At 66.3% G+C, this 110,693-nt stretch carries 111 protein-coding genes (2 of these 111 running past the window's edge); 65 read left to right on the top strand and 46 right to left on the bottom strand.

The features are described from left to right. A protein-coding gene (locus ACIGJD_RS00845; RefSeq protein WP_483687876.1) for a TolB family protein crosses the window boundary here: on the top strand, window positions 1-503 show its 3' portion. 346 nt of this gene lie to the left of the window's left edge; 503 of the gene's 849 nt are visible here — the last part of the coding sequence; the start codon falls outside the window, past its left edge; it ends in the stop codon at window positions 501-503. A 96-nt stretch (window positions 504-599) separates the two neighbouring features. Next, window positions 600-746: a hypothetical protein gene (locus ACIGJD_RS00840; protein WP_483687875.1), complete on the top strand. Its 147-nt coding sequence runs from the start codon at window positions 600-602 to the stop codon at window positions 744-746. Window positions 747-764: 18 nt separating this feature from the next. On the opposite strand, the gene ACIGJD_RS00835 is transcribed toward ACIGJD_RS00840, so the two are convergent. The 3 genes from ACIGJD_RS00835 to ACIGJD_RS00825 form a co-directional block, all read right to left on the bottom strand. Next, window positions 765-1,637, bottom strand: coding sequence for a glycosyltransferase family 2 protein (locus tag ACIGJD_RS00835; RefSeq protein ID WP_483687874.1), 873 nt, complete (start codon window positions 1,635-1,637; stop codon window positions 765-767). A 240-nt stretch (window positions 1,638-1,877) separates the two neighbouring features. Beyond that, on the bottom strand, window positions 1,878-2,258 hold the full coding sequence (locus tag ACIGJD_RS00830; protein WP_483687873.1) for a hypothetical protein: 381 nt from the start codon (window positions 2,256-2,258) through the stop codon (window positions 1,878-1,880). A 54-nt stretch (window positions 2,259-2,312) separates the two neighbouring features. Next, a complete protein-coding gene (locus tag ACIGJD_RS00825; protein WP_483687872.1) occupies window positions 2,313-3,212 on the bottom strand; it encodes an SDR family oxidoreductase in 900 nt (299 codons plus the stop codon). A gap of 217 nt (window positions 3,213-3,429) precedes the next feature. Here ACIGJD_RS00825 and ACIGJD_RS00820 point away from each other — a divergent pair, with 217 nt between their 5' ends. From ACIGJD_RS00820 to ACIGJD_RS00810, 3 genes are read left to right on the top strand one after another with little or no spacing between them, the layout of a single operon-like run. Further along, on the top strand, window positions 3,430-3,951 hold the full coding sequence (locus ACIGJD_RS00820) for a DUF6328 family protein (RefSeq protein ID WP_483687871.1): 522 nt from the start codon (window positions 3,430-3,432) through the stop codon (window positions 3,949-3,951). A 2-nt stretch (window positions 3,952-3,953) separates the two neighbouring features. Further along, window positions 3,954-4,616, top strand: coding sequence for a DUF6766 family protein (locus tag ACIGJD_RS00815; RefSeq protein WP_483687870.1), 663 nt, complete (start codon window positions 3,954-3,956; stop codon window positions 4,614-4,616). A 55-nt stretch (window positions 4,617-4,671) separates the two neighbouring features. Further along, window positions 4,672-5,022: a LuxR family transcriptional regulator gene (locus tag ACIGJD_RS00810; protein WP_483687869.1), complete on the top strand. Its 351-nt coding sequence runs from the start codon at window positions 4,672-4,674 to the stop codon at window positions 5,020-5,022. On the opposite strand, the gene ACIGJD_RS00805 is transcribed toward ACIGJD_RS00810, so the two are convergent. From ACIGJD_RS00805 to ACIGJD_RS00785, 5 genes are all read right to left on the bottom strand, one after another. Continuing rightward, window positions 5,019-6,140: a glycerate kinase gene (locus ACIGJD_RS00805; protein WP_483687868.1), complete on the bottom strand. Its 1,122-nt coding sequence runs from the start codon at window positions 6,138-6,140 to the stop codon at window positions 5,019-5,021. The genes ACIGJD_RS00810 and ACIGJD_RS00805 overlap by 4 nt on opposite strands. Before the next feature lie 105 nt (window positions 6,141-6,245). Continuing rightward, entirely contained in the window at window positions 6,246-7,055 is an 810-nt protein-coding gene (locus tag ACIGJD_RS00800; protein WP_483687867.1) for an SDR family oxidoreductase, read from the bottom strand. Between the two features lie 65 nt (window positions 7,056-7,120). Continuing rightward, complete coding sequence (locus ACIGJD_RS00795) at window positions 7,121-7,567, bottom strand: hypothetical protein (protein ID WP_483687866.1); 447 nt, start codon at window positions 7,565-7,567, stop codon at window positions 7,121-7,123. A gap of 87 nt (window positions 7,568-7,654) precedes the next feature. Beyond that, entirely contained in the window at window positions 7,655-8,104 is a 450-nt protein-coding gene (locus ACIGJD_RS00790) for a Rho termination factor N-terminal domain-containing protein (protein ID WP_483687865.1), read from the bottom strand. A 156-nt stretch (window positions 8,105-8,260) separates the two neighbouring features. After that, complete coding sequence (locus ACIGJD_RS00785; protein WP_483689559.1) at window positions 8,261-9,037, bottom strand: class I SAM-dependent methyltransferase; 777 nt, start codon at window positions 9,035-9,037, stop codon at window positions 8,261-8,263. Between the two features lie 226 nt (window positions 9,038-9,263). Here ACIGJD_RS00785 and ACIGJD_RS00780 point away from each other — a divergent pair, with 226 nt between their 5' ends. From ACIGJD_RS00780 to ACIGJD_RS00770, 3 genes are all read left to right on the top strand, one after another. Then, window positions 9,264-10,919 carry an ATP-binding protein gene (locus tag ACIGJD_RS00780; RefSeq protein WP_483687864.1) on the top strand — a complete coding sequence of 552 codons (1,656 nt, stop codon included), beginning with the start codon at window positions 9,264-9,266 and terminating at the stop codon, window positions 10,917-10,919. A 20-nt stretch (window positions 10,920-10,939) separates the two neighbouring features. Further along, a complete protein-coding gene (locus ACIGJD_RS00775; RefSeq protein ID WP_483687863.1) occupies window positions 10,940-12,490 on the top strand; it encodes a putative bifunctional diguanylate cyclase/phosphodiesterase in 1,551 nt (516 codons plus the stop codon). Between the two features lie 171 nt (window positions 12,491-12,661). Next, window positions 12,662-13,723 (top strand): EAL domain-containing protein, encoded by a 1,062-nt coding sequence (locus tag ACIGJD_RS00770; RefSeq protein ID WP_483687862.1) that lies wholly within the window; start codon window positions 12,662-12,664, stop codon window positions 13,721-13,723. A gap of 61 nt (window positions 13,724-13,784) precedes the next feature. On the opposite strand, the gene ACIGJD_RS00765 is transcribed toward ACIGJD_RS00770, so the two are convergent. After that, window positions 13,785-14,021, bottom strand: coding sequence for a DUF6480 family protein (locus ACIGJD_RS00765; RefSeq protein ID WP_236800509.1), 237 nt, complete (start codon window positions 14,019-14,021; stop codon window positions 13,785-13,787). A gap of 135 nt (window positions 14,022-14,156) precedes the next feature. Between ACIGJD_RS00765 and ACIGJD_RS00760 the strand changes: the two genes are divergently transcribed. Then, the gene (locus ACIGJD_RS00760; RefSeq protein ID WP_483687861.1) at window positions 14,157-14,519 is read left to right on the top strand and encodes a hypothetical protein; all 363 of its coding nucleotides are present in this window, start codon (window positions 14,157-14,159) and stop codon (window positions 14,517-14,519) included. Between the two features lie 32 nt (window positions 14,520-14,551). Here the strand turns inward: ACIGJD_RS00760 and ACIGJD_RS00755 are convergent, their stop codons facing one another. The 3 genes from ACIGJD_RS00755 to ACIGJD_RS00745 form a co-directional block, all read right to left on the bottom strand. Beyond that, window positions 14,552-15,379, bottom strand: coding sequence for a glycerophosphodiester phosphodiesterase family protein (locus tag ACIGJD_RS00755; protein ID WP_483687860.1), 828 nt, complete (start codon window positions 15,377-15,379; stop codon window positions 14,552-14,554). Window positions 15,380-15,442: 63 nt separating this feature from the next. After that, the gene (locus tag ACIGJD_RS00750) at window positions 15,443-15,691 is read right to left on the bottom strand and encodes a hypothetical protein (RefSeq protein ID WP_483687859.1); all 249 of its coding nucleotides are present in this window, start codon (window positions 15,689-15,691) and stop codon (window positions 15,443-15,445) included. A 120-nt stretch (window positions 15,692-15,811) separates the two neighbouring features. After that, a complete protein-coding gene (locus ACIGJD_RS00745; RefSeq protein WP_483687858.1) occupies window positions 15,812-16,630 on the bottom strand; it encodes an HAD family hydrolase in 819 nt (272 codons plus the stop codon). Between the two features lie 170 nt (window positions 16,631-16,800). Here ACIGJD_RS00745 and ACIGJD_RS00740 point away from each other — a divergent pair, with 170 nt between their 5' ends. Beyond that, the gene (locus ACIGJD_RS00740; RefSeq protein ID WP_483687857.1) at window positions 16,801-17,232 is read left to right on the top strand and encodes a LexA family protein; all 432 of its coding nucleotides are present in this window, start codon (window positions 16,801-16,803) and stop codon (window positions 17,230-17,232) included. A gap of 39 nt (window positions 17,233-17,271) precedes the next feature. After that, entirely contained in the window at window positions 17,272-18,552 is a 1,281-nt protein-coding gene (locus ACIGJD_RS00735; protein WP_483689558.1) for a Y-family DNA polymerase, read from the top strand. A gap of 82 nt (window positions 18,553-18,634) precedes the next feature. On the opposite strand, the gene ACIGJD_RS00730 is transcribed toward ACIGJD_RS00735, so the two are convergent. Next, on the bottom strand, window positions 18,635-18,781 hold the full coding sequence (locus ACIGJD_RS00730; RefSeq protein WP_142131759.1) for a lmo0937 family membrane protein: 147 nt from the start codon (window positions 18,779-18,781) through the stop codon (window positions 18,635-18,637). Between the two features lie 217 nt (window positions 18,782-18,998). Here ACIGJD_RS00730 and ACIGJD_RS00725 point away from each other — a divergent pair, with 217 nt between their 5' ends. Next, a complete protein-coding gene (locus ACIGJD_RS00725; RefSeq protein ID WP_483687856.1) occupies window positions 18,999-20,174 on the top strand; it encodes an ABC transporter substrate-binding protein in 1,176 nt (391 codons plus the stop codon). 422 nt (window positions 20,175-20,596) lie between these two features. Further along, on the top strand, window positions 20,597-21,379 hold the full coding sequence (locus ACIGJD_RS00720) for a matrixin family metalloprotease (RefSeq protein ID WP_483687855.1): 783 nt from the start codon (window positions 20,597-20,599) through the stop codon (window positions 21,377-21,379). A gap of 100 nt (window positions 21,380-21,479) precedes the next feature. Here the strand turns inward: ACIGJD_RS00720 and ACIGJD_RS00715 are convergent, their stop codons facing one another. Both ACIGJD_RS00715 and ACIGJD_RS00710 read right to left on the bottom strand, forming a co-directional pair. Next, window positions 21,480-22,421: a carbohydrate kinase family protein gene (locus tag ACIGJD_RS00715; RefSeq protein ID WP_483687854.1), complete on the bottom strand. Its 942-nt coding sequence runs from the start codon at window positions 22,419-22,421 to the stop codon at window positions 21,480-21,482. Window positions 22,422-22,463: 42 nt separating this feature from the next. Further along, the gene (locus tag ACIGJD_RS00710) at window positions 22,464-23,255 is read right to left on the bottom strand and encodes an alpha/beta hydrolase (protein ID WP_483687853.1); all 792 of its coding nucleotides are present in this window, start codon (window positions 23,253-23,255) and stop codon (window positions 22,464-22,466) included. A gap of 134 nt (window positions 23,256-23,389) precedes the next feature. On the opposite strand from ACIGJD_RS00710, the gene ACIGJD_RS00705 reads away from it, so the two are divergent. The 3 genes from ACIGJD_RS00705 (at window position 23,390) to ACIGJD_RS00695 (ending at window position 25,391) form a co-directional block, all read left to right on the top strand. Continuing rightward, entirely contained in the window at window positions 23,390-24,037 is a 648-nt protein-coding gene (locus ACIGJD_RS00705; protein ID WP_483687852.1) for a cyclodeaminase/cyclohydrolase family protein, read from the top strand. A 93-nt stretch (window positions 24,038-24,130) separates the two neighbouring features. Further along, the gene (locus tag ACIGJD_RS00700; protein WP_483687851.1) at window positions 24,131-25,066 is read left to right on the top strand and encodes a hypothetical protein; all 936 of its coding nucleotides are present in this window, start codon (window positions 24,131-24,133) and stop codon (window positions 25,064-25,066) included. A 91-nt stretch (window positions 25,067-25,157) separates the two neighbouring features. Then, entirely contained in the window at window positions 25,158-25,391 is a 234-nt protein-coding gene (locus ACIGJD_RS00695; RefSeq protein ID WP_483687850.1) for a hypothetical protein, read from the top strand. Between the two features lie 38 nt (window positions 25,392-25,429). Here ACIGJD_RS00695 and ACIGJD_RS00690 read toward each other — a convergent pair whose 3' ends face one another. Beyond that, the gene (locus ACIGJD_RS00690) at window positions 25,430-25,969 is read right to left on the bottom strand and encodes a GntR family transcriptional regulator (protein WP_483687849.1); all 540 of its coding nucleotides are present in this window, start codon (window positions 25,967-25,969) and stop codon (window positions 25,430-25,432) included. Between the two features lie 215 nt (window positions 25,970-26,184). On the opposite strand from ACIGJD_RS00690, the gene ACIGJD_RS00685 reads away from it, so the two are divergent. The 12 genes from ACIGJD_RS00685 (at window position 26,185) to ACIGJD_RS00630 (ending at window position 39,279) form a co-directional block, all read left to right on the top strand. Beyond that, window positions 26,185-27,396, top strand: a complete 1,212-nt coding sequence (locus ACIGJD_RS00685; protein WP_483687848.1) for a 4-oxalomesaconate tautomerase — start codon at window positions 26,185-26,187, stop codon at window positions 27,394-27,396. After that, on the top strand, window positions 27,396-28,421 hold the full coding sequence (locus tag ACIGJD_RS00680) for an amidohydrolase family protein (protein ID WP_483687847.1): 1,026 nt from the start codon (window positions 27,396-27,398) through the stop codon (window positions 28,419-28,421). Before ACIGJD_RS00685 ends, ACIGJD_RS00680 begins: the two co-directional genes overlap by 1 nt. An 18-nt stretch (window positions 28,422-28,439) precedes the next feature. Further along, the gene (gene ligK / locus ACIGJD_RS00675) at window positions 28,440-29,123 is read left to right on the top strand and encodes a 4-carboxy-4-hydroxy-2-oxoadipate aldolase/oxaloacetate decarboxylase (protein ID WP_483687846.1); all 684 of its coding nucleotides are present in this window, start codon (window positions 28,440-28,442) and stop codon (window positions 29,121-29,123) included. 52 nt (window positions 29,124-29,175) lie between these two features. Then, window positions 29,176-30,096: an amidohydrolase family protein gene (locus tag ACIGJD_RS00670; protein ID WP_483687845.1), complete on the top strand. Its 921-nt coding sequence runs from the start codon at window positions 29,176-29,178 to the stop codon at window positions 30,094-30,096. Window positions 30,097-30,140: 44 nt separating this feature from the next. After that, a complete protein-coding gene (locus tag ACIGJD_RS00665; RefSeq protein WP_483687844.1) occupies window positions 30,141-31,547 on the top strand; it encodes an MFS transporter in 1,407 nt (468 codons plus the stop codon). A 251-nt stretch (window positions 31,548-31,798) separates the two neighbouring features. After that, the gene (locus ACIGJD_RS00660) at window positions 31,799-33,064 is read left to right on the top strand and encodes an ABC transporter substrate-binding protein (RefSeq protein WP_483687843.1); all 1,266 of its coding nucleotides are present in this window, start codon (window positions 31,799-31,801) and stop codon (window positions 33,062-33,064) included. After that, window positions 33,064-33,957 (top strand): carbohydrate ABC transporter permease, encoded by an 894-nt coding sequence (locus ACIGJD_RS00655; protein WP_483687842.1) that lies wholly within the window; start codon window positions 33,064-33,066, stop codon window positions 33,955-33,957. The genes ACIGJD_RS00660 and ACIGJD_RS00655 overlap by 1 nt, the downstream gene beginning before the upstream one ends. Further along, on the top strand, window positions 33,954-34,793 hold the full coding sequence (locus ACIGJD_RS00650) for a carbohydrate ABC transporter permease (protein ID WP_483687841.1): 840 nt from the start codon (window positions 33,954-33,956) through the stop codon (window positions 34,791-34,793). Before ACIGJD_RS00655 ends, ACIGJD_RS00650 begins: the two co-directional genes overlap by 4 nt. A 39-nt stretch (window positions 34,794-34,832) precedes the next feature. Then, the gene (locus tag ACIGJD_RS00645; RefSeq protein WP_483687840.1) at window positions 34,833-35,915 is read left to right on the top strand and encodes an ABC transporter ATP-binding protein; all 1,083 of its coding nucleotides are present in this window, start codon (window positions 34,833-34,835) and stop codon (window positions 35,913-35,915) included. Further along, the gene (ggh, locus tag ACIGJD_RS00640) at window positions 35,912-37,270 is read left to right on the top strand and encodes a glucosylglycerate hydrolase (protein ID WP_483687839.1); all 1,359 of its coding nucleotides are present in this window, start codon (window positions 35,912-35,914) and stop codon (window positions 37,268-37,270) included. The genes ACIGJD_RS00645 and ggh overlap by 4 nt, the downstream gene beginning before the upstream one ends. A gap of 28 nt (window positions 37,271-37,298) precedes the next feature. Continuing rightward, window positions 37,299-38,498: an ROK family protein gene (locus tag ACIGJD_RS00635; protein ID WP_483687838.1), complete on the top strand. Its 1,200-nt coding sequence runs from the start codon at window positions 37,299-37,301 to the stop codon at window positions 38,496-38,498. A gap of 40 nt (window positions 38,499-38,538) precedes the next feature. Beyond that, window positions 38,539-39,279, top strand: coding sequence for an SDR family NAD(P)-dependent oxidoreductase (locus ACIGJD_RS00630; RefSeq protein WP_483687837.1), 741 nt, complete (start codon window positions 38,539-38,541; stop codon window positions 39,277-39,279). 69 nt (window positions 39,280-39,348) lie between these two features. Here the strand turns inward: ACIGJD_RS00630 and ACIGJD_RS00625 are convergent, their stop codons facing one another. The 3 genes from ACIGJD_RS00625 to uriH are packed head-to-tail and all read right to left on the bottom strand — an operon-like array spanning window position 39,349 to window position 42,845. Continuing rightward, complete coding sequence (locus tag ACIGJD_RS00625; RefSeq protein ID WP_483687836.1) at window positions 39,349-40,311, bottom strand: ribokinase; 963 nt, start codon at window positions 40,309-40,311, stop codon at window positions 39,349-39,351. Beyond that, window positions 40,308-41,738, bottom strand: coding sequence for a uridine transporter UriT (uriT, locus tag ACIGJD_RS00620; protein WP_483687835.1), 1,431 nt, complete (start codon window positions 41,736-41,738; stop codon window positions 40,308-40,310). The genes ACIGJD_RS00625 and uriT overlap by 4 nt, the downstream gene beginning before the upstream one ends. After that, window positions 41,739-42,845: a uridine-preferring nucleoside hydrolase UriH gene (gene uriH / locus ACIGJD_RS00615; protein ID WP_483687834.1), complete on the bottom strand. Its 1,107-nt coding sequence runs from the start codon at window positions 42,843-42,845 to the stop codon at window positions 41,739-41,741. Between the two features lie 220 nt (window positions 42,846-43,065). Here uriH and ACIGJD_RS00610 point away from each other — a divergent pair, with 220 nt between their 5' ends. The 12 genes from ACIGJD_RS00610 to ACIGJD_RS00555 all read left to right on the top strand — a co-directional run bounded on the left by ACIGJD_RS00610 (window position 43,066) and on the right by ACIGJD_RS00555 (window position 54,552). Next, window positions 43,066-44,055 carry a LacI family DNA-binding transcriptional regulator gene (locus ACIGJD_RS00610; protein WP_483689557.1) on the top strand — a complete coding sequence of 330 codons (990 nt, stop codon included), beginning with the start codon at window positions 43,066-43,068 and terminating at the stop codon, window positions 44,053-44,055. A 46-nt stretch (window positions 44,056-44,101) separates the two neighbouring features. Then, window positions 44,102-45,208 (top strand): GTP pyrophosphokinase, encoded by a 1,107-nt coding sequence (locus ACIGJD_RS00605; protein ID WP_483687833.1) that lies wholly within the window; start codon window positions 44,102-44,104, stop codon window positions 45,206-45,208. Between the two features lie 5 nt (window positions 45,209-45,213). Then, complete coding sequence (locus ACIGJD_RS00600; RefSeq protein WP_483687832.1) at window positions 45,214-46,194, top strand: hypothetical protein; 981 nt, start codon at window positions 45,214-45,216, stop codon at window positions 46,192-46,194. Window positions 46,195-46,204: 10 nt separating this feature from the next. Beyond that, window positions 46,205-46,606 (top strand): rhodanese-like domain-containing protein, encoded by a 402-nt coding sequence (locus ACIGJD_RS00595; RefSeq protein ID WP_483687831.1) that lies wholly within the window; start codon window positions 46,205-46,207, stop codon window positions 46,604-46,606. Window positions 46,607-46,769: 163 nt separating this feature from the next. Continuing rightward, entirely contained in the window at window positions 46,770-47,468 is a 699-nt protein-coding gene (locus ACIGJD_RS00590) for an ABC transporter ATP-binding protein (RefSeq protein ID WP_483687830.1), read from the top strand. After that, window positions 47,465-48,751: an ABC transporter permease gene (locus ACIGJD_RS00585; protein ID WP_483687829.1), complete on the top strand. Its 1,287-nt coding sequence runs from the start codon at window positions 47,465-47,467 to the stop codon at window positions 48,749-48,751. The genes ACIGJD_RS00590 and ACIGJD_RS00585 overlap by 4 nt, the downstream gene beginning before the upstream one ends. Before the next feature lie 62 nt (window positions 48,752-48,813). Beyond that, window positions 48,814-49,374, top strand: a complete 561-nt coding sequence (locus tag ACIGJD_RS00580; RefSeq protein ID WP_483687828.1) for a hypothetical protein — start codon at window positions 48,814-48,816, stop codon at window positions 49,372-49,374. Window positions 49,375-49,465: 91 nt separating this feature from the next. Then, window positions 49,466-50,518, top strand: coding sequence for a D-2-hydroxyacid dehydrogenase (locus ACIGJD_RS00575; RefSeq protein ID WP_483687827.1), 1,053 nt, complete (start codon window positions 49,466-49,468; stop codon window positions 50,516-50,518). An 18-nt stretch (window positions 50,519-50,536) separates the two neighbouring features. Continuing rightward, complete coding sequence (locus ACIGJD_RS00570; protein ID WP_483687826.1) at window positions 50,537-51,274, top strand: fumarylacetoacetate hydrolase family protein; 738 nt, start codon at window positions 50,537-50,539, stop codon at window positions 51,272-51,274. Between the two features lie 96 nt (window positions 51,275-51,370). Beyond that, window positions 51,371-52,168 carry an IclR family transcriptional regulator gene (locus tag ACIGJD_RS00565; RefSeq protein WP_483687825.1) on the top strand — a complete coding sequence of 266 codons (798 nt, stop codon included), beginning with the start codon at window positions 51,371-51,373 and terminating at the stop codon, window positions 52,166-52,168. A 157-nt stretch (window positions 52,169-52,325) separates the two neighbouring features. Further along, window positions 52,326-53,675, top strand: a complete 1,350-nt coding sequence (locus tag ACIGJD_RS00560; protein WP_483687824.1) for an MFS transporter — start codon at window positions 52,326-52,328, stop codon at window positions 53,673-53,675. A gap of 223 nt (window positions 53,676-53,898) precedes the next feature. Further along, window positions 53,899-54,552: an ANTAR domain-containing protein gene (locus ACIGJD_RS00555; RefSeq protein ID WP_483687823.1), complete on the top strand. Its 654-nt coding sequence runs from the start codon at window positions 53,899-53,901 to the stop codon at window positions 54,550-54,552. 21 nt (window positions 54,553-54,573) lie between these two features. Here the strand turns inward: ACIGJD_RS00555 and ACIGJD_RS00550 are convergent, their stop codons facing one another. From ACIGJD_RS00550 to ACIGJD_RS00535, 4 genes are read right to left on the bottom strand one after another with little or no spacing between them, the layout of a single operon-like run. After that, complete coding sequence (locus ACIGJD_RS00550; protein WP_483687822.1) at window positions 54,574-55,461, bottom strand: AraC family transcriptional regulator; 888 nt, start codon at window positions 55,459-55,461, stop codon at window positions 54,574-54,576. Between the two features lie 31 nt (window positions 55,462-55,492). Beyond that, entirely contained in the window at window positions 55,493-57,832 is a 2,340-nt protein-coding gene (locus ACIGJD_RS00545) for a beta-galactosidase (protein ID WP_483687821.1), read from the bottom strand. Window positions 57,833-57,845: 13 nt separating this feature from the next. Next, on the bottom strand, window positions 57,846-59,165 hold the full coding sequence (locus ACIGJD_RS00540; protein ID WP_483687820.1) for a cellulase-like family protein: 1,320 nt from the start codon (window positions 59,163-59,165) through the stop codon (window positions 57,846-57,848). After that, window positions 59,162-62,476: a DUF5107 domain-containing protein gene (locus ACIGJD_RS00535; protein ID WP_483687819.1), complete on the bottom strand. Its 3,315-nt coding sequence runs from the start codon at window positions 62,474-62,476 to the stop codon at window positions 59,162-59,164. The genes ACIGJD_RS00540 and ACIGJD_RS00535 overlap by 4 nt, the downstream gene beginning before the upstream one ends. A 140-nt stretch (window positions 62,477-62,616) precedes the next feature. On the opposite strand from ACIGJD_RS00535, the gene ACIGJD_RS00530 reads away from it, so the two are divergent. Together ACIGJD_RS00530 and ACIGJD_RS00525 are read left to right on the top strand one after the other, a co-directional pair. Next, window positions 62,617-63,393: an IclR family transcriptional regulator gene (locus ACIGJD_RS00530; RefSeq protein ID WP_483687818.1), complete on the top strand. Its 777-nt coding sequence runs from the start codon at window positions 62,617-62,619 to the stop codon at window positions 63,391-63,393. A 115-nt stretch (window positions 63,394-63,508) separates the two neighbouring features. Then, the gene (locus ACIGJD_RS00525) at window positions 63,509-64,618 is read left to right on the top strand and encodes a zinc-binding dehydrogenase (protein WP_483687817.1); all 1,110 of its coding nucleotides are present in this window, start codon (window positions 63,509-63,511) and stop codon (window positions 64,616-64,618) included. On the opposite strand, the gene ACIGJD_RS00520 is transcribed toward ACIGJD_RS00525, so the two are convergent. Then, window positions 64,615-65,004, bottom strand: a complete 390-nt coding sequence (locus tag ACIGJD_RS00520) for a CBU_0592 family membrane protein (RefSeq protein ID WP_483687816.1) — start codon at window positions 65,002-65,004, stop codon at window positions 64,615-64,617. The genes ACIGJD_RS00525 and ACIGJD_RS00520 overlap by 4 nt on opposite strands. A 223-nt stretch (window positions 65,005-65,227) precedes the next feature. Here ACIGJD_RS00520 and ACIGJD_RS00515 point away from each other — a divergent pair, with 223 nt between their 5' ends. From ACIGJD_RS00515 to ACIGJD_RS00505, 3 genes are all read left to right on the top strand, one after another. Further along, window positions 65,228-65,677, top strand: a complete 450-nt coding sequence (locus ACIGJD_RS00515; RefSeq protein ID WP_483687815.1) for a helix-turn-helix transcriptional regulator — start codon at window positions 65,228-65,230, stop codon at window positions 65,675-65,677. Further along, the gene (locus ACIGJD_RS00510; RefSeq protein WP_483687814.1) at window positions 65,674-66,093 is read left to right on the top strand and encodes a VOC family protein; all 420 of its coding nucleotides are present in this window, start codon (window positions 65,674-65,676) and stop codon (window positions 66,091-66,093) included. Before ACIGJD_RS00515 ends, ACIGJD_RS00510 begins: the two co-directional genes overlap by 4 nt. Before the next feature lie 111 nt (window positions 66,094-66,204). After that, the gene (locus ACIGJD_RS00505; RefSeq protein ID WP_483689556.1) at window positions 66,205-68,574 is read left to right on the top strand and encodes an ATP-binding cassette domain-containing protein; all 2,370 of its coding nucleotides are present in this window, start codon (window positions 66,205-66,207) and stop codon (window positions 68,572-68,574) included. On the opposite strand, the gene ACIGJD_RS00500 is transcribed toward ACIGJD_RS00505, so the two are convergent. Next, window positions 68,571-69,539 carry an alpha/beta hydrolase gene (locus ACIGJD_RS00500; RefSeq protein ID WP_483687813.1) on the bottom strand — a complete coding sequence of 323 codons (969 nt, stop codon included), beginning with the start codon at window positions 69,537-69,539 and terminating at the stop codon, window positions 68,571-68,573. The genes ACIGJD_RS00505 and ACIGJD_RS00500 overlap by 4 nt on opposite strands. A gap of 62 nt (window positions 69,540-69,601) precedes the next feature. Between ACIGJD_RS00500 and ACIGJD_RS00495 the strand changes: the two genes are divergently transcribed. Then, the gene (locus ACIGJD_RS00495) at window positions 69,602-70,174 is read left to right on the top strand and encodes an MOSC domain-containing protein (RefSeq protein WP_483687812.1); all 573 of its coding nucleotides are present in this window, start codon (window positions 69,602-69,604) and stop codon (window positions 70,172-70,174) included. Between the two features lie 155 nt (window positions 70,175-70,329). On the opposite strand, the gene ACIGJD_RS00490 is transcribed toward ACIGJD_RS00495, so the two are convergent. From ACIGJD_RS00490 to ACIGJD_RS00455, 8 genes are all read right to left on the bottom strand, one after another. Beyond that, on the bottom strand, window positions 70,330-71,310 hold the full coding sequence (locus tag ACIGJD_RS00490; RefSeq protein ID WP_483687811.1) for a cyclase family protein: 981 nt from the start codon (window positions 71,308-71,310) through the stop codon (window positions 70,330-70,332). Beyond that, window positions 71,307-71,564 (bottom strand): hypothetical protein, encoded by a 258-nt coding sequence (locus ACIGJD_RS00485; protein WP_387561842.1) that lies wholly within the window; start codon window positions 71,562-71,564, stop codon window positions 71,307-71,309. Before ACIGJD_RS00485 ends, ACIGJD_RS00490 begins: the two co-directional genes overlap by 4 nt. 9 nt (window positions 71,565-71,573) lie before the next feature. Continuing rightward, a complete protein-coding gene (locus ACIGJD_RS00480; protein ID WP_483687810.1) occupies window positions 71,574-72,911 on the bottom strand; it encodes a TRAP transporter large permease subunit in 1,338 nt (445 codons plus the stop codon). A 79-nt stretch (window positions 72,912-72,990) separates the two neighbouring features. Further along, window positions 72,991-73,770, bottom strand: coding sequence for a DUF1932 domain-containing protein (locus ACIGJD_RS00475; RefSeq protein WP_483687809.1), 780 nt, complete (start codon window positions 73,768-73,770; stop codon window positions 72,991-72,993). Window positions 73,771-73,807: 37 nt separating this feature from the next. Further along, window positions 73,808-74,437 carry an RraA family protein gene (locus ACIGJD_RS00470; protein ID WP_483687808.1) on the bottom strand — a complete coding sequence of 210 codons (630 nt, stop codon included), beginning with the start codon at window positions 74,435-74,437 and terminating at the stop codon, window positions 73,808-73,810. Between the two features lie 31 nt (window positions 74,438-74,468). Further along, on the bottom strand, window positions 74,469-75,476 hold the full coding sequence (locus ACIGJD_RS00465; RefSeq protein WP_286400746.1) for a tripartite tricarboxylate transporter substrate binding protein: 1,008 nt from the start codon (window positions 75,474-75,476) through the stop codon (window positions 74,469-74,471). A 61-nt stretch (window positions 75,477-75,537) separates the two neighbouring features. After that, a complete protein-coding gene (locus ACIGJD_RS00460) occupies window positions 75,538-77,040 on the bottom strand; it encodes a tripartite tricarboxylate transporter permease (RefSeq protein ID WP_286400744.1) in 1,503 nt (500 codons plus the stop codon). A gap of 2 nt (window positions 77,041-77,042) precedes the next feature. Continuing rightward, a complete protein-coding gene (locus ACIGJD_RS00455; protein WP_483687807.1) occupies window positions 77,043-77,546 on the bottom strand; it encodes a tripartite tricarboxylate transporter TctB family protein in 504 nt (167 codons plus the stop codon). 120 nt (window positions 77,547-77,666) lie between these two features. Here ACIGJD_RS00455 and ACIGJD_RS00450 point away from each other — a divergent pair, with 120 nt between their 5' ends. After that, window positions 77,667-78,467, top strand: coding sequence for an IclR family transcriptional regulator (locus ACIGJD_RS00450; RefSeq protein WP_483687806.1), 801 nt, complete (start codon window positions 77,667-77,669; stop codon window positions 78,465-78,467). A 130-nt stretch (window positions 78,468-78,597) separates the two neighbouring features. Here ACIGJD_RS00450 and ACIGJD_RS00445 read toward each other — a convergent pair whose 3' ends face one another. After that, window positions 78,598-79,470: an NAD(P)-dependent oxidoreductase gene (locus ACIGJD_RS00445; RefSeq protein WP_483687805.1), complete on the bottom strand. Its 873-nt coding sequence runs from the start codon at window positions 79,468-79,470 to the stop codon at window positions 78,598-78,600. Between the two features lie 119 nt (window positions 79,471-79,589). Between ACIGJD_RS00445 and ACIGJD_RS00440 the strand changes: the two genes are divergently transcribed. Next, a complete protein-coding gene (locus ACIGJD_RS00440; protein ID WP_483687804.1) occupies window positions 79,590-79,850 on the top strand; it encodes a DUF3072 domain-containing protein in 261 nt (86 codons plus the stop codon). A gap of 124 nt (window positions 79,851-79,974) precedes the next feature. Here the strand turns inward: ACIGJD_RS00440 and ACIGJD_RS00435 are convergent, their stop codons facing one another. Beyond that, entirely contained in the window at window positions 79,975-80,178 is a 204-nt protein-coding gene (locus ACIGJD_RS00435) for a hypothetical protein (protein WP_142131859.1), read from the bottom strand. A gap of 304 nt (window positions 80,179-80,482) precedes the next feature. Here ACIGJD_RS00435 and ACIGJD_RS00430 point away from each other — a divergent pair, with 304 nt between their 5' ends. Together ACIGJD_RS00430 and ACIGJD_RS00425 are read left to right on the top strand one after the other, a co-directional pair. After that, entirely contained in the window at window positions 80,483-81,826 is a 1,344-nt protein-coding gene (locus tag ACIGJD_RS00430; protein WP_483687803.1) for a glycosyltransferase 87 family protein, read from the top strand. Between the two features lie 28 nt (window positions 81,827-81,854). Next, entirely contained in the window at window positions 81,855-83,111 is a 1,257-nt protein-coding gene (locus ACIGJD_RS00425; RefSeq protein ID WP_483687802.1) for a glycosyltransferase 87 family protein, read from the top strand. Here ACIGJD_RS00425 and mptB read toward each other — a convergent pair. Both mptB and ACIGJD_RS00415 read right to left on the bottom strand, forming a co-directional pair. Beyond that, window positions 83,108-84,757, bottom strand: a complete 1,650-nt coding sequence (mptB, locus tag ACIGJD_RS00420; protein ID WP_483687801.1) for a polyprenol phosphomannose-dependent alpha 1,6 mannosyltransferase MptB — start codon at window positions 84,755-84,757, stop codon at window positions 83,108-83,110. The two genes, ACIGJD_RS00425 and mptB, sit on opposite strands and share 4 nt — an antisense overlap. Window positions 84,758-84,908: 151 nt before the next feature. Beyond that, window positions 84,909-85,310: a MerR family transcriptional regulator gene (locus tag ACIGJD_RS00415; RefSeq protein WP_142134951.1), complete on the bottom strand. Its 402-nt coding sequence runs from the start codon at window positions 85,308-85,310 to the stop codon at window positions 84,909-84,911. Between the two features lie 185 nt (window positions 85,311-85,495). Between ACIGJD_RS00415 and ACIGJD_RS00410 the strand changes: the two genes are divergently transcribed. After that, window positions 85,496-86,995 carry a SulP family inorganic anion transporter gene (locus ACIGJD_RS00410; RefSeq protein ID WP_483687800.1) on the top strand — a complete coding sequence of 500 codons (1,500 nt, stop codon included), beginning with the start codon at window positions 85,496-85,498 and terminating at the stop codon, window positions 86,993-86,995. 61 nt (window positions 86,996-87,056) lie between these two features. On the opposite strand, the gene ACIGJD_RS00405 is transcribed toward ACIGJD_RS00410, so the two are convergent. From ACIGJD_RS00405 to ACIGJD_RS00385, 5 genes are all read right to left on the bottom strand, one after another. Further along, the gene (locus tag ACIGJD_RS00405; protein ID WP_483687799.1) at window positions 87,057-88,178 is read right to left on the bottom strand and encodes an NAD(P)/FAD-dependent oxidoreductase; all 1,122 of its coding nucleotides are present in this window, start codon (window positions 88,176-88,178) and stop codon (window positions 87,057-87,059) included. Window positions 88,179-88,254: 76 nt separating this feature from the next. Further along, window positions 88,255-89,298 carry a Gfo/Idh/MocA family protein gene (locus tag ACIGJD_RS00400; protein ID WP_483687798.1) on the bottom strand — a complete coding sequence of 348 codons (1,044 nt, stop codon included), beginning with the start codon at window positions 89,296-89,298 and terminating at the stop codon, window positions 88,255-88,257. Continuing rightward, window positions 89,298-90,077, bottom strand: coding sequence for an amino acid ABC transporter ATP-binding protein (locus tag ACIGJD_RS00395; RefSeq protein ID WP_483687797.1), 780 nt, complete (start codon window positions 90,075-90,077; stop codon window positions 89,298-89,300). Before ACIGJD_RS00395 ends, ACIGJD_RS00400 begins: the two co-directional genes overlap by 1 nt. After that, window positions 90,074-90,862 (bottom strand): amino acid ABC transporter permease, encoded by a 789-nt coding sequence (locus ACIGJD_RS00390; protein WP_483687796.1) that lies wholly within the window; start codon window positions 90,860-90,862, stop codon window positions 90,074-90,076. Before ACIGJD_RS00390 ends, ACIGJD_RS00395 begins: the two co-directional genes overlap by 4 nt. Before the next feature lie 95 nt (window positions 90,863-90,957). Next, the gene (locus ACIGJD_RS00385; protein WP_483687795.1) at window positions 90,958-91,827 is read right to left on the bottom strand and encodes an ABC transporter substrate-binding protein; all 870 of its coding nucleotides are present in this window, start codon (window positions 91,825-91,827) and stop codon (window positions 90,958-90,960) included. A gap of 173 nt (window positions 91,828-92,000) precedes the next feature. Between ACIGJD_RS00385 and ACIGJD_RS00380 the strand changes: the two genes are divergently transcribed. After that, window positions 92,001-93,110, top strand: a complete 1,110-nt coding sequence (locus ACIGJD_RS00380) for a LacI family DNA-binding transcriptional regulator (RefSeq protein WP_483687794.1) — start codon at window positions 92,001-92,003, stop codon at window positions 93,108-93,110. A 14-nt stretch (window positions 93,111-93,124) separates the two neighbouring features. Here ACIGJD_RS00380 and ACIGJD_RS00375 read toward each other — a convergent pair whose 3' ends face one another. Next, window positions 93,125-93,868, bottom strand: coding sequence for a FadR/GntR family transcriptional regulator (locus ACIGJD_RS00375; protein ID WP_483687793.1), 744 nt, complete (start codon window positions 93,866-93,868; stop codon window positions 93,125-93,127). Between the two features lie 224 nt (window positions 93,869-94,092). Between ACIGJD_RS00375 and ACIGJD_RS00370 the strand changes: the two genes are divergently transcribed. The 6 genes from ACIGJD_RS00370 to ACIGJD_RS00345 all read left to right on the top strand — a co-directional run bounded on the left by ACIGJD_RS00370 (window position 94,093) and on the right by ACIGJD_RS00345 (window position 100,232). Then, window positions 94,093-95,457: an MFS transporter gene (locus tag ACIGJD_RS00370; RefSeq protein WP_483687792.1), complete on the top strand. Its 1,365-nt coding sequence runs from the start codon at window positions 94,093-94,095 to the stop codon at window positions 95,455-95,457. A gap of 104 nt (window positions 95,458-95,561) precedes the next feature. Next, window positions 95,562-97,304 carry a dihydroxyacetone kinase family protein gene (locus ACIGJD_RS00365; protein ID WP_483687791.1) on the top strand — a complete coding sequence of 581 codons (1,743 nt, stop codon included), beginning with the start codon at window positions 95,562-95,564 and terminating at the stop codon, window positions 97,302-97,304. Next, complete coding sequence (locus tag ACIGJD_RS00360; protein WP_483687790.1) at window positions 97,301-97,771, top strand: ribose-5-phosphate isomerase; 471 nt, start codon at window positions 97,301-97,303, stop codon at window positions 97,769-97,771. The genes ACIGJD_RS00365 and ACIGJD_RS00360 overlap by 4 nt, the downstream gene beginning before the upstream one ends. Next, window positions 97,755-98,573 carry a triose-phosphate isomerase family protein gene (locus tag ACIGJD_RS00355; protein WP_483687789.1) on the top strand — a complete coding sequence of 273 codons (819 nt, stop codon included), beginning with the start codon at window positions 97,755-97,757 and terminating at the stop codon, window positions 98,571-98,573. The genes ACIGJD_RS00360 and ACIGJD_RS00355 overlap by 17 nt, the downstream gene beginning before the upstream one ends. Next, window positions 98,570-99,370: a sugar phosphate isomerase/epimerase family protein gene (locus ACIGJD_RS00350; protein ID WP_483687788.1), complete on the top strand. Its 801-nt coding sequence runs from the start codon at window positions 98,570-98,572 to the stop codon at window positions 99,368-99,370. The genes ACIGJD_RS00355 and ACIGJD_RS00350 overlap by 4 nt, the downstream gene beginning before the upstream one ends. Window position 99,371: 1 nt before the next feature. Continuing rightward, a complete protein-coding gene (locus tag ACIGJD_RS00345; protein WP_483687787.1) occupies window positions 99,372-100,232 on the top strand; it encodes a phosphogluconate dehydrogenase C-terminal domain-containing protein in 861 nt (286 codons plus the stop codon). Window positions 100,233-100,317: 85 nt separating this feature from the next. Here the strand turns inward: ACIGJD_RS00345 and ACIGJD_RS00340 are convergent, their stop codons facing one another. Both ACIGJD_RS00340 and ACIGJD_RS00335 read right to left on the bottom strand, forming a co-directional pair. Next, complete coding sequence (locus tag ACIGJD_RS00340; protein WP_483687786.1) at window positions 100,318-101,517, bottom strand: mandelate racemase/muconate lactonizing enzyme family protein; 1,200 nt, start codon at window positions 101,515-101,517, stop codon at window positions 100,318-100,320. A gap of 47 nt (window positions 101,518-101,564) precedes the next feature. Continuing rightward, window positions 101,565-102,608 carry a LacI family DNA-binding transcriptional regulator gene (locus ACIGJD_RS00335; RefSeq protein WP_483687785.1) on the bottom strand — a complete coding sequence of 348 codons (1,044 nt, stop codon included), beginning with the start codon at window positions 102,606-102,608 and terminating at the stop codon, window positions 101,565-101,567. A 236-nt stretch (window positions 102,609-102,844) separates the two neighbouring features. Here ACIGJD_RS00335 and ACIGJD_RS00330 point away from each other — a divergent pair, with 236 nt between their 5' ends. The 7 genes from ACIGJD_RS00330 to ACIGJD_RS00300 are packed head-to-tail and all read left to right on the top strand — an operon-like array spanning window position 102,845 to window position 110,117. Continuing rightward, window positions 102,845-104,173 carry an extracellular solute-binding protein gene (locus ACIGJD_RS00330; RefSeq protein ID WP_483687784.1) on the top strand — a complete coding sequence of 443 codons (1,329 nt, stop codon included), beginning with the start codon at window positions 102,845-102,847 and terminating at the stop codon, window positions 104,171-104,173. Further along, window positions 104,170-105,105, top strand: a complete 936-nt coding sequence (locus tag ACIGJD_RS00325) for a carbohydrate ABC transporter permease (RefSeq protein WP_483687783.1) — start codon at window positions 104,170-104,172, stop codon at window positions 105,103-105,105. The genes ACIGJD_RS00330 and ACIGJD_RS00325 overlap by 4 nt, the downstream gene beginning before the upstream one ends. A 1-nt stretch (window position 105,106) precedes the next feature. Further along, the gene (locus ACIGJD_RS00320) at window positions 105,107-106,012 is read left to right on the top strand and encodes a carbohydrate ABC transporter permease (RefSeq protein ID WP_483687782.1); all 906 of its coding nucleotides are present in this window, start codon (window positions 105,107-105,109) and stop codon (window positions 106,010-106,012) included. A 28-nt stretch (window positions 106,013-106,040) separates the two neighbouring features. Then, a complete protein-coding gene (locus tag ACIGJD_RS00315) occupies window positions 106,041-107,231 on the top strand; it encodes a Gfo/Idh/MocA family protein (protein ID WP_483687781.1) in 1,191 nt (396 codons plus the stop codon). A 34-nt stretch (window positions 107,232-107,265) separates the two neighbouring features. Then, window positions 107,266-108,270, top strand: a complete 1,005-nt coding sequence (locus ACIGJD_RS00310; RefSeq protein WP_483687780.1) for a sugar phosphate isomerase/epimerase family protein — start codon at window positions 107,266-107,268, stop codon at window positions 108,268-108,270. Window positions 108,271-108,318: 48 nt separating this feature from the next. Continuing rightward, entirely contained in the window at window positions 108,319-109,017 is a 699-nt protein-coding gene (locus tag ACIGJD_RS00305) for a ThuA domain-containing protein (protein WP_483687779.1), read from the top strand. Beyond that, window positions 109,002-110,117, top strand: a complete 1,116-nt coding sequence (locus tag ACIGJD_RS00300) for a Gfo/Idh/MocA family protein (protein WP_483687778.1) — start codon at window positions 109,002-109,004, stop codon at window positions 110,115-110,117. Before ACIGJD_RS00305 ends, ACIGJD_RS00300 begins: the two co-directional genes overlap by 16 nt. 33 nt (window positions 110,118-110,150) lie before the next feature. Here ACIGJD_RS00300 and ACIGJD_RS00295 read toward each other — a convergent pair whose 3' ends face one another. Then, window positions 110,151-110,693, bottom strand: partial view of a GGDEF domain-containing protein gene (locus ACIGJD_RS00295; RefSeq protein WP_483687777.1) — the end only. 609 nt of this gene lie beyond the right edge of the window; only the last 543 of its 1,152 coding nucleotides appear in the window; its start codon lies off the right edge, out of view; it ends in the stop codon at window positions 110,151-110,153.

Genomic DNA, 110,693 nt, shown 5'->3' with positions numbered 1-110,693 from the left:
CGTACGTGGACATAGAGGGCGGGGACTTCACGCGGCCGGGACGCCTGAGGACCATCCCCGCGACGGGTGGTCCGGCATACCGCGTGGAGGTGGGCGAGGGGCACTGTGACGGGCCGGAGTACTCACCCGACGGGGACTGGCTGTACCTCAACACCGAATCCTTCAGCACCGCGCCCGGCCATGCGCAGCTGGCGCGGGTCCGTCCCGACGGCAGCGGGTTCGAGCGGTTGCTGCACAGCAGCACGGTCGACTGGTTCCCGCACTTGTCACCTGACGGCAGACTCGCCGCCTACATCCGTTTCCCGGCTGGAACGCAGGGCCACCCCGCGGACCTGCCCGTCGACGTCGTCCTGGTGTCCACCAGCGACTGGACGGCTCCCCTGCACACCTGGCCGGTGTTCGGCGGCCAGGGCACCCTCAACGTCAACAGTTGGTCGCCGGACTCCCAACGCTTCGCCTACGTCGCCTACCCGGTGGAGGCGGGGGCAACGGGCGCGGGTTAAGTCCTGTCAGTGCGCCCCCTTATCCTTGGACCGCGACTCTAACCCAGGCTGTGCTTTCTTTTGCTGGGCGTCTCCCTGCTGTGGAAGAGCCTGACCATGGCCTGGTTCACGCTGCTCATCTTCGGATCCCGGTTCGCTTCCAAGTGGCTCAAGGGTCCGCGGAGCATCAAGGTGGTGGACCGCATCACCGGAACGGTCCTGGTGGGCTTCGGCCTGAAACCCGCGGCAACCCCGGGCCACTAAGGCGCTGCTGACGCTCCCCTAGGAGGTGCGGACGGACTCCTGGCCAAGGACCACGTCGTACGCCTCCACACTTCGGTCCGTCACCGTGGTGGGTGCTTCCAGGTGGACCGCGCCGGAGGGCAGGATGCCTGCCCCGCCGTACCGTTCCATGACCTGCCACTGGGCCACCACGTCCTCCCCCGCGTGGCCGGCCGGCAGGCTGGTCCAGAAACGGAACCCGCCGGCGTCGTTCAGTGCTTCCCTTCGGTACAGCACGCACCCGCCCAGCCAGGCGACGTGGTACGGCAACCACTGGCCGGGCTGCAGCGACAGTTCGGAGCTGAGATGGCTGAGGTTGGCGGCGCTGTGCAGCGGCCACTGCTCGAATTCCTGGGTGCCCGGCCGGACGTGCTCCGGGGTCACGGGGCCGTCCCAGACCTTGAAAGTGGCGGTCTGCTCCGGCCTGCGGTCGTCCAGGAAAGACAGGCCCTGGGGTGCCATTCCCACAAAGCCGCACTGGAGTTCGTCGAGTGCCCGGCTCAGCCGCGCCAAGGCGCCCGGTTCCAGCCAGACGTCGTCGTCCAGGAAAAGGCATTGGTCAGCGGTGGACTGGTCCAGCAGGAACTGCCGGTGTTCGGCCAGGCCCTGGCGCGGGAGGTGGCGCAGCAGCGTGACGGGCCGGCCCTGCGCCTCAAGCACCCGCACCATCGCGGCGGCGGCCGGGTGTTCCCAAGCGGGTTGCCCCGCTGACTGGTCGCTGACCACGACGGCGAACGCGGGTTCCTGCTGCGCGGCCAGTCCCGCGAGGGTGACGGCGAGTTCGGCCGGCCGGTTGCACGTGGGCACCAGGACATCCACCGCTGCCGTGTCCGGCCGGTCCTGTTGCTGCGCCCACTGCCCCGAAAACCTCATGCCCACGGTCCACCTTCCTGCCGTCGAAGTTGGCGCCGACGGGGCAGCAGAAGGTGCCTGCCGCTGCCCGTTGCCGGCGAATTGGTATCGCGTGTTCCGTACCCAGCCGTGCGGGATGTATTCGCACCGCCACCCCCATGACAGCTCCGCAGATCCCGGACCTGACCCCTCTGGAACGGCAAAGGCCCCCGCTTCCGCTGCCGGTGGCAGCAGGAACGGGGGCCTATGGTTCAGGGCGACTTATCCGGCGTCGAAGCTTTCGTCGTCGTCATTGGGGGATTCCTCCTGCGGAAGGTCGTTGCCGCTCCCGTCCGGAATGCCCGTGGCTTCCTGGCCGGACTCGGATGAGACCCCTGCCGACCCCTGGGAATCGTCATTCGACTCATCGATGTCCGCGGCGCTGGAGGGAAGGTCCATATCGTGTGACAGGGGATCCCCGCCTGTGCCCGACTGCGGCTCGTTGGTCTCGGCGCCGCCCGAAGACGTGCCTCCGCCGGACTGCTGGCCGCCGCCACTGGACTGCTGGCCGCCCTGGGTGCCGGCCGCCTCCTGCTCGGCGGTGGGGGTGCCGTAGCCGCCCGGGGCGGTCTCGGGTTCAGCCTGCTGGTTTTCCTGCGTCATGCTTCCTCCTGTTGTGCTTTGCCGATGGTGCTGGTCTGGGAAAACTTTTGTGGACTACAGCCCCTTGCCGCCGGTGACCGGCAGGACTGCACCCGAAATGTAGGAGCCGTCCTCGGAGGCAAGCAGCACGTACGCGGCTGCGAGCTCCGCCGGCTGTCCCGCGCGTTCCAGGGGCGTGTCCTGGCCGAAGGACGGGAGCTTGTCCGGCCACTCGGTGGCGGGGATCAGGGGTGTCCAGATAGGGCCGGGTGCCACCGCGTTGACGCGGATCCCCTTGGGTCCCAGTTCCTGGGCCAGGGCTTTGGTGAATGCCACCTGTGCCGCCTTGGTCATGGCGTAGTCGATAAGCCCGGGTGAGGGATTGAAGGCCTGGATGGAGGCCGTGGTGATGATCGAGGCCCCCGCCTTTAAGTGCGGTACCGCAGCCCGCGCCGACCACAGCAGCGAGTAGAGGTTGGTCCGGAAGACCCGGTCAAACTCCTCGGTGGGAAGCGTCTCCAGGCTCTCGCGGTTCTTCTGGTACGCCGCGTTCAGCACCAGAACATCGAGCCGGCCGAACCCCGATACGGTCTCCTCCACGATGCGGGTGCTGAATTCCTCTTCGCGTCCGTCGCCGGGAAAGAGGAGCGCGCGGCGTCCGGCTTTCCGGATCCATTCCGCGGTGTCCTGCGCGTCGGCTTCCTCCTCGGGAAGGTAGGAAATGGCGACGTCGGCCCCTTCCCGCGCGAAGGCGATGGCCGCGGCCTTGCCGATGCCGGAGTCCCCGCCGGTGATGAGCGCCGCTTTCCCTTCGAGCTTGCCGTTCCCCTTGTAGCTGTGCTCTCCGTGGTCCGGTTTGGGGTCCATGGGCGCGGTAAGTCCGGGCTGTTTCTGTTCCTGCTCCGGGAACGGTCCGGAGTGATAGCCGCCGCGCGGATCTTTTGGCTGGTCTGTTTGCTTGTCCATGTCGCTCATAGTCCGCCTGCCTGTGTCGGTTGACCTGTTCGGTTGGAAGAGCACCGCCGCGCTCCGGCCCTTCGAAGCTATCGGGAGTAGCGGACCAAGTCCACCACTCCAAGGTAATAATCAGTAAACTTATCAAATGTGGTCGCAGGCGCAACGCCGGCCTTGTTTCTGGGTATGGGAGGAGTAGAAAGAAGGCCTGCACGTGGCCGTAGTGGAAGGAGGGCCAATGTCCGAAGTCGAGGACTATACGGGCCGGACGGGGCGGAATGAAACCCGGGAGGAGCAGCTGGACCGCAACTGGGCGGAGCTCCTGCAGGAGCTGCGCGTGCTCCAGACCGGGGTGCAGATCCTGGCCGGCTTCCTGCTGACGCTGCCGTTCCAGCAGCGCTTCGAGAAGCTGGACGACTGGGAGGTTGGCCTCTACCTTATCAACGTGGTGGTCGCCGCCCTGACCACGGCCTTTATCCTTCTCCCGGTCAGCGTGCACCGGCGGCTCTTCCGGAAGCGGCTCAAGGAGATGCTGGTTTCCAGCGCGGACACCATCACCAAGATTGCCCTTGGCGGCATCGCCCTGCTGAGCGCCGGTACTGCCGCCTTGGTGTTCGACGTCGCGGCAGGAAGGTCCGCAGGGGTTACCGCCGGCGGGGCGCTGCTGGGCGTCATGGTGGTCATGCTGGTGTTCGTCCCGCTTCGGCTGAACAAACTGGCCAGCGGGAAAATCCTCCCGCCCGCCCAGGAGAAGGAGTGAAAATGCGTAAATGGGCCAAAGAGCATGGCCTGCTGGTGGCCAACCTGGCTTGCTTCCTGGTCTTCTTTGCCGGCATGGTCCTCTCCGGGGCAGCGTCCTACAGCGAGGACCAGCAGGCGCACGGCGAACCGCCGGTCTCGGTCCTGCAGTTCCTGGGCACCGGCGCTTTCGTGGAAGCCACCTTTGAGAATTGGGAATCCGAGTTCCTGCAGATGGCCATGTACGTGGTCCTCACGGTGTTCCTGTTCCAAAAAGGATCAAGCGAGTCCAAACCGCTCGGAAAGAAAGCGCCGCAGGATGAGGACCCACAGCAGGCAGCCGTCAGCAGGGCCACGCCGTGGCCTGTGCGGCGCGGCGGTGCAGTGCTCAAGCTGTACGAGAACTCCCTGTCAATCCTGCTCTTCGCCCTTTTCCTTGGATCATTTGCCCTGCACGCCGCCGGAGGCGTGGACGAGTACAACCAGGACCAGCAAAGCCACGGCCAGCCTGCCATCACCTTCCTGCAGTACCTGGGCAGCAGCCGCTTCTGGTTCGAGTCCTTCCAGAACTGGCAAAGCGAATTCCTGGCCGTAGGCGTCCTGGTGGGCGCCTCGGTCTACCTGCGCCAAAAGGGATCCCCGGAGTCAAAGCCCGTGGCGGAACCCCACTACGAAACCGGGGCCTGAACACCCGGGCCAACCAGCACCAATCCAACCAGCCCCACCCAAAAGGAGAGACTGTATGCGAACCTTCGTGCGAACCACCCTTCTAGCCCTGCTGCTCCTGGCCGCCCCGGCCCTGCCGGCCGGCGCAGCCACTGCGGCGGCACCGGCATCCGCCGCCAGCCAGGCAGTCCCGCAACAAGTGGCCTCGGGATCAACAGGCGCTGCATGGGCGGCGGCCACGTCTCCCACGCCTTCTCCCGGGGATACCGCGTCCACCGGCCCGGCCAACCCCGGTACGGGCGAGTCGGCACAGAATGAGAACACGCGCCTTAACTACGCCCCGTGGGTGATTGCCGGTGTAGCCGTCCTGGTGGTGATCGCCATCCTGGTCTTCCGGCGCCGCCGCAACACCACGATCGTCGGCTAGGCGCCCTCGAGTACCTGGCTTGTGACCCAGGCCAGGTACTTGCCGGCGTTCGCCACCGCATCTTCCGGACTGGATGCCACGTCCAACAGCTGGGCAGCCGCCTCCACACCGTGCCCGGCGAGCTCCTCAAGGGTCACCAGGATCCTGCCTGCCACCACGATGACAGGAATTCCGCGGTCCCGGGCGGCGTCGGCGAGCGCGATCGGCGCCTTGCCGGTGAGCGATTGCGAGTCCATGGATCCCTCGCCCGTAATCACCAGGTCTGCCTGGCCCAATTGGTCCGCCAGTCCAGTGAGGCCAGCCACCAGTGCGAAGCCGCCTTCCAGCGTGGCGCTGGTGAAGGCAAGGAACGACGCCGGGAAGCCGCCGGCGGCGCCGGCGCCGGGTACGTTCACGTCCCGGCCCGTCGCCTCCCGCAGCACTGATGCCCAGTTGCGGAGCCCGGCGTCGAGCATTTCCACGGCGTCCTGGTCCGCGCCCTTCTGGGGTCCAAAGACGAGCGCGGCGCCGGTGGGACCGTACAGCGGGTTGCGGACGTCGACGGCGATGCGGAAGGTGGTGGCGGACAGCCGCGGGTCCATCCCGCTCGTGTCCAGGGCAACAACATCGGCCAGCCCGCCGCCGCCCAGGGGCACCACGTTTCCGGCGGAGTCCAGTGGCTTCAGGCCCAAGGCACGCAGGGCGCCGCTGCCGCCGTCGGTCATGGCCGAACCGCCCAGGCCCAGGACGATCTCGGTGGCTCCGGCATCCAGTGCCGCGGCGATCAGCTGGCCGCAGCCGTAGCTGTGGGCGCGCAATGAGTTGGCGGGGGTTGGTTCCATGTCGGCCAGGCCGGACGCCTGCGCCGTCTCGATCACCGCGGTCACCTTGCCGTCGCCCTTATGGATGGCCCAGGCGGCGCCGAGCGGGGCCAGGATGGGGCCAACTACAGCGTTCAGCCGCTCTTCATAGCCCGCCGCAACGGCCGCTTCCAGCGTGCCTTCCCCGCCGTCGGCAATGGGGAACTGGGTGGCGACGGCGTCCGGGTACACCCGCAGGGCCCCTTCGGCGATGGCGGCAGCGGCCTCGGCTGCCGTCAGGGACCCCTTGAACTTGTCCGGAGCGATAAGAATGCGCATGCGGTCCATCATGCCAGCACCTCGCGGGAAAGCGCTTGCCGCCTCCGGAATGTGGACTTCGTTGCTACTGGGAGTGGGAGGGCGTCCCTCCCGGCAAGGACCCCCTTAGGCCTCGCGCCAGTCGTGGCTGGTGATATGCGAGCCCGCCTGCGGCCCCATCTGCAGCATGCCGCCGTCAACAACCCAGCCCGCGCCGGTGACGTAGCTGGAAGCGGGCGAGGCGAGGAAGGCGATGACGTTGGCGATCTCCCAGGCGTTCCCCGGCCGGCCCAGCGGCACCCCGGGCCGCTCCGCCGTCGTCGGGTCCTGGTCTTCCTGCCCTGTCATGGGGGTGGAAATCTCGCCGGGGGCCACCGTATTGGCCGTGATGCCGTACTGGCCCAACTCAAGGGCAAGCGTCTTCATGAGGCCGCCCAGGCCGTGCTTGGACGCGTCGTAGGCGGATGAGCCCACGCGCGGCTGGAACTCGTGAACGCTGGACACCGCCACAAGCCTTCCGCCCTTGCCTGCCTTGACCATGCGCCGCGCCGCGGCCTGCAGGCAGACGAAGGCGCCGTTAAGGTTCGTGTCCAGGATCTGCATCCAGTCGTCGATTTCCATGTCCAGGAACCTGGTGCTTGCCCCCGTCCCCGCATTGTTCACGAAGACATCCAGGCCGCCCAGCTCTTCGGCAAGTTCGTCGATGACACCCGCCGCACTGCGCAGTTCACTGGTATCCAGTTGCCGGACCACAGCCTTGCGCCCCAGGCCGCGGATTTCCCCGGCAGTTTCCTCCGCCCCCTCCTTGTCCGAGTGCCAGGTGACGCCGACGTCCATCCCGGCACGGGCCAGCGCCACCGCAGTGGCCTTGCCGATCCCGGAATCGGAGCCGGTGACGATGGCGGTGGTGGGGGCGAAGTTGCTGGTGTCCGGCATGGCGGGCCTTTCGTTTGGGTTGGGCTCGGTCAGTTGCGGGTCGTTGTTTCAGGCGGGGTGGCAGGTCAGGCGGGGCGGCGCAAGTCTGGCTGGTAGGAGTCGTTATCGGTTTCGGCGACATCTTCCCGGAGCGCCGCTCCGGATTCGTCAGGTGCCTCCGGGACGGCCATCAACGGGACGGCGAAGGTCACCACGAGCCGGCCGTCGGAGTCGTCCGCGGACCGGATGGTCAGGCTCCTGGTGCCCGGCGGCACCGACGGGGCGAACACCTGCAGGTTGCGGGAACCCACGGTGGCCGATTCCTTCAGGGTGTATTCGGTCCCGAAGTGGTCCTGGAGGGTGAGCCGCGGTTCGTGTGCGCCGTCGGAGGGCAGGTGGATGTTGACCACCAAGCCGGAGGCCCACACTTCCACGGAAAGGATGGTGAATTCGGTGGCGGAGGTGACGTGCCGTCCATAGGTGGGGGGCAGCAGCATCCGGCGCAGTGCGCCGGATGGGATGAGGTTGCTCATGATATGTCCTGTAGGTCTTGCGCCGGCGGTTGGCGGTGGCGCCGGAGGATGATCCGGCGCCGCCAAGCGCTGGGGCGCGGGTGCGGCTCAGGCGTCTTCCCGGTTGGGATTTTCCAGCCGGAAGAAGTTCGATTGGGTGCCGTCGCTGCGCTGTTCCTGGTAGATGAAATTGAGTTTCCGGGAGTCGAAAGTGTCGAACCATTCCTCCCAGCTGACGTGGCGGAGCTTGTCGTCCTTGCCACCGAAGTCGATCCGCAATACTCCGAGGTGGTCGCCGTGTTCGGTGCCCTCCACCGTGCCGGGCACCCCGTCGCGCTCCTCCGCCCACTGCCTGATGACTTCGTGGTGGGTGGTGGCCAGGCTGCGGCCTTCACGCTCCGGCTCATCCTCGGTGGAGGTGACTTCCTGCGAGTACTTCAGGGACTTTGCGGACTCCGGTCCGCGGCGGATCTTCCCGCCCTCGGGGCCGGCTCCCAGGCCTTCCTCGTCCCCGCTCCCACCCGCTTCGCGGTTCCTGCTGCCTTTGCCTTCTGCCACGCCCGCCTTCCTTTCGCTTCGGGCCAACTAGTAAGTCTACTTACTATGGAGCCTCTGGAGCGGACCGCCTGTCAAGGGGAGGGGAGGGTACTTTGCGGACGGTTTGCGGAGAGGGGGGCAAAGTCTGCGCACAGGCAGGGGAGGTACGGGGAGCAGCTATCGGAGCGGGCGGACCACAGCGTAGTAGCCGGGCACCCGGTCCTGTCCCGGGACACCGGTGGCCGGGTTGGTTTCGATGGCCACATGGCCATCCTCAAGGAGTTCCCAGGCCGACGCCGGGAAAGCACGTTCGCGCTCTTCGGGCCCGAAGTGCCCCGGCATGGGCAGTCCGCGGATGGCGAGTTCCAGCGGCGCCGGAATGCCGCGTGTGGTGGCTCCGAGGTGGGACACGTACTCCACCGGGTTCCCCTGGAAATTTGTCTCGGCCATGAAGACGGTGCCGCGGCGGCCGGCAAGGTGCCACAGGTTTTCAACGAGTGCCGTCTGGTGCGCGGGGTTGAGGACGTGCAGTACGCCGCGGATGAAAACGTTCGCCCCGTCGTCGCCTGCGCCAATGGATTGGGCCAGCGCTGCGCCTGCACCCTCCGCCGTCATGTCCCGTGCCTCAAATGCCGCGTTGCTGCTGCCCGCCGACTCCGCGCGCGCCCTGGCGATGGCGTGCCGCGAGACATCAACGCCAATGACCCTGGGAAAAATCCCGGCGAGCTCACGGGTAAAACCCCCATGGCCGCAACCGGTGTCCACTACGGGAAGTGCGGGGTCCAGGTAGCGCTGAAGCCTGTCCTTGTAGCCAAGGAACTCATGGTCACTGCCGGAGTCCCAGAGGACCTCTCCGCCCGGGCCCGTGGCGGTGATGCCGGCCCAGTAGGTGTCCCATGCCTTATGCCGGTCCTTCGGGGCGTTCCGGGAGAGCCTGACGAGTTTGGGGATCATCAGGTACTTCTGCCAGGCCGAGGATGATGAATTTGTTGGGGACACGGCTCAAATATATGTTCCCTTGCTGGGAGCCACGGCCAGCCCGGCTACATTACGGCGCGCCACGATCCGCGTCGCGTGAACCGGGGAGGGTAACAACGAGGTAGGGCGGGCTTCCTCCCTGGTAGACCCGCCCGGCGGCCATCCCCCTAGAATGTACTCAACTGGGAGGGAAGGGAGCACCGTGACGGCTGTGCCGAATGACGCCCGCCTGCCCCGAACCGCTGCCGTCGCTGATCCGGACGCCGGCCGGCTGGCCACCAACACCCAGGCACTGCGTGACGCCGGGTACAGCGTCTTCGAAGCAACTGACGCCGCTGGCCTCGCCGGCCTGCTGCGCACCACCGAACCCTCCGTGATCGTCGCCGATGCGGCCCTGTCCACGGCTCTGTCAAACGTACCCGCCACCACCCCCGTCCTGGTGATGGTGGACCTGGACAATCCGCAGGAGATCCGCGCGGCCAACGCGCCAGGCGTCCACGACTGCATCACCAAGCCCCCTGTGCCCAGGGAGCTGGTCCACCGGGCCTCCGTCCTGATCGAGCAGGTGGCCCGGCGCCGCGCCTCCCGGCAGGAGGCCGAAGAGCTGCGCGGGCAGCTGCGCGAGGTCTCCGCAGCCGTGCGCGCCACCAACGATCCCCAGGAGATCGCCAACCACGTCGTCACCGGATTCGGCCGGACCTTCAAGGCGGACCACGTTGTCCTGGCCACCTTCGAGGACCACCGGGTCCCCGTGATCACGGCCGCCTGGCACCGGCCAGGCCTGCCGGAGTTGCCCCCGGACGCCCTTCCCGGAGAGGACGAGGCCCGCGCCACATCGGATGCGCTTTGGGCGGGGACCGAGACCCTTTCCGCTGAAGGGAACGAGGCCGAGCCCAGCACAGACGACAAGCCCGTGGCCGCCGTCGCCGGAGCCGCCTCCACCCTGGCAGTGCCCATCGGCGAAGGAAATTCCTCCCTGGGCATCATCTGGATCGCCATGATGGACCGGCCCCGCACCTGGTCAAGCGCTGAGCTGGGGCTGATCCAGCACGTGGCCGGCAACGCCGCCTATGGCCTGATCCAAAGCCACCTGATCAGCAGCCAGCAGCAGGTGGTGAAGCAGCTGCGCGAGCTCGACAAGGCCAAGACAGACTTCCTGGCCACCGTGAACCACGAGCTGCGCACGCCGCTGACCTCGATCATGGCGTACCTGGACATGATCCAGGAGAGCACAGAGCATCCGGTGTCCAGGGAAGTCCACCAGATGCTGGACATCGTGGTCCGCAACACCGAGCGGCTCCGAACGCTCATCGAGGACATGCTCAGCGTCTCGCGCGGCGGCCTGGACAACACGGAGATGCACCTGGCACCGGTGCGCCTGGGCCACACCCTGGACCTCGTGGCCGCGGCGCTCCGGCCGTTGGCCACGCTGCAAAACGTGACCATCGAGGTGGACCCGGTGCCGGAGGATCCGGAAATCCTTGCCGACGAGGTGCAGCTGCAGCAGGTGTTCACCAACCTGGTGTCCAACGCGATCAAGTTCACGCCCAAGGGCGGGCGGATCGAGGTGGGCAGCGAATCCCACGCGGCGGCAGATGGCTCCAAGTGGGCCACCGTCCGGATTGCCGACACCGGCATCGGCATCTCGGGTGACGAAATCAACCACGTCTTCACCAGGTTCTACCGCGCCTCCAACGCCATGAACGGTGCCATCCCGGGGACAGGGCTGGGCCTTGCCATCTCCAAGGACATCGTGGACCGCCACGGGGGACGGATCGACGTCGACTCCACCCTGGGCGCCGGGACCACGGTCACCGTCTGCCTTCCCCTCGGGACCGACCGCGTGCAGGCCAACTAGGCGCCGAAGGAGGACTGCCCATGTTTACCGACGACGACCCCCGGCTTTCCCAGCTGCTGGAAGGCATTGTCCGGCTGGCCTCCGGCGACCTCACCTCCCGCATCGAGGTTTCACCGGCCCGGGATGAGCTGGATGCCATCATCATGGGCACCAACCTGCTGGCCGAGGACCTGCAGGTCATTTACGAAGAACTTGAGCAGCGCGTCCAGGTCCGCACCCAGCTCCTGCACGAGGCACACCTCGAGATGCAGAAAATGGCCATGCAGGACCCCCTGACGGGCCTGGCCAACCGTTCGGCGCTGATCGAAGCCCTTCGCGCTGCCCTTGAGGCACGATCCGGGTCCGGCCGGGAATCGGCAGAAGACGGTCCAGCCATCCTGCTGATGGACCTCGACGCCTTTAAATCGATCAACGACAGCATGGGGCACACGGCTGGCGACCAGGTACTGGTCACCGTGGGTGAAAGGCTGCGGAACGCTGTCCGGGTGTCCGACGTCGTTGCCCGCCTGGGCGGGGATGAGTTCGCCATCGTCATGCCGTCGGCGTCGGCGGACCAGGCCGCCGTGGTGGCGCACCGCATCCTGGCCTCGCTCAATGAACCCATTGAGCTGCCCGGCCGCAGCGTGCGCTGTGGTGCCAGCATCGGGCTCAGCGTGGGCAGCGAAGGCCAGACCCCGGAGGACATGCTGATGGAGGCCGATGTCGCCATGTATGCCTCCAAGGCCGAGGGGCAAAACAAGCTGCACAGGTTCGAGCCGGCGTTGCTGCTGGTGCGGCGGCTCCGCAGCCAGTTGGTGGACGACCTGCGGGCCGCCATCAAAGACGATGCGCTGACGCTGCACTACCAGCCGGTGGTGGAGCTTGCCACCGGCCGGATTGAAGGCGTCGAGGCGCTGGTCCGGTGGAACCACCCCACCCGCGGCTTCATCATGCCTGACGAGTTCATTCCCCTTGCCGAGGAAGCCGGGCTGATCTCGGAACTGGGCCTGTGGGTGCTCCAGACCGCCGTGAAGCAGCTCCGGTGCTGGGCCGACGCCGGGCTGGTGGACAGTTCCTTTTCCGTGCGCATCAACATTTCCGCCACGGACCTGCAGAGCCTGCAGTTCATTGAGGACGTGCGGAACACCCTCCAGGAAACAGGAGTCAAACCCGAACAGGTGGTCCTGGAACTGACGGAAGTGGCCATCGTCAAAGGCAACGAGTTGGACCGGTATTCACTGGGGGGTCTGCGCGGCCTGGGCGTGGGCATCGAAATCGACGACTTCGGCACCGGCTACTCCTCCATCAGCTACCTCCGCCGCCTCCCGGTGGACCGGGTCAAGGTGGACAGATCGCTGATCACCGGCCTTGAGAGCGACCCCAGCCAGCCGGCCCTGGTGGCAGCGGTGCTGCAGTTGGTCCGGGCGTGCGGGCTGGACGCGGTCTGGGAAGGCGTTGAGACGGCGGAGCAGGCGCAGATCCTGCGTGATCTGGGCTGCCGCAGCGCCCAGGGCTACTACTTCAGCCGCCCCGTGCCGCCGGAGCAGATACCGGAACTGCTTGCTGACCAGCAGGAAAGCGCTAACCGATAGCGGCAAACTACTGCGCTTTCGGAGCCGCCGTTATACGATCAGCGTGCGGTGTCCGGTTCTTCGCCTCCGCAGGTTTCAGGGTCTTTCAGCACCGTACTTTTATAAGGCGTTTGGAAATTTGAACATAATTGGGCCATCGGGTCATTACTTCGTCAACTGGGGGCGTTGCTAATGTCGGTTCGGGTACAGGCATGGGGAATTATCGCCGCTGTCCTGGCGGATACGGATCCTGCGGGAGCCGCCGTCCGGCAGCGCTTGAGCAAAAGCCTCGACGAGAATCCCGGCGTGCCCGAGCGGGCGCTGCTGGAGTACCTGCTCGAGACCCGGCGGAGCGACGCCAATACGGTCGAGACGCTGGAAACGGCCAGGGAGATGCGCCTCACGCCGCCCGCCCTGCCACCGCAGTTCGCTGAGCAGTTGGACGCCATCCGCAGCATGTCCCGGATCAGCGCCCTGCTGGAAAACAAGATGCTGATGACCGCGTTCCAGCCCATCTACGGGCTCGAAGGAAAAACCGTGGTGGGCGCGGAGGCACTCTCCCGCTTCGTCAGCGACGATGGGGCCGCCGCCGAACTGTGGTTTGCTGAGGCAGCCGCCGTGGGCTTGGGGGCAAACCTTGAATTTTCCGCGCTCGGGTCCGCTGCTGCGGCGGCGCGCAACCTGCCGGAAAACCTTTATGTTTCGTTGAACATTTCGCCCACGTCCTGCCTGGACCCGCGGCTGCCCGAACTGTTCGACCACATCGAGCTTCCCATCGACCGGGTGGTGCTCGAATTGACCGCGGATATCCCGGAAGAGGAATACCTGCAGTTTATTTCCGCGATTAATCCGCTGCGCGAAAAGGGGCTGCGCGTCGCCGTCGACGACACCCACAGCGGTGCGGGGGCGCTCAGCCGCATGATCCATCTGCGGCCCGATTTCCTCAAGGTGGGCCGCAATGTCATCGCCGATGTGGACAAGGACGGGCTGCAGCACGCCCTCGCGTCCTGCCTGGTGGACTTCACCGACCAGATCGGCGTAACCCTGGTGGCCGAAGGCATCGAGACGGTGGGCGAGCTGAAGGCCCTCAGTGAACTTGGCATCAGCGCCGGCCAGGGCTACCTGCTGGGCCGGCCGTCCGTCCGGCCCGAGGACTGGGCCAACTGGAACACGCGCCTGGACATGGATGGCCTGGAGCGCCACCTGGCCGGCCCGGGCGAGCCGCGGAAGAGCCAGGGCAAAACAACGTCCTGAGAAGTGCCGTGGGCCAGCTGCCGGAAGACCGCAGGTCCGCCGGCAGCTGGACGCCCAGGCACTATTCGGAGTGGCCCTGGTCCCTGCTCATCTGGTCCTCCGCGGGCGGCGTCTCTCCGGGAGGCACTCCCCCGCCTGGTTCCAGGCCGGTGACATTGCCCTCTGCGGGGTCGGGGTTCGGCGATCCGCCCGACTCTTTGCTGCGCTGCTCAGCGAGGTGGGGCTGGGCGGCGCCAACATCATCCTTCCCGGGACGGTCGGGATTCGCGGGGTCATTTTCCGGATGGTAAGTGCTCATGCTGCCTTTCCTTCCTCTCCGGCTGTGGTTCGATTCCCCAGCACTGGACTAATTGTAAGCATGCTGATAATTCTGGAGGAGTAGGGCCGGTACGCCGCTGGGGTGCCGGCACGCGATGTCGGAAGGAGCAGTCACATGGGAATCGGCGACAGCATCGGCAAGGCAGCGGAAAACGCCATGGAGGACCTGGCCGGAACCTCCAAGCCGACGGAAAAGACGGATGTTCCGGACCCGGCAAACCCCAATGACGACGTTGAAGTGCACTCTTCCCTGAGCGAAGGGTCAAACGCGATGGAGGCGGAGAAGCAAAAAGCCCCCGGCCTCAAGACTGGGGCCGCCCCGGCTCCGGTGTCCAACAGCCCGCTGGGCGGGGACGTCGACGGGAACGACAGGGTCCACAGTGACATGGCGCGGAACGACCAAAAGCAGGACGGGGCGTCGGACGACGGCGGCCTGGCCGGTGATGCGACGGCGCCCACCGAAGCGGGCCGCGGCTAGTCCCTCGACAGGGTCGGTGGGCCGGGCGCGGTTCAGCCGGTGGCGCCGCCGTTCCCCGGCGCATGCCGCCACTGGCCGCGCGCCCGCAGCACGTCGCGGAGCAGGTCCGCCCGGTCCGTGACGATCCCGTCCACGCCAAGGTGCAGGAGCCGGTGCATTTCGGCCTCCTCATTAATGGTCCATACGTGCACCACCAGGCCCAGTTCATGGGCGCGCCGGATGAAGCCGGCCGTGACTACAGGTATCCGTCCATAGCGGACGGGTACCTGTAGTGCGTGCACGTCCCGGAGGACCCGGCGCATCAGTCGCCGGAACACCGGGCGTGGCAGCGCCGGGCCCAGCAGCGTGAAGAGGGCATTCGAGGCCACTCCGGCGGACGAAGCCACCGGTTGGCTGAGCAGCTTCAGCACCGCCCGCCGTCGGCGGTCCGAAAAACTGGTGACCAGCACCCGGTGGTGCACCTGGTGCCGCTCGATGGCGGCCGCAGTGCTGCGAACCGAGCTCCAGTCCTTGACGTCCAGGTTGAGGCGGGCACCGGGAAGCTCAGCGACCAATTGGTCGAAGGTGGGGATGGGCTCGCGGCCGTTAATCCGGGCCTTTGCCACCTCCGCCGCGGGCAGCTCCGCCACCCGGCCGTTGCCGTCCGTCACCCGGTCCAGGGTTTCGTCGTGGAACAGCAGCAGCACGCCGTCGGACGTTGTGTGGACGTCCGTTTCAAGGTAGCGGAAGCCGAGTTCAACGCCGGCCCGGAACGCGGCCATCGAATTTTCCAGCCCCTCGGCCGAGAAACCGCGGTGGGCCATGGCGATGGGCAGCTGCCGCCCGGCATCATCCGGGTGCTCGAAGAAGGGCAGGGTCACACTGCGAGCGTACCCGAGGCGCAAGGGCTTCAGTCAGCGCAGCCTTGCAGTCAGCCCAGCAGCTCAGTCGGTGCAGGGAAGGATGTCCACGCCGTCGCCGCAATGCAGCAGGGTGCGCCCCCGGCCGCCGTCAAGGTGGACCCAAACCGCCGTGTGGTCCGGCGTGATGGTGTCCACCACGCCGCTTGACTCAAAGCCGGGTGAAAAGAGGACCCGGACGCGGTCGCCCTGGCGCAGCTGCTTCCAGTGCGGGGCGGGTGTTGCTGCGCGGAGCGGCCCATCGGCTGCGTGCTGCTTGGTGCTTCTTGCCATTGTTACCCCCTTTGAGCCGGCGGAGGTGCCTGCTCTCCACGCTTGACGCTACGGCGGGAAGGTAAACGCCAGGTGAGCGCAAGCTGGAAAAACGGTGGCTCCAGCCGGGCGGGGTGGGTTTCAGGAAAACTGGACGCCCAGGGAAGCGAGCCGGGCCTCCAAAACCTGGGCCACGCCGTCGTCGTCAAAATGCGGCGCCTGCTGCCCTGCCGCGCGGATGGCCTCCGGGTGTCCGCTGGCCATCGCATAGCCGTGGCCGGCCCAGCGGAGCATCTCGATATCGTTGGGCATGTCTCCGAAAGCCACCACGTCGGCGGCGCCGATGCCCAGGGCGGACGCGTATTCGGCCAGGGTGACAGCCTTGTTGACGCCTGGCAGGGACAGCTCCAGCATCGCGACTCCGGGTGAGGAGTGGGTGGCAGCAGCCAGGTGCCCGACGGCGGGAGCCACCTCGGCGAGGAAGTCGTCAGGCGTGCCGTCGCGGACGATGGCGAGGAATTTCACCACGGAGTCGTCGCGGGTGAGCGTGTCCTTCAGCGGCGCGGGGGTGAATTCGGCGAGCAGCTCGCTGGATTCGTTTTCGATGAAGCCCGGTTCCAGGTGGAAGCCGGTGAGCGTCTCCGCGGCGAACAGCGCCGCCGGGCGGAGTTCCTTGATGATGCTCCGGACTTCCATGACGGTGTTGATGGCCAGGGTGCGGGCAGAGACCAGGCGGTCCGCCTCGAGATCCCACACCACCGCGCCGTTGGAGCAGATCACGCGTCCGGCGTGGCCCAGCTGTTCTTCGAGGGGGTGCAGCCACCGGGGTGGCCGGCCGGTGACGAAGACGAGTTCGACGCCGGCGTCCCGGCAGGCGTGAAAGGCGCGGACGGTGCGGGGGCTGATTTTTCCGTCGTGCCCGAGGATCGTTCCGTCGATATCGCTTGCTACCAGCCGCATCCTGCAAGTCTACGTGGGCGTTGGGCAGCAAGCGTGCGCTGGAAGGCGGCAGGGCGTCGTTTCGCTTCCGGGGATGGCTCGTCTGCGCCCAGCACCTTGCGGGACTGCCCGTTGTCAGCCTCCGGCGCTACACTGAACTTATCGAACATATTTTCGAATAAAGGTGTGTTGTGGGCGTTATTGTCGGTCCCCGCGTGATAGATGCGGGTGCCTCGTTGTTCTCGGTGCTGATCTCGCCGGTGGCGGTGGCAGCGGGCTTTCCGTCGCCCGCGCAGGACTACTTCGACGGCCGGATTGATCTAAATGCGCACCTGATTAAGGACATCACCAGTACCTTCGTGGTCCGGGTGACCGGCGACTCCATGGAGGGCGCGGGCATCAGCGACGGCGACGAACTGATCGTGAACCGTGCCCTGGAACCCAGGGACGGATCCGTGGTGATCGCAGTGCTGGACGGGGAGCTGACGGTCAAGCGCCTCCGCATCACCCGCACCGGAGTGGTGCTCCAGGCGGAGAACCCCAAGTACCAGGACATCCGCGTCCCTGCCCTGTCCGAGCTGACCATCTGGGGTGTTGCCACCCGGTGCCTGCACCATGTGTGACGCCTTTGGCCGGGAAGCCCCATGACTAGGCCTGTGATGATGCGGCAGATGCCGCAGATCGCCCACGTGGACGTCAACTGCTTCTATGCCTCCGCCGAGCGGGCGTTCGACCCCTCCTTGGAAGGGCGTCCGCTGGTAGTGCTGTCCAATAACGACGGCTGCGCTGTGACCCGTTCCCCCGAGGCGAAAGCCCTGGGCATCACCACCGGTGAACCCTGGTTCAAGCTCGCGCCGAGGGCCAAGGAGTGGGGCCTGGTGGCAAAGTCCAGCAACTACGAGCTGTATGGGGACATCAGCGCCCGTGTGATGGAGCTGCTGGGCAGGTACTCGGCCTGGCTGGAGGTTTACAGCATTGATGAGGCGTTCCTGGGCGTCAAGGGTGGACAGGAGGAACTGCTGGCCCTGGGCCGGAGGATGAAGGAGGCAGTCCGCCGGCACGTGGGCGTCCCGGTGTGCGTGGGCATCGCGCCCACCAAGACCCTGGCGAAGCTCTGCAACAAGTGGGCCAAAAACAATCCCGCTTTTGGCGGGGTCTGCCTGTGGGAGTCGGTCCCGGCTGATGTGCGCCAGGCGCTGATGGGCCGTTTGCCGGTGGATGAGGTCTGGGGCATCGCCGGGCGGCTCAGTAAGCGGTTGAACGTCTTGGGGATCTTCACGGTCATGGACCTGGTCCGGGCGGATCCCGTGATGATCCGCGACAAATTCTCCGTGGTGCTGATGCGCACCGTCCTGGAACTGCGCGGCACACCGTGCATCCCCATGGAGGAGGAACGGATTGGACGCGACCAGTTGATCTTCTCCCGGTCCTTCGCCACGCCTGTAACCACCGCCGCCGGCCTCCGCGAGGTCCTCAGCATCTACGGCCAGCAGGCGAGCGCCAGGCTCTCAAAGCACGGGTTGCAGGCGAAGGTCCTGACGGCATTCGCTGCCACTTCCCCCTTCAGGGACAACGAACAGGCCTATCCCTCTGTTTGCGTCTCACTGCCCATGCCCACGGCGGATCCGCTGCTGCTCACCAAGGCCGCGCACGCCCTGTTGCCGCAGATCCACGAAGGGCTGAAGTATGCCAAGGCGGGCCTGCTGCTCACCGACCTGCGGCCCACGGGAAACCAGCCGCCGCTGGAACCGTTCGAAAACCGGCATGAGGAGCGCGGCATCGGGCCACTGCTGGAGGACGTGAGCCGTCGCTTCGGGCGGGGTGCCATCGGGTTGGGGCATGCGGGCATCAGGTCCGGATTGGACTGGACCATGAAACGGGACATGCGCTCGCCCCGGTATACCACGCACTGGGACGAGCTCCCCTTGGTCAAAGCGGCCTGAAACGCAGTAGGTCCCGCCGCCGGCGTACTGCCAACGGCGGGACCCCGTTACTGCTGGACCTTCTGGTCCGGGCGGTTCTTGCCTAGACGCGCCGTCGGGCCGTCACGAAGTGGAAGATCAGGACGACTACTGCGACGACCAAAAGAATGTGGATAAGGCCCCCGCCGATGTTCGCGAGCAGTCCGAGAAGCCAGAGAACAGCGATGATAATGGCGATCCAAAGCAACATGAGAGTCTCCTTGACTAGTTTTTCAAAATCCCCATGCCGGGCACGTACCCACCAAAGCGGCTGATGAATCATGACCTCCCACGACGAATTTTGACCCCCCGCTACGCCGCGTTGAGATTTCGCGTCGCCCCGTGAACGCCTGCTACAGCGTTGATTGTGGGGCCGCCGGCCGCTCCGTAATCTCGTCTCAGCATCCGCCCCAGCAAAGGATTTCCCCATGGCAAGCGAGCAGGACAACAGTCCGCAGAACCAGCGCTCCACCCGCATCGTCGCGGGCCAATCCGTCAAACCCAAGCGGCCGGCAGGCCTGAAAATCGGAATCGCGGCAGCCGTCCTGGCGCTCATTGGCGGCGGTGCCGCCGTCGCCTCCTCCGTCAACAATGCGGCCCCGGCCGCAACTCAGGAGACTGCTCCGTCCGGCAATCCCGCCGCGGAGCTGAAGCTCGGCTACTTTGGCAACGTCACGCATGCGGCCGCCCTGGTGGGCGTCAGTAAAGGCTTCATCGCCGACGAACTCGGCAGCACGAGGCTCAGCACGCAGGTGTTCAATGCAGGCCCAGCAGCCATCGAGGCACTGAATGCCGGCGCGATCGACGCCACCTACATCGGGCCTAACCCGGCCATCAACTCGTTCGTCAAAAGCCAGGGCGAATCCATCAACATCATCGCCGGCGCTGCCGCGGGTGGCGCGCAGCTGGTGGTCAAGCCGGACATCAACTCCGCCGCTGACCTGAAGGGCAAGACCCTGGCGTCGCCGCAGCTTGGCGGCACGCAGGACGTGGCACTTCGCGCCTGGCTTGCGTCCCAGGAGTACAAGACGCACGTTGACGGCAGCGGCGACGTCGCGATCAACCCCACGGAGAACGCGCAGACCCTCAAGCTGTTCCAGGACGGAAAGCTCGACGGCGCGTGGTTGCCTGAGCCGTGGGCCTCACGTTTGGTGCTGACCGCCGGAGCCAAGGTGCTGGTGGACGAAAAGGACCTCTGGGACGGTTCGCTGTCCGGCAAGCCGGGTGAATTTCCCACCACCATCCTGATCGTGAACCGGAAGTTCGCCGCCGACCACCCGGACACCGTAAAGGCTCTCCTGAAGGGCCACGTGAAGTCGGTCGAGTGGCTTAACTCGGCATCCGCCGGCGAGAAGGCCACCGTCATCAACACCGCACTGAAGGAAGCCGCAGGGGCCGAGCTGAAGCCCGACGTCATCGACCGCTCGCTGAAGAACATTGTGTTCACGGTGGACCCGCTTGCCGGTACGTACCAGAAACTCCTGGCCAACGGCGTCACCGCGGGCACCACCAAGCAGGCCGACATCAACGGCATCTTTGACCTGCGGGCGCTCAACGGCGTCTCGAACGAGAAGACCTCCGCGGCGGGGCTGGGCAAGGACTAGTTGGCGCCCCCACCCCCATCGGTTGCTCCGTAGATGTCCTTTAGGGCGTCCACAACGGCATCTACGGAGCAATCGATTTCTCATGGGAGCCTTTTTGCGGAAATCCTTCGTATTTCCTGCGGTCCGGGTGGGAGGCCCGCCACTAGGCTGAGGGGGTTGCCCTGCGGCGGGCGGCCAAGGATTGGGGGACGCCGGTGCACGGTTTCGGGACAAACAGGGATTCGCTGTCGGATAAGTCAGGCGGCTTTCTCCCGCCGAACGTCCGGCGCTCCCCCAGCGGACGGATCCCCCAGTGGGCCATCGACGAGGCTCTTGGAAAGGCTGAGCCACCGGCACCTTGGCGCACTCCTGAACCTTCCCCGACTGGCCTGCGGAAGTTCGGGCACCGGCCCCGGAAGCAACAGCTCCGGCACAAGCGGTCGGTGCACTTCCGGACCGTGCTGGGGATCGCCGTCGTGGTCTGCCTGTACTTCACGCCGACGCTCTTTGACCGGGTGGTCCTTCCGGTCGCTGCACCCTACCTGCCGGGCGCGAAGGTTCCGCCGCCCGGCGTCGAGGCCGCCCCGTCGCCCCTGGGGACGCCGCCTCCGAGCACCGGCTCCACCGCGTTCGTGCTGCAGGAATCGCCCAAGGCGGGACAGACGTTGGTGGCTTACGATCCGTGCCGCCCCGTGCACTATGTTGTCCGGCCGGACAATGCCTTGCCGGGTGGGGATACCCTGATCAGCGAAGCGGTGGCAGCCGTTTCCCGCGCCTCCGGCCTGAAGTTTGTCTACGACGGAACCACTACGGAAGCGCCGGCAGACCAACGGCAGGCTTTCCAGCCTGACCGCTACGGAAAGCGCTGGGCACCGGTGCTGATCGCCTGGTCAACGCCCGCGGAAACCCCTGATCTCGCGGGGAACGTCGCAGGCCTCGGCGGCAGCGGCTACGCAGAAACACCCGGACAACCGCTGGTCCTCGCCGCCGGCCAGATCAGCCTGGACGCCCCCGACCTCGCCGGCATTTTGGCCAGCCGGCCGGATGGCGCCGCGGAAGTGCGGGCGATCATCATGCACGAGCTCGGACACGTGCTGGGCCTGGCCCACGTCAACGATCCAACCCAGCTCATGTATTCAGAGAACGAGGGCTTGCAGGACTTCGCAGCTGGGGACCGCGCGGGGCTTGCGCTGCTGGGAAGCGGCCCCTGCGTGCCGCAGCTCTAGGAGGGCTGCCCGCGGAGGAACCCCATCGGCTGCTCCCCACCGGCTCCCTCATCGTCCTTTTGAGCCTTTTAAAGGGCATCTACGGAGCAATCGATCTTGGTCAGGCCTCCTTCTCGGCCCCGTGCAGCTCAGCCCGGGTGGGCGGGTTGGCGCCCGGGCGGGAGACGGTGACGGCAGCGGCGCTGGCGGCATGCTCCAGGAGCTCGGCCAGGCCCTCAACCGGCAGGTCACGCAGGTCCTGCCGGTTCTGGGCTCCATCCAGCTCACGGTCCACCAGGCCGGACAGCAGCGCGGCCATAAATGAATCCCCGGCCCCCACGGTGTCGGCGACATCCACCTTCGGCGCGGGAACCGAGACTTCGCCGGCGCGGCACACGCCCCACGGCCCCTCCGCGCCGCGGGTCACCACCACCATTGCCGGGCCCTCTTCCCCGCCGAGGGCCAGCCACTTTCGCGCCGAATCCAGCACGTCCTCCCCCGGGTACAGCCAGGCCAGGTCCTCGTCGGACGCCTTCACCACATCGGAAAGCGTGACGAACTTTTCCGCCTGCCCCCGCGCATAGTCCACGTCGGTGATGATGCTGGGCCGGCAGTTGGGATCGAAGCTGATGGTGGCGGACGGGTGGGCGTATTCGACGGCGGCCAGCACCTCGCTGGCGCCCGGCTTGAGCATCGTGGCGATGGACCCGGTGTGCAGCAGTGTGGTGCCCTGCAGCATAAAGCCGAGCCGGTCCCCCACGCCGGGGAGCTCCCAGGCGAGGTCGAACGTGTAAGTGGCGGCGCCGTCGTCGTCAATCAATGCGGTGGCCACGCTGGTGGGCAGGTCATCCGGGGGCACCGGCAGCATCACCGAACTGGCGCGCAGGTGTGCCGCCACCGCGTCGCCGTAGGCATCCCGGCCGTAGCGGCCGATGAACTGCACCGGATGGTCCAGCCGGGCCAGGCCCACCGCGACGTTAAGCGGGCTGCCGCCCACATGGGCCTGGATTCCGGAGGCGCGCTGGACAACGTCTACAAGGCCTTCGCCGATCACTGTGAGCATGGTCATACTCTGCCAGAAAGAGGCCTCTGCCAGCAGTTCGTGTCAGCCCAGCAGCCTGCCCACCAGTTCCCGGGACGTCACATAGGCTTTCGCGGTGACGTCGATCAGGGCGAAATGGTCGCCCGGCACCATGACCAGTTCAGCCGGCATAGAGCCGCTGCGGCTGGCGTCCACGTACGTGGTTGACATGCTCAGCGGCACGTCCACATCGTCCGAGGTGTGGACAGCATAGACGGGCACGTCCAGGGGCAGCGCGGCCATGGGGTCTGCCACACGGTGCCGTCCGGGGAAGTCCGACGACGGCCCACCCAGCAGGTTGGCCACGGCTCCGTTGCTGAGGTTCAGGCGTTCGGCCTCGGCCAGGTTAAGGACGCCGGACTGGCTCACCACCCCGGTGAGGCGGACGCCGTCGTTCCCCACGTGAAGGTCAACCTCCGGCCCAAGCCCGCGCAGCCGGTCCCTCCCCGCGGCCCACACCGCCAGGTGGCCGCCCGCCGAGTGGCCCAGCGCCACTACGTTGCTGAGGTCGAGTGAGTGCGGTTCCGCGAGCGCGCGGAGCTTGTCGATGCCCGCCAGGATGTCCTGGAAAGTGCCCGGCCATCCCCCGCCGTTGCCGGCCCGCCGGTATTCAAGGTTCCAGGCGGCCAGGCCGTGGTCAGCCAGGTCCTGCGCCAGTGGCTCACCCAGTTCGGCCCCATACTGCGAGCGCCAGTAGCCGCCATGGATCACCACCACGACGCCCCGGTGTGTCCCGCCGGGTGGAAGGTCGGGGAGGAACAGTTCGCCCCACTGGCTGGAGTCCTGGCCGTAGTCATAGCGGTGGCGGTGCGTCACACTGGCCCACTTTAGCTGCTGCCATCGGCACGACTGCCGCGGCTTTCCGGGGGCAGGACCGCCGAAACCGGGCCAGAACGCACGGTGCGCGTTCTTCCGTTTAGCCGCGCAGCTTTGTGGGCACGATTCCTGACATGGAAAAACCTGAAGTGACCACCCAGGGGTCGACTGTGGAGGATTGGACGCGGGCGCTGGCAGAGTCCACAGGATCACCCGGCGGAGGGGCGGGCACGGGGCTGATGCTGGCGGTGGCGGCGTCGCTCACGTCGATGGTCGCAGGCTACAGCGGGAACGACGGCGGCGAACCGGACAGGATCCGTGAGCGCGCCCAGGCGCTGCGCCAGGAAGCCCTTCGCCTGGCAGACGACGATGCCTCCGCTTCCAAAGCGTTCGGCGCCGCCTTCCGGCTGGAACCCGGCGAGGAACGGGATGAAGCCATCCGGCGGGCTTCCGTGGAAGCTGCGGCCGCATCCGCTGTCCTTGGCGAGCGGGCCATCGAAGCCATCGACGATCTCGCCTGGCTGGCAACCAACGGGAACCGTGCGCTGGTGGCGGACGTCGTCGTCGCGTTCGGCGCCCTCCGCGCCGCGATGGCCGGGGCGCGCACCAACGTCAGCTTCGACCTCGGCTCGCTGCGGTCGGCCGGCACGGGCCTGGCACAGGTTCGGGAGCAACACCCTGACCTGTGGGCAGCCGTCGAGAAACTTAACGCCGCCATGGACCGGATTGACCAACTGACCACCGCCATTGATCACCGCGCCGCCCCTACCGATGCCATCTGACCCTGGCCGGACGGCATTTGGATTTGCCGTCTGACCTGTGCTTATGGTGGACAGCATTGCTTACCGAAGCGCACCTGTGGGGAGGGGTACCAAGTGAAGTCCAAGAGCAGTGCCTGGGCATTCCTCCGGCCCCTCCTGCTCGTCGTGGCGGCAACAGCAGCCTGGATTGCCCTGTCAGCTGTGGGCGCGTCCGCCGACTCCTCGCCATCCCACGATCTACTGCCGGGGGCTGTGCATTCTGCCGCCAACCTCACCCAGCAGGCAAAAGATGAGCTGGAACCGGCGCCGGCTGGGCTGGCCGGCGGACCAGCCACGGCCCCCGCTTCCACTGTTGCTTCACTTGTCCCGGCGTCCCTCCGCACGGCCGCGGAGGAGGTCACCGGCCTGACCGAGAATGTTGTGCAGTCCGTTCCGGCGGTCAGCGAGGTTGTGCCCGCGGGAGCGGTAGCGGCCGTGGCGGATCCTGCCGTGGGTGCTGTGGACGGGGCGGTGGGGGCTGTTGTTCCCTTGGCCGGTGCGGTCCTGGAACCCCTGGACCCGGTCCTTGAACCGGTGGTCAACGCTGTTGTCCTGCCCGTGGTTCCACCGGAAGCAGAGCCTCAGGCAGTCCTTCCCGTGACCACGGATGTCGGCGCGGCGCCTGTCCCGGAGCCCGCGCCTGGCCCTCCCCCAGTTGCCGAACTGCCCAAGACCACTCAGGGCGTGACGAATCCCGCGCAGTCCGGTGCTGTGTCGCAAAACCTCGGCGCGAAAAGCCGCCTGCAGATGAAGCTCGCAGCCGCAACGCCGGTGCTTTCCGAGGCCGGTCCGGACGACGCCCCGTTCCGCGCGCCGTCGGAAGTGCCGCCTGCCGTGCCCGGCGCGGCGATAGGCGGAAGCGGCCCATCCGGCGGTTACGGGCCGGCGGCTTCTGCCTGGATCACCGCACACCACTTCCCGGTTCCAGCGGTTGGGATGGCCGCCATTTTGGGCCAATCGCTTACCGCCACAGCCCCGGTGTCCTTCGACCCCGGCTCTTCTCCTGACTAGTTGAGGCCCCACCCGCGTCGCTTTAACGCGGGGAACGCGCCAATTCCCGGGCTAAGCAGTAGGCCCAATCCAACTTTCAGGAGAACTTCCCATGACGCATCGCAATATCCGCAGATACTTGCTCGCTACCGCTTTCGCAGGCTGCCTCGCGACCTTTGGCGGTGTCGCCGCCAACGCAGCCGCTGCGCCAATGTCAGCTGGCTACTCTTCCACTTCGGCGACGCTGGCCAACACGGGCATGAACACCGGCCTGTTGATAGTGGGCCTGCTGTTTCTTGCCTTCGGAGGACTGCTGGCGCTGGTCCTGGGGCGCAAGCGCCGCTGAGGCATCCGGGCCTGCCGCGGACCACCTTCGTGAGATTGCTAGGCGTGCGTTGAGCGGATGACCTTGGCGACGCTCTCCAGGTGTACCCGCATGGCGTCCGCGGCAGCATCGGGGTCATGGGCGCAGACTGCGTCGATGATCGCCAGATGCTGCGGCAGCGAAACGGCGGGGCAGCCTGACTGCCGGGCCAGCCGGAACTGGAAGCGCACGGCCTGCCCGCGGAGGCGGTGGATGGTTGCAGCGGCAGTTTGCTGCCCACTTAACTCAATCAGCCTGGCGTGCAGGGTCCGGTTGCCTTCAGAGTAGGAGTCACGGTCGCCGCGTTCCACGGCTTCCTGGACCGATACTGCGCGTACCCGGGCTCCGCGGTTTTGGACCCGCTCAACAAGTCCTTCCACAGTCAGCTCCGCCAGCGCGGCGCGGACCTTTCCCCTGCTGGCCACATACCAGGCGGCAAGATCCGCCTCCACGAGACGCTGGTCCGGCACCAGTTCCCCGCCCATGATGGCTGAGCGCAGAACGCTGACCAACTCCGCCGCGGTGAGAGAGCGGCCTTCCGCGACTTCAAGGGTGTCCATTCCCGGCGACCTCCCCTTCGTTTCCCATAACGCGATCAATGCTGGCTTCAGCTCTTCCAGAGAAGTCGGCCCTGGCCAGCAGAAGTCGATTGCCGACAAAAAGAGTAAACAGAAGTGTATAAGAAATTGTTGACAATCCTGAATGTAACTTGGTTCACTTGAGCGACGGCGCGGTTTGGAGTGCGCCCTCCCAGCCATTCACCAAAGGACTCGCCATGGATCACGCCATTCCTGCTGCAGGAGGCAACGCTATTCCGGCCCCGGACACCGAGCGGGGGCCTGCAGGCCCACGCCCTGGCACCGGGCAACTGGCCATTCCGTGTTGGTTCATGCGGGGCGGGACCTCCAAGGGCCCGTTCTTCCGCGCCACCGACCTGCCCGACGACGTCCGCGCCCGGGATGCTGTCCTGCTGGCAGCGATGGGCTCCCCGGATCCGCGGCAGATCGACGGATTGGGCGGGGCCCACCCCCTGACCAGCAAGGCCGGAATCGTCTCGGTCAGCGGGCGCGAGGGGGTGGACCTGGAGTTCCTGTTCGCGCAGCTCCAGCCCGATACCGACGTGGTGGACACCACACCCAATTGCGGGAACATGCTTGCCGCGGCTCTCCCCTTCGCGATCGAGTCAGGCCTTTTCACGCCCGACGGCGACACCACCACGGCGCGCGTCCTCACCCTCAACACCAACATGGTTGCCGAGATCACCGTCCAAACACCCGCCGGACCGGACGGCCGATATGTCGCCTATGCCGGCGACGCCAGGATCGACGGCGTCCCCGGCACCGCAGCCCCGGTGACCATCAACTTCCTGGACACCGCCGGCTCGGTCTGTGACTCGCTGCTGCCCACAGGGAACCTCCGCGACACCGTCGAGGTGCCAGGTGTGGGCCCAGTGGACGTGACCTGCATCGACAACGGGCAGCCCTTGGTGATCATCAACGCCGGCGACCTGGGCCGCACGGGCCAGGAATCCGCCGTCGACCTTAACAAGGACGCCGAACTCAAGGCCCGCCTCGAGGACCTCCGCCTGACCTGCGGAAAGCTGATGGGCCTGGGCGACGTGACCGACAAGAACTACCCGAAAATGACCCTCGTATCCCCACCCGCAGCAGGCGGTGCCATCAACACCCGCAGCTTCATTCCGCACGTCTGCCACGAATCCATCGGCGTCCTCGCCGCCGTCACCGCCGCCACGGCCGCCACCCTTGAAGGGACCGTGGCCCACGACGTCGCCGTCCTGCCGGAGGGGACAGAGGTGACCGTCTCGGTGGAGCACCCCAGCGGCGAATTCACCGTACAGCTCGGCCTGGACCCCTCCGACCCCACCCGCGTGGTGAAGTCCGCACTGATCCGTACCGCGCGGCTGATCATGGCAGGCAATGTCATGATCCCCGCACACCGCACCCCCGACCTGAAGCAGGGCATCTGATGATTATTGACATCCACGGCCACTACACCACCGCCCCGCCCGCGCTCGGGCAATGGCGGGACCGGCAGGTCGCCGCCCTGGACGATCCGTCCGTGGCGCCGTCCCGCGCAGACCTGAAGATTTCCGACGACGAGCTGCGGGAAAGCATCGAAGCGAACCAGCTGCGGCTGATGGATGAACGCGGCATTGACCTGACCGTCTTCTCCCCGCGGGCATCCTTCATGGCCCACCACGTGGGCTCCTTCGAAACCTCGGCGGAGTGGGCGGCCATCTGCAACGAACTCTGCCACCGCGTCAGCCGGCTCTACCCGGAGCGCTTCGTCCCCGCTGCCATGCTTCCCCAGTCCCCCGGCGTGGACCCCGCCACCTGCCTCCCCGAGCTGACCCGCTGCGTGGAGGAATACGGCGCCGTGGCCCTGAACCTTAACCCCGACCCGTCCGGCGGTCACTGGACCGCTCCCCCGTTGACGGACCGTTACTGGTACCCGATCTACGAGAAGATGACCGAATACGATATCCCGGCCATGGTCCACGTCAGCACCAGCATCAACCCGGCCTTCCACACCACCGGGGCGCACTACCTCAACGCCGACACCACCGCATTCATGCAGCTCATCCAGGGCGACCTCTTCACGGACTTCCCCACCCTGAAACTCGTCATCCCGCACGGCGGCGGGGCGGTGCCCTACCACTGGGGACGCTTCCGCGGCCTGGCCATGGCCCTGGGCAAACCCACCCTGGAAGAACACCTGCTGGACAACGTCTTCTTCGACACCTGCGTCTACCACCAGCCCGGCATCGACCTGCTCCTGGACGTCATCCCCACCCAGAACATCCTCTTCGCCTCCGAAATGATCGGCGCAGTCCGCGACATCGACCCCTGCACCGGCCACAACTTCGACGACACCCGCCGCTACATCGACGCGGCAGGCCTTGATGAAGCCGAACTCGGCGCCATCCAGGAACACAACGCCCGCACCGTTTACCCCCGCCTCAACACCCTGCTCAAGCAGCAGGGCCGCTAGCCCTCCCAGGAGCAAAAAATGCAGGAACTCGGCGTCGTCCACACCACCATCACGCGCGCGGACGAGAAAGACGTCAAAGCCCTCTCCGCGTTCGGTGTCAGCACCATCCACGAGGCCATGGGCCGGCTCGGTCTCATGCGCCCCTACATCCGCCCCGTCTACCCGGGTGCCACCATGTGCGGCACCGCCCTGACCGTCCTGCTCCAGCCCGGAGACAACTGGATGCTTCACGTTGCCGCCGAGCAGGTCAAGCCCGGAGACGTCGTCGTCGCAGCCTGCACCACCGAAAGCGAAGACGGCTACTTTGGTGACCTCCTGGCAACCTCCCTCAAGGCCCGGGGCGCGAAAGGACTAATCATCGACGGCGGCTGCCGCGACGTGGCCACCCTCCAGGACATGGACTTCCCCGTCTTCAGCCGCGCCATCAACTCCAAAGGCACTGTCAAAGCCACCCTCGGCTCCGTCAACATCCCCGTCGTCTGCGCCAACGCCCTGGTCAACCCCGGCGACGTAGTGATCGCCGACGTCGACGGCGTCGTGGTAGTCCCTGCCTCCCGCGCCGCCGAAGTGGCGGAAGCCGCACGCAAACGCGAGGACAACGAAGACGCCAAACGCCGGCGCTTCGCCAACGGAGAACTCGGCCTGGACATCTACAACATGCGCGGCCCCCTCGAAGCCGCGGGTCTTCGCTATGTCGACTGACTCCGCCGCGCCCGCAACGACGGACCAAACCTCCACCGGCCGAAGGAACCCCATGGACACCGTATTCACCAAGACCCCGGGCTGGCTGGACTGGTACAGCAACCCCTCCACGCCCCGCTTCAAACTTCCAGCGGGCGCGGTGGACGCCCACTGCCACGTCTTCGGCCCGGGCGCCGAGTTCCCGTTCGCACCCGAACGGAAGTACACCCCGTGCGACGCCGGCAAGGAACAGCTTTTCGCCCTGCGTGACCACCTGGGGGTAAGCAGGAATGTCATCGTGCAGGCCACCTGCCACGGCGCCGACAACAGCGCCATGGCGGACGCGGTCCAGGCCTCCGGGGGCAGGGCGCGCGGCGTGGCCACCGTACGCCCTGACATCAGTGACGCCGAACTGCAGCGGCTTGACGCCGCAGGCGTACGCGGCGTCCGGTTCAACTTCCTGAAACGCCTGGTCAACGCCGCACCGCAGGAAGAACTGGCAGAAATCGCGCGCAGGATTGCCCCTCTGGGCTGGCACGTCGTCATCTACTTCGAGGGCCAGGAACTCGAAGGCCTCGAAGGCTTCTTCGCCTCACTGCCCACGCCCCTGGTGGTGGATCACATGGGCCGCCCGGATGTCACTAAACCCGCAACCGGCCCGGAGTTCGGCCGCTTCCTGCGCTTCGTGGAGAACAATGACGTTTGGGTCAAGGTCAGCTGCCCCGAGCGCCTCACCGTTTCCGGCCCGCCGGCCCTGGACGGGGAGACGCAGCCCTACCGGGACGTCGTGGCATTCGGACGCACCGTGGTCGAGGAATTCCCCGACCGGGTGCTGTGGGGCACCGACTGGCCCCACCCGAACCTCACGGACCACATGCCCGACGACGGGCTGCTGGTGGACTACATTCCCCACGTTGCCACCACCGCCGGGCTGCAGCACAAGCTGCTGGTGGGCAACCCCATGAACCTTTACTGGCCCGGCGAAAAAGCCTAGCCGCCCGTCCTGAGCTTCCCCGATTATTGCCCCCAAGGATTCCAATGACGCATTCCAACGCCGCCAACCGCCTTGACCGGTTGCCCATCTCCAAATTCCACAAGATCGCCCTTGTGGCCGTCTCGTTCGCGTACTTCTTCGAATTCGCCGACATCAACAGCTTCGCCACCACGGTTCCGAAGCTGATCAAACTGTGGGGCGTCACCGTCAACCAGGTGGCCTACGTGACCTCCGCGTCGTTCGTGGGCATGTTCTTCGGTTCCCTCATCGCCAGCTGGATGGCAGACCGCTGGGGACGCAAGAACGCCCTGGTGATCACCACGCTCTGGTATGCGGCGTTCTCCCTCGTCGCGGCCTTCTCCTGGGACATCGTGTCCCTCGGCGTCTTCCGGGTTCTGACGTCGGCCGGGCTTTCCGCAATGACCGTGGTGGCAGTCATCTACGTCAACGAACTGTTCCCCGCAGCCAAGCGCGGCAAGTACCAGGCGTACGCGATCGTCATCGGCATCTGCGGCACGCCGGCCACCAACCTCATCGCCAGCCTCGTCGTTCCCCTGTCTGATTGGAGCTGGCGCCTGGTGTATGTGTGGGGCGCACTGGGCATCCTGTTCATCCTGTTTACCCGGCGCCTCAAGGAGTCCCCGCGCTGGTACGAAAACAAAGGCGACTACGCCAGAGCCGATGCCATCCTGAACGATATTGAGGCGATGGTGAGTGCGGAGAAGGGTGCACTCCCCGAGCCCGCGGCGCCTGTTGAAACCCCCAAGGCCACCAAGGCACCCCTGACGCTCCTGCTGCAGAAGAAGTACCTCGCGCCCACCATCCTGCTGACCATCCTCTGGGTCACCCAGACCATCGGCTTCTTCGGGTACTCCAGCTGGGCTCCCACCCTCCTGGCCAAGGAAGGCTTCAGCGTGGAGAACTCCATCTTCTACGTGGCGCTGACCACCGTTGGTGCTCCCCTGGGCTCCTACCTCGCCTCCCTGGTCACCGACCGTTTCGAGCGGAAGTGGTGCCTGGTAGTCTTCGGCAGCACCATCGCGGTCTGCGGCCTGCTCTACGGGCTCACGTTCAACCCCGTCCTGATCGTCCTGTTCGGCTTCCTGGTCAACCTGTTCGAACGCGGCTACACCGCCCTGGCCTACGCCTACTCCCCGGAACTGTTTGACACCACGGGACGCTCGATGGGAACGGGTGTCTCCTACGGCCTGGGACGGCTCTCCAACGCCGCCGGTCCGCTGATCATCGCAGCTCTCTACAACGGCAGCGGCTACCAGAGCGTCTTCTTCTTCATCGCAGGCACCTGGATGTTCGGTGCAGTGGCGCTGGCTCTCTTCGGTCCCGCCACCCGGAAGGCCAGGCTGTTCGCCCCCGCAGGGGCGAACCCCGCAGCGGGTCCTTTGGACGGCACAACCGCCGTCAGCGTACGCAACGGCGATCGACAGGAGTAGGACACGTGACGGGATCCTCGCGGCGTTGATCCCGCATAGAAAGAGCCCGGCGCCGGGTAACGGCGCCGGGCTCTTTCCCGTCAAGAACCCCGTCAGGGGTTGACACTCATCCACTTATGTCTAATGCTTAAACGAAAGTTTGTGCAGTGGCGCACACTCGATCGGAGCATTCAATGAACGACCCGAAATTCCGGACCCCGCAAGGGGCCGTTTCCCGTAGAAACCTCTTGCTGGCCGGACTAGGAACGGCCATGTCAGCCCCCTTCCTCGCATCCTGCGCGGGCTTTGACACCAGCGGTGCATCAGCCGGCCAAGGAACCGTGGGCTTCCTCTCCACCCAGTTCACTCCGGTGGAAGAAAAACAAAAGTACGAGGCAGTACTCAAGAAATTTGCGAAGGTCCCCACCGCGTACAACTCGGTGGACCCTGGTGTTTTCGCATCCACAGTGACCTCCCAGGCGAGCGCCGGGAATGTGAAAACCTCACTCCTTGGTGGGCTCCACGGTGAGCTCGCCCCGCTGGCCGACTCGCTTGAGGACGTCGACGGCCTCCTCAGGGATCTGTCCGGGCGCGGATTCACCAAGGAAATGCTTGAGCTGACCAAGGTGGGCGGTTCCACCTCGCGCTATGTCCCTTGGATGCAGGCAACCTACGTAGTTGCCGTAAACAAAAAGGCCCTGGAGTGGCTGCCCGCGGGCGTGGACGTCAACGACCTGACCTACGAGGGTTACCTCGCATGGGCCAAAGCCGCCAAACAGGGAGCGGGCCGTCCCGTCTTCGGGATGCCGGCGGGACCAAAGGGCCTGCACCACCGCTTCTACCAGGGTTTCCTGCTGCCCAGCTTCACCGGCGGGCAGATCACCACGTTTAGAAACCAGGATGCCGTAGCCGCCTGGGATTACATGCAGGAACTGTGGTCCGCGATGGCGCCGGCTTCCACTAACTATGACTACATGCAGGAGCCCCTGGCGCGGGGCGAGGTGCTGGTGGCCTGGGACCATGTGGCCCGCCTGGTCAATGCCCCCGCCGACAAGCCTGACGACTGGCTCATGGTCCCCGCACCCCGTGGCCCCAAGGGCCGCGGCTACATGCTGATCATCGCCGGGATGGCCCTGCCGAAAAACGGCAAGGACCGTGACCTTGCGGAAAAGGCCATCCGCGCCCTGACCGAACCTGCATCCCAGATCGAAACCCTCCGCAGCAACGCCTTCTTCCCGGTGGTCCAGACGGAACTTCCCTCCGACCTGACGGGCGCCATTGCGCTCGAAGCTGCCGCTGTCCGCCGGCAGCAACGGTCTGCCGGTGCACTCCTGGCGCTTCCCCCGGTGGGCCTCGGAGCCAAGGAAGGCGAAGTGTCGCAGATCTTCAAAAACTGCTTCCAGCAGATCTGCCTGGAAACCCGCCCCGTCCAGCAGGTCCTCGATACCCAGGCGACACAGCTGAACACCATCCTGAAGGGCCTGAACGTTCCCTGCTGGGCCCCCGATCCGATTTCCACCAAGTGCGAGGTAGCGTAATGGCAGTAGAGGCACCCCCCACACCCGCTGCAACCGCGGCGCCGCCACGTCGGCGCCGGATACCGCCGGCCGTCCTGCTGATAGCCCCTTCCGTTGTCTTCATGGCGCTGCTGCTGGGATGGCCTGTGGTCCAGGGCGTCCTGCAGGCCTTCAAGAATGACCAGGGCTTCACCCTTGAGTTCATCAACCGCATGGTTCAGGATCCATACTTCTGGCCGGCGGTACGCAACACGCTGCTGCTGATCGTGGTGATGATTCCGCTGCAGTTCGCCCTGGCCATCGCCATGGCCCTGATGCTCCGCAGCAACCCGCGGCTGCACAAAGTGCACTTCTTTGTCTGGGCCATTCCGCTGGCACTCAGCGACCTTGCCGCCGGCCTGGTGTGGCTCGCCATCTTCAACGACCGCGGATACCTGAACTCGGTTCTTTCGTGGTTCGGGCTGCAGGGCACCTCCTGGCTGGCCTACGACAACCAAACCAGCATGTTCATCTGCGTCCTGGTTGCGGAACTGTGGCGCGCCACGTCCCTGGTGCTGATCATCGTGGTGGCTGGACTACAGGGCATCCCCAAGGATTACGACGAGGCTGCGCAGGTGTTTGGCGCCTCTTTCTGGCAGCGCCTGCGGCACGTGACATTGCCGCTGCTCAAGCCCAGCCTCCAAGTGGCACTGATCCTGCGGACCATCCTTGCCTTCCAGACCTTCGCAGTGGCCCAGGCCCTCACCGGCCAGAACTTCCCGCTGGTGGTCGGCGAGACGTACCGCTGGTACACCGGGCTGCAGAACCCCAATGTCGCTGCGGCACTGGCACTGGTCATCCTGGTCGTGTCCATGCTGACGTCGATCTTCTACCTGCGGGCTCTCCGCGACAAGAACCAGGGAGGGCTCCGATGAGCACCACTGTGGACACCACGCCCATCGCGCGTCGAAAGCGGAACCGGATCCTGCTGCAGGCGGCCTGCATCGCCGTCTCGCTCTTCATGCTGATCCCCATCTACCTGATCTCGCTTGCCGCGCTTTCCAGCCGTGAATCGCTCAATGAGTTTCCGCTGTCGCTGCTTCCCACCAATTTCTCGGTGGAAACACTCAACGCGTTCCTCGGCTCGACGGGCATCTTCGGGGCGCTGGGCAACTCGCTGATCGTCGGTGCGGGCACCCTCCTGCTGTCCGCCCTCATCGGCGTTCCCGCGGGATATGCGCTGGCCAGGTTCACTTTTCCCGGCAAGGACCCGTACCAGCTGTTCCTGCTCTTCACCCGCGCCCTGCCCATCGTGGTGCTGTCCGTACCCCTGGCAAGGCTTTTCCTCACGGTGGACATCTATGACACCACCTATGCGGTGATTCTGCTCCACACGGCCCTGGCACTGCCCACCACCATCCTCATCTCGGCCAGCGTCTTCCTGAGCGTCCCCGTTGATGTGGAGGAAGCGGCCCGGCTCTTCGGCTGCTCGCCCCTGGGGGCCTTCACCAGGGTGGTGCTGCCCATGGCACTGCCGGGCCTCGCCGCGGCGTCGATCTTCACCTTCGTCATGTCCTGGAACGAAGTGCTGGGCGCCTCCATCCTCACGCTTGACCACCGAACCCTCCCGGCCCAGGTCCTGAGCTCACTGTCCGACTCCCCACTGGCGTACAGGTTCGCCGGCGGTTTCGCCCTGGTCATTCCGTCGATCATCTTCATCGCCCTGATGCGCCGCTACCTCACCAACATGTGGGGCTCAACCATCCGCTAGGTCCGCAGGCCTGCCAACTCTCTTTCGAAGGAGCCCATCGTGGCTGACATCCAGATCTCCAACCTCGTCAAGACTTATCCGGGCGGATCCGAACGCGCAACGGATGATGTATCCCTCTCCATCCGTGACGGCGAATTCACCGTCCTCCTCGGACCTTCCGGCTGCGGAAAGACCACCCTGCTGCGGATGATCGCGGGACTTGAACTGCCGGACTCCGGTTCCATTTCCATCGGCGGCCGCGACGTCACGTACCTGCCGCCGAACAAGCGGAACCTCTCGATGGTGTTCCAGTCCTACGCCGTCTTCCCCCACCGGAAGGTCCGCTACAACATCGGATTCGGGCTGAAGATGGCCAAAGTGCCGGCCGATGAAATTGAACGCAAAGTGCAATGGGCGGCCGATCTCCTCCAGCTGGGCCCCTACCTCGACCGCCTTCCCGCGAACCTCTCCGGCGGCCAGCGGCAGAGGGTCGCCGTGGCCAGGGCCATCGTCATGGACGCCGACGTCCTGCTGATGGATGAACCGCTCTCCAACCTTGATGCCCTGCTGCGCCTGACCTTCCGGTCCGAGCTGAAAAAGATCGTCCAGGACCTTGGCACCACCACTGTCTACGTCACGCACGACCAAAGCGAGGCGCTTTCCTTGGGAGACCAGGTGGCCGTAATGCGGAAGGGCCGGATCGCGCAGCTGGGCGACCCGCTGGACGTCTACGATGCCCCCGCCGACCGGTTCGTGGGCGGCTTCATCGGCTCCCCGCCGATGAACTTCCTGGACGCAGCAGTCAGTCACGACGGCGGCACGCTGGTTCTGGGTGAACAGCAGCTTATGGCCCCCTCCATCCTGCGTTCCTTCGCAGGCAAGGATGTCCTCCTCGGGGTCCGCGCCGAGAACGTGACGGTCAACAGCACCCGCTCTTCGGGCGATGTAGCGGCCACGGTCCTGGTGGTGGAACCCATGGGCTCCACCACGCTGCTCACCGTTGAAGTGGACGGGCACACCCTCAAGGTGCAGGCGCCGCCCACCTTCAAGACGGCACCCCACCGGACTGTCTGGCTGGGCTTTGCCCCCAACACCATGCGCGTCTACGACCGCGAAACGTCAATGGCACTGGAGGCCTCATGAACCCGACACAATCCCCGTCCATGGAAGAACTGCACTCCGCAGCCGTTGAGGTCCTCAAGATCAACGACCTCGGCTCCATGACCAGCGCCGCCCCGAACCTGTACCCCCATATGTGGAGCTGGGACGCGGCTTTCGTGGCCATCGGGCTTGCACGCACCAGTGTTCCCCGGGCTGTCACTGAACTGCGGAGCCTCCTCAAGGCACAGTGGTCCACAGGCATGATTCCGCACATCGTGTTCAGCGACAACGACACCGGGTACTTCCCGGGCTTCGACCGGTGGGGCACCGAAGGCGCGGCGGCCCGGCCGGAAGGAATCAAAAGCAGCGGCATCTGCCAGCCGCCCGTCCACGCTATCGCGCTGCGCCACATCGTTGACCGGGGACGGGAGAACGGCGGTACGGACCAGGAGGTGGCCGAGGCGTTCCTGGCGGAGTCCTTTGATGGGTGGCTGGCCTGGCACCGGTGGCTGGCGACAGTCCGCGACCCCGACGGCGTGGGGCTCGTTGAAATCCATCATGGCTGGGAATCTGGTTTCGACAACTCACCGCGCTGGGATGGCCCCTACTCCAGGATCGTCCCCGGAACCGTGCCCCCGTTCACCCGCCGCGACGTCCTGCACGTGGCCGATGCCAGCGAACGGCCGGATGATACCGAATACACGAAGTATCTGTGGCTGGTGCAGCAGATGGCCGAGGTCGGGTTCGATGACGCAGCCGTGCAGGAAGCGGTGGACTTCCGTGTCAGGGACGTCTTTTTCTCCGCAATCCTGGCTGCGTCCAGCGACGTCCTTGCCGGCCTTGCCGATGAGCTCGGCCGGGAAAACGAGGCGGGCGAACTGCGCGGCATCGCTGCCCGGTTCCGTGATGGTGTCGCCTCGACGGTGGACCGGGAAACCGGGCTGGCGCGGGACTACGACGTCCTGGCCCGGGAGTGGATCGGCACCGAGACCGTTTCCGGCTTCGCCCCGCTCGTGGCAGGTGGTGACCCTGCGCTTTTGGCAGCCCAGCGGAAACTCCTCCGTGGAGCGCGGTGGATGGGGTTCCCGGGCCTGCGCTTCCCGCTGCCACCCTCCACTTCCCCAGCCAGTGATGCCTTCCGGCCGCGCACGTACTGGCGCGGCCCGGTGTGGCCCTTCCTCAACCTGCTCCTTGGCTGGGCCTGCGCCCGCGATGGTGAAGCCGGACTCTTCGGGACGCTGAGGTCAGCGTCCCTCGAACAGCTTTCCGACCTGCAATTCGGCGAGTACTACGAGCCGTTTACCGGAGAGCCCCTTGGAAGCCTCGCCCAGGCATGGACCGCGGCTGCGGCGCTGGAATGGCTGGGATCGCATCAGGGGACCGCTAAGGGCAAGTAGGCTGGGGAACCGGGAAAGGGGGCCGGAAGTGACGGTTGAAAGAGTGCCGGCGGGACTGGTGGGGGCGACGTCGCACGGGAACCTGCTGGAACTCATCCGTGCCGCGGACGGCCTGTCCCGTCAGCAACTGCTGTCCACAACCGGCATGTCGCGTGCCACCCTGTATGAACGGCTGGACACGCTCACCCGGCGCGGCTACATCTACGAGGCCGAGCCCCTGGGTTCCACCGGCGGGCGTCCGTCGCGGAAAATCCGCTTCGAGGACAGGGGCAGGGTGGTCCTGGCAATCACACTCGGCCAGACACACGGAACGGTGAGCATTGCCGATACCGCGGGAAGGCAGGTCCGTTCCTCCACAATGGCCCTCGATGTCAGCGATCCGGCGGAATCAGTGCTGGGTCCGTTGATTCGGGAGGGGCAAGCGCTGCTGGCCGAGGGGAAGAACGAGACCTTGCTCGGCATCGGTGTCAGCCTTCCGGCTCCCGTGGAGGCCGGCAGCGGGCACGTCCGGCACCCCACCACCCTCCCTGGCTGGGCGGAGGACTCCGTGGTGCGGGCGGTCAACGCAGCCTGGGACCTGCCCCTCGTCGTCGAAAACGATGCCAGGGCGGCCGGCTTGGGCGAGCGCAGGAGCGATACCGAAACTGTGGTCTACGTGAAAGTGGGCACCGGCATTGGCTGCGGCATCGTGGTGGAAGGCTCTATCCTGCGGGGCGCCCACGGTGCGGCAGGCGACATCGGGCATATCCGCATGACCCCGGACGGGCCGCTGTGCCGGTGCGGCCGCCGCGGCTGCCTCGCAGCCTACAGTTCCGGCAGGGCACTGGGTGAGAAGCTCAGCGGCCAAGGCTACACAAACATGGCGAACATCCGTGCCGCCGCCGCTGCCGGCGACCCGGACGTGCTCCGCGCCGTTGGGTCGGCAGCCGAAGTGCTGGGCAGCGCCCTGGCCGCCACGGTCACAACGCTTAACCCCGACCGGCTGGTCCTGGGAGGTGACCTGGGCTCCCTGGGCTTTTTCGCAGAGCAGGTGGGAGAGCGGGTCCTCGCCGATGTGGTGGAACGGATCGGCGAAGGGCTGGTGGTGGAAACCGGGCATCCGGAAGACCAGGCTGCCTGTTCCGGGCTGGCTACCCTGGTGATGCGGAAGATTTTCGCCCCGGCCGCTGTGGATCAGGTGTTTACGCAGGAAGCTGTTCGCATCGCATCCAGCGGCACCGGGCGATAAGGCGTTAAGAGGGAAATACACCAACCAGGGAGGTTCCCGCATGGCACGCGTCTTCATCACCGGATCCACGGACGGCCTGGGCCGGGCAGCGGCAGCGTCCCTGCTGCAGGACGGCCACGAGGTGATCGTCCATGCGCGGTCATCCCAGCGGCTCGCCGCGGTTCAGCACCTGCTGGACCGCGGGGCCCAGTGCGTCGTCGGGGACCTGGCGGTGGAGGAGGACGTCCGGAAGATCGCCGACCAAGTCAACGGGATCGGCGGCATCGACGCCGTCATCCATAACGCCGGGGTGCTGAACGGTGCGTCGCTGTTACCCGTGAATGTGGTGGCACCGTACCTGCTGACCGCCCTCGTTCCCGGCCCGCGCCGGCTCGTCTACCTGAGCAGCGGCATGCACCGCGGCGGCGACACCGCCTTGGACGGCCTGGACTGGGCAGGGCGCACGACGACGGCCTCCTACTCCACCACCAAGCTGCAGGTCACTGCGCTGTCGGCAGCCGTGGCCCGGCTTTTCCCGAACGTCGCCAGTAACGCGGTGGACCCCGGCTGGGTGCCCACCCGGATGGGCGGGCGGTCGGCCCCGGACAGCCTGGAACTGGGCCACCGCACGCAGGAATGGCTTGCCACCAGCGACGACCCGGCGGCCCTGGCCAGCGGCGGCTACTGGTACCACCAGCGCCGGCAGACCCCGCACCCCGCAGCGAACGACCCCAAGTTCCAGGACGCCCTGCTCGCGCAGCTCGCGGAGCACACCGGGGTCACCCTGGAAGCGCGGGGCTAACCCTCATCGATTGCTGAGTACTTGTCGTTCTCGAGCGTGAAAACGACAAATAGTCAGCAATCGATGGGGTTAGGGCGTGCGGAGGCGGCGTTCGACGTCGGCCGCTTCCGGATACGCCGCCTGGGTGCCTTTGCGGGTGGTCGCCAAAGCTGCGGCAACAGAGGCGAACGCGGCGGCATCGGCAAGCCCGTCCCCAGCCGCGAGCCGGACGGCAACAGCCCCGGTGAAGGCATCGCCGGCTCCGGTAGTGTCCACGGCGTGCACAGTTGTGGGTTGGACAAAAGTCACCCGGGAGCCAGCCGAAGCCAGCGAGTCCAGCACCACCGAACCCTTCGCACCCAGCGTCACCAGGACCTGGTGGATCCCCCGCTCAGAGAACCGGGACCGCACCGCATCCCACTCAGAGGCAGCAGCACCGGCACCGGGAACCGAAGAACCCAGGAACAGCGCGGCCTCGTGCGCGTTGACCAGCAGGACGTCGGTCAACCCGGCCAGGCCTGACGGAATCTCCGCATATGGCGAGAGGTTCAGCAAAACCGTCGCGCCGGCGTCGTGCCCTGCCTGTGCCGCGGCCAGTACCGTGTCCATGCCGACCTCCAGGCAGAGGCTCACCACGGCCGCCCCCTCCAGGGCATCGGCCGCGCCGGCCACGTCGGCCGGAGACAGCGTTCCGTTGGCGCCGGCCGAGATGATGATGTTGTTCTCGCCGCGGGCGTCCACGGCAATGACGGCGACACCGGTGGGCTCGCTGGACGTGCGCACGTGGCTGACGTCCACCCCTGCCCCGGCCACCGAAGCCTCGAGCATGTTGCCGTTGGCGTCCTCTCCCACGGCGCCCACCAGGCTGACATGGCCGCCCAGCCGGGCCGCTGCCACGGCCTGGTTGGCGCTCTTGCCGCCCGGATTCACGGCGAACCCGTTGCCCTGGACGGTTTCGCCAGGCTGCGGAAGCCGTTCGCAGTAGATGGTGAGGTCGGCGTTCAGGGACCCGACGACGACGATCCGGCCAGCGCTGGAAGTCGCGGCACTCATGCGGCTACCTCGGCTTCAACCGGCTTGGGAATCAGCAGCGACGCAGCGAATGCGGCCACGGTCAGGGCCAGGCCGACCACCACGACGGTCAGGTACGACGCCGTCGCATCGCCCAGTGCCGACGTCGCTACCAGCACGGCCGGCAGGATCAGGAAGCTCAGGCCCGCGCCCAGGTTGAAGGCGCCGGCGTTCATGCCGGGGAGGAAGCCGGGGTTGCCGGCGGGCGAGAGGACAACGCCGAGTCCGTTGAGCATGATGTTGACCGTACCGGCGTACATGATGCCCAGCAAGACCGTACCGGCGATCATCATCGGCAGGCTGTGCAGGCCCAGGAACGCGATGACGGCGAGCGCTGCGATGCTGCCAAGCAGGCCGATGCGCAGCACCTTGGTGTAGCCGAGGACCGGCGCCAGCTTCCCGCTCAGCGGTCCCACCACCCAGCCCAGCAGGGCGTACGGGGTAAGGATGATCAGCGACATCTCGGTTGGTCCGACTCCGAAGCCCGGCGAGGCAGCCTGCACGAAGGCGGGCACGATGCCATTGATGACGGCGAAGATTCCGGTCATGGTCAGGGTGGTGGTCAGCAGCGGCGCCCAGGTGGCGCGCTGGCGGAGGTGCACCGTTTCCACCATGGGCTGCGCAGCCCGCTGTTCGGTGCGCCAGAAGGCGAAGAACGCGACGGCGGATACCAGCACCAGCGCCAGGCTCAGGACCAGCACACTTGGGTTAAATCCGGCCACCAGCTTGGCCGCCTCGTTAAGGGCGGTCAGCAGGGCGCCGACGGCAACCACGATGAAGAAGACACCCAGCCAGTCCATGCGGGTTCCGGCGGCAGGCTTGCTCTCGCTGGCGAGGAACATGATGAGGGCTGTCGCGGCGGCGGCCAGCACCACCATGAGCCAGAAGATGCTGCGGAAGCCGTAGTGCTCTGCGAAGTAGCCGCCCACGAAGGAGTCCACACCGGCCACGCCACCGTTAACAGCCGTGATGAGTCCCATCAGCGTGCCGTACTTGCGCGGGTTGCTGACGGCGGAGCGCAGCATGATCAGGCAGAGCGGGACGGTGGGGCCGCTGACGCCCTGGATGATGCGGCCCACGAAGAGCCAGGTGATGTCCGGGGCGAGCGCCGCGATGACGGAGCCCACGGCCATGAGCACCATCATGCCCACCAGGACCCTCTTGCGGCCCACGATGTCGCTCAGCCGCGGCAGGAACAGGGAGAACAGGGCGGCGGCGGTGAAGAACCAGGTCTGCGAGAGGCCGATCAGGGCCTGGTCCGCCTTGAGTTCCTCGCCCATGGTCACCAGGGCGGGGCTGAGCATGGAGGCGTTGAGCTGGAACGCCACGCAGGCGGCCAGCAGGGCGGTCATGAGGGCGGCGACGTTGCCGCGGCCGGTCTTGGTTTCAGTCAGGGTTGCGGTCGTCATTTACTTGACCCCTCCGGCGGTGAGCTGGGCACTGCCCGGGCGTACGACGCCGGACGCGCCGCCCTGGGTGCGGTCTGCACCTTGGTGCCTGCCGGCGTCGTCCGTGTTGGCGTTGGCGCCCGGCTCGCCGATGCGGACCAGCGCGTCGGTGACCAAGTCCCAGAACCGTGCGTGGTCCAGGTCCACGGCCACGCTGGTGTGGCAGTCGGCCGGCGCGGGGGCACGGAAGTCCGCCACGGTCATGCCCAGGGTGAGGGTGCCCTGGAGTTCGATGTTCACGGGCACCTTGCGGGTGCTGACGATGCTGGGGTCGATCACGTACGCGACGGCGCAGGGATCGTGGACCGGCGGGTAGTCGAAGCCCTGGGCGTCCTTGTAGGTGTGGGCGAAGAAGTCCATGAGCTCGGTGACGAACTTGGCCGGCTTGGTGCCGATGGCGGCGATTTTCTCCACCACGTCCGGGGTGGCCAGCGCCTGGTGGGTGAGGTCCAGGCCGACCATCACCACGGGCCACTTCTCGTTGAAGACGATGTGCGCGGCCTCGGGGTCGATGATGATGTTGAACTCGGCCACGGCGCTCCAGTTGCCCACGTGGTAGCCACCGCCCATGAGGACCACTTCCTTGACGCGCTCCACGATGCGCGGTTCCTTGCGCGCGGCCATGGCGATGTTGGTCAGGCCGGCAGTGGGGACAAGCGTGACGGTGCCGGGCTCGTGCGCCATGACGGTGTCGATGATGAGGTCGACGGCGTGCCGCGGGTCAAGCTCGATGGTGGACTCGGGCAGGGCCGGGCCGTCCATGCCGGAGTCGCCGTGGATGTCCGGCGCGGTTTCGATGCTGCGGACCAGCGGGCGGGGGCAGCCGGCGGCGAAGGGGACGCCGGTGATGCCGGCAATGGTGCCGACAGCCAGGGCGTTGCGGGTGACTTTTTCGAGGGTCTGGTTGCCCACCACCGTGGTGACGGCCAGCAGTTCGATGGTGGGGTTGCCGTGCGCGAGCAGGAGGGCGACGGCGTCATCGTGGCCGGGGTCGCAGTCCAGGATGATCTTCCTGGGCTCTTGCTGGTTCGCTTGCGGATTTGGTTCCACGATGGTTCTCCACGTCATTGGGGCCTGCCTTGCGGCAGGGGGTTTCTGTCTTCCGGGAGCGATCATGGCAGGATTCTGTGGTCTACGTCAAACGCTTGACGTGCGGCTGGCATCATCGCACGTCAAACGCTTGATGTACTGCGGCCCATGGGGACACGTGGAGGCGGGCTAGGATCGGAGTATGAGTTCCGGGGAACAGGTGCAGCAGCGGGCGCGGCCGCGGCGGGTGACAGCGGCAATGGTCGCAGCACGGGCCGGGGTTTCGGTGGCAACGGTTTCCCTCGTAGCCAACGGCAAGACGGCGGGCCGCGTCTCCGAGGACAACATTTCCCGTGTGCGGGATGCGATCGCCGAGCTGGGCTACGTGGTGGACGGGATCGGCAGCTCGCTGGCCAAAGGCGTCAGCTCCATCGTGATCCTGGTGGCACCGGACATCTCCAACCCGTTCTTCGCCAAGGTGATCGGCGGGGTACGCGAATCCCTGGGACCCCGTTACCAGCTCCTGCTCTCGGTCACGGACTCCGGCGAATTTCCCAAGGCCGACGACGTCCGGAAGCTGATGTCCCTGCGTCCCGCCGGGCTCTTGGTGGACGCGCCGAACGCGGGCTTCCTGGCCGACCTCTCGGTGGCGGGGCCGCTGGTCCTGCTGGACGCGCCCGGCCTGGAATCGGTCGCGCCGGCCGTCAATCTCGACATCGCCCAGGGTGCACGGGAGCTGGCCGCACACCTGGCCGACGCGGGCCACCGGCGCCTTGCCTACCTGGATAGCGTCACCGGCACCGAAACCTTCACCATCCGCCGGGAGGCGTTCCTGGCCGAGGCCGCCGCGCGGGGCATGTCGGTGGACGCGGACCACATGCCCGCCACCACCATCGACGTCGGTGAGGCCGCGGCCGCCTTCGCCGCAGCATGGCCGGACTGGCAGCGCGAGGGGGTGACCGCCGTCGTCTGCGCCACCGATACGCACGCCTATGGGGTGCTGCAGGAAGCACGCGTGGCCGGAGTGGGGATCCCGCAGGAGCTGGCGGTCGCCGGGTTCGACGACCTGCCGTACTCCGCCACCAGCAGCCCGGGCCTGACAAGCGTCCACCTGCCGGCGGCGCTGCTGGGCCTTAAAGCCGGGGAGCAGCTGCGCCGGCTGATGGAGGGCCAGGCTCTGGAGCAGGAGGAACTGACGCTGGAGAGCTCCTTGGTGGTGCGCGGGTCCACGTCTCCTGCCGAAACGTAAGGATTCCCAAAGGCTCCGTGTCGGACCCCGGCCGTAAGCTGGGGTTATGCCGAGTAACTGGGAAAGCCTGGACGCGCCGCTGCGCGAGTCCGTGCAGCACAACGTGGAGATCTACGAGCGCGTCCGGCCTGCCCTGAAGCTTGTCACCCGCGATGTCCTGCTGACCCTGCGGGGCATGCTGAAGGACAGCGAAGTCACGCCGCTGTTCGTCACCGGACGCACCAAGACGGTGGAGTCCTTCAAGGAGAAGATTTCCCGCACCGAGGAACCGCTGGAACCGGGCGGGCGGCGGCTGCTGAAGTTCCCGGACCCGTTCCGCACCCTGAATGACATGGTGGGCATCCGCGTCATCACCAAGCTGCCGGCGGAGAACGCGGCGGTGGCCAACATCATCAAGCGGCAGCGCCAGGTGTTCGATTGCCGCGGCGACCGTGAGAAGGACATCGGCTCCATCGAGTCGGGCACCTACGGCTACTCCAGCCGGCACCTGATCCTGCGGAGCATCCAGAATGAGGCCGTCAAGGAGTACCAGCAGGTTTTCAACCCGGACGTACAGCCCAACGGCAGCTACTTTTTCGAGTGCCAGATCCGCACCATCTTTGCCCATGCGTGGAGCGAGATCGAGCACGACATCCGGTTCAAGGCCGAGGATCCGCGGGCCTGGACACCGCATTTCGACCGCCAGTTCACGGCCACGGCCGCCATGCTGGAGACGGTGGAGACGGCCTTCGCCGACCTGCACGAAAGCTATGAGCAGGTCCGCAGCTACTGGGATATGGAGGGCGAGGGGGCGGCGCCGCTTACGCCCAACCGGATCCGGGACGTCTGGCGCACCCTGCTCCCCCACGTGGACCGCAAGGTGGACGACGACTGGGGCTGGGCCGCGGAACTACTTGCCGCGCACGGGCTCAACCAGACAATGCAGCTGGCCGGGCTGCTGAACGCCAACCGCATCACCGAGGTCCGCAAGGCCCTGGACCACCGGTACTCCCCCGGCCCCGACCGCCTCCTGGATGACCTCCTGCTGTGGCAGTACGGCACCAGTCACGTGGACCTCACTGCAGAAGCGCCCGACGTCGTCCCGCACCCCCGGCGTGACAGCCTCCTGCGGCGGCTGCGGCAAATCGAGCGGTACCGGATGACGAAGAAGTAGGGCCGTTGTTGGAACCCGCGCGGCTGGTCCTGTCCGGCTTCGGTCCGGTGGGGCAAGCGTTTGTAAATGCTGTTCTTGGGCAGGATTCCTCGCTGGAGATTGCCGCCATCCGGGGTCACGGGACGGAGGTTTTCCTTACTCCCGGCTCCGTGGTGCCGGGGCGCTCCTTCTGGGCGCCGGTCCGGCCCATCGAAGAGACGCTGGCGCTTACCCGGGCTGACGTCCTGGTCCAGGCACTGCCTTCCTCTCCTGAAGCCCACTCCCGCGCGTTGCAGGAGGCGATTACTGCCTTGAGGGGCGGCGTGGACGTGGTGACAGCAACGAAGAGCCACATCCTCAGTCATTGGCGGGACCTCGAACGTGCGGCCGGGGAACGCGGGAGCCGCATCCGCATTTCCGGGGCAACGGGCGCGGCACTTCCCACGGCTGACATGGCTCGCGTTGCACTAAGGGGAATGGGCTGCAATGCGGTGCGTGCCTGTCCCAACGGAACCTCCAACTTTGTTCTGGATGAGCTTGCCCGCGGCGTTGGGCTGGAGTCCGCGGTTTTGGCGGCGCAGCGGCGGGGCATTGCCGAAGCAGACCCTTCCGCGGATTTATCCGGGAAGGATGCGGCCACCAAGGTGCGCTTGATCGCTGGGCTCCTGTGGGGCTGGGACGTCTCCCGGATAGCAGTGGAGGCGGAGCCGATCGAGGGCTCCACGTCCGCCAGGGCATTGGCTGCCGCCCAACAGGGACGGCGCCTCCGCGCCGTTGCGGGCGCCTCCCGCGACCGGCCATTGGTGGTTACTGTGCAGTTGGAAGCCGTGGCGCCTGGTGACCCGCTGTTCCCCATCGCCGGCCCGGAAAAGGCGATGGTCTTCAGCTGCCCCGAGGCCGGGGACATAACGGTGCAGGGCGGCCGCTCCAGCCCGAAGGGTGCAGCGATGGCAATGCTGAAGGACGTACTTAACCTCGCCGGGCTGAGCCGGCCCGGATTCCACTAGGAGGAAACCGTTGCAACATTTCGATACGTCCCGGGCCCCTGCCATCGACCAGTTGCTGGCGGAGAGCCGCGCCGGGCTTGAGCGTGTGCACGCCCCGGATCTTGAGTGGGAGATGGCAGCAGGTGCCCTTGTTGTGGACACGCGGCCCGTCGACCAGCGGGAGCGCGACGGTGAGTTGCCGGGAGCGGTGGTCATTGACCGCAACGTTCTCGAGTGGCGGCTCGATCCTTCCAGCCCCCACCGGCTTGAGATTGCGGATGACCCGGATCGGCGGATCGTGGTGGTCTGCAACGAGGGCTACAGTTCCAGCCTCGCTGCACACACCCTGCAACGGCTGGGGCTGGCCCGCGCCACCGACCTCATCGGAGGCTTCCAGGCGTGGGCGGCACTGGGCGCGTATCCCGCTGAGTAGGCAGTTCCGCTGGTTGAATTGCCGGCCGGATGGCATCAGATCCCGGTCAGCTTCCGTCAAGGTTCGCCCCCTACCCTCTTGTTTTGCGGTTCACTTACCGCACGGTTAGCGTGCTACTTCCCGGCCGGATGGCAGGTATGGAGCCGGCTGAAGAAGGAAACCCATGTCTGTGCCGATTTTGTCCACCCGCAATTTGACCAAGACCTATGGACGCGGCCCCGACCGTTTCGACGCCCTGAAAGGCGTGTCCCTGGATATCAACCGTGGGGACTCCGTCGCAATCGTCGGCAAGAGCGGATCCGGTAAGTCCACGCTGATGCACCTGCTGGCACTCCTGGACAGCCCGGGCGGAGGAGAAGTCCACGTTGACGGAACGAACGCCAGGACCTTGAGCGGCCGGAAACTGAACACCTTGCGTAACCAGATGTTCGGCTTCGTCTTCCAGCAGTTTTTCCTCAACCATGCCACGAGCGTGCTGGACAACGTCGTCCTGCCACTGAAGATCGCCGGGACGGGGGCGCGGGAGCGCCGGGTGCGGGGCATGGAAGTCCTCGAACAGCTCGAACTGGCCGATAAGGCCCGCAACAAGGCCGGGAACCTGTCCGGCGGCCAGAAGCAGCGCGTGGTCATCGCGCGCGCCCTGGCGAACAACCCGCAGGTTCTCTTCGCTGACGAACCTACCGGAAATCTCGACACCGCCACGGGCGCCATCGTCGAAGACATCCTGTTCGACCTCAACCAAAACCACGGCATCACCCTCATCACGGTGACGCACGACCACGACCTGGCCGCACGGTTCAACCGCCGCCTCTACATCAAGGACGGGCAGCTCATCACCACTGACGAGGAGCACGCGGCATGAAACCGCTTGAAACCCTGAAGACCGCCATCGCCAACAGCTTCCGCAGCAAGCTCCGCACCACCTTGACCATCCTGGCGATCTTCGTCGGCGCGTTCACCCTCACCATCACCAACGGTCTGGGCACCGGTATTTCCAACTACATCGACAGCCAGATCGCCGCCGTCGGGCCCAGCAACGCTTTCACCGTCACCAAGACTGACGCCGGGGCCAGCCCGGGGTCCGGCCCGCAGAAATACGACCCCAAAACCAGGGTTTTGGCCGCAGGCGGCCGCCCAGGTTCAACACAGGTGGCCCTGAACCAATCCGATCTCGACGCTGTGGCCGCCGTTCCCGGCATCACAGCAGTCTCCCCGGTCACTCGGCTCAGCCCCGCCTACATCCAGTGGGACAACCAGGACAAATACCAGCTCTCGGTCAGTCCGCTGGCAGGCGCCCAGCCGCAGCTGGCCGCCGGCGAAGCATTGGATGATTCCGGCAGCCAGCCCCAGATAATCCTTCCCACCAGTTACATCACACCGCTGGGGTTTACGGGCAGTGACCAGGCCGTGGGCCAGGATGCCACCATCGGGATCCCGGACGCCACAGGTGCAATGCACACCGTCACGGCGCAAATTAAAGGCGTGGAAGACAACGCCCTCCTCGGCTCCGGCGGTGCTTTCGCCAACAAGGCCCTCACCTCCGCCCTTGCGGACGCACAAAACACGGGAGCGCCCGCCGCGACGAAGAACACCTGGACCGCGGCGACCGCCAGCTTTTCACCGACGTCAAAAAAAGAGATCAACGACATGAAATCCCGGCTCAGCGCCGCCGGCTACTCGGCCCAGACGCTCGAGGACCGGATTGGCACTGTTAAGACCGTCATCAATGGCATCATCGGCGTCCTGGACGCCTTCGCGATCATCGCCCTCGTCGCCGCCGGGTTCGGCATCGTGAACACGCTGCTGATGTCGGTGCAGGAACGCACCCGGGAAATCGGTCTGATGAAGGCCATGGGCATGGGCAGCGGCTCTGTATTCGCGCTTTTCAGTACCGAGGCGGCCTTCATCGGCCTGCTCGGCAGCCTCATCGGATCCGCCGCCGCCATCGGCCTGGGCACCGCCATCAGCGGCGCCCTCGCCCGGGGGCCCCTGAGCGACCTCGCCGGACTGCAGATCCTCAGCTTCGCCCCAGCACCCGTCGCCGGGGTCATCCTCCTGGTCATGGTCATCGCCTTTATCGCCGGCACGCTCCCCGCCTGGCGCGCGGCCCGACAAAACCCCATCGATTCGCTCCGCTACGAATAGCCCCGGGCAGCGGGCCATAGCCCGGACTTCAAGCATTAGCGGAAGACAGGGAGGTGTTGGATATGGGGGGACCAGAAGCTCTCGCGTCCTTGGCTGCTGCGAGCGGGCGCCTGACCGGGCCCCACTTCATCGGGCTGAAGCTCGGGGTGGTCCTGCTGGCGCTGGTCTTGATCCTGCGCGTCCGCCGGCGCCTTTTGGTGAGGGTCAGGGGGTTGGGTTGGCGACGCCTGGCGATTGCCTGCGGCGCCGCGTCAACCCTCTTCTACGCCGCCTGGATTCTGTACCTGGGCGGGACGATGCCCTCCGTAACCGTCGCCTACAACTGGAACATGGCCTGGCTGTCCCTGGACGCCTTTGAAGCCCTCTCCGCGCTGCTGACCGCGGTGTTTCTCTTCAGGAACAGCACCCTGGCGGTCCTTACCGCCACGGCCTTTTCCACCAGCCTGTGCATTGACGCCCTCTTCGACGTCACGACAGCCCAGCAGGGTCCACCACTTCTCACCGCGGTCCTGGAAGCAGTCCTCGTTGAACTTCCCTTCGCGGCCCTGTCGGCAGTCCTTGCCGCAAAACTACTCGGCGCGGCTGCACGGGGAAACAATCCGCATCTCGACCAGGACCCCTGACTCGATTCGCCGTTTCCGGTCGGGTCAAGGCTTGGGCGGAACTTCATGAGTTCCGTTCACCATATCGGACGACATCCAGTACAGTGAACACATGACTTCCCGGAAGACCGTGGCCATTGCCGTCCCGCTCGAAGCAGAGTTTGTGGACCGGATCCGAGCCGTTGACCCCTCCATCTCGGTGCTCTACGAGCCGGACCTCCTGCCGCCGGAACGCTACCCGGCAGATCACGCCGGCGACCCAGCCTTCAAACGTAGCGAGGAGCAAGAGGAACGCTACTGGGCCATGCTCAACAGCGCCGAGGTGCTGTACGGCTTCCCCAACGAGAGCCCCGCAGGCCTGGCCCGCGTCGCCAGGGAAAATCCGAAGCTTGAGTGGGTCCACGCCATGGCGGCCGGCGCGGGTGGAGCAGTCAAGGCATCCGGACTCGGCCAGGACATTCTGCAGAAATTCAAAATCACAACCTCCGCAGGAGTGCATGCCCTGCCCCTCGCGGAGTTCGCATTGATGGGGATCCTGAACGGGTTCAAGCGCAGCGCGGAGTTGGCGCAGGATCAGCACGCCAAGGTCTGGCCTGAACTCCGGGTCCCCACCCGGCTGGTCAACGGATCGAAGCTGGTTATCACCGGCCTCGGTGAAATAGGCCTGGAAACTGCCCGGATCGCCCGGGCCCTGGGCATGAAGGTCAGCGGCACCAAACGAAGCGTGGAGCCCATTGACGGTATCGACCAGGTTGTGGACAACGATGGCCTCCCCGCCCTCCTGGCCACGGCAGACGCCGTCGTCAATACCTTGCCCGGCACCGCCTACACGGAAAAACTGTTTAACCATGAGCTGTTCGCCGCCATGAAGCCCGGGGCCACCTTCGTCAACGTGGGCCGCGGAACCGTGGTGGACGAGGACGCCCTGCTGGAGGCACTGGACAACGGCCAGGTGGGCTACGCCTGCCTGGACGTCTTCGCCGTGGAGCCGCTGCCACAGGACAGCCCCCTGTGGAACCACCCCAAAGTCATGGTTTCCCCGCACACCTCGGCCCTCAGCGCCGCCGAGAACCGCCTGATCACCGATCGGTTTTGCAGTAACCTCCGGACGTTCCTCGACGGCGGGGACCTCCCCCACGTCGTGGACACGGTCCACTTCTACTAGGCCGCGAGGAGGGAAACAGTGCGCATCGCCAGGATCACAGCAGCAGCGGGCCCCCAGTATGCAGTGGAACGGGACGGAAGATGGCACCACATCGTCAACCCCTTCGAGGAGCCCTTTCAGTACACCGGCGGCACTACCGCGGACAGCGAGGCCGCATTCCTCGCCCCGGTGGAACCCAAGGTAGTGCTGGGCATCGGCCACAACCGGACGCTGAATGACCACCCCCTGCCCATTCAGGCGTGGCACAAGTCGGTTCACACCGTGGCCGGCCCCGGCGATGCCATCGGCGCGGTCCGGAATCATGGGACGGTCAACGCGGAGGGTGAGCTCGCCGTAGTTATCGGCAGGACCGCAGCAAAGCTGACCGCGGAAAACGCCCTGGAGCACGTCCTCGGCTACACGTGCGTCAACGACGTCACCAACGTGGACCAGAATGCGGTGGACGAGCGGAACTTCCAGGGCAAGTCCGGCGTCAACTACACGCCCCTGGGCCCCTGGATCGAAACCGGACTTGCGGATCCCGAGCAGGTGGCCATCGACGTCTACGTCAACGGGACCGCCAAGGCCACCTCCGGGACGTTCAACCTGCCCTCAACCGTGGTGGACTGCCTCATCTACGTCACCTCGTGGCTGACCCTCGAACCCGGTGACGTGGTGATGACCGGCGCGCCCGCCACTGTGGTTCCCATCGAACCCGGAGACCGGGTGGACATCGTGGTGGAGGGCATCGGCACCCTCAGCAGCGCGGTGGGCTGAAGCAGGCACTGACGGCCGCACGAGCACACTTATGATGGATTGCGTTCAGTTGACTGAACGATCAGCAAAGTCTGCCCCGGCGACCTAAGGAGAATCATGGCCGATTCCCATGCCCCCGCTTCATCCGAAAAGCCGGGAGCGACCTCTCCGGCGCCGGCAGTCACCCGTGCAGCAGCGGTACTGGACGCCCTCGCTGCCTCAGCTACCGGCCGGCTCACGCTGAGCGACCTTTCCCGCGAAGTGGGGATACCAAAGTCCTCCACCTCCAACCTCCTGCTGGCGCTGGAAGAGGCCCGGCTGATCAGCCGGCAGGGCGCGGAGTTCACCCTGGGCCGCAAGCTGGTGGAGCTGGGCGCCGCCTACCTTGGCCGGATGGACGAGGTGCAGGAGTTCTACCGCTACTGCGAGCAGGCCTCCGTCCTTTCCCGCGAAACAGTACGGATCGCCATGCTGGACGGCACCAACGTCATCTACCTGGCGCGCTACGAAGGCCACCCCGCCGTACGGCTCACGTCCAACATCGGCGACAAGATGCCGGTGTCCCTTTGCGCCGTGGGAAAGGCCCTGATCGCGCGGCTGCGCGACCATGACCTGGAGGAGATATTCCCTGACGACGCCGAACTGCCGGTGCTCACCCCCAAGTCCCTGCGCACAGGCAGGGAACTGAAGGCGCAGCTGAAGGAGATCCGCGAGCAAGGCTTTGCCTTCGAGGATGAGGAATCCACCACCGGTGTGGTGTGCCTTGCCGTCTCCGTTCCCACCCGCGGCGCCCACGGCCCCAGCCTGGGCCTGTCCGTGACCGCCCTCAAGGCGACCTACACCCCCGAGCAGGGCTCCCAGATGGTCAAGGAACTGCAGGAACTGGCCCACTCCCTGGGCAACCCGATGGGCTAGGGAACGCGCTGGCCTCGCGCCGTCCCATAAACAAATCGGAAACTGTTGCCAGTTGTTCAGCTTGCTGTATTGTGTTCAGCATAGTGATCGACACAACAGGTGTTGTCGCTATCCCACCAGGCCAACGGGGGCCTGGAGTGCATTAGAGGGAGTTCTCGTGACAACTCGTACTAACTCACCGCAGGCCACCACGGACGGCGCCACCGTCGATCCGGACCAGCTGCGAAGGGCAACACTTGCCAGCTCCGTCGGGTCCGCCCTGGAGTACTACGACTTCTACATCTACGGCCTGGCCTCGGCCCTGATCTTCGGCCCGCTGTTCTTTGCGCCGCTCGGAGACAGCGGAGCGGTCATCGCCTCCTTCGCCACCTACGGCGTTGGGTTCGCCGCCCGGCCCTTCGGGGGCGTGGTGTTCGGCCACATCGGTGACCGTTTCGGCCGCAAGACGGTGCTGATCCTGACCATCGGCCTCATGGGCCTGTCCAGCTGCGCCATCGGCCTCCTGCCCACCTTCGACCAGGCGGGAATGCTGGGAGCGGTGCTCCTGGTGACGCTGCGCATCCTGCAGGGCCTTGGCGCCGGTGCCGAGCAGGCAGGTGCCACCACCCTCATCTCCGAGGTGGCTCCGCGCCGTCGTCGTGGTTTCTTCGCCTCCCTGCCGTTCGTTGGCATCCAGCTGGGCACCCTGCTGGGCGCCGGCACCTTTGCCTTGATGGCCCTGGCAGACAAACAGGTCCTGCAGGGCTGGCTGTGGCGCGTTCCCTTCCTGGCCAGCGTCATCCTGATCGCCATTGCTATCTTCATCAGGTTGCGCCTCAAAGAGACCCCGGTCTTCCAGGAACTGGAGAAGCACAAGGCCGTGGTCAAGAACCCGGTGGGCCAGATCTGGAAGCACTCCAAGAAGAACGTACTGGTCGGCATCGGCCTCCGCATGGGAGAAAACGGCAACTCCTCCATCTACTCCGCACTGCTGGTCTCCTTCATCAGCATGCCGGCCGGCGTCTTCCCCGGCGACAAGTTCATCGGCCCCACCGGCCTGCTGATTGCCGCGGGCTTCGCAGCGGTGCTGGTGGTTGCCTTCGGCGCCCTGTCCGACCGCTACGGCCGGGTTCCCGTATACCGCTACGGCGCGCTTTTCCAGGCCGTCATCGCCCTGCCGGCCTTCTACCTGGTCACGCTCGGCAATGTCGCCCTGGTCTGGGTGGTCATGGTGGTGGGCATCGCCCTTGGCGTGCAGGCCATGCTCGGCCCGCAGTGCGCCCTGCTCCCGGAACTCTTCGGCTCCCAGCACCGCTTCACCGGCGTGGCCCTCAGCCGTGAGCTCTCCGCGGTGCTCGCCGGAGGGTTCGCCCCGATGATCGGCGTCGCACTGCTGGCGGCCACCAACCACTCCTGGCTGGTGCCGGCGCTCTACTCGCTGGTCCTGGCGGGCATCTCCTTCGCCACCACATTCTTCACCCCGGAAACCAACGGCCGCGACTTGGTGGTCGTGGAGGACGCCAGGTAAACAATTGCAACGGCGCCCTGACGAATCCCGCGCCCAAGCGCGCGGGATTCGTCAGGCTGGGCTAATGGGGGCACCGATGGCTGGCGGACCGGACGAGGACTTCCAGCGGGCGTTGCCCGCGTTGGAGGCGCTTGACTCTAACTGGCATATCTAGTGCTATATTCAGTGTTTTCAGGCCCGGGCAGGGGGTTGCCCGCGTACGGCACGTAAGAATGGCCCTTTATTGACACCCACCAGCAAGGACCCGGGACCCGCGCAAGGGAGGGTCCCCCATAGCGACTTCCTCGATTGCCCCACCGGGCTTGTCGAGTACTACTTCGAGGACTGCGTCTTCCGCTGGTCTGACGGGCTGTACCGGATGTACGGGTATGAGCGGGGCGAGGTGGTCCCTTCCATGGAAATGGTCCTGCCGCACGTCGAGCCTGAAGACCGGCCAAGGGTCCAGGCATATTGGGATCACGTCTCCAGGCACGGCGGACCGTCGTCAATCTACGTGTCCATCCGGGACCGCAAGGACCGCCAGCACAAGTTGCTGTACTCAGCGGACTACATCATGGACGGCACCACTCCCATCGGAGTCTGGGGCGTAGTCGTGGACCTCACCACCTCGATTCATACTGACCGGCACCAGCTCGCCACCGAGGCCGTGGCTGCCTCCGCAGTGAACCGCGCGGCCATCGAGCAGGCCAAGGGCATCCTGATGGGGCGCACCGGCATCACCGCAGACGAAGCGTACGGGCTCATGAGCCAGTTGAGCCAGGACACCAACCGCAAGGTGTTCGCGATTGCTCGTGAAATCATCGAGCGTGCCACCACCCGGCCCGGAGAGCACGCTGATGCCGGGGACCAGGAAACCCAGGACCACCCCCTGCTGTAACTGAAGGACCCGGAAGGTGAACTACCCCTTCCGTTCGGCCCGGTAGGCGCTGGGGCTGACCCCGTGCAGCCGGCGGAACTGGCGCGAGAAGTAGAACTGGTCCTGCAGGCCAACTTCCCGGCCCACCTGGGCGATGGACAGGTCAGTGGTGTCCAGAAGGTGCCGGGCCCGGGCCATCTTCAGGGCGGTATGGTGCGCCAGGACTCCACCGCCCGTCGCTTCGCGGAACAGCTTGCTCAGGTGTGACGGCGACACCCCCACCAGAGCGGCGAGTTCCGGCAGCCGGACGGTCCCATCCGCCCGTTCCTCCAGGTAGTTCATGGCCTGCTGGAGCGGCGTCCCTTTCTCCGGCACGCGGCGGTCCACCGCCAGGCTGGCCAGCAGTTTCCACGCCATACCGGCCGTTGCCACCAGCCGCGCCGGGGACTGGTCCTTTTCCAGCGCCGTGATGATCTCATCCAGCATGGCCGTCAGCCGGTCCACGGCCAGCAGTGGAATGATGGGCCGGTCGGTCCGCACTCCGGCCTCAGCCACCAGCTCGGAAACATCGCTTCCGCGCACATGGCACCACCAGATCGTCCATGGGTCGCCCGGCGCGGCACCATAAGCATGCGCCTGGCCGGTTCCGCCGGGAAGCACGACGGCGGTTCCCTTGCCGACGTCGGTCCGCGCACCGGCGGTTTCCACCCACCCGCGTCCGGCGACGCAGAGGATGATGATGGTTTCCTCAGCGCCGACTGGGCGGTAGCGTCCATGGTCCTCGGCGGCCGGGAAGACGCCGGCGTCCGTGACCACCAAGTGCCGGGTGATGGGACGGGCCAGCGCCTCACGGACCAGCGGCCGCGGCACCACCACCAGCCGTTGGTTGGGGAACCCGTGTGCGCGCTCCACCTCCACCCCCTCCGTCACGGAATGTCCATCCTATGACGGAAGCAACGCATCAGGTGCGGGCTTCCCGCCATTCCGTCCAGCAGACCACCTGGACGCTGTCCAGGGCCAGCAGGTCACCGTCCACGGCATCCCTTCGGAGCTGGGCCGGTGCGGGTATTCCCACCTTGGCTGCCTTGGGCAGCGGGAGGATTTGAAGGACGACGTCGGATCCCGCCTGGATGCCCACGTCACTGGTTTCGAGGATCCAGGGGGAGCCGTCCCAGAACCTGTCGGCCACCATCCGGCCGTCGACCAGCAGCCGGGCGACGTCGCCCGCCCAGGCGATTTCCAACTCCGTCATCCCGCCCGCGGCGGCGCGTCCCGCCGTCGGAAGTTCCAGCCGGTACAAGGCCGAGAGTTCCCCGATGGTTTCATCGTCCGGCGCCGCTGCCCGGCCGGCCAGTGAGCCGAAGGAGGCAGGAACAGGCTGCGCGGCACGGACAAGCTCCACAGGCACGGGCCGCCGGGCGCGGTCCACAGCTTCTGGTTCGACAGCCACCTCCTCGAATTCGCCAAGGGCCGGTAAGTAGCGCCGGACCCAAGGCGTCCCCGGCGACCTGCCTGCCAGCCGCCCTTCAGCGTCCACCCAGAGCGGGTCTGCGGACAGCACCAGTTCCCGGCCACGCCCCGGTTCCAGGACCCAGGCCTCATCCGCCAGGGCTGCGGGCAGTACCAGGACGTTGAGGACGCCCTGGCCCAAGGTCGCCGTCAACGCCGCCGGCCTCGAGGAATCCACCGTGTAGGCGCCGCCGCCCAGCGCAGTGGCTGGCCCCTCCAGCACGGTCCCGTCCGGAAAACACACCTTCGGCTCGATCCCTGCCTCGGCAGCCAGGACCAGGGTGGGCCCACCGGCAGCATCGAGCACGGTCAGCGGCGTGGCGGTGGCCCAGGCCAGGCGAACGCCCCCGACCTCAAGATTCACCGGCCACGCCGCCATGGTCCCGGGGGGAATGTCTACGGGGGATGGGGGAAACGTTGTTGCTCCAGCATCGAGGCCCAGCCGGAATTGGGCACCGGAGTATGCCTGAAGGGGAATATGTGGCTGGTGCCAGGTGATGAAGACGAACCCGGAGTGCCCATCCGCGCGCAGCGCCCACCGCAACACCCCGGAATCCTCAACTCCTGACGGCAGCCGCTCCGGCAACGTGGACGGCATTCCTGCCAACCGCTCCCCGAACGCGGCCAGGAACGCATGCTGCCGGCGCAGCAGTCCGAAACCTGGCGTCAGCCTGCCGGAGGCACCGATCGGGGCATGGAAGTCGTAGTCGAACACCGGCAGGTCGTTGGGGTAGCCGGTCGCTTGGGACTCCTGCAGGCCCGCTGCGGGGTTGGTCCCGCCGGCAAACATGTAGTACCCCTGCCATGCCGAGCCGCTGCCAATTTTGTTGTTCGCCACCGCCGCTACATCCCTGCCCGCAGGCCAAGGCCGGCGCTGGTAGGCCGTGGCCATGCCGCCGGTCAGCTCGCAGGTGGCCGGCGGGTAGAGGTCGGAAACAGATCGCGGCGCCGAAACCCCACCGCCGGACAAATGCTCGCGCAAGTCGGCGCCGATGCCAGGATCGTCCCACTGGTGGCTGAAGAAGTAGTGCTGCCGGAAGGTGGGGTCCCAGGGGGCGTCCGCGTACACCCAGAAGCCGTCTCCGTAGCCACCGAAGACCGGCAGCACCTCTTCCAGGGGAAGATCGGCGCCGCCCCACGCCGTAGCTGTCCAGATGGGGGCACTAAGCCCCGCCGAACGGGCCAGCTTCTTCAACTCACTGAAGTGCCCGGGCTGGTCATAGAGTTCGTTTTCCAACTGGATGCCGATGACGTTGCTCTCGGGTCCGGTCAGGCCGTCCAAATGGGCACCAATAAGGCTGAACCAGCGCTCCACCAACGCCAGGTACGCGGGATCGTTGGTGCGGTGTTCCACCTCAGCGGCCTGGACCCAGTCCGGAAAGCCGCCGTTGCGGACCTCCCCATGGGCCCAGGGTCCGATGCGCAGGACCACGTCCAGCCCCACGGACGCGCACAGCCGGACGAAAGCGGCGATGTCCAGGTTCCCGTCAAACCGCGGCTTCCCCTGCAGTGGCTCGTGGTGGACCCAGAAGACGTAGCAGGCCACCACCGTGATCCCGCCGGCCTTCATCAGCCGGAGCCGGTCCTCCCAGCGGTCCCGGGGAAGCCTGCTGAAGTGGATCTCGCCTGACACCGGGATCACCGGCCGGCCGTCACACTCCAGGTAGTGGCTGGTGAGCCGCCACCGGCTGTGCACGTCCTCTGTATTGCTCATCGCCGGCAGCCGCAGCGCGGAGGCAAAAGGCCGGTGGACGGCGGTCAGCAGCTCAAGGGCTGTCTCTGGGGCACGCATTGGCGGGAGTCCTTCAGTTCGCAGGGGCGGTAAGTATCAGGCTGTTGATGCGGCGCTGCCACGCTTCGTCGTTCCACATCGGGTGGTGGGGGGCTGCGTTGGAGGAAGGGACCATTCCCCAAACCCCGTGTTCAAGCGCCGTTCGGATACCGTGCCCGGCCAGGTCCTGCCCCACCGGCCCCTCCTCGAACGTTCCCAGAAGCGGGGTGTACCCGATCCAGCCCTCGCCCACCACGGCGGGAACGTTCTTCCAGCGGGCCCAGGCGGCGATGGCGATAACGCGGGACTCAATCTCCCGGCGCATCACCTCGCGGTAGTGCCCGTAGTGGTTGTAGAGCCACCTATCCCATGCGGCGGGGTCGATCCAGTCGTACCCGTAGAACATTTGGTCCGTGACCACGGTGGCCCGGAATTTCCACGGGGCCAGCCGTCCGTAGTCGGGGAAGGACGGCGCGTCCTTCCGGAGCAGCGCGCGCAGGGCCGGGTTGGGGAAGCCTGCAGTTCCCTCCGAGCGAATGTCGATCTCCCGCTGCAGCGCGTCCAGCACGCCGTAGCTGTACACGTGGAACTGCGCCGCGCCCAGGCCATTAGGGAGCGTGTGCATGGCCAAGTGCGGCGGCTTGCCGTAGCTGGCCGTTATCAACAGGTCGGGATGCAGGCTACGCAGCCGCTGCACCTGCCCACTTCCGCCGTCGGCCAGTGCCGGGAGGATGGAGAAGTCCACCTCGTTGTGCAACTCCACCAGGGCGATGCGGTCCCGGTATCCGGCGGCGGAGACCGCCCGGATCAGCCTGTCCCAGGCGTCGGCCAGGACGCCGTAACGGTCGGCCAGCGGGACGGCATCGATGGCCTCGAACCACTGCGGGGACGCGGCAAACACGGGTGACTGCTGGTACTCCCAGCTGGCCAGGACCACCACCAGGCTGTGCCGTTCGGCGGCGCCGAACAGTTCCAGCAGCCGATGCCGTAAATTCAGCCGGTAACCGCCGGGCGCGTCGTACCAGCGTGTGCCGCGGCCGCAAATTCCGCCGTCGGGTGCCGTTCCCAGCCCTTCAATCTCCAGGTCCTCCGCGAGCGCGTCCAGGCCCAGGTTGCCGAACAACAGCAGCGGCGCGGCGCAGATGCGGATGGCGTTGTAGCCGAGCTCCGCCGCCTTGGCGCAGGCCTTGTCCAGGTCCGCGTAGGGACCGCCGTCCTCGGCCCGGGTGTACCAGGAGAAGTCCCAGAGAGTGATGGCCAGACGGGCGGGAAGGTGCGACGGCGGCGCGCCCGTCAGGCTGCGCACCTCACCTTCCAGGGTCCCGGACCCGAGATACCGCGGTGCTTCCGTCACAGGGAGACCTCTTCCTTGGTTTCCAGGCCCTTGGCCAGCAAGCGGCCTTGCTTTGCCAGTTCGCGAAGCGAGGCAGCCGCCGCGCCACGGGACGCTGCGGTGTCAGTATTGAAAAGCAAAAGCTCCGGCAGTGACGTGGCGAAGTAGTCAGGAGCAGCGGGCGCTGCCTCCAGTTCGGTGGCCCGGTCCTCAAGGCTGCCCCAGATCCGGTCCGCTTCCTGCCGATCACCCAGGCGGGTGCAGGCCACGCCGCGCCAATAGTCGGCAGGCCGAATCTTGCCGACGTCGATGGCCAGCGCATTCCCCTGCCCGCGGGCCGCCGCCCACGCCTCGCGGGCAGCAAACCGGTCACACGCCCGTTCCAGCGCATCGCCCAGCGCCACCAGCCGCTCGGCCATGCTGTCCGCGGGATGCCGCCCTTCGCCCAGGTTGGCTGGCGCCTCCATGCCCCCGCGCAGCAGGGTGATTGCCGCCGTCGGCTCCTGCTCCATCAACTTCCGTGCCTGCTGGACCGCTGCCCGGTCGTACGCGGCGAGCACCTGCCCCTCTCCGCCCTCGAAGGGCTGGAAGGTGCGCGACGCCAACAGGGACAGGGCGTCCTCAGTCCGTCCGACGTCGGTCAGCAGGTTTGCGTACAGGACGGCAAGATCGTCGCGGGCCAGGACGGCAGGGCCGGCCTGCTCGATGTCCGCGATCCGCTGCTCCGCCGGAAGGCTGCGCAGTCCCGCCAGCAGGGCCCGTTCAAAAACGAGCCGGGCGTCCCCCGGGCTCAGCTCCAGGGCACGGGCGAGGTACGTGTCGGCAGCAGCAGGATCTCCCCCGGTATTGACCACAGCCAACGCGGCATTCCGCCACACCACCGGGTTTTCACTGCCGTGGGTGCGGGACTTCTCCAGGTGGGTCAGCGCGTCCTTGGTCCGTCCGGCGTCCAGCAGCCAGCAACCCAGGAGCCCGTGGGCCACGTGGTCGCGGGGATCGGCCTCGAGGGCGCGGAGCAGCGCGTCGTAGTCGTCCAATCCATAAGGAAACGCGTAGGTGGCATCCGCGCGCCGGGCCTTGGCGCGCTCGGCAGCAGCGGCCGCCGGTTCCAGGAGCTCCTCCAGCCAGCCGGCGCACAGGTAATGCCGCAGCGGCCCCGGATTACCGAACGCCGGGTACGCCTCCGACGCTGCTTCAGTTTGGGTCAGTTCCAGGGCGCGCTGCCACTGCCCCGCACGGGCAAGCCAGCACGCCACGGTCAGCGCGGTTTTGGGATCCGCTGTGTTTAGGGTTCCGGCGAGTGCCAGGGCCACGGGGTCCAGCGGGTCGGAGGCCAGGATGTCCTGGAGCAGCTGGTCGCTTTGGTCACGTTCCCCCAGCCACTCCAGCGCCAGGTACCGGAGGTGCCGCGCTTCGGGACTGGTGCTCTCCAGCGACTGTGCGGCGTCGGCGTGCTGCAGTGCCAGGGCTGGATTCTTGCATCGGAGGGCCAGCCGCGCGAGTGCCAGCTGCGCCGGATGTGCCCATGCCCTGTCCCAGGCCGCCTTTCCAAACAGTTCCCCAGCCTCTTCAATAAGGCAAAGGCGTTCCAGGACCAGGCCCAGCCGGTAGCTGGCCTCCCCGCTGGGCGGGTTCAGGTTCCGCCGGGTCAAGCGTGCCAATGCGTTCTCCAGCATTCCCCGCGCCTGCCCGTAGCGGCCTTCCCGGTATCGGGCCGCTCCCAGCGCGATGGACGCCCGGGAGTCAAGCGGGTCCCGGTGGAGCATCTCCTCGAAGTAGGGCAGCGCCGACCGGGTGGGGTGCCGGTTCTGGGCGAGGTGCGTTGCGGTGACAAACAGTTCATCCTGGCTTTCCACGTCCTGCGGCTGCGGCGGCTCGGTGGCCACCCAAGGCTCCGGGGCGTTGTCGGCGGCCTTCCGGGGCGTCCAGGTAATAAGCTCCCGCCCGGCATCGAGGACCTGGAGCGTCAGGTCCACGGCCATGCCCGGCGTCGGCAGCTCGACGGTAGCGGTGAACGGATCGGCCGGGGAGAGGAGGACGTGCCAGGTCCGGACCCTTTCGCCACGGTATTTGAGGACAACTTCGGCGTTGTCCCTGCGGGTGGTACCGCAGACACCAACGGTGACGGTCAGGCCGGAACCGTCCAGGGAAAGCGCGACGGCGGCGTCCAGGTTCGCCTGCTGCACCGGTCCCGTCTGCCGGATGGGGTACCAGTACTGGCTGAAGGTGCGCGTCTCACCCGGGGCGAGGTAGCTGAAGTCTGGCTGGTTGTCCGTGAAGACGCCTGCCATCAGCTCGACGTAAGGACCGTCGTCGTCCGTTAAATGCCCGTCCCAAGCCCGGCCCACGGGGCCGTTACCCCACGTCCACTGCTTCTTGCCCGGCGCGATGGTGCGGTCCGCCCAGTGGACAAACCCGGCCTGGGCGTCATGGTCATAGCCGCCAAAGAAGCTGTCCGCCGTGTCCGTGACCATATAGGAGGTCGGGACGGGGATATTCGCATAGAAATCGAGCCGGTCCGCGCCGGGGTGCCCGCCGCCAGCCACTGCCGGATAGTCCACCCCGTAATAGGGGCGGTCGGCGCGGGGGAAGGACGTGATGGCGCGGCGGGCGTGGTCAGCTACATACCGGACATCGGTGGGAAAGAAGGACTGGTAGTCCTCATGCGCACGGGCAGCCACATTGGCCCACCAGAGGAAGGTCTTCGGCTCATCGGTCCGGTTATGGAGCCGGGCCTCGACCTCCATGAGCGAACTGCCCGGCCTAAGCCGCACGCCATGTGTTCCGCGCATCCGCTGCAGCGGATCCAGGTCGCTGTGCCAGACGGTCACGTCCCCGCTGCCGGAACGTTCGACGGCGGTTTCCACCGGCAGGAAGGTGGCGGGCCGGTGGTGCTGCGGCCAGTTGAACTCCACGCCGCCGGAGATCCACGGCCCGGCCAGGCCCACCAGGCCGGGCTTGATCACCTTGTTCCGGTAGAAGAAGTCGTACCCAGCCGTCTTGTCGTAGCCAACGTGGATCCGGCCCCCGATCTCCGGAAGCAGCAGCAGGCGGACGTACTCATTCTCCAGGTGGATGGCCTGCCACAGCCTGGGCCGCTTCTCCGTCTCGATGCTGTCAATGAACGGCATCGGATACACCTTGCCGCTGGATCCCTGGTAGACGCGGCGGTCCAAAAACAGCGGATACTTGTCCGGCCTGGCGGCTGCGTAAGTGTCGATCGACACCGGTTCACTCCAGCAGGCCACGCCGCCTGCCGCCAGGATGTCCTGCTGGTCAGCGGGGGCGTCGGGCAGGACGATCCTGCTGGGGCCTTTGGATTCTTTGGTCACCCCATAAGGCTATGAAGGGCAGGAAGCGGTTCCCATGGCAGAAACGATCAGCTATATGGACGATCGTGTACACAGACGCCCGGTGCCCTGCGGCCCCGGCAGTTGGACATGTCCCACCCACTGAGACAAGAATTTTCCGTGTGACACTACCGAAACCGGCGCCCGCGGCCAGCATGATTGAACGGGTTTCCGTAATCCTCGAGGTGTTCACCCCCGAAGAACCGGTGCTGACGGGAGGGGAAATCGCGCGCAGGGCGGGTCTTTCCCGGGCCACCACAGCCCGGATACTCGCAGGGCTGGCCAGGCACGATTTCGTCGCCCGGGTACCGTCCGGTTACCAAATTGGCATCCGGTGTTTTGAATTGGGGCAGATGGCGCAGCAGCCCAAGGACCTGCGGCACCTGGCCCTGGCAACAATGTTCGACCTGCGGCGTGCCACCGGGCTGACAGTCCAGTTGGGCGTCCTGGAAGGTAACGACGTGGTCTATATCGAGATTTTGCGCGGCAAGTACCGGGACCTGACCATCCCCTCCCGGGTTGGCGGACGCGTCCCGTCCTATGCGACCGCCGGCGGCAAGGCCCTGCTTGCCCACGCTCCTGACCATCTGGTCGAAGATCTCCTGGAAGGCCAGTTGGAGAAGATTGGTCCAGGCACCATCACCGATCCCCATGAGCTTCGCGCCGAACTGGACCTGGCCCGGCGGGAGGGTATTGCCTACGAGCGGGAAGAATCCCATGCCGGCCTGGCGTGCGCCGCGAGTCCCATTCTGCGCGGTGACGGTACCGCAGTGGCAGCCATCTCCATCACCGCTCCGGCGGGAGTGGTGGAGATGAGGCTGGTTGGTCCTGCTGTCCATGCAGCCACACTGGGATTAAACCGCCAAATGGCCGCAGCGCCCCACTGGGCCAAGCTTTAGTCCGTCTCACTCAGTGAGAGGAAGATTTTGACGACGGCGGCACGCACCAGATGCTTGTCACAGTCCCCGTGATCCGAAGCACCGGGGCGTGAAAGCCAAGCGACAAGGAGTCCCGGTGAAGGCCGCAATCATGAACCACGCAGGTGCGCCGCTTGCAGTCGTCGAGCTTGATCTTCAGGCGCCTGGCCCGGGCGAGGTCCGTGTGCGCGTTGACGCGGCAGGCATCTGCCACAGCGATTACCACTACATGGTCCAGGACCTCGCGTGCCGGACACCAATCGTGCTTGGCCACGAGGGCGCGGGCATCGTCCAGGAAGTCGGGCCCGGGGTCACCCATGTCCAGCCAGGGGACAAAGTCATCCTGACCTGGCGGCCAAGTTGCGGCAGGTGCGAGTACTGCACCAGCGGCTCGCCAGCGCTCTGCCGCCTCGGCGCAGTGCACGCTACGCACAACGAGCTGCTGCGCGGTGGGACGCGGCTGTCATGTGATGGACGGCCCGTCTATCACCTGATGGGGGTGTCCTGCTACGCGGAGGAATGCGTCGTATCCGGCGAATCCGTCATCAAGATCCCGCAGGAGGTTCCCGTCGAGGTCGCAGCCATCATGGGTTGCGCAGTGATCACGGGGATGGGCGTGGTGCTGAACGGAATGGGCGCTCCGGCGGGGGAATCGGTCCTCATCGTTGGAGCCGGCGGGGTAGGGCTTTCGGCGGTCATCGGCGCGGCAGCAGCCGGGGCGTACCCGGTGATCGTTGCCGACATCGACGACGACAAGCTCGCGAAGGCGCGCGAGCTTGGGGCAACCCACACGGTCAACACCCGCGAACACGACCTTGCGGCAAGCGTGCACGAGATCACCGGCGGAGGCGCGCACTGGGCTGTCGAGGCCATCGGCCGGCCGCAGACCATTCGCGAGGCTGTGGTGGCACTTCGCCCCCGCGGCACGGCGTTCGTGGTGGGACTGTCCAACGCCGAAGCCGAAATCAACGTACCGCTGAACCAGGTGGTCCAGCAGGAAAAATCGGTGCGCGGAAGCCTGTACGGCTCTTCCAACCTCTCAGTGCAGATCCCCCAAATGCTGGACATGTACCTGGCAGGCCGTTTGCCGCTCGATGCCCTTATCGGGGAGAAGTTCGGCCTGGACCGGATCAACGAAGCATTCGAATCCCTGACCAACGGGAATATCGGCCGTTCGGTGGTCCTGATGGGCAGCAACCTCGGTTAGAGGGCCAGGCGCGGCCCGTCCGCCACAGCCGGTGCCGAAGACACCACCGGGAGGGCCTCGGTGAAGGCCTCGACGACGGCCATCTGGCCCGTGGAATCGGGGACGCCCGGGTACTGAACATGGGCAGCCTCGACCGGCTCGGCGGCCACCTCCTCCGCACGCATGCGGACCAGCGCCACGGCCGAGATCAGGAACCAGGCCACGTTGGTGACCACAGACGGCCAGGCGCTGTGCAGGGTGCCGTTGATGATGAAGGCCACGGATCCGAAGAGGTTCGCTGTCTGGAAGCCCTTCCCTGCCTTCAGCCAGCCCATGGAGACGGCAAGGTACGCACTAAGAATCGCAACAGCGCCTGCCCATCCGGCGAGTTCCCACAGCAGATTCATGGCGTCCTTTCGAGGGTTCCCGAGCAGTATTCGGGCAGGGTTCAGGAGGGGTAAAACTAGGGTTGGTTTTGCCGGGGCTTGTTCACTCGAGCCCTGATCGGGCGAGGACCTTATGCTGGTCGGCGGCATAATCATATCCCGCGTCCGGACACCGCTTTTACCGGCGAAACGTGATTCTCCCCACGTCTGGACAAGGGCTGCCCGCCGTAGCACGATCGGAGCTGTGACCAGTAGTCCCTCCTCTGACCCGTACCTCCGCGAGCTCACCCAGCTGAGGCGCGTCAAGGACCGGATGGACCGCGAATATGCCCAGCCGCTGGACGTCGAATCGCTGGCGAAGGACGTGCACATGTCGGCAGGCCATTTCAGCCGCCGCTTCAAGCTTGCCTACGGCGAATCGCCCTACAGCTACCTCATGACGCGCCGGATCGAACGGGCCATGGCCCTGCTCCGAAAAGGTGACCTCAGCGTCACCGAGGTCTGCTTCGCCGTCGGCTGTTCCTCGCTGGGCACCTTCAGCACCCGGTTCAGCGAACTGGTGGGCATCCCACCGAGCGTCTATAAGCAGGAAGCGGAAGGTTCGACGGCGGGCATCCCGGCATGCGTCGAGAAGCAGGTGACCAGACCGGTCAGGAATCGAGAAGCGCCCGCCGTTGAGGCGTTACTAGCATGACTGGCATGGACATCAACATTTCCTCAACCTTCCTTCCCGCCACCGATCCCGATGCCTCGCTGGCCTTCTACCGCGACGCCCTCGGCTTCGAAATCCGCAACGACGTGGGCCGGGGCACCATGCGCTGGATCACCGTGGGCCCCGCCGGCCAGAAGGACGTCTCCATCGTCCTGCACCCGCCGGCCGTCGACCCCGGCATCACCGACGACGAACGCCGCACCATCACCGAAATGATGGCCAAGGGCACCTACGCCACCATCGTCCTGTCCTCCCCCGACGTGGACGCCGCGTTCGCCAAGGTGGAAGCGACCGGCGCCGACGTGGTCCAGGAACCCATCGACCAGCCGTACGGCATCCGCGACTGCGCCTTCCGCGATCCTGCCGGGAACACCGTCCGGATCAACCAGCAGTCGTAGGCATATAACCAAAAACGTATAAAAGGACGACGACGGACGAGGGCTGCGGACGCAGCTTTCGTCCGGCGCCGCTCCGGGAAGAAGGGGGACACCTTGAGCACGGACGCAGACATGGAGACCAGGCAGGCGCTGCACATCGCGGACAGCCACGACCTGATCCGGGTGCAGGGAGCGCGGGAGAACAACCTCAAGGACGTCAGCCTGGAGCTCCCCAAGCGGCGCCTCACCGCCTTCACGGGCGTATCCGGTTCCGGCAAGAGTTCGCTGGTGTTCGCCACCATCGCCGCCGAGTCGCAGCGGATGATCAACGAAACCTACAGCGCCTTCGTGCAGGGGTTCATGCCCAGCCTGGCCCGGCCCGATGTGGACCGGCTGGAAGGGCTGACCACCGCCATCATCGTGGACCAAGAGCGGATGGGCGCCAACCCGCGCTCCACCGTCGGCACCGCCACCGATGCCAACGCCATGCTGCGGATCCTGTTCAGCCGCCTGGGCAGGCCCTACGTGGGACCGCCCACCGCTTTCTCCTTCAACGTTCCCACCCGCAAGGCCAGCGGCATCATGAGCACCGAAAAGGGTGGCAGGGTGGAGAAAAACGTGGTCCGCCAGGTGACCTACCTGGGCGGCATGTGCCCGCGCTGCGAGGGCATGGGGAACGTCAGCGACATCGACCGGACGGCGCTGTACGACGACTCCAAATCCCTGAACGAAGGCGCGCTCACCGTGCCCGGCTACTCGATGGACGGCTGGTACGGCCGCCTGTTCGAGGGCATGGGCCTGCCCATGGACAAACCGATCGCCAAGTTCACGGCGAAGCAGCTGGACACGATGCTGTACGCCGAACCCACCAAGATCAAGGTGGAAGGCGTCAACCTCACCTTCGAAGGCGTCATCCCCAAGATCCAGAAGTCCATGCTCTCCAAGGACGTGGAGGCCATGCAGCCGCACGTGAAGCGGTTCGTGGAGCGCGCCGTCACGTTCGCCACCTGCCCGGATTGCGGCGGAACCAGGCTCACCCCGGAGGTCCTCAACTCGAAAATCAACGGCAAGAACATCGCTGACCTGTGCACCATGCAGATCAGTGACCTGGCGCAGTGGATCCGCGAGCTGGAGGAGCCCTCCGTCCGGCCGTTGCTGGCGGGGCTGCGGGACCTGCTGGATTCCTTCACCGAGATCGGCCTCGGCTACCTCTCCCTGGACCGCCCGGCGGGCACCCTCTCCGGCGGCGAGGCGCAGCGGACCAAGATGATTCGCCACCTGGGGTCCTCCCTGACCGATGTCACCTACGTTTTCGACGAGCCGAGCATCGGCCTGCACCCGCACGACATCGAGCGGATGAACACGCTCCTGCTGCAGCTGCGGGACAAAGGCAACACCGTCCTGGTGGTGGAGCACAAACCGGAGATGATCGCCATCGCCGACCACGTCGTCGACCTCGGTCCCAAGGCCGGCACCGGCGGCGGCGAGATCATGTACGAGGGCGATGTGGACGGCCTGCGTTCCAGCGGCACCATCACCGGCCGGCACCTGGACGACCGCGCCCGCGTCAAGGACTCCGTCCGGAAGGCCACCGGCGCTCTCGAGGTCCGGGGCGCCTCGACGAACAACCTGCAGGACGTCGACGTCGATGTGCCGCTCGGTGTGCTCTGCGTGGTGACGGGCGTGGCCGGTTCCGGAAAGAGCTCCCTGATCCACGGCTCTCTGGCCAAGCGCGAGGGCGTTATCGTCATCGACCAAGGGGCCATCAAGGGTTCGCGGCGCAGCAACCCGGCCACCTACACGGGGCTGCTGGAGCCCATCCGGAAGGCCTTCGCCAAGGCCAACGGCGTGAAGCCTGCGCTCTTCAGCTCAAATTCCGAGGGCGCCTGCCCCACCTGCAACGGCGCCGGCGTGATCTTCACCGAACTGGGCGTCATGGCCACGGTGGAGTCCACCTGCGAGGACTGTGAGGGGCGACGCTTCCAGCCCGCCGTCCTCGAATACACCCTCGGCGGCCGGAACATTGCGGACGTCCTGGACATGTCCGTGGAGGCGGCACTGGCGTACTTTGCCGAGGGCGAGGCGAAAACGCCGGCCGCGCACAAGGTCCTGGAACGCCTGGCGGACGTGGGCCTGGGCTACATTTCACTGGGCCAGCCGCTGACCACACTGTCCGGCGGCGAGCGCCAGCGGCTCAAACTGGCCACCCAGATGGCAGAGGCCGGCGATGTCTACATCCTGGACGAGCCCACCGTGGGCCTGCACCTGGCCGACGTGGAACAGCTGCTGGGCCTGCTGGACCGGCTGGTGGACTCCGGGAAGTCCGTGATCGTCATCGAGCACCACCAGGCGGTGATGGCGCACGCGGACTGGATCATCGACATCGGCCCCGGCGCAGGGCACGACGGCGGCCGCATCGTTTTCGAGGGCACCCCGGCTGAGCTGGTGGCCGGGCGGGCCACGCTCACCGGCCAGCACCTGGCAACGTACGTGGGCGCCTAAAGCCGCCCCAGGAAGGCGACGGTGGCGGCGGCGATCTGCTGCTGGGCGGCCTGGCGGCTGACGCCCGGTTCGCCGTCGCCCGGCTGTTCGCCGTAATCGCCGAAGAAGGCGTGCACTCCCCCGCGGACGGCCGCAAACTCGGTGTCGGCGGGCAGCAGCTGGCGGGAGGACTCGATTTTGGCCGGGGTGCTGAGTCCATCGCTGCTGCCGGAGACAGACAGGACTGACAGGCCGGTCCGGCCGTGCAGCGATTCCACGGGGTAGGAGGCGTACAGGACCAATCCGCTGACGTCACTGTTGTTCAGCGCGAACGATGACGCGGACACCCCGCCCAGGGAGTGGCCGCCCACCGCCCATGTGGTGATGTCCGGGTTGTCCTCGATGGCGCCGCGGGCCTGGTTGCCATCCAGCAGGCTGAGCCCCAGGGGTTCCTTCAGGATGACCACCCGGCACCCGGCTCCCACCACGGGTGCCAGGATGTCCTGGTAGGCCCGGGCATCCACGCGTGCGCCGGGGTAGAAGACCAATCCTTTGGTGGTTGTGCTTCCCTCGGGTGACATGGTGATGGCGGTGGCGGTGGCGGTTTCGGTGACGGTGAGGTCCGACGCGGGGCCTGCCTCCGCCGTCGCCCCCGCCTGGTAGGCGAAGGGGTTGAGCCAGGCAAGCCCGGCAGCGAGCGCCAGAACGGCCAACCGGCCCAGCCAGGCGCCAACAAGCCTGAGCCGGGACCGGGGACGGGGAACGTCCCGGCGGAGCCAGAGCAGCACTGCCCACGCCAGGCCCCCGGCGAGGGCAGCGAGCAGGATTCCCGGCAGGAGCGGAGGCCCGGCCAAGACGGCGGGATTGCCGGCCAGCATCCACAACCCAACGCCTGCAAGGGCGGCGGCGCAGACCGCTGATACCCAGAAGAGGGCCGTCCGTTTCCTGGGCGGCGCACTGGTTCGGGGGCCGGGTGAGGTGTCCATGGTTCCTGATCCTTCCACCGGACGGCGGGATTTCAATGCCCGGCCTGCCCTACGCTGGGCCTATGCCCGAAAAGTTCCGGTACGACGTCGAGATCCTGCACCTGCTGGTCTCCCCCGCGCACGCCTACTTCGGCCGTGCCCGGGACGGTGCCGCCGACGTTCCCACCACTGATGCCGAACAGGCTGAGGTGGTGGCCGGCAAGGGGATCCTAGGCGACCGGTTCTTCGGGAAGGCCGCACACATGGACGCGGCGGTGACCCTGTTCGCCGTCGAATCCCTCGAAGCCATCGCCGCCGAGCTGGCCGCCCCGCCGTTCGATCCCCTGCTGACCCGCCGGAACGTGGTGCTGCGCGGGGCCCAGCTGGCGCCGCTGCTGGGGCAGGACTTCACACTCGAGTCCGGAGGGTCTTCGGTTTCGCTGCATGGCGGACGGCACGCCCAGCCCTGCGCGTGGATGAACGAAATGCTGGCACCCGGTGCACATCCTGCCATGCGCGGCCGTGGTGGCATCCGCTGCCGTGCTGTCTCCAGCGGGTTCCTGCACCGCGGCCCCGCCGTGCTGGTCAGCCCGGTGCTTTTGGATCCGGCTCAGGCCGGGGAAGCGAGCGTCCTCCGGCCGTCGCGGCTGCCGTAGCGGGCCCCGCCCTGGCCTCCCCGGCAAAGGCGTACGACGGCGTCACGCACGGCACGCTTTCGGCCCACCTGGGGCGGGGAAGCCCCGGAAACCCGGGACCCGCCGTCGTCCGCTGCCTTAAAGGGTGCCCCGCGTGACGCTCCCGCGCCTCCGTGTCACACGATGGCGGTGGCGTTGGCCGGGGAGCCGGTGCCGCCGGTGATGTTCAGCGGCTTGATGCTGATGAACGCGTCCCACCTGCCCGTGCTGCGCATGTGCCGGGCCAGCGGGCCGAGCCGCCACAGCTCACCCAGCGGCATGCCGAGCTTGGCCAGGAGCTGTTGGTGGATCATGCCGTGGTCGTTGAACGCGGACTCCCGGTAGGGGCTGTCCGGGACGGCGGGGAGGCATTCGAAGGCAAAGTTGTCTGCGGCGACCACGGCAAACCGGCTGTCCCATGCCCAGGCCACGAACTCCTGCGACTGCGCCACGCCCGTTGCCTTCCGGCTCTCACGAAGCCGCTGCTTCTCCTCCGGCGCCAGCGCGAGGAACCATTCGCACCACCCGGTGTGGAGCATGAGGATGTCGCCGGGACGCGTGGCCAGGGACTGGGACTCCAGGGCCGCGTGGACCAGGTCCAGGCCCAGGGGTTCCCCGGCTGCGTGGTCGATGGGCTCCCCCATGCCGTTCCGGAAGCCGTCGAGGTCCACCAGAATGCCCCGGCCGGCGATGGGGTGTTCGGCCCATTCCTGGATCCCCAGCTCTGGGGTGCCCTCGGCGACCCGGTGGTCCGGGACGCCGTTGTAGAACCCAACGTCGTCGGCGCGGCGGTGCCGGAGCCCGTCAATCTGCGTCGACCCCTGGAGGTAATACCCGTCAAGGTAGTCATCGCGGTGCGCGGGATGGGACGAGTAGATGGTGTGCCGGGGTGCGCCGCGTTTGAGCGACATGCCGGGATCAAAAGCGTCGGCGGGATAGTCCAGGCCGAACACGGCGCCGGTCCGGATGCTGTTCCTGGCTTCCAGGACGGCCGCAGGCGTGATGAAGGACGGTGTTCCCCTTTCCGGTTCCGGGAAGAGGCCCCAGGATGTTCCCGCCAGGTTGCCCTCCCTGGCCAGGAGCTCGGCGAAGGTGGGAAACGTTCCGGGTGCGGTCATCGGGTGGTGGCTTCCTGCTGCTGTTCGGCCTGTTTCCGGGGGCGCTGGTAGCTGAGCAGGAACCCGGCCACGGCGCAGACCGACGCGGCAATGCAAACCGGCGGCTTGACGTAGGTGTTGAAGAACTCGAGCCAGGCGTTTTGCCCGGCCACAAGGCCCGCGGCCTGTCCGGCAACGAACAGGACGCCGCCGATGAGGAGGACACCGAGCGTGAGGGTGAAGACGCTTTGGATGAACCGTCGGGGTGTTTTCATGGTGGTTCCTTAGATGGGCAGGATGCCGAGGGTGATCAGCACGCCGATGACCAGCAGGGGCAGCGCATAGTGGGTGAGCAGGCGGGCGAAGGTCTTGAGGGGGTTGACGTCCGCGATGCCGCAGGCCACATAGAGCGGTGCGCCACCGGGCGGAACCGCGGCCTCGCAGGAGGAGAAAATGAGCACGGCGACGGCGGCTGTGGTGGCCGGGACACCGGCGGCGACAAGGGCGGCGACGCCGACCGTTCCCACGGCGGCCATGGTGGCAGTGGCGGACAGCGGGGCTGCGACGGCGATGACGATCAGCCCGATCAGGATAGCGAGCAGCCAGAGGGGAAGGTTCAGCCCGTTCAGCAGGGCGGTCATTTGCTTGGGCAGGCCGGTGGCGGCGAGCGCGTTGGCGCCGGCGAAGGCGAAGAGCACCGTGACGCCGACGATTCCGAACCGCGGGGCCGAGCCTTGCAGCAGGTTTCCCCAGTCCCGGCCGGTGCGGGGCAGCCGCTTCCTGCCCAGCAGGGCACCGGTGATGAGGAGGACCACCGGGATCCAGACGATGACGCTGACCGATTTGCTGACGTCGCCGCCGGTCCAGTCCGAGAGCGCCGACGTAAGGAACCCCGAGGTGATGACCAGCGGGATGGCGACGACGACGAACAGCAGGAGCGTGGCCCATCCCTGGCCGAACGCGGCCCGGACGGACAGCCGGTGGGCAGGGTCCAGCGGTGCCATTCCGCTTTTCCTGATCAACAGCCAGGTGACGATGAGCCGGTGCAGGAAGCACCAGAGGCCGCCGAAGAGCAGGGGAAGGACCAGTGCGTTGATGTTCAACAGGGGCCCTACCGTGGCAGAGCCGACCAGGACGAACATGGAGGCGCTGAACGGGAAGGTGATGCCCATCCCGGCGTTGCCTGCCACAAGGGTGGCCGCCGCGGGCTTGTCCAGGCGGGACTTCTCCATCCAGGGGATGGTGACCGACCCCACCGTCGCGGCGATCGCGGCCTGGTTGTGGACCACGCCACCCAGGCCTGCGGACGCCACCGTTGAGACCCAGGCGGGACCGCCCTTCACGCCTCCGATCAGGGAGTTGAGCAGGTCGATCAGCCGGTCCAGGACGCCGCCTTTGTCCAGCAGGTAGCCCATGAATACGAAGGCCATGGTGGCGTAGACGATTTCATCTGTCGCAGCCGAGTACAGCGCCGACCAGCCAATTTGCGCCGCGGCCGCGCCGGTGAACGGGAGGATCACCAGGAACCCCATGATCATCGCCTCCCCCACGCTGCGCTTGATCAAAGTGGTCCAAAGCAGGATGACGGCCAGATAGGCGCCGAGTGCCCAGATGCCGATCATGCTGCTGCTCCTGACGTCGGAATGCCGGTTGTTGTGGAAATCATGTGTTGCCTGTTCCTGATTGTGCCCGACCGGGCGGTCAGCGCAAGGCCGGTTCCGTGTCCTGGGCCATCCGGGCAAGGGCGGCGGCGGAGGCGGTGGTCATCTCTGCAGGGACGCCGAGGTCCGAGAGGTAGCTGGCGGTGTCCTGCATCTCCCTGGACCGGCGCACGGCATGTTTGGCGGTGCCGGTGAGGAACCTGTCGATAACGGCCTGGCCGTCGCCGGCAAGCTGCCCGGCAATCTGGGCGCGGATCCAGTCCTCGAGCCCTGCCGCCTTGCCGGCTGTGACGGCCTCGACCACCACGGAGGCCAGGCCCTTCATCAGGACGCTGCGCAGCAGCTTGTGCGCCATGGCCGCACCAGCGCCGCCGTCGGCGATTTCCACCTGGACGCCCAGGGGTTCCAGCAGGGCGGCGACGGCCGGGGCGCCGGGACCACTGACCATCAGGGGCGTCTTCTCCCCCAGCGCTGAGACCGGGCCAAGGATGGCGACGTCGGCGAAGGCGGCCTGGGTGGGCAGCTGCCCGAGTTCCTGCATGACGCCGGGCGATGAGGAGGTGAAGTCCGCATAGACGCTGCCGGCGGCCAGGACCGGCAGGCACTCCTGGGCAACACTGCGGGCAGCTGCGGCTCCGGTCATCACCAGGACGATATCCGCCCCTTCACAGGCTGCTGCAGCGGTGGCGGCGCGGATGACGCCGGCGGGGGTGGACGGTGCCACGGGGTCGAACCCGGTGACCGCGTGGCCGGCAGCGGTAAGTGCTGCGGCGTAGGTGGCGCCGGCTTCGCCGAGGCCAATGACGGTGCATGCTGTCATGGAATTGGTGTCTTTCTTGCTTGGAAAGGTGCGGCGGCTAAGAGCGTGCCGCAATGATCGTTTGCCGGCGATTGGTTTCGTCCGCGAAGACGGCCTCCGCTGCTTCGGCGACGGCGGTTGCCTGTTCGCGGGGAACCACCACCACGCCGTCGGAGTCGCCGACGATGATGTCGCCTGGCAGGACAGGAACACCGCCGAAGGCAATGGCGGTGCCCATCCGGAACGGACCGTCCTTGTAGGGACCTGCCGGCGAAGTAGCCCGGGCAAAGACCGGCATGCCGATCTCACCCAGCGCCTCGGCGTCGCGCGCTGCTCCGTCCAGCGCAAAGCCGGCGACGCCGAGATTGATGGCACGCTCCCCTATCAGCTCGCCCAGCAGGGCGCGGGACTCATCGCCGCCGCCGGCAACGACAATGACGTCCCCGGGCCGCACCTGCTGGAGGGCTGCGTGGATTCCCTTGTTGTCGCCGGGCCGGGTCCACACCGGGAAGGCCGGACCGGCGAGTTTTGCACCGGGCCAGACGGCCTGGATGGCCGAGTCGGCCACGCCGAGCCGGTCCATGGCGTCGCCGATGTTGGCGGCGGGCAGCTTGGCGAGGCGGTCCACCACGTCGCGGTCCGGCCGGGCGAAGTCAGCGTCAACAGTGTCAAGGGCTGGGGTTGTCATAGGAGTTCTTTCGGTGGGTGGGGCGGGTGGATCAGTCTTTTTTCTGGACCAGCGGGAGGACCTTCTTGAAGTCGCCTTCCTGGCCTGCCCACATCTGTTCGTAGTCCTTGGCTGTGAGGTAGCTGGTCTGCAGGCCGAGGTCCTTCATCTTCTGCACCACGGCCGGGTCTTCGATGGCCTTCTCGAGGGCGGCTTCGAGCTTCTTGGCAACGTCATCGGGGAGTCCGGCCGGTGCGGAGTACCCACGGGCGGTGCCCGCTTCGACGTCGTATCCCGATTCCTTGAAGGTGGGCACGTCAGGCAGCGCCGGAGAGCGTTCGGCGCTCATGACACCCAGGACCCGTGCCTTGCCCTGCTTGTTCAGGTCGTTCACGTCGCTGACGTTGGCCACCAGGACGTCCACGTGCTTGCCGAGGAACGCGGTGGTTGCCTGCGATGCCCCTTCGGAGAAGTGGACGGGGGCAAACTCGGAGCCAGTGACCTGCTGGATCTGGGCCAGGGCGAAGTGCTCGCCCGTCTGGATGCCGGTGGTGCTGGCGGTCATGGACTTGGGGTTGGCCTTCTCGGCGTCCAGGAGTTCCTTCAGCGTCTTGTAGGGGCTGTCCGGCTGCACGGCGATGACTGCGGGGTCGAAGACCTGCCGGCCCAACGGCTTGAAGCTGTCCCGGGTGTACTTTGCGCCGCGGGCCGGATCGAGCGGCGAGACGACGACGGACGGTGAGCCGGTGGCGCCGATGGTGTAGCCGTCCGGCTTGGCGCTGGTCAGCGCGGTGTAGCCGATCTGGCCGCCGGCACCGGGCTTGTTGACCACCTCTACGTTGGTACCGAGTTCCTTCTCCAGCACGGGCTGGATCAGCCGGGCGGCCGTGTCCACGGCCCCGCCGGAGGAGAACGCGACAATCAGGTCGATGGACTTGCCCTTCTTGGGAAAGTCGTTGGCACCGGCGGCCGAGTTGGAGGCTCCGGCGTTGGCGCCGCAGCCGGTAAGGGCGATCAGCGACGCCGCTGCGAGGGCAGCAATGATTTTCTTGCGTGACATGGGTCTTCTCCTTTGAAGTGATGCGGATGGAGCGGGGATGGGTGGTGCTTGTTGGGGAGTCTTAGGCCTCGGGGTCCTCGGTGAGGGCCTTGGGCTTGCGGAATTTCAGCAGCGGGCTGCACAGGATCAGCACCCCGATACCGATGAGTACGGCGGAAATGGGCCGGCTGGTGAAAACGGTGAAGTCGCCCTGGGAGATCTCCAGCGATTCGCGCAGCGAGCGCTCCATCAGGGGGCCCAGCACCAGGGTGAGGACCATCGGGGCCAGCGGAATGTCGAGATTCCGCAGGGCCAGGCCCAGGAGTCCGAAGCCGATCATGACGTAGACGTCGAAGACGCTGAAGTTGATGGTGTAGGCGCCGATCACCATGAACAGCAGGATCACGGCGGTCAGGATTGGGGTGGGAACGCGCAGGATGGAGGTCCACAGTCCCACCAGCGGAACATTGAGCAGCAGCAGGATGACGTTTCCGATGAAGAGGCTTGCGATGATCGCCCAGGCAATGTCCGAGTGCTCGGTAAAGAGGCTGGGTCCCGGTGTGAGCCCCTGCTGGAGGAAGGCCCCCATCAGCACGGCGATGGTGGGTGATGCCGGGATGCCCAGGGTGAACAGCGGAATGAGTGCTGCGTTGGCGTGGGCGTTGTTGGCGGTTTCCGGGCCGGCAACACCTTCCACCGCGCCCTTGCCGAGTTCGTGGCGGAAGCGGGAGAACTTCTTTTCGGCCGCGTAGGACAGCAGGGAGGACACCGATCCGGTCATGCCGGGGATCAGGCCAAGGCCGAAACCGACGCCGGTGCCCCGCGCCATCGACGGTGCGCTCCGCCGCCACTCCGTCCGTGAGGGGAACAGTTGCCGGAATCCGGGGGCGTGGACCACCGGGGTGGGCTCGTTCCGCCGGAAGGAGAGGATCTCTGAGAGCCCGAAGACACCCACGATGACGGCTACGAAGCTCACGCCGTCCAGGAGGTTGTCGATGCCAAAGGTGAAACGTGGGGCGCCAGCTACGGGGTCGATGCCCACCATGGAGATCAGCAGGCCCAGCGCGCCGGAGATCACGGCCTTGACCAGGGATTTTCCGGCCAGGGCCACCAGCAGCGAGATGCCCACCACCATGAGCGCGAAGAACTCGGGCGGACCGACCAGAAGCCCCATCTCCCCGAGCGGCTTGGCCGCTGCCACCAGGCCTATGGTGGCGATGGTGCCGCCGATGAAGGACCCGACGGCGGCCAGCGTCAGCGCTGCCCCCGCCCGGCCGATCTTGGTCATGGCGTAGCCGTCGATGGTGGTGATCGCGGACGACGCTTCACCGGGCGTGTTCAGCAGGACGCTGGTGATGGTGCCGCCGTACTGGGTGCCGTAGAAAATGGCACAGAGCATGATGATCGACCCCGCGGGGTCCAGGTTGAGCGTGATCGGGATCAGGAGGGCCACGCCGGCTACCGGTCCTACCCCCGGCAGGACACCGATGATGGTGCCCAGCAGGCAGCCGAGGAAGGCAAAAATCAGGTTCTGCCAGGTCATGGCGGTGGCGAAACCGCCCAGGAGTTCGTTAATGGTCTCCATGGCTAGAATCCGATCAGGTTCAGCGGAGCAAGCGACGAGACCGGGAGTGCCACGTTCAGGCCGTTATTGAAGGCATAGAACGCACCAACACTGCCCAGCAGGGCAATCACCAGCGAGGACACCCATGTCCGGCGGCCCCGGATTTTCAGGTGGTAGAGCAGGAACAGGAACATGCTCAACTGGAAACCCAGCAGGTCCATCACGGATGCCAGGATGACCAGGCTGACGGCCACGGAGATGACGACACCCCTGTCCACACCTTCGCCTTTGGCACTCGGACTGCGAAGTTCCTGGACCAGCCAGACGGCCGACATCGCCACCAGCACCGCCCCCATCGCAAAGGGAAACAGTCCGGCGCCCGGGCCCAGGGACGTCCAGAGCCCCAGGGTGCTTGAGCTGACCAGGACATAGATGCCGACGGCGGCGAATGCGCCGATGCCCGCCAGCACACCGGGAGCGATCCGTATGGTGCTCCCTGCTGTCGTCGTGACTGACTCCGTTGTCATGAATTTCCTTTTCACTGCGCGTCATTGCGTTTCATAGAATGAAACTATATTGCGTACTGAGAAATAGTGACAGGAGACACAGGTACTGTCAAGCGCAAAAAACTTACATAGAATGAAAAAATGGCGACGACGACTCCCCCCACGGCCGGACCGGCAGAAGCGGGCCCCAAGTCCTCGAACATGCGTTCCCTGTCACGGGCCATGGAGGTTTTCGCCGAACTGCAGCGCGCGGAGCGGCCGCAGCGGCTGAGTGACCTGGCACGGAACTGCGGCATGAGCCTGCCCACCACGCTGCGGATCCTGCGGGTGCTGCAGGATTTCGGCATGGTGAGCCAAAAGGACAAGTCCTACCGGATCGGCCCGGCCGTGCTCCCGGCGGCGAAGAGTTTTCTGGAGAACGATCCCCTGGCGGTCGCGGGGCGACCGGTTCTGCAGCAGCTCGCGACCCAGACCGGAATGTCTGTTTCCCTGCACACCCGGCTGGGGTTTGAGCGCATCCTCGTGGCGCGCGTCCAGGGCGAAGCGCCCATGCAGTATGACCTGCCGCTGGGTAAACGCCTGCCGCTGACCCGCGGCGCTGCGGGAAAGATCCTGATCGCGGGCGCCACTGACGCTGAACTCGAACAGGTGGTAGCTGCCGCAATTGCCTCCGGCCACGAGGAGCAAGGATTCACGGTCAAGGAACTTCGGTCACGGTTACCCGAGCCCGGCTGTGACTACGCCTATTCTGCGAATGAGCGCGTGATTGGCGTGCTCTCCGTAGGGGTGGCCCTAACCAACCGGGAGGGCCGCGCCAACGAGTCAATGGCCTTGAACTGTCCGGCGGAGGCGACAACCGAAGAAAAGATCAAAGCCAACGTCCCCGAGCTCCGCCGCGCCGCCAGCCGGCTCTCCGAACTGCTCGAGGGTTCGGTCTACTAACAGGACCCGAGGTGTCAGAGGTACGACGGCGCCACACACCGCACGCTTTCGGCCCGCCTGGGGCGGGGAAGCCCCGGAAACCCGGGATGCCGCCGCCGTACGCGGACTGAAAGCGTGCTTCGCGCCACGGTTACCGGCTGGCGTAGTAGGCCGCCGCCATGTCCTGCTTGGCGCGGCCCTGCTCCGATACTCGGTCCAGCCGGGCGGCGAAAGCTTCGGCGCCGTCGAGCTTCACGCCCTGCTCAGCCACTGCGTCCACGATGAGGTGGGCATCCTTGCACGCGGTGTCCACGGCGAAGGAGGCAGGCTCCAGCCCGTCGTCAGTGATGAGGCCCATCTTGGTCCGCAGGTAGGGAAGGTCCAGGCCGCCGCCGTCGATCACGCCGAGGAACTGCTGCGGATCGACGCCCAGGGCCTCGGCGAGCGCCACCACTTCCCCGGCGGCGTTGGAGGCGGCGATGACCCAGCTGTTGACCACGAGCTTGAGGCGGGCCGCCGATCCCTGCGAGGGGTCTTCACCGGTCCAGATGGTGCGGGCGCCGATGGCGTCAAGGACCGGTGCCACGCGCTGGCGCACAGCCTCGGGCGCGGCGGCGAGCACCAGCAGCTGCCCGGCTTCGGCAGGAGCCCGGGTACCGGAGACGGGCGCCTCCACCAGGTCCAGGCCAAGCTCGGCGGCCAGGTCCGCCAGGACGGGTACATCGCGCACGCCCACGGTGGTGGACTGGACCCAGGCCGTACCGGGCTTAAAGCCCGGGGCCGCGGAGCGAATGACCTGCTCCACCGCGGCGGCGTCATACAGCATGGTCAGCACCACATCGGCCGACTCCACGGCCTCTGCGGGGTTGGCGGCGCTGTGTGCCCCGTCCGCGGCCAGCGGTTCGGTTTTCGCCGCATCCCGGTTCCACACTGAGACATCATGACCGGCGCGCAGGAGGTTCCGGGCCATGGCCGCCCCCATGATTCCGGTCCCCAGCACAGCCACTTTCAGTTTCGTATCCATTGAGTCATCCTCCTGGTCCAGGTTTGGCGTTCCCTACCAACTCAACGTCTCCAGGATTCAGGGACTTATGCAACCCGGGTTCCTGTGGATTGTCGGTGCCCCCACCTAGACTCGTACCCATGAGCGACAGCAACCAGGAAACCATCGGCAGCCCGGAACCGGAACCCAACGCAGGCCTCAACAGGGACCCGGAAGACTGGGTAACCGGAGACGAACCCATGACGGCCGCACAGCGCAGCTACCTCGACACACTGGCACGCGAGGCCGGGGAGGAACTGCCCGCGGATCTGAGCAAGGCGGAGGCGTCAAAGCACATCGACCGGCTGCAGCAGCACAGCAACCGCGTGGCCGGCGACGGCGACAACGGGGCCGGCAGCTAGGCACCCCGGGCAGCAATACGCAGACGACGCCGGCAGCACAGGACGGCGCCAAAAGCACCTAGGCGAATAGCGGCTGCCGGGGGCTACCGCAGGTTGGCTCGCGAAAGCCTGCCGACAAGAAGCCCTACCAGGCCTGGCACTCGCGGGTGAGGCCGAAGGGAACGGCGTCGCTGAGGTCCACAGTGAACCTGTCCACGCCGTGGCGGGTCACCAGGATGCCGTGGCGCTTGCCGTTCAGTGCGTGGGCCTTTGCGGCTGCGACGGCGGCGTCGAGTTCGCGGTCCATGCTCTGGCGGTCGGACACGGTGAGGGTCAGGGGGAAGTTCATGGCGATGCCTTTAATGTCAGTCGGGGGTGGGTGGAAATGCGCCGCCCAGCGCTCCCCCTGGCTGCATAGGCGGTTGGCGCCGCAGCGCCTCGAACCATGGTGCCCGAGCATCCAAGGGCCAGCAACTTTAGATAAATGACGCAGGTCAGGGGCAAGTGCCCGGTGCTTTGTCCTGACAATTACTGCCGTTAAGGCACTGTCAATTAGAGTTGGACAGGACTGGAAGTCGATTTTCAAGGCCTCCAACTGCCCCTGAAACCCGGCCCCGCGGCCTGACCCGAGCCATTTTGCGCTACCGCTGACTGTGCAACGACCTGACAAGGATTCCGCCATTTCCACCGACGCTTTCTTCGGCAATCTGACCAGGATCCGCAACGTCATCCTTCCCACCCCGGTGCGGAGTGGGATGAACACCGGGCGGGGCCTGCTGGGCGGCTTCATCGTGGTGCACCTGGTCTTCCTTATCTTCGCGGCGTCGCTCTCCCTGCGCGGCGAAGCGTTCAGCGACACCTTCATCTACCGCGACTGGGCCATGGCGGGGTTCAACGACGCCAACCTCCGCGGCGGCCCCAGCCCCTGGGTCTACCCCATCCTTGCGCTCATCCCCATGGCCATCGCCGGCGTGGCAGGACCCGCGCCGTTCTTCTTCCTGTGGGTCCTCATGACCACCATCCTCAACGGCTGGGCGCTGCTGAAGCTCACCGCGCGGGGCCGGAACACCGGCGCCATCCCCGCCGGCTGGTGGTGGCTGGCCTTCACGTTCCTCATGGGCTGGCTGGGGTTCGCCCGGGTGGACGGCCTCACCGCCCCGCTGGTCCTGGTGGCCCTGGCCTACGGCGTCAACCGCCCGTTCATCGCCTCGGTCCTGCTGGCCATCGGCACCTGGGTGAAGGTCTGGCCGGCGGCCATCATGCTGGCCCTCTTCGCCGTCGTCAAGAACCGCCTGCTGGTGGTGCTGGCAGGGATCTCGGTGACGGCCGGCGTCGTGGCGCTGGCCGCTGTGCTGGGCAGCGTTCCCAAATTGCTGAACTTCCTCACGCAGCAGGGCGACCGCGGAATGCAGCTCGAGGCCACCTTCACCACCCCCTGGCTCTGGCTTTCCGTCCTGAACGTGGGCGGCTCCCGCATGTACATGAACACCGACATCAACTCGATGCAGGTGGACGGCCCGGGCACCGCCATCATGTCCGTCCTGATGCAGCCGCTCCTGGTCCTGGCCGCCGTGCTGGTGGCCGGGCTGACCTTCTGGGCCCTGCACAACGGCAAGCAGCACAAGGTGGCCGGCGGCGTGGACCGCACCGAACTGCTCCTGGCCGGCGCGCTCACCCTCGCCACCGCCTTCGTGGTGTTCAACAAGGTGGGCTCGCCCCAGTTCATGGTGTGGCTGGGGCCCGCCGTCGCCGTCGGGCTGGCGCACAGCTGGCGGGAATGGCGCGTCCCGGCGCTGATGCTGATCGCCATCGCCGTGGCCACGTACTTCATCTACCCCCTCTTCTACGACGCCCTCAGCCACAACAACCCCTGGATGGCGCTGGTGCTGACCATCCGCAACGTCCTGCTGGTGGTCCTGTTCCTGTGGAGCGTCCGGCGCCTGTACTCGCTGGGCAAGAAGACGGCCGCACCTGCCCCTGCGCTCAAGGAGACCTAAGATTTCCACGAGGTTCTTTGACCGCCTGGTGACCGTCCGCACCAAACTGCTCCCGGCAAAAGTGGTGGACTGGTTCGCCCGCCCGTCCAGCGTCTGGTGGGGCTTCGCCGTCGTCCATCTCTACTTCCTGGGCTGGATGGCCTCCTTCTTCCTGAACGGCGACACCTTCAGCGACACCGAGCAGTACCGGCAGTGGGCCACGGCCGGCTACAATCCGGCGGACCTGGCCGGGAAGATCAGCCCCTGGGTGTACCCGGTACTGGCGCAGATCCCCATCTTCCTGGCCAACATCGCCGGGCCCAGCCTTTACCTGCTGATCTGGTTCCTGATCATCACGGCGCTGAACGCCGTCGGCCTGCTGTACCTCACCCGCGGGCCCCGGACTGTAACGGGCATCGCGCCGGCCTGGTGGTGGCTGTTCTTCACGGTCTTCATGGGCTACCTGAGCTTCGCCCGGGTGGAAGGCATTACGGCTCCGATCGTGCTGATCGCCCTGCTTTACGCCGCCGAACGGCCCGTGGTGGCGGGCGTCCTGCTCAGCATCGCCACGTGGATCAAGGTGTGGCCCGCGGCCGTCCTGGTCCCCATCGTCATCGCCAGCCACAAGCGCGTCCAGGTGGTGCTCGCCGGCGCCGCCGTGACCGCCGTCGTGGGCCTGGGGACGTGGCTGTCCGGCGGGCTTCCGCACATCATGGACTTCCTCCTGAACCAGGGCGAGCGCGGCATGCAGCTTGAGGCCACGTTCTCCACGCCCTGGGTCTGGCTGAGCGTGTTCCACATTGCCGGCTCCAAAATGGCGGACAACACGGCGATCAACTCCACCGAGGTCTACGGCCCCGGGGCCGGCACCGCCGCATTCCTGATGCAGCCGCTGCTGATCCTCGCCGCCGTCACCGCAGCCATCCTGCTGGTGCGCGCCATGCGCCGCGGCGCGGAGCGTGAGGAACTGTTCCTCGAGGGTTCGCTCATGATGGTCACCGCGTTCATCGTGTTCAACAAGGTGGGCTCGCCGCAGTTCATCATCTGGCTGGCACCCGTGATCATCGCTGGCCTCACGCACGATTGGGAGCGCTGGAAAGTCCCCGCGGCCCTGCTCATGGGCATCGCCATGACGACGTTCGTGATCTACCCGCTGTTCTACACGCCGCTCATCCACGCCCACCCGGTCATGGCGGCCATCCTTACCACCCGCAACGTGCTCCTGGTGGTGCTACTGTGGTGGTCGGTGAAGCGCACGGCCGAGCTGGGCCGGAAGACCCCAGCGACGGTTCCGGCGGGGGCCTAGGGGGCTTCGCGGCGTTCGACGGCGGCAGGGGCCTTGGCGTCCGTGGCTGCAGCCTGGCGGATTGGCCCCGCTTGGCGTGCTGCACGGCGTTCCATCGCCCACTCCCAGCCGCGCCGGGCCAGGTCCAGAGGCTTGCCTTCGATGAGCAGCTTGCGCGTATGGACGTCCAGGACCAGCAGGTAGAACGTGAACGCCAACGCGGTGAAGAACGCCAGGGATGATGCGTTGATGGGCAGTTCCACGAAGGACCAGACCGAGAGCTGGTCCTGGGCGCCAAACACCACGAAGAACGTCACGCCCACGTACAGCGACCGGATCTGCCAGTCGTCCCGGATCCCGGTGACGGCCAGGAACGGCAGGAACCACAGGATGTACCAGGGCTGGATGATGGGCGAGAGCATCACGACGGCGGTGAACGCCAAAGCCATCCGGCGCACCGCCCGCGAGTAGTCGCCGCGGAACATGAGCAGCAGGACCAGCGCGATGGCGGCCCACTTCATGGCGGTCCGCAGCCAGGTGGCCAGGGTTCCGCCGGGCAGTCCCAGCGCGTTGGCGAGCATCTCCACCTGTTGGCCCAGGAAGCCCGACGGCGAGTAGCCGGTGTAGCCCGGCGTCGGGTCCATGATGGCCCAGGTCCACCCGATGCCCAGGTTGAACGGGATGCCGCTGAGGACCAGGACGCCGAAGCTGATGCCCGCCGTCGCGGCCCACATCAGGAACTTCCGCGGCCAGGTGGCGGAGGGCCCGGCCCACATGAGGCCGATGAACGGCAGCAGCAGCACGGTAATGGGTTTGATTCCGATGGAGGCCGTGACCAGCAGGATCCCCAGCAGGTAGCGGCGGGTGGCGGCGAAGTAAACGCCCGCGACGGCGAGCCCCACCATCAGGGCGTCATTGTGGGCACTGGCAATGAAACTGATCAGGAACAGCGGGTTGGCGACGGAAATCCAGAGTGCCCGCGCACCGTTAATGCCGTGCAGTTCGGCCAGCTTGGGCACGTAGATGACGCACAGCAGCACGCCGACGCCGGCCAGTAGGCGGAAGAGCAGGACGGACGCATCAGGCTGGGCCCCGGTCAGTCCCACCACCGCCCGCGCCAGCCACAGGAAGTAAGGGCCGTAGGGGGTCCGGTTTTCGGCCCAGGCGGGGTCGGCGCCCAGGGCGAACCAGTTGTTGAGGGTGGAGATACCCACCTCATACGGGTTCTGGCCTTCCATCACCAACCGTCCCTGGCCCGTGTAGGCGTAGACGTCGCGGGAAAAGACCGGCACACAGAACAGCAGGGGAAGGGACCAGGCGGAGATGGCCACCACCACGGAGCGCAGGGACGATTGTCCCCAGTCCCCCAGCCGCTGGCCCAGGCGCAGCCACGAGCGCATCAGCAACATGGCGCCGGCCGTCAGCAGCACGGTGGACACCGCCACTCCCCAGCCTTCGGTGCGGAGCGCGATCACCACGGGTTGCCGGATCATGGGGGATCCGTTGGCAATCCAGCCCGTCCCGATCGAGCCGACGAACATCATCAGGGAGCCGATGAAACCTTCAATGGTTGCCAGGTAGGCACGGCCTTTGGCAGGCACGGAGGCGTCGGCCGAAGTGCCCGGCCTGCTTTCCGATGTCCTGAGGTGCGACCCGCCTGCCGTCATGATTGTGTGGTCCCCTACTTCGTTACGGCACTGCTCGCCCCAGCTTCACAAGGCCGCCCTGCAACCTTGGTCATTTTATCAGCCGTACTTACTGCCGCCCCGGGCCGCGGCCGGCGGGAACGCCACAGTTTGGAAACGGCCGGCAGGAAACCTAGCGGGCGCGCAGCAGTGCCAGGAATTCGTCGGCCATGCCAAGCTGCTCCTCCAATTTGGCCCTGCGCCGCGCCGCCTCTTCGATAAAGCCGTTCAGCTCCTCCCGAATGCCCGCAACATCCTGGCCTGGTTTGGCCGCCTCCAGGGCGTCGATAACCCGAAGCAGCCCTGCCATGGCTTCGAGCGTGAACCCGAGGGGTTTCATCCTGCGGATCAGCAGCAGCCGCGTGAAGTCGCGTTCGGTGTAAAGGCGGAACCCACCTTCGGTGCGGCCCGAGGGTTTGAGCAGGCCCACCTCGTCGTAATGGCGGATGGTCCGGAGGGACATCTGCGAGCGGTCCGCCAGTTCGCCAATGTGCATTGTCGCCACCACTTCTTCGGCGGTCATCTCTTTCACCATCACGTCACCAATCCGACCCAACCCTCACGTTAGGGTAGTGTTGCATACGCAGCCGGAAGTCACCGGCGCATTCTTTCTCCACCCCCATTGTCTTTCATGGGCGGGCTGGACCCGTGCGCAATGTGGCGCGCAGAACGTTGCACACCGCTCCCCCATGAGGGAGCCAAGTCCCCTGGAGCAGCTCCTTGGCCGTCGCCGACCGCACCCGCCCTACCCGGCAACCAATCACTGTCCTCACCGCCCTGCGCTCCCCCCGGCAATTCAGCCGCGAGGTCCTGGCCGGCATGGTCACCACCCTGGCCCTCGTACCGGAAGTCATCTCATTTTCGATCGTGGCCGGCGTGGATCCCATGGTGAGCCTTGTCGCCTCCATCGTGCTGGCCCTGGCCATGTCCATTCTGGGCGGCCGCCCCGGCGTGGTGACCGCCGCCGCCGGTTCCGTCGCCTTGGTGATCGCCCCGCTGGTCCACGAGCACGGCGTCGAATATGTCCTGCCCACGGTGCTCCTTGCCGGCGTCATCCAGGTGGTCTTTGGCTTGGCCGGGCTGGCGAGGCTGATGCGGTTCATTCCACGGTCGGTAATGATCGGGTTCGTCAACGCGCTGGGTGTGCTGATCTTCATGGCCCAGGTGCCCCATGTCCTCAACGTCCCCTGGCTCGCCTACGTGCTGTTCGCCCTGACGATCGCCATCATCTTCATCCTGCCCCGGTTCACCAAATTGGTCCCGTCGCCCCTGGTAGCCATCGTCGTCGTCACCGCGATCGTCATCATTGCGGGCCTCACCGTTCCGAACGTCGCGGACGAAGGACCACTCACGGGCAAGCTGCCCGGGATCACGCCGTTCCTTTTCCCCGTGAACCTCGAAACCTTCCAGCTGGTCCTGCCCACGGCGCTGAGCGTGGCGTTCGTCGGACTCATGGAAACCCTCCTCACAGCCAAACTCGTGGACGACATCACGGAAACCCCATCGCACAAGGGCCGCGAATCCTGGGCCCTGGGCGTCTCAAACATCTTCGCCGGCTTCTATGGCGGCATCGCCGGCTGCGCCATGATCGGCCAGACCGTCCTCAACGTGAAGACCGGCCAGGCCCGCACCAGGATCTCGACGTTCGTGGCCGGGCTGTTCCTGCTGGCACTGGTGACGGGGCTCAGCTCGATCATGGGCCAGATCCCCATGGTGGCCCTCGCCGCGGTAATGATGGTGGTGGCCGTGACCACCGTCGACTGGCACAGCGTGAAACCGGCCACCCTGAAGCGGATGCCCGTGCCCGAGACGCTGGTCATGGCCGTCACCGTCGCCGTCGTGGTCCTCACGGGGAACCTGGCCTACGGCGTGCTGGTGGGCGTCATCCTGGCGATGGTGCTGTTCGCGCGACGGGTGGCCCACGTCATCACCGTTGAGCGGCACCTTGCGGAAGACGGCGACAGCGTCCGCTATGACGTGGTGGGGCCGCTGTTCTTCGGAAGCAGCAATGACCTGGTGGAGCAGTTCGCCTACGCCGACGATCCCGCCTCGGTGACCATTGACCTCACCCGCGCGCAGATCTGGGACGCGTCAACAGTGGCCGCCCTGGACTCCATCGAAACCAAATATGCGGACCACGGTGCAACGGTGGCAATCGAGGGCCTCGATGAACGCAGCACCGGCTTCCACCGGCGCCTTACGGGGCATCTGGGCGCCTGACCCCGCAGGCGCAAAGAAGTGGAGCTGCAATGTGCAGCCCCACTTCTTTGATCCGAGTGTCCTAGGAGAAGCGCGCCGGCCGGAACGTTGCCAGCATGGGGTGCTTCCTGCCGGTCAGGATCTCCCCGGCAAGGAGCTCACCGGCAATGAGGCCCAGGGTGGCGCCGGAGTGTGTGAACGCGACAAAGCAGCCCGGCACCTGGCCCAATTCGCCCAGCACCGGTTCACCGTCGCCCGGGATCGGCTTGTAGCCCATCTTCCAGGAGGCCGGCTTGAGTTCCGGATTGCCGGCCACCAGCTTGGAGGCCTCGTCGGCCAGTTCCTGCACCACGTCATCGGGGATGGTGAAGGAGCCGTCCGCGTGCTCGGTGATGTGCTCCTCGTACCAGTCGTGGTCCAAGGCGAACGTGCCTCCCGGGTTGGGCCGCAGGGCGGCGCGGGGTGTGTTCATCACGGCGGTGACCTCGTGCTGCACCTGCTTGGTCACCACCAGCATGGACACCGGCGAACCATTGGGGATGTGCACACCCAGGGGTTCGACGACGGCGGGTGTCGCAGCGCCGCAAGCCACCAGGACGGCGTCGGCCGGGTAGGTCCCGCCCGCCGCGGTCTCGACGCCGGTGGTCCGGCCGCCCTCCACCATGACGGAGGCCTTGCCGGCGTTCAGGACCAGTTCGCCGCCGCGGGCGTGGAACTCCTCCATCAGGAAGTCGATCAGGTCCGGCAGGCTCACCCAGCCTTCGCCGGGGTTGAAGATGGCATTATCCGGCACGGCGCTGGAATCGATGCCAGGGGTGGCTGACGCGATTTCTTGCGGGGAAAGCAGCTTGGAGTCGTAGCCAATGGACTTCTCGTAGGCATGCCGTGCCTCCGTGGCCTCCGCCTGGCCGGCTGCGTTCCACATGAGGCCGCCGCCGAACTGGAGCCACTCCCGCTTGGGATCCGAGGCAAAGAGGGTGCGGTAGCGGTCCACGCCGGCAACCCGCAACTGGTGGTAGGGGGTGGAGCGTTCGCCTGCGGAGTTGAGCCAGGACAGCGAGCGGCCGCTGGCTTCACTGGCCAGGCCGCGCTCGGTCAGCAGGATCACGGAGGCGCCTTCACGCAGCAGGTGCACAGCGGTGGAAACGCCCAGGATGCCGCCGCCGAGGATCGCGACGCGCTTGGAAGCTGGAACAGAGGACATTGGTGTCCCTTTCTGTGGAATTCGTGGTTAGGAGGGACGCGAACGGTGCGTCATCAGCGGAAAAGAGTGCAGGCAGTCAGGCCAGGGCGTGGATGCCCTCGATGACTTTCAGTACTTCAAGCGGACCGGCGGGATCGACGGGCAGTGGGCCGTTCCCGCGGAGGGCGGCCGCCAGTTGCACGTAGAACTGCGGATAGCCGCCTCGTTCGGCAGGCACGGGAGACGTTGCTCCGTCGACCCCCAGGAGCCCCCATGACTCCTGGGGGTCGAGGCCGTAGGCAGGGTCCGACGGCGGCATCCCTGCGGCGAGGGCGGGTTCCTGGCCGTCCAGCCCCCACTTGGTGTAGCCGGCTTGTGAACCGAGGACGTGGAAGCGGGCGCCGGCCTGGGCAGCCATGCCGTTCATCCACAGCCGTGAGCGGACGCCGGAGGCATGCAGCAGTGACACGAAGGCCTCGGTGTCCGCCGCGTCCGGATGGGGTCCGCGGTTGGCCGTCTCGCCATAGCTCCGTTCCACGGGGCCGAACAACTGGATGGCCTGATCGATCAGGTGGGCACCCAGGTCATGCAGGATCCCGCCGCCTTCGGCGAGGGACACCGTGTCCCGCCAGTTCCCGAACCCTTCGGGCCGCCACCATTCGAACCGTGATTCGAAGCTGCTGACCTGACCCAAGGCACCCGACGCCAGGACCTTCCGGAGGGTCAGGAAGTCGGCATCCCACCGGCGGTTCTGGAACACCGTAAGCCGAACCCCGCCGTCGTCCGCCCTGCTGATCAGCTCCTCACCCAAGGCGGAGGTGGGCACGAAAGGCTTGTCCACCACCACGTGCAGGCCGTGGGCGATCGCCGTCGCTGCCAGCTCAAAGTGGGTGTGCGGCGGGGTGCCCAGGATGACCAGGTCAAGGTCGGCTGCGTTGGCGAACAGCTCCTCCGGCGTGGCCATGATCCGTGCCAGGGGGTACAGCCGTGCCGCTTCGGCCGCCCGGGCAGGCTGGGCCGTGACAATCACATCGAGCGAAAAGTCCGGGTTGGCCGCAATCAGCGGTGTGTGGAACACCTTGCCGGAGATCCCAAACCCGACGACGGCGGTCCGGATGGGTGCCGCTGCAAGCGTGCCCATCAGAGCACCTCGGAGAGGAAGCGCTGGAGGCGTTCGCTGCGGGGGTTGTCGAAGAGTTGAGTGGGGGTTCCTGCTTCGACCACTTCGCCTTCGTCCATGAAGACCACCTGGTCGGCGACTTTGCGGGCGAAGCCCATTTCGTGGGTGACCACGAGCATGGTCATGCCGCGCCTGCCCAGGCCGGCCATGAGGTTCAGGACGCCTTTGACGAGTTCGGGGTCCAGGGCGCTGGTGGCTTCGTCGAAGAGCATGACTTCGGGTTCCATGGCCAGGGCGCGGGCGATGGCGACGCGCTGCTGCTGGCCGCCGGAGAGGTCGCGGGGGCGGTGGTCGGCGCGTTCGGCGAGGCCCACCTCGGCCAGGCGTTGGCGGGCCTTGGCCATGGCCTGGGCTTTGGGCATGCCCTTGACGGCCCAGAGTGCCAGGGCGACGTTTTCCTCCGCGGTGTGGTCCGGAAAGAGGTTGAAGTGCTGGAAGACCATGCCAATGCGGGTGCGCAGGGTGTCCGGGTTGGTGCCCAGGATGCTGTCCCCGGCCAGGAGCACGTCCCCGGTTTTGGGTTCGTGCAGCCGGTTGATGCCGCGCAGCAGGGTGGACTTGCCGGAGCCGGAGGGGCCGATGATGCAGGTGGTGGTGCCCGGGGCCACGGTGAGGGTGACGTTGCGCAGGACCTCGATGTCGCCGTAGGCCATGGTCAGGTTGCGCAGTTCCAGGGACGAGCCGTGGAACGACGGGGCTTCCTGGCCGGTGGTGTTTTTGGTGGGGGTGGGGGTGTTCATGTGTTGCTCCCGGTGGTCAGCGGCGAGGCGGAGGCGAGTTCCTTGACTTCCTTCAGGCCGCTGGTGGGTGCTGCGGGGCGGCGGCGGCCGGTGCGGAACTTGTTGTCGATGTGGTTGACCAGGTGGGTCAGCGGGACGGTGATCACCAGGTAGAAGACGCCGGCGGCGACCAGGGGTGAGAGGTTGCCGGAGAGCACGGCGGCGTCCTGGCCTACGCGGAAGAGTTCGCGTTCGCTGACCAGCAGGCCCAGGAAGTAGACCAGGGAGGAGTCCTTGACGATGGCGATGAACTGGTTCACCAGGGCCGGCAGGACCCGGCGGACGCCCTGCGGGACCACCACCAGGGCCATGGACTTGGCGTAGCTCATGCCCAGGGCGCGGCAGGCTTCGCCCTGGCCCTTGTCCACGCTGAGGATCCCGGCGCGGAAGATTTCCCCGATGTAGGCGCTGGCAATCAGGCTCAGCGCGATGATCCCGAGCGGGTAGGGGGACGGGCCGAAGATCGACTGGCTGAGCCGGGCGAAGCCCTGGCCGATCAGCAGGATGGTCAGGATCGCCGGCAGGCCGCGGAACAGGTCCGTGTAGATGCGGGCCGGGACCCGCAGCCACTTGGACGGTGAGATGCCCATGACGGCCACCAACATTCCCAGCACCGTGCCAAGGACGGTGGCCGAGATGGAAATGATCAGCGTGTTCAGCAGGCCGACCGCCAGCAGTTGGGGCAGGACTTCGGCCATAGCGCCGAAGTCAAAGAATGTACGGATGATGGTGTTGAACCAGTCCATGATTGCTCTCAGACGTAGATTGATTGAGGATGCCGGGCAGGCCGCGGGCTGCGGCCCGCCCGGCGATAAACCCGGAGGCTTACGTACTTACTTGCCTATTTGCTCGGAGCGGGCGACGGTGACGCGGAGGCGCCCTGTTCGGCCTTGGGCAGGTACTGCTCAGGCATCGGGGAACCCGGGAACCACTTCTGGTAGAGCTTCTTCCAGGTCCCGTCTTCCATCGCAGCGGCCAGGCCCTTGTTCAACGCTTCCTTGAACGCCGTCTTGCCCTTGGGCACGGCGAACCCTGCCGGGGCGTCGAAGGACGGAATGTCCGCAGCGCTGACCAGTCCGTGCTGGTCCTCGTACGCCTTCGCAGCCTCGTAATCCAGGAAGTGCGCGTCAACGGTTCCGCTGTTCAGCGCCGCGATCGCCGTGTTGTTGTCCGGGAAGCGGACCAGGCTGGCAGAGGTGAAGTTCTTCACCGCATAGGCCTCCTGCAGGGTTCCCTGCACCACGCCCAGCCGCTTGCCGGCAAGGCCGTCCACACCGGTAATGCCCGAACTCTTGGTGGTGATCACCGTCAGGTAGCCGGCCAAGTAACCATCCGAGAAATCCACGGTTTCCTTGCGCTTGTCCGTGATGCCGATCGCTGCCACGCCGGCGTCGAACTGCCCGTTGGCAACTGCGGCAAGGAGGCCGGAGAAGTCCTGCCCGGTGAAGACCACGTTGTCCACACCGGCCCGGTGGGCCACATCCTTGAACAGTTCCACGTCGAACCCGGTGAAGTTACCGGAGGCGTCGGCGAAGGTGTAGGGCTTGGAGTCGCCCAGGCTGGCCACGCGGATGGTGCCGGGCTGGATCAGGCCGTAGGGGTTGTTCTCCGTGGTGGAGGCGGCGGAGGTGGAGCTGCAGCCGGAGAGCGCCAGCACCGCAGCGAGTGCGGCGGCGGCAATTCCGGCCGGGCGGAGATTCTTTTTCTTCACAGCGTTGTCCAATCGTTGGGAGGGAGGCGGTGCTGTCAGGGCCGCCGAAGAAAGTCGCCGATGCTCTTGTTGAGTCCGGTCTCACACCCTAGGATTGAGACCGGACTCACATCGATGGATAGAAATGTAGCCGAAGTCACAAGGGGCGTCAACAACCCTTTCGAAAGGTGAAGATGAACGGCGAAGGAGCACGACGGCGGGACGTAACGGTTGCCGACGTCGCCAAGGCTGCCCAGGTTTCCAAGGCCCAGGCCGCGCGTGCGCTCGGCAATTACGGGGCTGTCAGCGACGACGTCCGCGAGCGCGTCCTGGCTGCCGCAGAGGCGCTTTCCTACCGGCCCAATGAGCTTGCGCGCAGCATGAATACGGGGAAGTCGCACACCATTGGAGTGGTGGTGGGTGATATCGAAAACCCGCACTTTGGCCTGGCCACACGGGGAATCACGGACGCTGCAAAAAAGGCCGGCTACAACGTCATCCTGGTCAATACCGATGAGGACCGGGCGGCGGAGGTGGAGGCAGTCCGGGTCCTGCTCGACAAGCGAGTGGATGGCCTGATTGTTGCTCCTGCGTCATCGGTTGAAACCGGACATCTCCAGGAGGTGTACCGCTCCGGACGGCCCATGGTCTTCATCGACCGCACGGCCGGGGACCTGCCGGTGGAGACCATGGCCGTGGACATGGCGAGAATTTCGAGGGAGGCCACCCAGTACCTGCTCGATGCGGGGCACCGGCGGATCGCCTTCATTTCCACACTGACCACGGATGCTCCCTACACGCCCGGGATGACTCTTGAGTCCTCCCAGATCGCGGACCGCATCGAGGGCATGCGGGAGGCGTTCCTTGAGTCCGGGCTGGATTTTCCGGAGGACCTCGTCCGCCTGAACGCAGGAGACGAGGACTCCATTCGCAGCGTCACCCGCGGAGTGCTCAGGGGCCCGGACCGTGCCACTGCCGTGGTCGCCTCAGACGGCCTGATCGCACTCAGCGTGGTGGAGGCCATCCAGGAACTGGGCCTGTCCATCCCGGCGGATGTTTCATTCCTGATGTACGACGATTTCCCGTGGACCAGGCTGACAACCCCTCCCCTGACCGTCATTGCCCAGCCGGTCTACAACATGGGCGTCGCCGCGGCCAAGGCCCTGCTTCGGCAAATGGAGGGGCTGCCGCCTGCCGCCCCTGCGCAATTCACGGCCACGTTGGTGCGGCGGGGGTCGGTGGGGCCATGCCCGGCCACAACCGGGAAACCTTGCCGCGAACAGCTGGCGGGAAAGCCCGCCTGACGCCCCCGGGGTGCCTACTGCGCGGCGTCGAATCCCGCCAGCAGTCGCCGGGTAGCTGTCTCCATGTGGGAGCTCATGGTCGCTGTCACGGCACCCGCATCCCGGGCAGCCAGCGCTTCATAGATCTGGGTGTGCTCCTTCAGCGCGGCGGCTGCATGCCCTTCGTCCGTGAGCGCCCGGTCCACCCAGATCCGCAGGAGTGAGCGGATACTCTGCAGGAGTTCCTGGAGGACCTGATTTCCGGAAGCCGCAGCAATTTCGCGGTGGAAGGAGGCGTCGGCCTCGACGAAGGCCGCCAGATCGTCAAGCGTGCGTTCCATGGTGTCCAGGTTGGAGCGCATCCGCTCCAGCGCTTCGTCGGTGATGCGCTCTGCAGCAAGTTGCGCCGCCTGCACCTCGAGTCCACTGCGCAGTTCCACGAGTTCGCGGGTGCGCGGCGCACCGAGCATGAGGCCCCAGCTCAGGGTGCGCGGCAGGAGCTCGGACACGCCGTCACGGAGGTAGGTGCCGGACCCGGGCCGGACAACCACGATGCCCAGGATCTCCAGCGCGGCGAGGGCCTCCCGCACAGCGGACCGGCCCACGCCCAGGGAAGCGGCAAGGGTTCGCTCCGCGGGAAGCCTGGTTCCGGGTGCGATGTCACCGCTGGTAAAGAAGGCGAGCAGTCGCTCGGCCACTTCCGACACCACTGAGCCCTGCCCCACGGAGCCAAGGGCGGCGCTGATCTTGGCCGTCGCGGCTGCGGATTCTAAGGACACCTTCCAAGCGTAACAACTGGTTGACCACGCTGGACGGCGCCAACGGGCCTCACCGGAATCGCCAGAATGAACACTAATCAGTCAACCGGTTGACCAATTTTGGATCGAGCCCTATGGTGGAACTCACAGCTTCAACGTGCGCAGGACGCCAAGGCCGCGCACCTCTGAAAGAGCCCACCGCCTCCAGTGACGGATGCGCAGGGCACCAACATCTAGGAGTCAATGTGGACACCACACAATCGGTGGTCGAGAAATCCGCAATCAGGAAAGTGGCGATCCGGCTTGTCCCGTTCGTCGCGCTGATGTTCTTCATCAACTACCTCGACCGCACCGCCATCTCTTTCGCCGGCCCCAACGGCATGAACAAGGACCTGGCCCTGAACGCCGCACAGTTCGGCTTCGCCTCCGGCGTCTTCTTCATCGGCTACATCCTGCTGGAGGTCCCCTCCAACCTGGCCCTGCACAAGTTCGGCGCCCGCCGCTGGCTGGCCCGCATCATGGTCAGCTGGGGCATCGTCTCCCTGCTGTTCACCTGGGTGGCCAACGTTGAGCAGCTTTACATCCTGCGCTTCATCCTGGGCGTGGCCGAAGCCGGCTTCTTCCCCGGTGCCATCCTCTTCCTGAGCCTCTGGGTTCCCGCCCGGCACCGCAGCAAGATCCTTGCCCTGTTCTACCTGGCCCAGCCGCTGACCACAGTTATCGGCGCCCCGCTGGCCGGCATCCTCATCCAGCAGCACGGCCTCTTCGGGCTCGAAGGCTGGCGCGTGATGTTCCTCGGCGTTGCCGTCCCCGCCATCCTCATCGGCATCGTGTCCTGGTTCTACCTGGCCGATAACCCCGCCAAGGCCAAGTGGCTCACCCCTGAAGAGAAGACCTGGCTGACCGGCGCACTGGAAAAGGAAAAGAACGAGACCGCCGCAGGCAACAAACATGTCAGCGTCCGCACGGTGTTCGGCAACGGCCGGGTCTGGATGCTCTCCCTGATCTACTTCGGCTTCATCTACGGTCTGTACGCCCTGGGCTTCTTCCTGCCGACCATCATTTCCGGCTTCGAAGGCATCTACGGCACCAAGTTCGACGTCTTCCAGAAGGGCCTGATCACGGCCATCCCGTACCTCCCGGCAGCGGTTGCCCTGTACTTCTGGTCCAAGGACGCCACCAAGCGCGGCGTGAAGACCTGGCACATCGCGGTCCCGGCCCTGGTAGGCGGCCTGAGCATCCCGCTGGCACTGTTCGCCGGTTCCCCGGCAGCCACCATCGCCGTCATCACCATCACGGCAATGGCCATCTTCGCCGCGCTGCCCAACTTCTGGACCGTTCCCACGCAGTTCCTCACCGGCGCAGCGGCAGCAGCAGGCATCGCCCTGATCAACACGGTGGGCAACCTGGCAGGCTTCAGCGCCGGCTACATCACCGGTTGGCTCAAGGACTGGACCGGCGACTACACGGTGCCGATGTTCGTGGTGGGCGGCTTCATGCTCCTGTCCGCCGTCCTGATGGTGGCCCTCAGCCGCTCCGGCCGCGTCACCGAGGGTGTCCGCTCCGAAGCACTGGATCCTGCCGGCGCCGGGCAGCACGCCGAACCCTAAGCGGAACCGCTTCGTAAACCCGGGGGCGCCTTCCTTGCCCGAAGGCGCCCCCACACCAACCACTCCCCGCAGACCCTTCCCCAGCTAGGCCAGGAGCTTTTCCCATGACCCGCCTGTTCAACGAACCCGCAGCCTTCGCTGACGAGATGATCGAAGGCTTCGTCGCCTCCCATGGACGCTGGGTGAAGCGTGTGTCCGGCGGTGTTGTACGCAGCACCAAGAGCACCGCGGACACGGTGGCACTGGTGATCGGCGGCGGTTCCGGCCACTACCCGGCCTTCGCCGGACTCGTTGGGCAGGGCCTGGCGCACGGTGCCGCGATGGGCAACCTGTTCGCGTCGCCGTCGGCCCAGCAGGTCTACAACGTGGCCAAGGCCGCCAATAACGGCGCTGGCATACTGCTCGGCTACGGCAACTACGCCGGCGACGTCCTGCACTTCACCCAGGCCCAGGAAAAGCTGCGCCGGGAAGGCATCGACTGCCGCAGCATCGCCGTCACCGACGACGTCTCGTCCGCCCCGATCGAAGAGCACACCAAGCGCCGCGGCATTGCCGGGGACCTGACCGTGTTCAAGGTGGCGGCCGCCGCCGCCGAGGCCGGCTACGGCATGGACGCAGTGGTGGAGATCGCGGAGCGGGCCAACCACCGCACCCGCTCGTTCGGCGTCGCCTTCACCGGCTGCACCCTCCCGGGCGCCGACACGCCGCTGTTCTCCGTCCCTGAGGGCCGGATGGCGGTAGGCATGGGCATCCACGGCGAACCCGGTATCGAAGAGACAGGCATTCCGACGGCGGACGAGCTCGCCGAGTTGCTGGTGGGCAAGCTCCTGACCGAAGTGCCGGACGGCCTTAATGCAGAGGGTGCCCGCGTTGTCCCCATCCTCAACGGCCTGGGCAGCGTGAAGTACGAAGAGCTCTTCGTGGTCTACCGCCGCGTGGCCCCGCTCCTCGCCGAGGCGGGACTGCAGGCGGTGGACCCCCAGGTGGGCGAACTCGTCACCAGCTTCGACATGGCCGGCACGTCCCTGACCCTGTTCTGGCTCGACGACGAACTCGAGACCCTCTGGAACGCACCGGCCGACGCTCCGGCGTTCCGCCGCGGTGCCGTCACCGCCGAAGCGCTGGAAGGAACGGCAGGCGAGGCGGCCGACGTCGAACTTTCCATTCCCGACCCGACGGCTGCTTCGCGTGCCGGTGCCCTCCGCGTCCTCGCAGCGCTCGGGGCCGCCAAGGATGTGGTGGACGCCAACGCCGCCGAGCTTGGCCGAATTGATGCGATCGCCGGCGACGGCGACCACGGCATCGGCATGGAGCGCGGCGTCCGCGCCGCCGTGCAAGCCGCGGCAGACGCCGTCGCCCGCGGCGCTGGTGCGGCCACCACCCTCTACTTCGCCGCCGATGCCTGGGCCGACAAGGCCGGCGGCACATCCGGGGCGCTGTGGGGCATGGCCCTGCGCGCCGTCGGTGACGCCGTGGGCGACAGCAAAGCGCCCGACGCCGGTGCCGTCGCCGCCGGGGTGGCCGGCGCCGCCGCCGCGATCATGGACTTCGGCAAGGCCAAGGTGGGCGACAAGACCCTGGTGGACGTGCTCGTCCCGTTCCGCGACGCGCTCACCGCCGGCGTCAACAGCGGCAAGCCGCTGGCCGAGGCCTGGGATGCTGCCGCCACCGCAGCCCAGCAGGCTGCCGAGGACACCGCCAACCTGCTGCCCCTCATGGGCCGCGCCCGCCCTCACGCCGAAAAGAGCCTGGGCACCCCCGATGCCGGCGCCGTCTCCATGGCCCTGATCGTCCGGGCCATCCACAACACCCTCAGCCAGAACACCACCATCAAGGAGAACGCATGAGCACCAAACTGCGCCTGGTCATGGGAGCCGACGACGCCGGCTTCGACTACAAGGAAGCCCTCAAGGCCGACCTGGAAGCCTCCGAACTGGTCGAATCCGTGACCGACGTCGGAGTGGACGCCACCAGCCACACCCCCTACCCGTCCGTGGCCATCGCCGCCGCCGAACTCATCGCCGCCGGCAAGGCTGACCGCGCCCTGCTGGTCTGCGGGACCGGGCTCGGCGTCGCGATCGCTGCGAACAAGGTCCCGGGCGTCCGTGCCGTCACCGCGCACGATTCCTTCTCGGTTGAGCGGGCCATCCTGTCCAATAACGCCCAGGTCCTCACCTTCGGCCAGCGCGTCGTCGGCCTGGAACTGGCCCGCCGCCTGGCGAAGGAATGGCTCACGTACACCTTCGACGAAAGCTCCGCCTCGGCGGAGAAAGTCGCCCTGATTAAGGACTATGAGGGTGTCGCTTCCTGCTGATTCAAATGGCGGCGCGAACCCCAGGGCGATCATCGGCGTCAGCCTGAAGATGTATTTCGGCTACGCCCGGTCGGTGGACTACTGCCGCGACGTCGCCGCCATCGCGTTCGCCCACCCGTCGGTGCAAAGCGGCGAGATCGAACTGTTCGTCCTGCCCGTCCTCCCCGCACTGCCCGAGGCCACCCGGATCCTCGGCACGGCCGGTGCAGCCACCGGAGCACAGGACATCTTCTGGGAAGACGAAGGCGCGTTCACCGGCGAAGTGGGCGGCAAAACCATCGCCGAACTCGGCGGCCGGTATGCCGAAATCGGTCACGCCGAACGCCGCCGGATCTTCGGCGAGGATGACCGCGTCATCGGGCTGAAGACCGCCGCCGCGTACCGCAACGGCCTCACCCCCGTCCTCTGCGTCGGGGAGCTGCACCCGGGTTCCGTGGAGGAAGCCATCGCGCACTGTTCGGCCGAGATCGACGCTGCACTTAACCGTGCCTCGTCGCTCGCGCCCGCCGGCCGGACCATCGTGGCCTACGAGCCGCAGTGGGCCATCGGCGCCCCGGAACCTGCCACACCGGAGTACATCAGCGCCGTCGTCACCGGACTGGACGCGCACCTGCGCAGCCTTCCCGGCCAGGAGGACAGCCGGGTAATCTACGGTGGGAGTGCCGGGCCGGGCCTGATCACCCAGCTGGATCCCGCCGTCGCCGGTTTGTTCCTGGGCCGCTTCGCGCACGACCCCAAGGCGCTGAAGGCCATCCTGGACGAGACAGCGGCACGGCTGGAATCCATGGCGGTGGCGGCATGACCAGCAGGATTGGATTGAGCAGCTACGCGTTCTTCTGGCAGCTCTCGGACAAGGTCTCGCAGCCCCTGAGCCTCCACGACGCGCTGGAGCGGACAGCGGAACTGGGCGTGGACCTCTTCCAGGTCTGCGATTACGCACCGCTGGAGGAGATGGACGACGCCAGCCTGGCCGCCGTACGTGCCACCGCTGACTCCCTGGGGATCAGTCTTGAGCTGGGCACCAAGGGGATCCGCCCGGAGCACCTGCGGAAGTTCCTGCACATCGCGGGAATTCTGGGATCCCCGCTGCTGCGGACCATGTTTAACACCCCGGGCCATACCCCCACCACGGAGGAAGCGGTGGCCATCTTCAAGGAGGTGCTGCCGGAGTTCGAAGCGGCAGGGGTGAAGATCGCGGTGGAAACCTATGAACAGGTCCCCACCTCCCGCGTCCTGGACGTGATCCTGGGCGTGGACAGCCCATACCTGGGGATCTGCAGCGACCCCGCCAACACCGTCGCGGCGCTGGAGATGCCGCGTGAGGTGATTGACGCCGTCGCGCCCTATGTCCTGAACATGCACATCAAGGACTTTGCCTTCAGCCGCAAGGACGGGTGGGTGGGGTTTACCTACTCCGGCGCCCCGCTCGGCGAAGGCCTGCTCGACTACGGGTACATGGCCGGGAAGATCCGGCCGCACGAACGAAACATCAACCAAATCGTCGAACACTGGCTGCCCTGGCAGGACTCCGAGGCGGACACCATCCGCCTCGAGAACCAGTGGACCCGGCAAAGCATCGAATTCCTAAGGAGCAAGTGAAATGTCAGCAGAAACTTTGACCGTCGCTGTCATCGGAGCCGGAGGCAAGATGGGGCTGCGTGTCTCCCGCAACCTCCAGAAGTCCGGCCACACCGTCTTCTACAGCGAGAACTCCCCCGCCGGCCAGAAGCGCGTCCGCGCTGAAGGCCGCGAGATCACCGCCACGGACGACGCCGTCAAGGGCGCCGACGTCGTGATCCTCGCCGTCCCGGACACCGTCCTGGGCATCGTGTCCGAAGGCGTGGTCCCGCAAATGAAGGCCGGATCCATCCTCCTCACCCTGGACCCCGCCGCCGCCTACGCCGGGCTGCTGGCAAAGCGCGACGACGTGGTCCAGGCAGTTGCGCACCCGTGCCACCCGTCCGTGTTCCTGGAGCGCACCACCAAGGAAGAATGGGCCGACACCTTCGGCGGCCAGGGCGCACCGCAGAACGTCGTGGCAGCCATCGACGAGGACGCCCCTGAAGCCACCAAGGCCGCTGCGGAGGCGACAATCCGCACCATCTACGCCCCCGTCATCGACGTCCACTGGGTCACCGTCAAGCAGCTGGCCATCCTCGAGCCCACCCTAGTGGAAACCGTTGCCTGCATGATCGGCACTCTGCTTAACGAGGCCCTGCACGAGACCGTCCACACCGCCGGCGTCCCCGAGGAAGCCGCCAAGGCCATGCTGTTCGGTCACGTCCAGATCGCGCTGACCAACGCCCTGCGCGGCTCCAACCCGTTCTCCGAGGCGTGCGAAATCGCCATCCAGTACGGCAAGGACACCATCATCAAGGACGACTGGAAGAAGATCTTCGACGACTCCGAACTCGATGGCGTCATCGCCAAGATGCTCAAGCTGGAGGCCGTGAAGCGCTAAGGCTCCACACCGCAGCAGCGGCGGCTGCCGCTCGGTCCATTCGGACTGGGTGGCAGCCGCCGTTTTGTGCCTCCAGCTTTTTGCCTCAGGGTTTGGCGGCGCCTGCCGTTTCCGACTCCAAGTTGAAGTAGGAGCGGGCGTCCGGCGGCCGGATGTCTGCCACCACATCGCTGAAGATCCGCATGGGATGCGCCGTGAAGGGGTGCTCGGCGATGGCGTCCAAGTCCAGCTCGATGCCCAGGCCCACGCCTTCCGGGATCAGGACGTCGCCCTCTTCCGTCAGCTGGAGGCGCTCATTGGAGATCTCGCTGCGCCACGGCACATCCGTCGCCATGATCTCGAGGTAGCGGAAATTCGGCAAGGCCGCGCCGAGCTGCAAGGTTGCGGCGGTGCTCAGGGGACCGCTCGGGTTGTGCGGTGCGAAGGGAACGTAGTGGGCTGCCGCCAGTGTGGAGATGAACGAAAGCTCCAGGAGGCCTCCGGCGTGGGTGACGTCAGGCTGGATGTAGTCCACCGCGTGGCGCCCAAGGGCCGGGATGAAGGTGTTCCGCCCCATCCACCGCTCACCGGCCGCGATGGGGACGGGAGATTTACTGCGTACCTCGATGAGCGCGTCGATGCCGTCCGGCGGGCAGGGCTCTTCGAAGAACACGGGCTGGAACTGTTCAATTTCCCGCGCCACGCGGATGGCCGTGGGCACATCAAAGCGGCCGTGCCCTTCAATGAACAGCTCAACGTCATCACCCACCGCCTCCCGGACAGCGGCAACGGGCTCGAGCATGCGCCGCAGGTCGCCTGGCGCCAGAGTGAGGTCTGCAGCTTCGAAGGGATCCCACTTGAGGCCGCGGAAGCCCTGGCCAACGGTGTGGACGGCGGCCTTGGCAAATTCCTCAGGTGTTTTGGCCCCGGAAAACCAACCGTTGGCGTAGGCGCGGACCCTGTCCCGGACCTGCCCGCCCAGCATCCGGTGGACGGGCACCCCCAGTGCGCGGGCTGAGACATCCCACATGGCCACTTCAAGGGCGCTGAGGGCGGTCATGGAGACGGGGCCGCCGCGCCAGTATGCGTCGCGATTCACCTCGTAGATGGTCCGGGTAATCCGGGTGGGGTCCTTGCCCCGCACGGCGTCGGCAAGAACCGCAACTGCGCCGCGGACTGCGTGCTCCTGGCCTTCGAGGGTGGCTTCCGCTATTCCGGTAAGGCCTTCGTCGGTGCTTAACCGGACAAAGATGAGGTTGGTCCGGTAAAAGTCCACCACAACGGTGTCGAGGTTGGTGATTTTCATGACTTGATGTCTTTCATTCGTTGTCCAGGCGCACCAGGTGCGGCCCCTCAGGCGGCGGGCGGGGCAGTGGATTCGCGGACGACCACCTGGGTGGCCAACTCCACGCGGTGGGAATCCAGGACCTCGCCCTGGGCCTGACGCAGGAGCGACCTCAGGGCGGCCCTGCCCATCTCTTCAAGCGGCTGGGCCACCGAACTCAATGAAGGGACCGACTGCTCGCCCTGGTTGGTGCCGTCGAATCCGATGAGGCTGAGGTCCTCGGGAACCTTGATCCCGTGATGCCGCGCCTCGCTGAGGACGCCCAGGGCAATCGAGTCGCTGCCGGCGAAGATGGCCGTGGGGAGGGGGTCCAGCTTCAGCAGTTCCTGGAATCCCTTAACCCCGCCCTCTGTCCGGAAGTGGCCGCCGGACACGATGAATCCGGGGTCCACCTTGATGCCATGCGCCATCAGGGCGGCCATGTATCCGTGAAGGCGCGCCTGATTGCATTCGGCGTCTTCGATTCCGCCGATGTAGGCAATGCGGCGGTGGCCCAGTTCCAACAGATGTTCGGTTGCCGCCTTGCCGCCTGCCCAGTTGGTCGCTCCCACGCTGACCACGTCCGCGGAGGGTGGGTTGAGCGGGTCGATCACCACAACCGGGATCTTGCGGCGGCGGAATGCGTGCAGTTGTGCCTCGCTGAAGGCGGACGTCACCACGATCATCCCGGCCCTGCCCTCTTCGAGCATGCGCTGGGCGCGGCGTTCCGGGGTCTGCCGGCCGGGAGCGGACCGGCCGGTCACGCTCACCAGGATTTCGACGTCGGCACCGGCAGCGAACTGGAGGATGCCATTCAGGACCTGGATGGTGTACGCGGAATCGAGCACGTCGATCACCACTTCGACCACTGTCGTCCTGTCGTTAGCGGCCCTGCGCTGCACGGGCGACTGGTAACCCGCCTGCTCCAGCACCGCGAGGATCCGCGCCCTGGTCTCGGGGGCCACGTCGTCGCGGCCGTTTACCACCTTGGAGACAGTCGGTGCGGAGACCCCGGCCTGCCTGGCCACGGTAGCGAGCGTTGGCTTGGTCCGCTCAGGCAATTTGGTCGTCATTGGTTCGCAATCTTTCGAAGGTGGGAAGTGCATTCATTCTGAGGAACCTGTGCTTCCTCCGTCAAGGATTGCGCAAATTAGGGCCAAAGTTCAAAAATATCCTCTACGATCCCTTGACTGCGGAGATGTTTGGGGCTTTAGTTTACAGCGTGACTTATATCACCGTTCGAAATGTTTCGAACGAACGTCGGAGCTGACGCCCCGTACCTCGACAGCAAATTCACAATGGAGAAGCAATGAAGCAACCCCAGACCTCACGGCGCAATTTCCTCGCCCTCGCTGCCCTTACTCCCTTTGCCGTTGCCGCAACCTCTGCCTGCGGCACGTCAGGTCCGGGTGCCTCCAGCGGCAATGGTGGCGCCAGCATGTGGTTCCTGTCCGGTGAGCCGAACCAAACCAACATGCAGAAGGCTGTCGATGCCTTCAACCAGGCAAACCCGGACAACAAGATTGCCATCACGTTCTTCCAGAACGACGCCTACAAGACCAAGATCAAGACCGCGATCGGCGCCAACCAGGCACCCACCATCATCTACAACTGGGGCGGCGGCACGCTGAAGACCTACGCCGAGGCAAACCAGGTTGAGGACCTCACCAGTTGGCTGGATCAGAACCCGGACTTGAAGAAGAAGTTCTTCCCCTCCACCTTCAGCGCCGCCACGGTTAACGGCAAGATCTACGCCCTGCCCAACATGTATGTCGGTCCGATCGTCCTGTTCTACAACAAGGAACTCTTCCAGAAGGCCGGCGTCCAGCCGCCCAAGACCTGGGACGACGTCATGTCGCTGGTCAAGACCTTCAACGGCATGGGGGTGGCACCCTTCTCCCTGGGCGGCCAGTCGCGCTGGACTTCCATGATGTGGCTCGAATACCTGTTGGACCGCATCGGCGGACCCGACGTGTTCAAGGCCATCTTTGAAGGCAAGCCCAACGCCTGGATGGACCCGGCCGTCATCGAGACCGGCACCAAGATCCAGGAACTGGTCTCCGCCGATGGCTTTATCAAGGGCTTCTCCTCCATCACGGCCGACTCGAACGCAGATCAGGCCCTGCTGTACACCGGCAAAGCCGCCATGATGCTGCATGGTTCCTGGACGTACGGTCCGATGAAAAAAGACGGCAAGAACTTCGTCCAGGACGGCAAGCTGGGATTCGTCCAGTTCCCCACCCTTCCCGGCGGCAAGGGCGACCCCAAGAACGGCGTCGGCAACCCGGCCAACTACCAGTCCATCTCGGCCAAGGCCAGCGACAAGGAAAAGGAGTCCGCCAAGAAGTTCCTCAAGGACGGCATCATGACCGATACCATGATCGACGCCTACATCAACTCCGGCTCCGTTCCCATCGTCAACGGCATCGAAAGCAAGCTGAACACGTCCCCGGACAAGGATTTCCTCAACTTCGTCTACGACCTCGCAAAGAACGCCCCCAACTTCCAGCAGTCCTGGGACCAGGCACTGAGCCCCACCGCCGCCGAGGCCCTGCTGAACAACATCGACCAGCTGTTCCTGAAGTCGATCACGCCGCAGCAGTTCGCCGAGAACATGAACGGCACCCTCGGGAAATGAGTAACGCCGTCTCCACCGCCCCGGGGCCCAGCGTCGGCGTCAGGAATTCCAAGCAGACAGAACAGCGCAAGGCCGCGCTGGCGTGGCTGACCATTCCTGCACTGTTCTTCTTCCTGGTGTTCGCCGTCATCCCGCTGGCGGGTGTACTCATCCTCAGCTTCACCAGCTGGGACGGCATTGGTGCCATCGGGGCGGCGGGACTGGACAACTGGTTCTCCGTGCTGGCAGATCCGGGGCTGTACAACGCCCTGGGCCTGACGTTCCTGATCATGATCGTCTCCTGGCTGGTCCAGACCCCCATCAGCCTCCTGCTCGGCGTCTTCACCGCGGGAAGCCAGCGGTACCGGGCAGTCCTGGCAGTGCTGTACTTCCTGCCCCTGCTGTTGTCTTCGGCCGCCGTCGCCATCGCTTTCAAGGCCCTGCTGGACCCCAACTTCGGCCTGGCAACCGGCCTGGGCCTGCCGTTCCTTGCCCAGGACTGGCTGGGTGTCCCGCACCTGGCACTCGGCCTGGTCATCTTCGTCATCGCCTGGCAGTTCGTGCCGTTCCACACGCTCATCTACCAAGGTGGCGTGCGGCAGATCCCCAAGTCCCTGTACGAGGCGGCCCAGATCGACGGGGCCGGGACCATCAAGCAGTTCTTCCACATCACCCTTCCGCAGTTGAAGTACACGATCATCACCTCCTCCACCCTGATGGTGGTGGGTTCGCTGACCTACTTCGACCTGATCTTCGTCCTCACCGGCGGCGGACCGGGAAACTCTACCCGGATCCTGGCCCTGGACATGTACCTCCGGGGCTTCCGGGCCAACCTGATGGGCCCGGCCAGCGTCATCGCCGTCATTCTCGTCATCATCGGCCTTGCACTCGCCTTGTTCCTTCAGCGCCTTGGAGGCAAGGACAAGCAGGGCAGCCAATTGGAAGGTTTGTAGGGTGAGTACCGTCCTGAAAAGCAATACCCAGGAGGCCCGCACCGGATCGGTCGGCGGCACTGCTGCCGCCAACCGGGGACTCGGCACACGGCTTCGGCGGCTAAACATCCCCGGCGGCCTTGGCGGCTGGATCTGGCTGGCCGTCATCATCCTGCCGGTCTACTACGTGGTGGTCACCAGCCTCAAGACGCAGGCCGGCTACTTCGGCCAGAATCCGCTGTCCCTGCCCACCGAGCCCACGCTCGAGAACTACCAGTCTGTCCTCGAAGCGGATTTCGCGCAGTATTTCCTGAACAGCGCCATCGTCACGCTCGGTTCCGTGATTCCCACGGTGCTGATCTCGTTCATGGCATCGTTTGCCATCGTCCGCGGCGCCGGCAGGTTCCTCAAGCTGGTCAACGGCATGTTCCTGATGGGGCTGGCCATCCCGCTGCAGGCCACCATCATCCCCATCTACCTGATGATCATCCGGCTGAACCTCTATGACAGCCTGCTGGCCCTGATGCTGCCGTCCATTGCCTTCGCCATCCCGCTGACGGTGCTGATCCTGTCCAACTTCATCCGCGACGTCCCGAACGAACTGTTCGAGTCGATGCGGCTGGACGGCTGCAGCGAGTGGCAGACCATGTGGCGGCTGGCCCTGCCCCTGACCCGGCCAGCCATCGTGACGGTTGCCATCTACAACGGGCTGCATGTCTGGAACGGGTTCCTGCTTCCGCTGGTCCTCACCCAGAGCCCCAGCCTGCGCGTCCTGCCCCTGGGCCTGTGGACCTTCCAAGGTGAATTCAGCGTCAACATTCCTGCCGTTCTCGCTTCGGTGGTGCTAAGCACCCTGCCCATCCTGGTGCTGTACGTCATCGGCCGGCGCCAGCTGCTGGCAGGCCTGACCGCCGGCTTCAGCAAGTAACGCCCGGCTTACAGAAAGGACTTTCAACATGACCACCGCACAGCCCTTGCGGGTCGGCATGGTGGGTTACGCCTTCATGGGTGCAGCCCACTCCCACGCCTGGCGGACCGCACCCCGGTTCTTCGACCTGCCGCTGCAGCCACAGCTCACCGCGGTAGCCGGAAGGAATGCCGAGGGCGTCCGTGCCGCAGCGGACAAGCTCGGCTGGGACTCGGTTGAGACTGACTGGCGCCGCCTGATCGAGCGCGACGACATCGACCTGATCGACATCTGCACGCCCGGGAACACCCACGCCGAGATTGCCATCGCCGCCCTTGAGGCAGGCAAGCACGTCTTGTGCGAAAAGCCGCTGGCCAACTCCGTGGAGGAGGCCGAACGGATGACGCTCGCGGCGGAAACTGCCGCAAAGAGCGGCGTCTTCTCCATGTGCGGCTTCAGCTACCGCCGCACCCCTGCACTGGCACTGGCCAAACGGTTCGTGGAACAGGGCAGGCTCGGCGAAATCCGCCACATCCGCGCCCAGTACCTGCAGGACTGGCTCTCCGACGCCAACGCCCCCATGACCTGGCGCCTGGACAAGAGCAAGTCAGGTTCCGGATCACTGGGTGACATCGGCGCGCACAGCATCGACGCCGCGCAGTGGGTCACGGGCCTGGACATCAGCGGAGTATCGGCCATGCTGGAGACCTTCGTCCGGGAACGCCCGCTGGCCGGCGACCTGGTGGGCCTCGGCGGGCACGGCGACCTCAGCAGCGACGCCCCGCGCGGGGCGGTCACCGTTGATGATGCGGCCATCTTCAGCGCAAAGTTCGACGGCGGCACGTCCGCAGGTGCCATCGGCGTCTTTGAAGCCACTCGCTACGCCCTGGGCAGGAAGAACGCCATGCGGCTGGAGGTCAACGGCACTAAGGGTTCGCTCGCCTTCGACTTCGAGGACATGAACGTCCTGTCCTTCTACGACGCGGCAGAATCCCCCGACGCCGGCTTCCGCCGGATCTTCGTCACCGAGCCCGAGCACCCCTACGTGGGGAACTGGTGGCCCACCGGCCACGGCCTGGGATACGAGCACGGCTTCACCCACCAGGTGGTGGACCTCGTCACGTCCATCGGCGAGGGACGCCAACCGGAACCGTCCTTCGCGGACGCCCTGCAGGTGCAGCGGGTCCTGGCCGCCGTGGAGTCCAGCGCCGCGAACTCCAGCCAGTGGCAAAAAGTCTGAGCACCGCACGGCTTCGATCAATCTAGGAACGCACATGACACGACCAATCACGCTTTTCACCGGCCAGTGGGCCGACCTGCCCTTCGAGGAGGTGGCCCGACTCGCCGGCGAGTGGGGCTTCGACGGCCTGGAGATCGCCTGCTGGGGCGACCACCTTGACCCACGCCGGGCCGCCGAGGACGACAACTACCTCCAGGGCCGGCTGGACATCCTCGAAAAGAACAACCTCAAGGTGTTCGCCATCGCCAACCACCTGACCGGCCAGGCCGTGTGCGACGACCCCATCGACGAGCGCCACCGGGACATCCTGTCAGCGGAGACCTGGGGCGACGGCGAACCCGAAGGGGTACGCCGCCGGGCAGCGGAGGCCATGAAGGACACCGCACGGGCAGCTGCCCGCCTCGGGGTGAAGACCGTCACCGGATTCACCGGGTCCTCCATCTGGAAGGCAGTGGCCATGTTCCCGCCGGCCTCGCAGGCAATGATTGATGCGGGCTACCAGGACTTCGCCGACCGCTGGAACCCCATCCTTGATGTCTTCGAGGAAGAGGGCGTCCGGTTCGCCCTGGAAGTCCACCCGTCCGAAATCGCCTACGACTACTGGACCGCCAAGCGCACGCTCGAAGCCATTGGGCACCGCGAGAGCTTCGGCCTGAACTTTGACCCCTCCCACTTCATCTGGCAGGACCTGGACCCCGTGATGTTCCTGCAGGACTTCGCGGACAAAATCTTCCACGTCCACGTCAAGGAATCCGTCCGCCAGCTCGACGGCCGCAACGGCCGCCTTGGCTCGCACCTCGCCTGGGCGGACCCCCGGCGCGGCTGGGACTTCGTCACGGCAGGGCATGGCGATGTCCAGTGGAACCGGATCTTCCGTACCCTGAACGCCATTGGCTACGAAGGGCCCACCAGCATCGAATGGGAGGACGCCGGCATGGACCGCCTGATCGGCGCCCCGCAGGCGCTGGCCATGGTTCAGGAACTGGCCCGGATCGCCCCGCCCGCAGCTGCCTTCGACGCCGCCTTCTCCAGCCACTGACCCCAAGCCTTGCCGGCACACGCCGGCAGCCAGACAAAGGAAACTTCAATGACAGATCGCAAGAATGCGCTGGTCGTCCGCGGCGGCTGGGACGGCCACCAGCCCTACGAAGCCACCGAGCTCTTCATTCCCTACCTCAAGGACAACGGTTACGACGTCCGGGTGGAGGAATCCCCCAAGGTCTATGCCGACGCCGAGTACATGGCCGGCGTGGATCTGATCATGCAGTGCATGACCATGTCCACCATCGAAAAGGACGAGTTTTCCGGGCTGCGGGCAGCTGTGGAGAACGGCACCGGCCTGGCTGGCTGGCACGGCGGCATCGCCGATTCCTATAGGAATAATTCGGACTACCTGCACCTGATCGGCGGCCAGTTTGCCTGCCACCCCGGCAAGCATCCGGACGAGCGCATCGGCGAACAGTCGGACAACTACGTTCCCTACACGGTGAACATGCTGCCCGAAGCCGCGGAACACCCCATCACCAAAGGCATCAAGGACTTCGACCTGGTCACCGAACAGTACTGGGTCCTCTCTGACGACTATGTCGACGTCCTGGCCACCACCACCCAAAAAGTCCGCGAGTGGGACCCCTGGCACCGCGAAGTGACCTCCCCCGCCATCTGGACCCGCCAGTGGGGCAAGGGCCGGATCTTCGTCTGCACGCCCGGTCACCGCGTGGAAATCCTCCAGGACCAGAACGTACGCACCATCATTGAAAGGGGCCTGCTGTGGGCAAGCCGTTGAACGTCGGAATCATTGGCTGTGGAGCCATCATCGCCCAATACCTCACCAACTTCCGGCGGCTGGACCAAGTCCGGCTGGTAGCCGTGGCGGACCTGGATCCTGCCCGGGCCCAGGCGGTGGCGGATGATTACGACGGCGTCCGCGCCGTCTCCGTGGAGGAACTGCTCACCGCTGACGATATCGACCTGGTCCTGAACCTCACCATCCCCGCCGCGCACGCCGAAGTTGCACTGAAGGCGATCGAGGCCGGCAAGAGCGTCTACGGCGAAAAGCCGCTGGCGGCCACCACTGAAGAGGCACGCAAGGTGCTGGACGCGGCACGCCAGGCAGGCGTCGTCGTCGGCTGTGCCCCTGACACCGTGCTGGGCACCGGGATCCAGACCGCCCGCAAAGCCATCGACGACGGCCTCATCGGCGCACCCATCTCGGCATCAGCCACCATGGTGACCCCGGGCCACGAGCGTTGGCACCCCAACCCGGACTTCTACTACCAGCCGGGCGGCGGTCCCCTCCTGGACATGGGCCCCTACTACGTCACCGCCCTGGTGACGCTGCTGGGTCCCGTAGTGTCGGTGCTCGGCGCGGCCAGCCACACCCGCAACGAGCGGACCATCGGCTCGGGACCGCGGCAGGGTGAAAAGGTGCCGGTAACCATCGATTCCCACGTCACGGGCATCCTTGTACATGCCTCCGGGGCACTTTCCACCCTTTTCATGAGCTTCGACGCAGTGAAGTCCAAGTCGCCGAACATCGAGATCCACGGCGAGCGCGGCTCCCTGGTGGTGCCGGACCCCAACCACTTCGACGGCGACGTCCAGCTGTTCGCCCTGGGCGCCGAGGACTGGGAAACCCTCCCCGCCTCGGCAGGATACGTCGATGCCGGGCGCGGGTTTGGCATCGCGGATCTTGCTTCCACCCCGCAGGGCAAGGAACCCCGCGCGGGCGGAGCCCTGGCCTACCACGCCCTGGAGGTCATGGAATCTGTCCTCAAGGCCGCGCACAGCGGCATGACGGTCAGCATCCAGAGCACTGTTGAGCGGCCGGAAAGCGTGGCACTGACCGTCCTTGCCGAGCAGGCAGACGCCCTCCAGTCCAAGTAGCCACCCGGAACCGTGCCGTCCGCCGCAGCGGAGCTAATGCAGCTCGTCGCTGCGGGCGGCGCGGTTCCTTCCCAAGGACTTGGCCCTGTAAAGGGCTGCATCCGCCGCGGCGATGAGGCGGTCCACGTCGGAGGTCCCGCCGTCGTAGGTCGAAATACCATAACTGGCGGTGGGCATCTCCATGCCGTCCGGCGCTGCAGCCCCTGCCAGGCGGCTGCTGATTTCCTCCACAATCGCCTCGGCCCGTTCAGCGCTGGCCCCGGGGACCAGGATCACGAACTCTTCCCCGCCGTACCTGCCGGTCAGGTCCGTGGATCGGACGGTGGCAACGCAGGCGTCGGCGAAGGCCTGCAGCGCCAGGTCGCCGGCGGCGTGGCCGTGGGTATCGTTGACCACTTTGAAATGGTCAAGGTCGGCCAGGATCAGCGCGCCGGATCCCCCGGTGATGGTGCGGTCGGCCAGCTGCTCGGCAGCAAGGTCCAGGAAGGCCTTGCGGTTGAGGAGTCCGGTGAGGTCGTCCCGGCTGGCAACCACCCGCAGGGCGCGGGTCTGCTGTTCGGTGCTCAACCCGGCCAT

It is taken from the genome of Arthrobacter sp. E1SS-5 (genome assembly GCF_057073715.1).
Note: the sequence above shows the minus strand (reverse complement) of the source record. Positions and strands in the feature narration are given on the sequence as shown.

What these genes read in the sequence shown, in the direction of transcription:
- ACIGJD_RS00840 (WP_483687875.1), top strand. Translation starts at nt 600, where the DNA reads ATGGCCTGGTTCACGCTGCTCATCTTCGGATCCCGGTTCGCTTCCAAG.
- ACIGJD_RS00835 (WP_483687874.1), bottom strand. Translation starts at nt 1,637, where the DNA reads ATGAGGTTTTCGGGGCAGTGGGCGCAGCAACAGGACCGGCCGGACACG.
- ACIGJD_RS00830 (WP_483687873.1), bottom strand. Translation starts at nt 2,258, where the DNA reads ATGACGCAGGAAAACCAGCAGGCTGAACCCGAGACCGCCCCGGGCGGC.
- ACIGJD_RS00825 (WP_483687872.1), bottom strand. Translation starts at nt 3,212, where the DNA reads ATGAGCGACATGGACAAGCAAACAGACCAGCCAAAAGATCCGCGCGGC.
- ACIGJD_RS00820 (WP_483687871.1), top strand. Translation starts at nt 3,430, where the DNA reads ATGTCCGAAGTCGAGGACTATACGGGCCGGACGGGGCGGAATGAAACC.
- ACIGJD_RS00815 (WP_483687870.1), top strand. Translation starts at nt 3,954, where the DNA reads ATGCGTAAATGGGCCAAAGAGCATGGCCTGCTGGTGGCCAACCTGGCT.
- ACIGJD_RS00810 (WP_483687869.1), top strand. Translation starts at nt 4,672, where the DNA reads ATGCGAACCTTCGTGCGAACCACCCTTCTAGCCCTGCTGCTCCTGGCC.
- ACIGJD_RS00805 (WP_483687868.1), bottom strand. Translation starts at nt 6,140, where the DNA reads ATGCGCATTCTTATCGCTCCGGACAAGTTCAAGGGGTCCCTGACGGCA.
- ACIGJD_RS00800 (WP_483687867.1), bottom strand. Translation starts at nt 7,055, where the DNA reads ATGCCGGACACCAGCAACTTCGCCCCCACCACCGCCATCGTCACCGGC.
- ACIGJD_RS00795 (WP_483687866.1), bottom strand. Translation starts at nt 7,567, where the DNA reads ATGAGCAACCTCATCCCATCCGGCGCACTGCGCCGGATGCTGCTGCCC.
- ACIGJD_RS00785 (WP_483689559.1), bottom strand. Translation starts at nt 9,037, where the DNA reads ATGATCCCCAAACTCGTCAGGCTCTCCCGGAACGCCCCGAAGGACCGG.
- ACIGJD_RS00775 (WP_483687863.1), top strand. Translation starts at nt 10,940, where the DNA reads ATGTTTACCGACGACGACCCCCGGCTTTCCCAGCTGCTGGAAGGCATT.
- ACIGJD_RS00770 (WP_483687862.1), top strand. Translation starts at nt 12,662, where the DNA reads ATGTCGGTTCGGGTACAGGCATGGGGAATTATCGCCGCTGTCCTGGCG.
- ACIGJD_RS00765 (WP_236800509.1), bottom strand. Translation starts at nt 14,021, where the DNA reads ATGAGCACTTACCATCCGGAAAATGACCCCGCGAATCCCGACCGTCCC.
- ACIGJD_RS00760 (WP_483687861.1), top strand. Translation starts at nt 14,157, where the DNA reads ATGGGAATCGGCGACAGCATCGGCAAGGCAGCGGAAAACGCCATGGAG.
- ACIGJD_RS00750 (WP_483687859.1), bottom strand. Translation starts at nt 15,691, where the DNA reads ATGGCAAGAAGCACCAAGCAGCACGCAGCCGATGGGCCGCTCCGCGCA.
- ACIGJD_RS00745 (WP_483687858.1), bottom strand. Translation starts at nt 16,630, where the DNA reads ATGCGGCTGGTAGCAAGCGATATCGACGGAACGATCCTCGGGCACGAC.
- ACIGJD_RS00735 (WP_483689558.1), top strand. Translation starts at nt 17,272, where the DNA reads ATGCGGCAGATGCCGCAGATCGCCCACGTGGACGTCAACTGCTTCTAT.
- ACIGJD_RS00730 (WP_142131759.1), bottom strand. Translation starts at nt 18,781, where the DNA reads ATGTTGCTTTGGATCGCCATTATCATCGCTGTTCTCTGGCTTCTCGGA.
- ACIGJD_RS00725 (WP_483687856.1), top strand. Translation starts at nt 18,999, where the DNA reads ATGGCAAGCGAGCAGGACAACAGTCCGCAGAACCAGCGCTCCACCCGC.
- ACIGJD_RS00715 (WP_483687854.1), bottom strand. Translation starts at nt 22,421, where the DNA reads ATGCTCACAGTGATCGGCGAAGGCCTTGTAGACGTTGTCCAGCGCGCC.
- ACIGJD_RS00705 (WP_483687852.1), top strand. Translation starts at nt 23,390, where the DNA reads ATGGAAAAACCTGAAGTGACCACCCAGGGGTCGACTGTGGAGGATTGG.
- ACIGJD_RS00695 (WP_483687850.1), top strand. Translation starts at nt 25,158, where the DNA reads ATGACGCATCGCAATATCCGCAGATACTTGCTCGCTACCGCTTTCGCA.
- ACIGJD_RS00690 (WP_483687849.1), bottom strand. Translation starts at nt 25,969, where the DNA reads ATGGACACCCTTGAAGTCGCGGAAGGCCGCTCTCTCACCGCGGCGGAG.
- ACIGJD_RS00685 (WP_483687848.1), top strand. Translation starts at nt 26,185, where the DNA reads ATGGATCACGCCATTCCTGCTGCAGGAGGCAACGCTATTCCGGCCCCG.
- ACIGJD_RS00680 (WP_483687847.1), top strand. Translation starts at nt 27,396, where the DNA reads ATGATTATTGACATCCACGGCCACTACACCACCGCCCCGCCCGCGCTC.
- ligK (WP_483687846.1), top strand. Translation starts at nt 28,440, where the DNA reads ATGCAGGAACTCGGCGTCGTCCACACCACCATCACGCGCGCGGACGAG.
- ACIGJD_RS00670 (WP_483687845.1), top strand. Translation starts at nt 29,176, where the DNA reads ATGGACACCGTATTCACCAAGACCCCGGGCTGGCTGGACTGGTACAGC.
- ACIGJD_RS00665 (WP_483687844.1), top strand. Translation starts at nt 30,141, where the DNA reads ATGACGCATTCCAACGCCGCCAACCGCCTTGACCGGTTGCCCATCTCC.
- ACIGJD_RS00660 (WP_483687843.1), top strand. Translation starts at nt 31,799, where the DNA reads ATGTCAGCCCCCTTCCTCGCATCCTGCGCGGGCTTTGACACCAGCGGT.
- ACIGJD_RS00655 (WP_483687842.1), top strand. Translation starts at nt 33,064, where the DNA reads ATGGCAGTAGAGGCACCCCCCACACCCGCTGCAACCGCGGCGCCGCCA.
- ACIGJD_RS00650 (WP_483687841.1), top strand. Translation starts at nt 33,954, where the DNA reads ATGAGCACCACTGTGGACACCACGCCCATCGCGCGTCGAAAGCGGAAC.
- ggh (WP_483687839.1), top strand. Translation starts at nt 35,912, where the DNA reads ATGAACCCGACACAATCCCCGTCCATGGAAGAACTGCACTCCGCAGCC.
- ACIGJD_RS00630 (WP_483687837.1), top strand. Translation starts at nt 38,539, where the DNA reads ATGGCACGCGTCTTCATCACCGGATCCACGGACGGCCTGGGCCGGGCA.
- ACIGJD_RS00625 (WP_483687836.1), bottom strand. Translation starts at nt 40,311, where the DNA reads ATGAGTGCCGCGACTTCCAGCGCTGGCCGGATCGTCGTCGTCGGGTCC.
- uriT (WP_483687835.1), bottom strand. Translation starts at nt 41,738, where the DNA reads ATGACGACCGCAACCCTGACTGAAACCAAGACCGGCCGCGGCAACGTC.
- uriH (WP_483687834.1), bottom strand. Translation starts at nt 42,845, where the DNA reads ATGACGTGGAGAACCATCGTGGAACCAAATCCGCAAGCGAACCAGCAA.
- ACIGJD_RS00610 (WP_483689557.1), top strand. Translation starts at nt 43,066, where the DNA reads ATGGTCGCAGCACGGGCCGGGGTTTCGGTGGCAACGGTTTCCCTCGTA.
- ACIGJD_RS00605 (WP_483687833.1), top strand. Translation starts at nt 44,102, where the DNA reads ATGCCGAGTAACTGGGAAAGCCTGGACGCGCCGCTGCGCGAGTCCGTG.
- ACIGJD_RS00590 (WP_483687830.1), top strand. Translation starts at nt 46,770, where the DNA reads ATGTCTGTGCCGATTTTGTCCACCCGCAATTTGACCAAGACCTATGGA.
- ACIGJD_RS00585 (WP_483687829.1), top strand. Translation starts at nt 47,465, where the DNA reads ATGAAACCGCTTGAAACCCTGAAGACCGCCATCGCCAACAGCTTCCGC.
- ACIGJD_RS00580 (WP_483687828.1), top strand. Translation starts at nt 48,814, where the DNA reads ATGGGGGGACCAGAAGCTCTCGCGTCCTTGGCTGCTGCGAGCGGGCGC.
- ACIGJD_RS00575 (WP_483687827.1), top strand. Translation starts at nt 49,466, where the DNA reads ATGACTTCCCGGAAGACCGTGGCCATTGCCGTCCCGCTCGAAGCAGAG.
- ACIGJD_RS00565 (WP_483687825.1), top strand. Translation starts at nt 51,371, where the DNA reads ATGGCCGATTCCCATGCCCCCGCTTCATCCGAAAAGCCGGGAGCGACC.
- ACIGJD_RS00545 (WP_483687821.1), bottom strand. Translation starts at nt 57,832, where the DNA reads ATGCGTGCCCCAGAGACAGCCCTTGAGCTGCTGACCGCCGTCCACCGG.
- ACIGJD_RS00520 (WP_483687816.1), bottom strand. Translation starts at nt 65,004, where the DNA reads ATGAATCTGCTGTGGGAACTCGCCGGATGGGCAGGCGCTGTTGCGATT.
- ACIGJD_RS00510 (WP_483687814.1), top strand. Translation starts at nt 65,674, where the DNA reads ATGACTGGCATGGACATCAACATTTCCTCAACCTTCCTTCCCGCCACC.
- ACIGJD_RS00505 (WP_483689556.1), top strand. Translation starts at nt 66,205, where the DNA reads ATGGAGACCAGGCAGGCGCTGCACATCGCGGACAGCCACGACCTGATC.
- ACIGJD_RS00500 (WP_483687813.1), bottom strand. Translation starts at nt 69,539, where the DNA reads ATGGACACCTCACCCGGCCCCCGAACCAGTGCGCCGCCCAGGAAACGG.
- ACIGJD_RS00495 (WP_483687812.1), top strand. Translation starts at nt 69,602, where the DNA reads ATGCCCGAAAAGTTCCGGTACGACGTCGAGATCCTGCACCTGCTGGTC.
- ACIGJD_RS00490 (WP_483687811.1), bottom strand. Translation starts at nt 71,310, where the DNA reads ATGACCGCACCCGGAACGTTTCCCACCTTCGCCGAGCTCCTGGCCAGG.
- ACIGJD_RS00485 (WP_387561842.1), bottom strand. Translation starts at nt 71,564, where the DNA reads ATGAAAACACCCCGACGGTTCATCCAAAGCGTCTTCACCCTCACGCTC.
- ACIGJD_RS00480 (WP_483687810.1), bottom strand. Translation starts at nt 72,911, where the DNA reads ATGATCGGCATCTGGGCACTCGGCGCCTATCTGGCCGTCATCCTGCTT.
- ACIGJD_RS00475 (WP_483687809.1), bottom strand. Translation starts at nt 73,770, where the DNA reads ATGACAGCATGCACCGTCATTGGCCTCGGCGAAGCCGGCGCCACCTAC.
- ACIGJD_RS00470 (WP_483687808.1), bottom strand. Translation starts at nt 74,437, where the DNA reads ATGACAACCCCAGCCCTTGACACTGTTGACGCTGACTTCGCCCGGCCG.
- ACIGJD_RS00465 (WP_286400746.1), bottom strand. Translation starts at nt 75,476, where the DNA reads ATGTCACGCAAGAAAATCATTGCTGCCCTCGCAGCGGCGTCGCTGATC.
- ACIGJD_RS00460 (WP_286400744.1), bottom strand. Translation starts at nt 77,040, where the DNA reads ATGGAGACCATTAACGAACTCCTGGGCGGTTTCGCCACCGCCATGACC.
- ACIGJD_RS00455 (WP_483687807.1), bottom strand. Translation starts at nt 77,546, where the DNA reads ATGACAACGGAGTCAGTCACGACGACAGCAGGGAGCACCATACGGATC.
- ACIGJD_RS00450 (WP_483687806.1), top strand. Translation starts at nt 77,667, where the DNA reads ATGGCGACGACGACTCCCCCCACGGCCGGACCGGCAGAAGCGGGCCCC.
- ACIGJD_RS00445 (WP_483687805.1), bottom strand. Translation starts at nt 79,470, where the DNA reads ATGGATACGAAACTGAAAGTGGCTGTGCTGGGGACCGGAATCATGGGG.
- ACIGJD_RS00440 (WP_483687804.1), top strand. Translation starts at nt 79,590, where the DNA reads ATGAGCGACAGCAACCAGGAAACCATCGGCAGCCCGGAACCGGAACCC.
- ACIGJD_RS00435 (WP_142131859.1), bottom strand. Translation starts at nt 80,178, where the DNA reads ATGAACTTCCCCCTGACCCTCACCGTGTCCGACCGCCAGAGCATGGAC.
- mptB (WP_483687801.1), bottom strand. Translation starts at nt 84,757, where the DNA reads ATGACGGCAGGCGGGTCGCACCTCAGGACATCGGAAAGCAGGCCGGGC.
- ACIGJD_RS00415 (WP_142134951.1), bottom strand. Translation starts at nt 85,310, where the DNA reads ATGGTGAAAGAGATGACCGCCGAAGAAGTGGTGGCGACAATGCACATT.
- ACIGJD_RS00405 (WP_483687799.1), bottom strand. Translation starts at nt 88,178, where the DNA reads ATGTCCTCTGTTCCAGCTTCCAAGCGCGTCGCGATCCTCGGCGGCGGC.
- ACIGJD_RS00400 (WP_483687798.1), bottom strand. Translation starts at nt 89,298, where the DNA reads ATGGGCACGCTTGCAGCGGCACCCATCCGGACCGCCGTCGTCGGGTTT.
- ACIGJD_RS00395 (WP_483687797.1), bottom strand. Translation starts at nt 90,077, where the DNA reads ATGAACACCCCCACCCCCACCAAAAACACCACCGGCCAGGAAGCCCCG.
- ACIGJD_RS00390 (WP_483687796.1), bottom strand. Translation starts at nt 90,862, where the DNA reads ATGGACTGGTTCAACACCATCATCCGTACATTCTTTGACTTCGGCGCT.
- ACIGJD_RS00380 (WP_483687794.1), top strand. Translation starts at nt 92,001, where the DNA reads ATGAACGGCGAAGGAGCACGACGGCGGGACGTAACGGTTGCCGACGTC.
- ACIGJD_RS00365 (WP_483687791.1), top strand. Translation starts at nt 95,562, where the DNA reads ATGACCCGCCTGTTCAACGAACCCGCAGCCTTCGCTGACGAGATGATC.
- ACIGJD_RS00360 (WP_483687790.1), top strand. Translation starts at nt 97,301, where the DNA reads ATGAGCACCAAACTGCGCCTGGTCATGGGAGCCGACGACGCCGGCTTC.
- ACIGJD_RS00350 (WP_483687788.1), top strand. Translation starts at nt 98,570, where the DNA reads ATGACCAGCAGGATTGGATTGAGCAGCTACGCGTTCTTCTGGCAGCTC.
- ACIGJD_RS00345 (WP_483687787.1), top strand. Translation starts at nt 99,372, where the DNA reads ATGTCAGCAGAAACTTTGACCGTCGCTGTCATCGGAGCCGGAGGCAAG.
- ACIGJD_RS00340 (WP_483687786.1), bottom strand. Translation starts at nt 101,517, where the DNA reads ATGAAAATCACCAACCTCGACACCGTTGTGGTGGACTTTTACCGGACC.
- ACIGJD_RS00335 (WP_483687785.1), bottom strand. Translation starts at nt 102,608, where the DNA reads ATGACGACCAAATTGCCTGAGCGGACCAAGCCAACGCTCGCTACCGTG.
- ACIGJD_RS00330 (WP_483687784.1), top strand. Translation starts at nt 102,845, where the DNA reads ATGAAGCAACCCCAGACCTCACGGCGCAATTTCCTCGCCCTCGCTGCC.
- ACIGJD_RS00325 (WP_483687783.1), top strand. Translation starts at nt 104,170, where the DNA reads ATGAGTAACGCCGTCTCCACCGCCCCGGGGCCCAGCGTCGGCGTCAGG.
- ACIGJD_RS00315 (WP_483687781.1), top strand. Translation starts at nt 106,041, where the DNA reads ATGACCACCGCACAGCCCTTGCGGGTCGGCATGGTGGGTTACGCCTTC.
- ACIGJD_RS00310 (WP_483687780.1), top strand. Translation starts at nt 107,266, where the DNA reads ATGACACGACCAATCACGCTTTTCACCGGCCAGTGGGCCGACCTGCCC.
- ACIGJD_RS00305 (WP_483687779.1), top strand. Translation starts at nt 108,319, where the DNA reads ATGACAGATCGCAAGAATGCGCTGGTCGTCCGCGGCGGCTGGGACGGC.